This window comes from Nonomuraea sp. NPDC052129 (assembly GCF_040680095.1).
Taxonomy (GTDB): Bacteria; Actinomycetota; Actinomycetes; order Streptosporangiales; family Streptosporangiaceae; genus Nonomuraea.
In genome coordinates, this window is sequence record NZ_JBFAVX010000001.1 from 908,299 (window position 1) to 1,017,288 (window position 108,990).

The window sequence follows — 108,990 nt, forward strand, 5'->3', positions numbered from 1 at the left end:
GTGCTCCAGGACGTCGCGGTGCGTGGGCACCCATTGCAGGACTGCGTTGGAGACGAGCACGTCCACCGGCCGGTCGGGCCGCCACGTCGTGACATCGGAGACCCAGAACCGCTGCTGCTGGTGCTGGCGCGCCTTGGTGATCATGGCCGGGGAGGCGTCGAAGCCCTCCACGGTAGCCTGGGGCCAGCGGCGGGCGAGTTCGAGGGTGAGTTCGCCGGTGCCGCAGCCGGCGTCCACGACATAATCAGGACTGTCGGCGCCGATTCTGGCGGTCAGCTCGAAGAACGGGCGTGATCGCTCGTCGGTGTACCTGGCGTATATGGTGGGATCCCAGATATCTCTCGACATAGAGATAATTGATATCGAGATATGTATCTCGATGTCAAGACAGTACACTCTGACCATGACGCAGGATGCGCTCCCCCCGACCTGGCGATCTCGTGGCAAGGCGGTCTCATGAACGAGGAGCCGCAGGACGAGGTCGACCGGCTGGTGGCGGCCTGGCGGTCAGAGCGTCCGGACCTCGACGTCGAGCCCCTTCAGGTGCTGTCGCGGGTGTCGCGGCTGGCCAAGCATCTCGACCGGGCCAGGCGAGCGGCATTCGCCGAGCACGCTCTGGAGCCTTGGGAGTTCGACGTGCTGACAGCACTTCGGCGCGCGGGCAAGCCGTACGAGCTGAGCCCCGGAGCCCTGATCCGGGCCACCCTGGTCACGTCGGGCACGATGACGAACCGCATCGACCGGCTCGCCCAGGCGGGCCTGGTGCGGCGCCGGCCGGATCCGGAGGACCGGCGAGGGGTGCTGGTGTCGCTGACGGACAGCGGGCTGGCGCGGGTGGACGCGGCGTTCGCCGGGCTGTTGCGGCGCGAGCACGACCTCCTCGCCGGCCTGCCCCTGACCGACCAACGCACCCTCTCCGCCCTGCTCCGCACCCTCCTCGCACCGTTCGATTCCTGACCGCTCAGGCGGTCAGTCGCTCAGGCGGTCGGCGAGTTCGAGCCACTCGGCCTCGACCGTGTCCTTCTGGTCGAGGATGTCCCTGAGCTGGGTGTCCAGGGAGCCCAGTTTGGCGTAGTCGCTGGCCGCGTCCGCCATGGCCGCGTGGAGCTTGGCCTCCTGGTCGCCCAGCCGGTCGAGCTGGCGTTCGAGGCGGTTGAGCTCCTTGCGCAGCTCGCGTTCTTCCTTGGCCGACATGCCCTCCTGAGGGGCCGCGGGCTGGATCGGTGCGGGAGCCGACGACTGGGGTGAGGTCATTCGGGCGGTCTGGGCGGTGCCTTGGGCCCGGCGGGACAGATATTCGTCCACGCCTCCCGGAAGGAAGGAGAGCTTGCCGTTGCCCAAGAGCGCCACACATTTGTCCGTGACGCGTTCGAGGAAGTAGCGGTCGTGGCTCACCAGGATAAGAGTGCCGGGCCAGCCGTCGAGAAGGTCTTCGAGCTCGTTCAGCGTCTCGATGTCGAGATCATTGGTCGGCTCGTCGAGCAGCAGCACGTTGGGGTCGTCCATGAGGAGCCTGAGCAGCTGCAGCCGCCGCCGCTCGCCACCCGACAGGTCGCCGACGACCTTCCACTGCGCCTCACCCTTGAAGCCCAGGCGTTCGAGCAGCTGGGACGCGGACCACTCCTTCTTGCCGACCTGGATGTACTTGCGGATCTCCTCGACCGTCTCCAGCACCCGGCGGGTGGGGTCGAGCTCGGCCAGCTCCTGCGACAGGTGCGCCAGGCGTACCGTCTTGCCCCTGATCATCCGCCCCGAGTCCTGCTGGACCGAGTCGGCGAGCAGCCGGAGCACGGACGACTTGCCGGAGCCGTTGACGCCGATCAGCCCGACCCGGTCGCCCGGCCCGAACTGCCAGGTGCAGTCGTCGAGCACCAGCGGCCCGCTGCCGGGGCCACCGGCGTGCAGGGTGACGTCTTCGAGGTCGTAGACGGTCTTGCCGAGCCGGACCGCCGCGAACCTCAGCAGCTCCACGCTCTCCCGCGCCGGCGGCTCGTCGGCGATCAGCGCCTGCGCGGCCTCAATCCGGAACTTCGGCTTCGACGTGCGGGCGGGCGGGCCGCGCCGCAACCAGGCGATCTCCTTGCGCATCAGGTTCTGGCGGCGTTCCTCGGCGGCCTGGGCGATGCGCGCCCGCTCCGCCTTCGCGAGCACGTAGGCGGCGTAACCGCCCTCATATCGCTCGACTCGACCGTCCACGACCTCCCAGGTCCTGGTGGAGACCGCGTCGAGGAACCACCGGTCGTGCGTCACGACCACCAGCGCGCTCTTGCGTCCGGCCAGATGACCGGCCAGCCAGGCTATGGCCTCGATGTCGAGATGGTTCGTGGGCTCGTCGAGCATGATCAGGTCATGCTCATCGATGAGCAGCTGGGCCAGCGCGGTGCGCCGCCGCTCACCACCGGACAGATCCCCCGCCTTGGCGTCGAGATCGAGATCACCGATGAGATTGCCGAGAATCTCGCGGACGCCCTGATCCCCCGCCCACTCGTGCTCAGCCTTCTCACCCAGCACGATCTCCCGGATGGGCATCGCCGGATCGAGCGCGTCATGCTGCGACAGCACGCCCACCCGCAGCCCCCGGGTATGGGTGACCCGGCCGCTGTCCGGGCGTACGTCTGCCGCGATCACCGACAGCAGCGTGGTCTTGCCGCCGCCGTTACGTCCGACGACACCTATGCGCTCGCCGACCTCGACCCCGAGGGAGACGTCGTTGAGCAGCGGTTTGGGCCCGTAGGCATGGGAAACAGACTCGAGATTTACCAGATTCATGGCCCTACCAGGGTATCGGCCTCAAAGGCGCTGTGGTGACGACACCGATAGCGCCATATCCGCAACCGCCCCGAGACCGGCGCTCAGATTCGGAGAGGGCCGTGGGAGATCCTCCTGGGCCGTTCTTGAGGAGGTGGTCCGTCTACAGCGGACGAAAAGGCAAAGGAACGGAGTGCCTGCTCCGTTCCGCTCCTAACGTATGGCGCACCCGGGGGCTTGCGGCAAGACCCCGGTCGTACCGCAGAATCGGCGGCCGAGGCCAGAACCTGCGGAAATAGGAGTAGCTAAGTGCGTGTGTCGATGTCGATGACCGGGTCGCGCGGGGACGCGACGAAAGACCGCGCGGGGCGGGGCCGATGATGGACGTCGACGTGATCATCGACCGACACCGCCGTGCTCGGGCGGCGAGAAGCGCTCTCCGGCTGGTTCGGCACACCTGAACACAACAGTGCCGCTCATCGATCGGCTCTCCTGATCAGCTGACTCTCCTGATCGGCTGACCGAACGTCGCCAGGAGCGCTCATCGCGTTGGCTGCCGAACACCGCAACCGGCCACAAAGCCCCTCAACGCGCCCTCACATCAAGCCGTCGCCGCGCCCGCGCAGGACGCGGGGTCCGGGGATCCGGATAGCGGGGTCCGGGGATCCGGATAATCGAGCGCTACACCCTGCTCGCCAACGACCTGCTGGTCGTCGGCGAGCCCGTCTTCGTACCGCTGGCGGGTTCGGCCCGGCGCACTTGGGCCGAGCAAGCTGTCAGGAGGTATAAGTGGCTGCTACGAGGGATGGTCAGGGCCGAGCGGCCGAGAAACTACACCGCTCTGCGAGACGTCATCTGGCGCCGCGCGGTGCAGGCAGCCACTCTCGCCTTTGGCTCCCGACCTGAGAAGGTCAATCCCACCAGCCCCGTGACCAGCCCCGTGACCAGCAGCGGGCCTCCACCTGCCGCACCTAAGGGCTGGAGGAGGAAGCTCTGAGCGTCCTGGTCATCGAGATCGAGCTGATCAACAAACCGCCCGGCGTCAGACAACAACGGCGCCTGGGACTGGGCCGTGAGCGGGAATCGCGGTGCGGGTGATGCCGGACGTGGTGAGGGCGGCGGCCATGCGGTCGGCGTGGGCGGCGTCGGTCGCGAGGAAGGCGCAGGTCGGACCGGAGCCGGAGACGATCGCGCCGAGCGCGCCGTACTGACGACCGGCTTCGAGGGTGTCGGCCAGCTGAGGGCGGAGCGTCAGGGCGGCGGGCTGGAGGTCGTTGGTGAGGTACGCGCCCAGCTTGCGGGCGTCCCCGGCGCCGAGCGCCTCCAGCAGAGGGTCGCTCAGCTGCGGCCAGGGGATCTCCGCACCGGTCGCGGCACGGAGCCGGTCGCACTCGGCATAGACGGCGGCCGTCGACAGCCCGCCCTCCGCCACCGCGAACACCCAGTGAAACCGGCCGCCGGTCGGCAGCTCGCTGAGCTGCTCACCCCGCCCGATCCCCACCGCCGTGCCTCCGAGCAGCGAAAAGGGTACGTCACTTCCCAGGTCGCCGGCGATCTCCATGAGGTCGTCGAACGGCAGGCCAAGCCCCCACAACTCGTTGCACGCCACCAGAGCCCCCGCCGCGTCCGCGCTCCCCCCGGCCATGCCACCGGCCACGGGGATGGCCTTGTGGATCACCAACGCCGCGCCATAGGTGCGGCCCGCGTGCTTGGCCAGGGCTCTCGCGGCCTGAATCGCCAGATTCTCGTTATCGATCGGGACCCGGTCCGCCCAGTTGCCCCCCACCGTGACGGTGATCGACTCGGACTCATGGGCGACCACTTCGTCGAAGATCGATACGGCGTGGAAGACGTTGACCAGGTCGTGATAGCCGTCTTCCCGAAGCGGTCCGACGGATAGCTGCACGTTGACCTTCGCGGGCACCCGTACGGTCACCGAACTCATCGATCTTCTGTCACTTTCGTCGTTTGCCGAGGTTGAGGACTCTTCTCGAGCTTGTCGAGGGCTCTCGAGCCTATAGGGGCTCGCTTCCCGCTCACATGATTCTCGGCAGAAGTGGTGACCCCTGTACGGGACCGATGCAACACCCGTACCCGAGGGGGCGATTCTTCGGCGCTGCGGTCGGCGGTCCTGGTAAACCCTCGCCATGGCGCATGGAGACGTCACCGATGAGGGATGGGCTTTGATCGACGAGGTACGCGGCGATGGACCCCGCCACGACGCCGGCTGCCGTCGGGCCGGTCAGGTCATCGAAGAGCACGGCGAGCTGGATCTGGGCTACGCGGTCGGCGTAGCCGGTGCAGGCGGCCCTCCGCTCGGATCGACGTGACATAGGCAGCTCCCCTCTGGCATGGAACAGGACGACGATGCCGCTACCTGCCAGTATCGGTGCGGCTCCAGCAGACGAGAGCGTCCACTCGCAGGGGCGGACGCCTGCGACTGCGGTGCCAGATGCCAGCGTTGCCGGTGCGCTGAGGACTCCTCCGGCCCGCTTGGCGGAATGTCGCACGAGTGCCGCATACGAGAGGAGCTACGCGATCATGCGGGCTGCAGCCACCATGCAAGCGACATCTGATCAACTATCGACATCGGAACGGACAAGGCCGGCTGCCATGCTCTGTCTCTCAGCGTGAGGAAGAACGATGCCATCGATCGTCTTCGGGACATTCGCCGTGATCGCAGTGAGCGTGGCCGTGGTGTTGTTCCTCGTGTTGCGGCGAAAGCCGCACACCCGGGTCGGGGCGTACGTCAGCGCGATGTTCCTCCTCCTGGGCGCGGGGCTGCTCGCCATGGGCTCCATCTCGTTCGCGAGCATGGAATCCGCCGCGCTGCGAACCTTCACGCCGGAGGAGCGCGCGGTCGCGGTGCCGTGCAACGCGGCGGTCTTGGGGATTGAGGAGACGTCCAACAAGTTCAACGGACGTTACATCTGGCTGCTGCGGCTTCGCGTGACCCCTCAGGGCGGCAGCCCGTACGAGATCGAGCGCACGGCCCGGCTCACCTCGTCCATGGGGGAACATCTGGAGCGGGGGAACGTCGCGCTGTCGTGCCTAGTGGACCCCACCGACCACACCCGGATCGAGATCTCGGCCCTGGCCTGAGCTGTCCATGCGGGCTAACAGCCGCAGCCGACTCAGTACCCAGGCGGCCAGCCCCCAGGCCGGATTTCGGTGCGACAGCGGACAACCGGACACGCGCGACTCGAACGGGGGGTCGCGGAAAACATCGGCCTGTGTGGGGTCAGGGGCGGGGGCAACCCAGGTGGCATCCTCAACATGCTCACAGATCAGTACCGCCCACCCGGCGGGTCACCCACGGCCGGGGTGAGTCTCCAGCCGTTCCAGGGATCGCGTCGCTCGACCTTGGCGCAGACCTGTGGTCTCCAGGCCTGATGAGGTCTGCGAGTTGCGGTCCGGCCCCGCCGGCACGCACGGGGCCCAGGCCCAAGAGCTCAAAGGCACGTCCCAGGGCATGTGGCTGCGCTTGGGCGACAACACCCTGGATCTGGACGGCACCCTGGAACTGATCGAGTTGCCCTATTGCTCAGCCTGGCTCAGCCTGGCGATCCAGGGCTGACCCCGCCGCTGGGCTGGACGATGAGACCTGTGGGCTGTTTGCCGACCCACGTCGGCGCGCACGACGTGGCGAATGGATCGAGCACCTGGAGCGGAAGTATCTGGCGCGATGTCCTGCCACTCTGACGAGAGCACGTCCAGAAGCGCGCGTGGCAAGATCGGGATAACGTGGCGCCCTCTGGTGGAAGGTCGACAATGTTCGATGCGCCCAGATATCACCTTCAACCATCGCGCTGGCAGAACGTTCTTTGAGAAGGAGGACGCGTGACAGTGGCACGAGTACTGGTGGTCGGCCTCGATCCCGCCAAGATCCAGGGCTGGGACCCAGAGCCAGTTCAGGCGGCGATGGCACGCGGCCAGGCCCGTTTCGACGATCATGGTATCGAGGCCGACTGGTGCCTGTTGGCACTTGACGAGAACCCCGAAGGAGCGATCGTGGAGGCGCTGACCCGCAAAGACTACGTCTGCGTGGTGATCGGGGGCGGCATCCGCAAGCACGAGCCATTGCTCGAACTCTTCGAGAAGGCGGTCAACCTGGTCCGGCAGCACGCGCCCAATGCGGCCATCGCCTTCAACAGCAGCCCCGAGGACTGCGCCGACGCAGCTCTGCGGTGGCTACGCTAGCGGCAAGCCAACCTCGCCGACGCCCTGCTCCGTGTCCTGCCCGACTCGGGCGCCCACCGCCACACCGTCGACGTGGCCCAATGATCAGCGCGGGCGGCTGAGGGCAGCCTCGGCCAGATCTGTCCATTTCTCGACCGAAGAGTGGGGCACGACCACCCAGTCCTTCATCGCCCTGCCCTGCTCCGAGGGGTCGAACAGGGACGCCCCGGCCAGCTGGAGCGCGGCTGTGTGTTCGGGGGTGTCCCTGACCAGCCGGAACACCATCGCACCGTCGCGCTGCAGGCTCGCGAACACCTTCCCCGCCTGATCTTTGAGCGCGGGACTCCCCATCATCCTGGAGATCCGTACACCCAGGTCGGCAAGCTCGGCACCGACCTGCTTGAAATCCTCTTCCGCGCTCATCGTCAGTTGGTCCCGAACTCCATGGCATCGTGGTCGAGCAGCTCATCGTGGTCGAGCAGCTCATCGTGGTCGGGCTCTTCCCGCCTGACGCGATCGCCTCGGCCCCGCCTTCCGGCAACACGGCGATCAGGCTAGTCGCCCCGGCGGCACCGATCAAGGCCGGATGCGGGGTGCCCACCATGCCGAATCCCGCCACCGGTCCTCAACTATGCGATAGGCCACCATCAGCGCCGACTAACAAGATGTGAAGATCAGAAGGTCCGGTGGCTCATGGCATCGCAGCCCTGGGCTCCCACGGAACCGTGCGTAACACTCGCCCGTTACACAGCTCTTCTCACCCTTTCCAGAGGAACTGACTTAAGGAGCTCGCAGCGGAGTTTCGCCTGGTCATATGGGATCCACAATCACAGGATGCCTATCTGCCGACGCTAGATTAGGGCAAAAGCCTTTTGAGAGAAAGAGGGCGTTTTGTCGGAAGTGACGGTTGTTGAGGTGCCGCAGTGGCGGGGGTCGGGGTCTGCTACGGCGGAGCGGCTTCGGGAGGGGGCCCAGTTGGTGGCCGGGATGGTGCCTGCGACGCGGCGACTGCGTGTGCAAGTCGATGATGATCTGGTCATCACGGCTTCTCGAGTGCGGGCGGCGATGTCGCAAGTGGGCGAGGGGCTCGTGGTCACTGCTGGAGGTGATTGCGGGGTCGAGTTGGAGCCGGTGGCGGCGGCTCGGCGAGCGTACGGGGATCGGCTGGTGGTCGTCTGGTTCGATGCTCATGGGGATCTCAATACGCCGTCCGGCTCACCCTCTGGGGCCTTTCACGGGATGGTGCTGCGGGCCCTCACTGGTGAAGGGCCGGACGGGCTGGTGCCCGAGGAACTGGTCCGTCCGTGGCAGATCGTGCTCGCCGGGGTGCGGGATCTCGATCCGGCCGAGGGTGCGTTCGTTGAGGCGAGTGGGGTGTGCCACCTGCGCATGCCGGACTCCGCGACGCTGGTCGATGCGATCGCTTCAGCTGGTTTCGATCGGGAGCGGGGCGGCTTTCCGAAGGAGCGTGGATTCGAGGAGAAGGTCGTCTACCTACATATCGATCTTGATGTGCTGGATCCGGAAGTGTTCGCCAGCGTGGGGACGCCGGCCCCGGGCGGGATGCGACCTGATGGGTTGCTTGGACTGGTCAGCGCGGTGGCGGAGCGGTTCGAGGTGGCAGGGCTGGGGATCGTGGAGTATGAGCCGGGCAGGGCCGAGGATCAGGAGTTGCTCGCGCCTCTGGTCGAGAAGTTGGTCAAAGTCTGCGCTCGTGCTTGAGGAGCCGGGCCGCACCCCGGCGAATCGGGGGGATGGGTGCGGCCCGGAAACAGGAACTGGTCCTCGTGCGGTGGTGAGGGCCGGGGGTGGCTCGGTGGCTGCGGCCCGGGCATGAAAGCCGACCCTCGTGCCGTGGTGAGGGCCAGGAGTGGCTCGGGGGTGCTGTCGGCTGCCGGGGTCAGCCTGGGCGTACGGCGCCTCGGTATAGGGGGCGATAGTAGGTGGAGGTTAGGAACGGGGTTCTTCTGACCACATCGCCGGTTTTGGGGGCGTGGATCATTACGCCGCCGCCGAGGTTGAGGCCGACGTGTGTGGGGTCGCCGGTGCCGCCACCGAAGAAGACCAGGTCGCCCTTGCGTAGCTCACCGAGTGTGACTCTGCGGCCTTGGCGGAACTGGGTGCCTGTGTAGTGGCCGAGCCTTATGCCGGCTTTGGACCAGGCGTAGAGGGTCAGGCCGCTGCAGTCGAAGCCTTTGGTGTGGGCTCCCCTGCCTACGCCTGTGGTGGGGCCTGACGGCGTGCCGCCGCCCCACGAGAACGGGGTGCCCAACTGGTCGATGGCGGCTGCCACCGCGATGTCGCCCTTGGTCCGGGGCTTGGTCCCGGGCTTGATTCCAGGCTGGGTGGGTCTTGGCTTGGGCGGCGTGTCTCGGGGGTCACGGGGGTCTGCGGGGGTTGCAGGGATTGCGGGGATTGTGGCCGGGGGGTTGGGGGCGAGGCAGGCTTCTGGGGGTAGGGGGATGAGGACATAGATGGGCTGCTGGTTCGCGCTACCGGAATGGTCGGCGCCATCAGAATGGTCCACGCCCTCAGGAGGCAGGGCCGAAAGTGACTCTGGCGGGACGTCCTGGGAGAGCCTCGTATCGGGTCCGCTGTTCGCGGGGCTCGTATTGCGTCCGCCGTTTGCGTTGCGTCCGCCGTTTGCGAGGCTCGTATTGCGTCCATCGCTCACGGGGCTCGTATCGCGCGCGCCGTTCACGGGTTTGGTGGGTACGGCGATCAGGTGGAAGCACTGGGTGGTCGGTGGCTTGAGTGAGGTCGCGCTGGTGCTCGTGGCTGCGGCCGTGTTGGGGAATGCGAGGAGCGCCGCGAGGGTGCCTCCTCCGACCGCGAGCCCGGTAAGAGCAGGGCGGAGGGTCAGGGCGGAGCGAGGGTCCAAGGCGGGGCGGGTGTTCAGAGCGGGGCCGGTGCTTACAGCGGGGCCCACAGAGGGGCTGGTGTTCAGGGCGGGGCTGGTGGCTGGGCTGGAGCGGATGTTCAGGCCGGAGTGGGTGGCTGGGCTGGAGCGGATGTTCAGGCCGGAGTGGGTGGCTGGGCTGGAGCGGACTCCCAGGTTGGGGTGAGGGGTCGGGCCGGGGCTGGTGGCCGGGCTGAAGCGAGTGCCCAGATCAGAGTGAAGGGTCAGGCCGAAGCGGCGGGGCAGGGCGGAGCGGGGGGTCATGTGGGCCTCCTGCGACGTGCGGAACGGAGGCCCCAGGATCTTGCGATCGGGCTTGGGGGCGGGGAGCCGAGCGGGGTTCTGTGGATAACCGGAGTTGTGGAGGCGACCCTCTGTGGATAACCGGGGGCCGGGGATAGCTTTTGTGGCTTCCAGGCTCCGAAGTCCGATCGCCTAAGCACGCGGGCCCCTCGGGCACGAGCCCCCTCGGGCGCGGATCTCCACAGGCTCGAATCTGCTCAGACGCGGATCCCCTCAGGCTCGAATCTGCTCAGACGCAGATCCCCTCAGACGCGGATCCCCCTCAAGCGCGCCGATCGCCCGAGGCTTGCGAGCCGTACCCGCTCGACCTACGAGGGCTTGGCCTCGGCGATTCGGGCGAAGGCTGTTACGTCGAGCTGCTCCCCCCGCGCGGACGGGTCCACCCCGGCCGCCCGCAAAGCGATTTCGGCCTCCGCAGGGCTGCCGGCCCAGGATGCCAGCGCGGCCCGCAGCGTCTTGCGGCGCTGTGCGAACGCGGCGTCGATCACCGCGAACACCTCCTCGCGCGAAGCGGAGGTCTCGGGTGGGTCCCGGCGGGCCATGGAGACGAGGCCGGAATCCACGTTCGGTGCGGGCCAGAAAACCGTCCGCCCCACCGGGCCTGCTCGCCGTACGTCCGCGTACCAGGCGGCCTTAACCGACGGCACTCCGTACACCTTCGACCCGGGGCCGGCCGCGAGGCGGTCGGCCACTTCCGACTGGACCATCACGAGGCCCTTGCGCAGTGACGGCAGCACTTGCAGCAGGTGGAGGACCACCGGGACCGCGACGTTGTACGGGAGGTTCGCGACCAGGGCGGTGGGCGTGTGGCCCAGCAGGTCGGCGGAGGTGATGCGCATGGCGTCGGCCTCCACGACCGTGAGCTTGTCGCCGAGGCCACGGCCCGCCACGGTCAGCGGGAGCTGGCCCGCGAGTACGGGGTCGATCTCGACGGCCACCACATGCTGGGCCTCGGGGAGCAGTGCGAGGGTGAGTGAGCCGAGGCCGGGGCCCACCTCTATGATCACGTCGTCTGGGGCCAGTGAGGCCACTCTGACGATGCGCCGCACGGTTCCCGCGTCGATCACGAAGTTTTGGCCTAGCTTTTTCGTCGGACGAAGATTTAGCTTATCCGCCAAAATACGTATTTCTGCAGGGCCCAACAGGCTCATCATCCAACCAGTCTCCCGCATCGAAGAACCTGCGATGGCGGATGGGGGCACCACAGGGGAGGATGGGCGTGGAACAGGAAGGGACGTCCTTGATGGAGCCAACGGGCGCCGCGCCGCTCCGCCCGACGGATCTGCGGGAAATCGGCCCGTACCGGCTGCTCGGCCGACTCGGCGAGGGCGGCATGGGTACGGTGTTCCTGGCCAGGGCACCGACGGGGCGGTTTGTCGCGGTCAAGGTGGTGAAGGCCGAGTTCGCCAACCAGCAAGGGTTCGCGGACCGCTTTCACGCCGAGGTGGAGAACGCGCGACGGGTGGCGTCGTTCTGTACGGCCCAGGTGCTGGACAACGGCAACACTGGCGACAGCCGCCCGTACATGGTGACCGAATACATCGGCGGCACCCCGTTGTCGGACCAGATCGCCAAGTACGGCGCGCTGGACCCGGGGCCGCTGCACGGCGTCGCGCTGGGAGTCGCGGCGGCGCTGGCGGCGATCCACGTCGCCGGGCTGGTGCACAGGGATCTCAAGCCGGCCAATGTCATATTGTCGCTGTCCGGGCCGCGAGTGATCGACTTCGGCATCGCCAGGGCGCTCGACAGGGAGACCGGGTTCACCATGTCCGGTGAGCTGCTGGGCAGTCCGGGCTGGTGGGCGCCCGAGCAGGTGCGAGGGGAAACGGTCACTCCCGCCGTCGACATCTTCGCCTGGGGCTGCCTGATCGCGTACGCCGGCAATGGGCGCCACCCGTTCGGGCGCGGCGACCCCATCACGCTCGCGACGCGCGTACTGAACGCGCCGCCGGACCTGGGCGCTCTGCCCGCGCCGCTCGATGAGCTGATCCGGCGGGCTACTGACATGGATCCGGCTCAGCGGCCCACCGCCCAGGACCTGCTGATCGCCCTGGTCGGAGGCACTGCGCCCGCCCCCGCGGCGACATCGGCGGCACCGGCGGTCGATCCGCCGACCCTGGTGGCTCCCGGGCTGCTCGACGACTGGGAGCCGCCGCAGAACGTGGTGAACGAGCCCGACATTACGGCCACGTTCGCCACGCCGCCGCCCAGCGACACCACGGCCAAAGGACCGGCCGTGGCGAACGACCCGTCCCAGCCGCCATCTCGGCCGGAGACGACGCCGGGCTCACAGCCGGGGTCACAGGCGGGCTCACAGCCTGGGTCACAGGCGGGGGCGCAGAGGCAGCAAGTGCCTCAGCCACAGCAGGCGTTCCAGGCACAGTCGTCGCCAGGGCAGGAGCAGCCCGATCTGCAGGAGTTGGCTCGCCGGGAGGAGCAGGCGGCTCGCGAGGAGCTGGCGCGCTGGGAGGTGCCCACCCCCCAGCAGCCGACCGCCAAGAAGGCGCTGCTCAAGAAGCCGACGCTCAAGAAGCCGAGTGCAAAGAAGGAGCAGGCCCGCTTACCCGAGCAGACGCAGCAGCCGGACCAGGCTCAGGTCCAGGTCCAGGTCCAAGCCCAGGCTCAGGTCCGTCAGGAGGAGCTGAACGTACAGGGTCGCCAGACGAATCCTGGGCTCCAGGCAGAGGCTCTGTCCACGGACGACACCCAGGCCCCAGCCCCCGGACGGTCCCTGAGCACCCGGTGGCTCATCGCGGCCGCCGCGGCCGTGGCGGCCATCGCCGTCACCTTCGCCGTCCTCATCGTGACCTCCAGCCGCAACACCACGCTGCCCGTCCAGTCGCAGACCCAGACGGCGTCCGCCTCGGCGCGGCCCAACGACCTCGGTCACCGGTTCGCTCTCGGCAAGTCCTTCGACGACCCGCAGCTCATCGTCGCGGCGGCCCCGCAGTGCGGCCTGAAGGAGTACGAGGGCAAGACGCAGACTCTGGGCCAGCTGTGCGTGGTCCGCTGGACGATGCTGAACCCCGGAGGCGAGCGCCAGGAGATCGGCGACCCGATCGTCTCGCTGCTCGACGACAAGGGCGGACGTCACGACCCGGTGGAGCCCGCGTTCCCGGCCGCGATCACCGCGGGTGACCGCATCGACAACGCGTTCGTGTTCGACCTGCCGCTGTACCGCAAACCGGTACAACTCCTCGCGACCAGGCTCAAGAACGGTAATCAGATCGAGGTCCGGTTGTGAAGATGATCGGTGCGGCGCTTCTGGCGCTGGCCGTCCTCATAGGCGGCATGAGCACCACGGCGACAGCCGCTGCCAAGAAGGCCGCGTGCTCGGGTACGAGCGACTTCGACGGCGACGGCGTGGAGGACGTGGCGGTCGGCGATCCGTTCGCCGACGGCGGCAGGGGCGCGGTGTACATCCTCTCCGGGGACAAGGTGATCCCCGTGCCGGTGCCCGCCATCGAGGGCGACGCGCTCGGCTGGTCGGTGACGCTGGCCAAGATCGACCCCGGCAACGCCTGCGCCGACCTGGTGGTGGGCGCGCCCTACGCCGATGTGGACGGTGTCAGGGACGCGGGTGCGGTCTATGTCGTGTACGGCGGGAACAGCAAGGGACCGGAACGCCTGACGGCTCCCGAGCCGCAGCGCAACGCCCACTTCGGCTGGTCTTTGGCCGCGAGGGGCGACGTGGTGGCGATCGGCGCGCCGTACGAGGACCAGGCCCAGATCGCCGACGCGGGCTCCGTCTACGTACGCCAGGGCCTGGGTCGTCTTATCCGGATAAATCAGGACTCGGTGGAGGTGCCGGGCAACGGCGAGGTGGGCGATCAGTTCGGCTGGTCGGTGGCGGTCGGGCCGGGCAACAGCCTGCTCGTCGGCGTCCCGTACGAGAACGACGACGGCGCCGGCCGCCAGGTCGACCAGGGCAAGTCCGACTCGGGGGCCGCGGTCCGCATCGACAACGCGCTGGCGCCGAGGCTCTCGGGGGCCAAGCTCGACTCGCCCACCAAGGAGGCCGGAGACAGGTACGGCTACGCGGTGGCCTACGCCGAGGGGTCCGGGTTCGCGGTGACCGCGCCGGGCCGTGGCTACGTCCAGCTCTACGACCAGGCCATGCGCCCGACAAGGCGGGTGGGGCAGGCCGCCGGGTTCGGCTTCTCGCTGGCCGCCTCGGTCGACGGCAGGGTGGCCGTCGGCTCGCCCTACGAGGGAGCTGTACGGGTGCTGTCGCTCAAGAACGAGGCCGAGGACAAGAGGCTCCCGACATCGGACGGCCTGTTCGGCTGGTCGCTGGCCTACAGCGGCAACAAGCTCTACATCGGCCAGCCCGACGCCGTCCCGACCGGCAAGGTCATGGTGCTGGCCCGCAACTCCGATGAGCTGCGTCCGCTCCAACCGCCCAAGGGAGCCGACTTCGGCACATCGATCGCCGGTTGATCCAGCCGACTTCCCCAGCGTCCCGAACAGCCGACCGGCCGAACCAGCCGGGGCCTGGGGAAACCGGCCGGGGCCTGGGGAAGTGGTCAGCCGAACAGCCGGGCCCCGCACTCCCGCCACTGCCCCTGCCACCGCCCGCCGACCAGCTGGTAAAGGAGCTGTGCCCGATAGGTCTGCTCCTCCGGTGGCCAGGTGTGCGGTAGCCCGGTGCCGCCGACGGCCGTCCACATGGCCTGGCTGAACCCGTACATCCCGTAATAGGGCCCAGCGGGGTTGACCGCCAGCGGGTCGCCGTTCGACATGCACTGGGCCAGCGCCGCCCAGTCGAGCGCCGCCACGGCCGCCGGCACGACCACGGTGTGCGGCGGCGCGGGCGGGCTGACCCTGATGACGGTCCCCTGCGCCGGGAAGCTGTCGAGCGGCGGGCGCACCCGGTAGCCGGGCCGCACCGGGATGCGGCGTTGCCTGAGCACCTCGCGGATGGTCCGGCCGGTGGTCGTGGTCGCCATCCGGAGGCCGCCCGCCTCGACGTACACCTCACGCCGCGTGTACACCGAGAGCGACATCCCGGACAGCGGCACATGCTTGGTCGGCGGGGCCGACAGCCGGCCGCCCGCCGGACTGATGTCGAGCTCGGCCAGCGCGTCGCCCACGTTCGTGGCGGTCACCAGGCGGCGGGTGGTGCGCCCGTCGAGGGTCAGCGTGATCGGGCGGGCGTGGCGTACGACGATCCGCGTTCCGTCGGCGATCTCCTCCTGCCCGGCCGGGCGTACGGAGTCACCGAACCCCACCGACACCCCGGCCTCGCCGAGGAGTTCCTGCACCGAGCCGGCGAAGCTGCGCAGCGCCATCGGCTTGCCGTCGACGACCAGCACCACGCTCTTGACCAGCGCCGCGACGGTCCCGATGCCGCCCACGGCCACGACCGCGAGCAGGCAGATCACCGGTGTCCACGGTGATCGCCAGGCAATACGAGGGCGCGGGGCGCGCCTCTTTCCGCGCACGGACTACCTCCGGTAGTGGCTTCGGGCGGCACGACGCTAGTGGCGCCCGCGCCGCCGCCTCTACCGGTTCACGGAAAGATGGTCACCACTCTCCGAAGACCGTGACTCCATTGACGCTGATGGCCTCACACAGCTCATCCGGATGGACCCCCTTGACCTCCGCTAGACAGCGCAGAGTGAGGGGTATGAGGTAGGGCGCGTTGGGCTTGCCCCGATAGGGCACCGGCGGCAGGTAGGGGGCGTCGGTCTCGACCAGCATGAGCTCCATCGGCGCCACCCGTGCCGCCTCGCGCAGGTAAGAAGCGTTCTTGTAGGTAACCGGCCCGGAAAAAGACATGAAATATCCGGCTTCGGCGCACTTTTTAGCCATTTCGGGGTCGCCCGAGAAGCTGTGGAACACCACCACCGGCGGCGCACCCACCTCGGCCAGCACCTTCAGCACGTCGTCGTGCGCGTCACGGTCGTGGATGACCAGCGCCTTACCGGTGCGCTTGGCGATCTCGATGTGCGCACGGAAGCTCGCGTGCTGGTCCTCTTTGGCCGCCCAGTCGCGGTAGTAGTCGAGCCCGGTCTCCCCCACCGCCCGCACCTCGTCACGCCCGGCCAGCGCCTCGATCTCGGCCAGCGTCTCGGGCGTGGCCGCGTGCGCCTCGTTGGGGTGGATGGCGACGCCGGCGTAGATCCCCTCGTGCTCCGCCGCCGCCTCGGCGTTCCACCGGGAGGAGGGCAGGTCGTAACCGATCGTGACGAGCCGGGTCACGCCGACGGCACGCGAGTCGTCGAGGATGCTCCGTACGCTCGCCGCAGCCGCCTGCGCCGCCTGTGCCACGGGATCGCCCGAGGACGCCTGCCGGTTGCCGACCATGATGTCGAGGTGGCAGTGACTGTCGAACACCGGTGCGGACAGCGGCTCGGGCGGGCTGGGAATCTTGCTCACGCCCTCTAAAGTAACGTCCATGCGCTTCGGCATTCTCGGCAGCACCCGTGCCTGGCGCGCGGACGGCGCCGAGGTGCCACTCGGCGGCCGGTCCCGGCGAGCCCTGCTGGCCCTGCTGCTCATCCGGCCCGGCGAGGTCGTCCCCTATGACCGGCTCATCGACATCCTGTACGGCGAGCAGCCGCCCAAGAACGCCCAGCACGCCCTGCACTCCCAGGTGTCGAGGCTGCGCGGCGACGGCATCATGGTCGAGCGGGCGGCCACGGGCTACCGGCTGGCCGTCGATCCCGGCGACGTCGACGCACACCGGTTCCTGCGGCTGGCGGAGGAAGGGCGGCAGGCGCTCGACACCGACCCCGACCGGGCCGCCGCGTTGCTGGGCGAGGGGCTGTCCCTGTGGCGCGGCCCCGCGCTCGCCGACCTCGACGCGACGCACGCCGTACCCCTCGAAGAGCGGCACCTGGCCGCCCAGGAGGACCGGATCGAGGCCGACCTGCGGCGCGGCGCGCAGCGGGCGGCGATTCCGGAGCTCGGCGAGCTGATCGACCGCCACCCGCTGCGCGAGCGGCTACGCGGCCAGCTCATGCGGGCGCTCAGCGCGGACGGCCGGCCGGCCGAGGCACTGGTCGCCTACGAGCAGGCCAGGCAGCTGCTGGCCGACGAGCTGGGCACCGACCCCTCGCCCGAGCTGTCCGGCCTGCACCAGCGCCTGCTACGCGGCGAACTCGCCCACCTGGCCCCACCCAGCGCACAGACCGCACCCGCACCGACCACCGCCCGACCAGCCGAGCAGCGGCCGGCCGTACAGAGGCCAGCCGAACAGCGGCTGACCGGACAGGGGCCGGCCGAACAGGGGCCGGCCGAACAAAACGGCAGGTCGGGGATACCGGCCCGGCTCACCACGTTGGTCGGCCGGGCCTACGACCTGGCCGCGGTCGATGCGCTGCTCGACTCGGCCCGCCTGGTGACCCTGCTGGGGCCGGGCGGCGCGGGCAAGACGCGGCTGGCGGTCGAGGTCGCCGGGCAGCGCCCCGACGCCTGCCTCGCCGAGCTGGCCGCCCTCACCGAGGGCGCCGACCTCCCGCGCGCACTGCTCGCGGCGCTGGGCATCCGCGAAGGCGGGCTGCTCGGCCCCCGGTCCACCGCCTCCGACGGCTTCTTCACCCGGCTGGTCACCGTACTGGCCGACCGGCCATTGCTGTTGGTCCTGGACAACTGCGAGCACCTGATCGCGGACACCGCCGCGCTGGCCGAACGGCTGCTCGAAGCCTGTCCCCACCTGCGCGTCCTGGCGACCAGCCGCGAGCCGCTGGGCATCACGGCCGAGCACCTCTGGCCGGTCCGCCCGCTGGCCGAGGCGGACGCTGTCCGGCTGTTCACCGACCGGGCGAAGGCGGTTCGACCGGATTTCGTGGCTGACGAGGCGGTCGGCGAGATCTGCGCGGCGGTCGACGGCCTGCCGCTGGCCATCGAGCTGGCCGCCGCCCGCGTACGCACGCATGAGACCCGCGAGCTGGCCCAACGCCTCGGCACCGACCGTTTCAAGCTGCTGTCGCGCGGCAGCCGCACCGCCGACGCCCGGCACCAGACGCTGCGCGCGGTCGTAGCGTGGAGCTGGGAACTGCTCACCGAGGGCGAACGCGCGATGGCCGCGCGGCTCACGGTGTTCGCGGGCGGTGCGACGGCCGGGGCCGCCGCCGAGGTGTGCGGTCTGCCCGACGCCGAGGACCTGCTCGACTCGCTCGCCGACAAGTCGCTGGTGACCGTCACGGACGGCCGCTACGGCATGCTGGAGACCATCCGCGCCTTCTGCGCGCAAGAACTGACCGGCGAACCTTCCGTACGGCGTGCGCACGCGAGCTACTTCCTCGCCCTCGCCGAGCGGGCCGACCCGCACCTGCGCGCGGCCGAGCAGCTCGACTGGCTGGAGTCGCTGTCCGCCGAGCACGACAACCTCCGGACGGCCCTGAGCTGGGCGGCCGAGGCGGGCGATGTGCGGCTCGGCATGCGGCTGCTGGCGGCGCAGTCCACGTACCTGTGGATGCGTGGGATGCGCGGCACGGCCACGGCTCCGGCCATTGAATTGCTCAACCAGGCGGAGCCGGATCCGGACCTCGGCGACGCGTACGTGCTCTGCCTGCTGACCACGGCCAGCGACGAGGCGGCCGGCGAGCTGTGGACCCGCCACTCCGCCGTGGCCGACGCGATCGTGTCGACGGGCGAGGGGGCACGCGAGTATCCCATTCTCACGTTCCTGTGGCCGATGATCACGTCGGCCATGCACGCGCCCGAGGCGACGGTCGCGGTGATCTCCAGGGCCGCGCACAGCCCCGACCCGTGGGAACGCGCGATGTCCCGGTTCATGTGGGCCTATTCGCTGATGGCCCGGGGCGAGCACGCCCAGGCGCAGGCCGATCTGGTCTCGGCGCTCGATGACCTGCGCGCGCTCGGCGACCGGTGGGGCTCGATGCTCTCGCTCGACGCGCTGGCCATGATGGCGGGCATGCACGGCAGCCGGGAGGTCGCGCTGGCCCACACCGACGAGGCGATCGCGCTGGCCGAGGAGCTGGGCGCGACCGAGGACCTGGCCGATCTGCTGTGCAACCGGGGCGACCTCAACCTGCGCGCCGGGCCGGCCACCGCCAGGGCCGACTACGAGCGGGCCGCCGAGCTGGCCCGGCGCGTGGGCGTGCCGACGAACGTTGCCTCCGCGCTGCGCGGGCTCGGCGACCTGGCGCTGGAAGAGGGCGACCTGGTCAGGGCCCGGGAGCTCTACGAGGGGGCGCTGCGGCGCTCGGATCCCGGGTGGCTCAGGAGCACCGGCAACAGGGTCCGGATCCTGCTCGGGCTGGGCCGCCTCGCGGAGGCCAACGGCGACCGCGACGCGGCCAGGGCCTCATACCGGCAGGCCGTGGAGGTCGCGGTCGCGACGGGCCCGGCGCCGGAGAGCGCCGGCGCGTTCGAGTCGCTCGCCCGGCTCGCGCTCACCGACCTCAGCTCGGGAGCGGCCACTGGCGGCGCGTGGACGGCCGCCAAGCTGCTGGGGGCCGCCACCGTGATGCTCGGCGGGACACATCCCGAGACCCCCGCCGCCGCGGACGTCTCCGCCCGCGCGCGGGCCATCCTGGGCGAGGAGGCGTACAAGCGGGCCTGGAGCGAGGGCGCGACGCTCAGCCACGCGCAAGCGGCCCTCCTGGCGGGTGTGTCCGAGGCGGCGATCGCCGCCTCACCGTTGCGACTGATCACCGCTCTGCCCGGTGAGCTCGGGGTGAGCCCGCGGTGAGCACGCCCGGCGAAGCTCGTCGGCATGGACATCCTGATCTCCGGCGCCAGCGTCGCCGGCCCCGCCCTGGCCTACTGGCTGAACCGCTCCGGGCACTCCACCACGATCGTCGAACGGGCGCCCGCCCTGCGTGAGGGCGGCTACTCCGTCGACTTCCGCGGCGACGCCCACCTGACCGTGCTCCGCAAGATGGGCATACTCGGCGAAATCCAGCGGCAGCAGACCAACATGGGCGCCATGTGGAACGTCAACGAGGCGGGCAAGAAGCTGAGCGCCCTGCCGGCCGACCTGTTCGCCGGCGACGTCGAGATCCTGCGCGGTGACCTCGCCAAGATCCTCTATGAGCTCACCAGGGACCACACCGAGTACATCTTCCACGACTCCATCGCCGCGCTCGACGAGGACGCCGACGGGGTCACGGTCACGTTCGAGCGGGGTCCGAGCCGGCGCTTCGACCTGGTGGTCGGCGCCGACGGCCTGCACTCGAAGGTGCGTGAGCTGGCCTTCGGCCCCGAACGGGAGTTCATCTCGTACCTGGGCTTGTACTGCGCGGTCTTCACGACGGAGAACTACCTCGGCCTCGACCACAGCGGCCACGCCTACAACACACCGGGCAAGATGGTCGCCCTCTACAGCTCCAGGCAGAACACCGAGGCCAAGGCCATGTTCTGGTTCGGCTCGCCGGAGCTGACCTATGACCGCCACGACACCCGCCGGCAGCAGGACCTGCTGGAACAGGCGATGGCGGGCGTTGGCTGGGAGGCACCCCGGCTGCTGCGCGACATGCGGCGAGCCGACGACTTCTACTTCGACGCCATCGCCCAGGTGCGCATGGACCGCTGGTCACACGGCCGAATCGTGCTGCTCGGCGACGCCGCCTGGTGCCCCTCGCCGCTGTCGGGCATGGGCACCGGGCTCGCCATGGTGGGCGCGTACGTGCTCGCGGGCGAGCTGGCGGCGGCCCGCGACCACCGGACCGCCTTCGCCGGGTACGAGGCGGCCATGCGCGACTACGTGCTCACCTGCCAGAAGTCCGGCGAGGGGGTCAGCAAGTTCGTGGTGCCGGAGACCAGGTTCATGCGGTGGTTCATGAACCAGAACTACAAGCTGATGCCCTATCTGCCCTTTACCGGGCTGATGGCGCGGACCGCACGGAAGACGGCCAGCGCCATCACGCTCAAGGACTATGACCTCAGTCGGCCAGCCGGGCCAGCTCCTCGTCCACGACCTTCGGGTCGAGCTTCTTGAACAGCGGCACGGGCGGCGCGAGCGGCGTGCCCGGCTTGATCTGCCGGTGCTCCCACTGGGCCGCCCCGTTGTAGTCGCCGGTGATCACCGGGTAGGGGGTGCCGCCGTCCTCGTCGACGTCGTGCATCTCCGGCATGCCGGACCAGACGCCCTCGCCACCGAGCATCGCGTGGACCTTGTTGGACGAGCCGGGCAGGAACGGCGTGAGCATCGTCTTGGCGTCGTCGACCACCTGGAGGGCGACGTGCAGGATCGACTTCTGCCGCTCCGCGTCGTCCTTGAGCTTCCACGGCTCCTGCTCGGCCAGGTAGCGGTTGGCGTCGCGGACCACGTCGAACGCCTCGGTGATGGCGTTCTTGAACCGCGAGCGGTTGAGCTCCGACCCGACGGGCCCGAAGGCGTTGCGCGAGCGCTCCAGCAGCGCACGGTCGGCGTCGGTCAGCTCACCGGCCTCGGGGATCGAGCCGAAGTTCTTGGCCGCCATGGAGATCGACCGGTTGACCAGGTTGCCCCACGCGGCGACGAGCTCGCCGTTGTTGCGGTTGACGAACTCCTGCCAGGTGAAGTCGGTGTCCTGGTTTTCCGGACCGGCCACGGCGATGTAGTAGCGCAGCGCGTCGGCGTCGTAGCGGGCCAGGAAGTCGCGGACGTAGATGACGACCTGCCGCGAGGAGGAGAACTTCTTGCCCTCCATGGTCAGGAACTCGCTGGAGACCACCTCGGACGGCACGTTGAGCGCGCCCAGCGCCCCCGGCGAGCCGCCCCTGGCGCCCTGGCCGCTGTAGCCGAAGAGCATCGCGGGCCAGATCTCGGCGTGGAAGACGATGTTGTCCTTGCCCATGAAGTAATAGCCACGGGCGTCGGGATTCTGCCACCACTGGCGCCACGCGTCGGGGTCGCCGGAGCGCTTGGCCCACTCGATGGAGGCGGACAGGTAGCCGATGACGGCGTCGAACCAGACGTAGAGCCGCTTGTTGGGCTGGTCGCGCCAGCCGTCGAGCGGGATCGGCACGCCCCAGTCGAGGTCGCGGCTGATCGCCCGCGGCTGCAGGTCACCGAGCAGGTTGAGGGCGAACTTGAGCACGTTGGGCCGCCACTCGCCCTGCTTGGACTGCAGGTAGGTGCCGAGCACCTCGGCGAAGGCGGGCAGGTCGAGCATGAAGTGCTCGGTCTCGGTGAAGATCGGCGTCTCGCCGTTGATCCGGCTCTTGGGGTTGATGAGCTGGATCGGGTCGAGCTGGTTGCCGCAGTTGTCGCACTGGTCGCCGCGGGCACCGTCGTAGCCGCAGATGGGGCAGGTGCCCTCGATGTAACGGTCGGGCAGGGTGCGTCCGGTGGACGGGGAGATCGCGCCCATCGTGGTCTTGGGGAAGATGTAGCCGTTGTCGTAGAGGCCCTTGAAGATCGCCTGCGTGACGGCGTAGTGATTCTTCGTCGTCGTGCGGGTGAACAGGTCGTAGGACAGCCCCAGGCCGGTCAGGTCTTCGGCGATCACCCGGTTGTAGCGGTCGGCGAGCTCGCGGGCGGTCACGCCCTCCTTGTCGGCCTGCACCTGGATGGGTGTGCCGTGCTCGTCGGTGCCGGACACCATCAGCACCTTGTTGCCCGCCATCCGCTGGTAGCGGCTGAAGACGTCGGACGGCACGCCGAATCCGGATACGTGCCCGATGTGGCGAGGGCCGTTAGCGTACGGCCACGCTACGGCGGTCAAGATGTGCTGGGACATAGGCCCAAGCCTACGGTGCGACCACGGTCGCCTCGTACCGAACACCGGCACGAGGCGGATGATCAGCGCGTCGTGGACTCCTCGCGGGACACGGCCTCGGCCGCCTCCTCGGCCACCTTGGCCGCGACGTCGATCGAGCTCTCGCGGGTGCGGCGGATGCCCAGGATGCTGATGAACAGCGCCGCGAAGATGGTCTGGAAACTCATGATGAGCGCCGTCGCGGAGGGCACGACGATGCGCAGCGACTCGCGCGGGTCGAGCGAGCCGAAGCTGCGGACCTGCCAGTGCACCAGCGACATCACCAGACCGACGAGACCGGCCACTGCCAGCAACCCGCCGACCACCAGGCCCTTCTCCAGGGTGACGATGTCGATGAGCCGGCGGACGCGTGGCGACTCGGGCAGGAAGCCCTCCTCGGCCGCGTAGACCTTGGTGAACAGCGCGAACAACGCCGCCTGGAAGCCGATCACCACCGCCGCCGACGCGCCGACCAGGGTGTCGACGTCGAAGGCCAGCTCGCCGATCTCGACCGGACCGAACGTCAGCGCCGTGCCCGCGACCAGCCCGATGATCATCAGCAGGATGCCGGGATAGAAGAACAGCCACTTGGGGCTGTACAGCATCAGGAAGCGCAGGTGGCGCCAGCCGTCACGCCAGGAGCGCAGGTGCGGCGGCCGGGAGCGGCCGTCGGGCGACAGCGTGGTGGGCACCTCGCGCACGTCGAGGCCGGACAGGGTGGAGCGGACGACCATCTCGGAGGCGAACTCCATGCCGCCGGTCTGCAGCTGGAGCCGCAGGATCGAGTCGCGCCTGAACCCGCGCAGGCCGCAGTGGAAGTCGCCGATGGCCGACGGGAAGAACAGCCGGCCGATGAACGACAGCACCGGGTTGCCCAGGTAGCGGTGGAGCGGAGGCATGGCGCCAGGGGCGATGCCTCCCTTGAACCGGTTGCCCATCACGAGATCGGCACCGTCGCGCAGTTGTTCGACGAATGGGAGCAACGAGGTGAAGTCGTAGGAGTCGTCGGCATCGCCCATGATGACGTATTTGCCGCGCGCGGCCCGGATGCCGCCCATGAGGGCGTTGCCGTAACCCTTCTCGTCGACGTGGACGACACGCGCACCGGCGTCACGGGCGAGCTGCTGCGAGCCGTCCGTGCTGCCGTTGTCGGCGATCAGGACCTCGCCCTCGATGCCGTGCTCTTCCATGCACGCCAGTGCCTTGCGCACACAGACTTCCACGGTCTCCGCCTCGTTGAGGCAGGGCATGACCACCGTCAGTTCCACGTCTCAACCCTTCAGTTAAGGCTCTTCCAGCCCACCATCATGCCCTGTGCCCGAGGATGGTCGGGTCAAGTCCTAAAAACGACTGGCATTCTTTACAGCATGGTGAGCGCTGCGGAGATGACCCCTGTGGACCCCTCCGCCCCTGGCCGGATAGCGCGCGTATGGGCGTTCGTCGGCCGTCATCGGGTGTTCGCCGCCGCATTCGCCATGGGCGGGGTGCTGCGGCTGATCACCATGCTCGGCTACGGCCCGGCGATGTGGTTCAACGACTCCTACGAGTACGTATCCGTGGCGCTGCACCCCAGGCCGCACCCGATCCGGCCCGACGGTTACGGATTCTGGCTGCTGCTGCTCAAGCCGTTCCACAGTTTCACCCTGGTGACCATGTCCCAGCACCTGATGGGCCTGGCCACGGGCGCGCTCATCTACGCGCTGGTGCGCGCGAAGTTCGGGCTGCCGAAGTGGGGGGCGACGCTGGCGGCCGTCCCGGTGCTGTTCGACGCCTACCAGATCCAGCTCGAACAGCTCATCATGTCCGACACGCTGTTCACGCTGCTGGTCGTGGGCGTGATCACGATCGTCCTGTGGAACCGGCGGATGTCGTGGAAGCTGGGCGTGGTCGTCGGACTGCTGCTCGCGCTCACCGCGCTCACCCGCTCGATCGGCCTGCCGATCCTCGCCCTGGTCGTCGCCTATCTGCTCATCAAGCGGACCGGGTGGAAGGCGATCGTGGCCGTGATCATGGCCTGCGCGGTCCCGGTCCTCGCCTACATGGGGTGGTTCTCCACAAACTTCGGTAAATTCGCGATGACCAATAGCGACGGGCTCATCCTTTACATGCGCACGGCGATCTTCGCCGATTGCAACAAGATGCACATCGACAAATATCGGGAGCTCCAGATGCTGCTCCTGTGCATCAACGATCCGGTCAATCAGCGCAAGGACTACGCGCAGTGGTACCTCTGGGGCCAGGGCAACGGCGACGGCCAGGGCACGGGTGAGGTGCTGCACCGCTGGGGCGCGGGCAAGAAGTTCACCGACATCACCAACGAGGCCGCCAGCGCGTTCGCCACGCGGGCGATCACCTCACAGCCCGGCGACTACCTGAAAGTCGTGGCGCGCGACTTCTTCCGCGCCTTCAACTGGGGCCGGCCGCGCTTCCCGGACGAGAAGACGTACAACATGTATCGCTTCATCCCGTTCTACGAGCTGGATGACAGCGGCAATCCCAAGCGGCTGCCCCAGTGGCCCTCCTATCAGGGCCGGACGGACACCGACGCCTACACCTACGAGCAGGGCCCGCCCGAGACGAAGATCGTCGCGCCCTTCGCGCAGATCATGAGCGGCTACCAGCAGGTGGTCTACCTGCCCGGCATCGTGCTGGGCGGCGTGATGCTGATCGGCCTGTACGGCACGGTGGTCCGCTGGCGCCGGTTCGGCGGGCCGGTGATCCTGCCCTGGCTCGGGGCGTTCGGCCTGCTGCTCGCGCCCGCCGCGACGGCGGAGTTCGACTACCGCTACGTCCTGCCGGCGGTCCCCCTGGCCTGCATCGCGGCGGCGATCACGCTGCGCCGCGGCGTCACTTTGGCGCGGGTACGACCCAAGCCCGCGTCAGCATCCGAGCCCACCACTGTGCCTGCGTGAGCGTCTCGGCGACCAGCACCGGGTAGAGCCACCAGAAGTTGATCAGGACGATCAGCGTGAACGCCCCCACGACCGCGGCCCCCACCGCCCGCCGCGCGGGTGCGGCGCTCTCCTTCCCGATCACCAGCCCCGCGACCAGGACCAGCGCCAGCACCATGAACGGCACCACAGGGATCATGTAGAAGAGGTACATCGTCCGCTGGTCGGCGATGGCGTAGTAGAACCACGGCAGCCAGCCGGCGGCGAAGGTCAGCAGCACCGCCCCGGCGCGCCAGTCGCGCGTGGCGACGTACCAGGCGATGAGTCCCAGCAGGGCGAGCATGGCGGCGAACCAGAGGGCGGGCGTGCCCACCCCCAGCACGGCCTGCGAGCACTTGTCCGCCCCGCACGCCGAAGGCGGCAGGTCCGTCGGGTAGAAGAAGGAGACAGGCCGGAACAGGGCCGGCCACGTCCACGGATCCGACATGTACGGGTGATAGTCGTGCAGCCCGGTGTGGTAGCCGAGGACCTGCACCTGGTACTTCAGCCACGAGCGCACCGAGTCGACGACGAAGAACAGCGGCCCCGACGACGTCGCCTGGTCCCAGTTGCGCCCGTAGCCGCCCGCGGTGACGAACCAGCCCGCCCACGAGGCCACGAAGGTCAGCGCGGGCACCAGCCCGAGCGCGGCCAGCCCTGACGGCACGTCCTTGGCGAAGGCGCCGGAGTAGGGATTGCGCAGCCCGACGGCCCGCCTGGCCCCCATGTCCCACAGCAGGCTCATGACCGCGAACGCGACCAGGAAGAACACCCCTGACCACTTCACCGCGCAGGCCGCCCCCAGGCAGAGGCCCGCGGCGATCCGCCACGGCCGCAGACCGAGCGGCGGGCCGGTCGGGGTGAGCGGCGAGCTGTCGTACCAGTCGGCCAGCCGTTGCCGTGACCAATCGCGATCGACCACCAGGCAGGCGAACCCGGCCAGCACCCAGAACATCAGGAAGATGTCCAGCAGCGCCGTACGCGACAGCACCAGGTGCAGCCCGTCCAGCGAGAGCAGCAGCCCGCCCAGGCAGCCCAGCATCGTCGAGCGGGTCATCCGCCGCGCCAGCCGGGCCAGGATGAGGATCGACAGCGTCCCGACCACGGCCGCGGCGAACCGCCAGCCGTAGGGGTTCACGCCGAACAGCCACTCCCCCAGCCCGATCATCCACTTGCCCAGCGGCGGGTGGGCGACGAACGAGGCGCAGTCGGTCGTGTTCGGGCAGTGCTTGAAGATGTCGAGGTTGCCGCTCATCAGCCGGTGGTCGGCGATCGGGTTCTTGGAGTCGCCTAGCGTGACCCGCTCGACACCGAACCTGAGCAGCGAGTAGGCGTCCTTGAGGTAGTACGTCTCGTCGAAGACGATGGCCCTCGGCTCGCTTAATCTGACGAATCTCAGTATTCCGCCGAAGAGGGCGACCGCGATCGGCCCCAGCCACCCCCAGAGGGCGCCCCCTTGCATTGGCGGGACCAACCGCTGTGCGGAAATCCCCCATTTCTTCACGATGCGCACCCTATGGGGTGGACGATCTCCTGTGAACCGCGTCGTAGAGCTCCCGCTTGGGCAGACCCGCCTCTTTGGCCACGTCGGCGACGGCCGCCTTGCGCTGCTCCCCGTCGGCCACGCGGCGGTCCACCTCGGCGACCAGTGACTCGATATCGGGCTCGGTGTCGGCCGCGACATGACCGGCGACCACGACGGTGATCTCACCCTTGACGCCCGTCGCCGCCCATGCGGCCAGCTCGCCCAGGCCACCGCGCCGTACCTCTTCGTAGGTCTTCGTGAGCTCGCGGCAGACGGCGGCCTTCCGTTCCTGACCGAAGGCCGCCGCCATCGCCTCCAGCGCGCTCTGGAGCCGGTGGGGCGCCTCGAAGAACACCATCGTGCGCTCCTCCTTCGACAGCGCCGAAAGGCGGCGAGCGCGCTCTCCAGGCTTGCGCGGCGGGAAGCCCTCGAAGCAGAACCGGTCACTGGCCAGGCCCGAGACGGCCAGCGCGGTGGTGACGGCGCTCGGGCCCGGCAGGGCGGTAACCGTGATGCCCTCCTCGACCGCGAGGTGCGTCAGGCGGTAGCCGGGGTCGGACACGCCCGGCATGCCCGCGTCGGTGATGACCACCACCGTCTGCCCCTGCTTGAGCGTCTCGACCAGTTCCGCCGCACGTCCGGCCTCGTTGGCGTCGTAGTAGGAGACCACCCGCCCGCGGATCTCCACGCCGAGGTCGTTGGCCAGCCTGCGCAGGCGCCTGGTGTCCTCGGCCGCCACCACGTCGGCGTTCTCGAGCACCTCGCGCAGCCGCGGCGAAACGTCGCCCGCCTGCCCGATGGGGGCCCCTGCCAGCACCAACCTGCCCTTTACTGTCACCCGGCCATTGTGGCAGGGCATCCCGATAAGACCCTGTTTCCTGGGTAAGCACTGGCTTGAGGCCCGTACGATGTCCGAATGGCGGTGACCGATTTCCCGTACGAAACCTTTGGCCAGTCAAGTGGCCAACCGGCGGCGGACGAGAGCAGTCCCGGGACGCGATCCATCCGAGATCGGGTGGTCCCGCCGATGCGTGGCAGCGTGTTGTGGGGCTGGTTGGGGCCGCTGTTCATCACCGTCTTCGGTGGCGTGCTGCGCTTCATGGGGCTCGGCCACCCCAAGGCCGTCGTCTTCGACGAGACCTATTACGCCAAGGACGGCTATTCGCTGATCACGTGGCTCGTGGAGCGGGTCACGATCAAGGATGCCGACAAGGCGCTCATCGCCGGCAACACCGACATCTGGCAGAAGTGCACGGAGGCGACGCTCGACAAGTGCGCCTCCTACGTGGTCCACCCGCCACTGGGCAAGTGGATGATCGGCGTGGGCGAGTGGCTGTTCGGCATGAACCCCTACGGCTGGCGGTTCGCCGCGGCGGTGATCGGGACGCTGTCGATCCTGGTCCTGGCCCGCGTGGCCCGCCGGATGACCCGCTCGACCCTGCTCGGCTGCTTCGCCGGGCTCCTGCTGGCCCTCGACGGGCTGCACTTCGTGCTGTCGCGTACGGCGCTGCTGGACATCTTCCTGATGTTCTGGGTGCTGGCCGGGTTCGCCTGCCTGGTGGTCGACCGCGACCGGGCGCGGGAGCGGCTGGTCGACTGGTACGAGACGTCGCCGCTGTCGCCGCAGGGGCCCTGGCTGGGGCTGCGGCCGTGGCGGATCGCCGCGGGCCTGTGCCTCGGTGCCGCCATGGGGGTCAAGTGGTCAGGGGTGTTCTTCCTGGCCGCTTTCGCGGTCATGAGCCTGCTGTGGGACTTCGGCGCGCGGCGGGCCGTCGGCCTGCGCAACCCCTACTCCGGCGCCTTCGCCAAGGATGTGCCGACCGGCCTGGTCGCCTTCGCGCTGGTCCCGTTCGTGACGTACATGGCCACCTGGACCGGCTGGTTCGTCAGCGCGGCCGGCTACGGCCGCAACTGGGACCAGGCCACCTCGTCGGGCCCGATCTACTTCGTCATCGACTCGATGCGGTCGTGGGTGCAGTACCAGTGGCAGGTCTTCTCCTTCCACAGCGGGCTGGCGACCTCACATCCCTACATGTCGGATCCGTGGCAGTGGCCGCTGCTGCTGCGCCCGGTCGCCTTCTACTACGAGGGCAACAAGGGCGGCGCCTGCGGCGCGAAGGACTGCGCCGAGGCCGTGCTCGGCGTGGGCACCCCGGTGATCTGGTTCGGCGCCCTGGCCGCGCTGATCGCCCTGATCGCCTGGTACGTCGCCACGCGGGACTGGCGGGCGGGCGCGGTGCTGCTGGCCTACGCGATGGGCTGGCTGCCCTGGTTCTACTTCGCGATCACCGAGAACCGCACGATGTTCCTGTTCTACGCGGTGCCGATGGTGCCGTTCATGGTGCTGGCCATCACCCTGTGCGCGGGTTTGCTGATAGGCCCCTCAGCGAAGACACCGGGTGGGGCTGTACCGTTGAGGCGTACGCTCGGGGCTGCGGCCGTCGGCGCGTTCGCACTACTGGCACTGATCAACTTCTGGTGGCTGCATCCGGTTTTGTCCGCCGAGCTGATCCCCTACACCGAGTGGAAGGCACGGATGCTCTTCGACAAGCGGTGGATTTGACCCGGTCACAGTTCCATATTTACTAATTTCATAGGGTAGTCGCAGTGCAAGACCCAATACGCACCGGTTTCGGTCATCGTCAGGCCCGGGGTCGATACGGCAAACTTCGAGGCATGAGTGCACCAGACGTCACCGCCCTGCTCGCCGAGTTGGAGCGCTCCGAGCCGGACCTGGCCGAAGAGGCCAGGACCGCTGTGGAGTGGTTGACGGGCGGGGAGCCGCTGGAGACGGTTACGCAGCTCGACGTCTGCGAGTTCCTCTGGTACACACTGCCGCTCAAGGTCGGTGGCGACCATGAGCGGCTGGCCCGCGCGCTCGGGCGGCTGCTGCAGGTCGGCGGGCTGGAGCGCTATGCCGGGTTGTGCGAGTCGGCCCTCACGACCAAGATCCTGCGCACCTACGCCCGTGAGGGCGAGGACGCGGGCACCAACGCCTACCAGGTGGCGCTCGAGGCCACCGGCGTGCTCCCGCCCGACGTGCCCGACCTCCAATGGAGCATGATCATGGGCCCGGAGGAGCTGGGCGCGCACGTCGCCTGCTCCGCGGCGCTGGAGTTGGCGATCGTCTCGGGCGACGACGTCGATCCCGGCGCGCTGACCAAGCGCTGGCTCACCGCGCCCCGGACCGAGCTGGGCGGCGACAGCTGGCTGCACCGCGTACACGGCGAACGGCTCAACCGCTGGGTGCTCGGCCGCGGCCCGGCCCGGCGCGAGCTGGCCCAGCCGTTCGAGGTGCGACTGCACGCTCCCGTCTCGGTCCAGCAGCTGCCCGCGCTGCACGGCCTGCTGTCGCTGGCCGCCTCTGAAGGCAGCCTCCCCATGCGCCTGGCCCCCTCACCGGAGGCACTCCGGCTGCGCGAGCTGGCCGAACGCGAGCTGGGCGCGATCAGCCGCTCCGGCGTCCGGCTGTCGATCACCGACTACGGCCGTCAACTGCTCGACTCCCCCGAGGCCATGTGGGACGCGGTCACCAAGCTGCTCCTGGCCAGGGGCGAGCACGAGTTCGAGCTCTCGGCGCGCGAGGCCGCGCTCATGCTGCTCGCCGACGGCGCCCTGATGTCGCCTGCCGAGCTGCGCGAGCGGGTGGCCGAGGTGGTCGGCGGCGAGGGCTGGCATCCCGCGACGAGCCTTGAGGACGTCGCCACGCCGGTCACCGACCTGGTCGCCCAGCTCAAGGCGCTCGGCCTGGCCTTCGCCGACGACCTCGCCGTACGGGTGACCCGCTCCGGCCAACTCGCCGCCCTGGCCGCCCTCCGCGCCCACGCCCTGAGACCGAGGCAGTACGTGAGCGCAGGCTGACCCCCACGGACCCTCTGCGTCCGCTCCCCGAAGGGGATTCCTCCTAAGGACCCCAGCCACGACGGACCGGCTTCCACCGTTCCCCCGAACGGGGGCACCTTCCCCAAGGACCCCGACCCTCCTCTCCCCCGAAGGTGGCTTCCCTCTCAGGGACCTCAGCCACCACGGACCATCACAGGGGCCGAGACGGTCGTGTGACGGACCTCCCTGGCTCCTACGGGACGCTGACGCGGCGGATGGCCCGCTTGAAGTCCGGACACTCCACGAACGGGTCGTGGTCGCACACCGCCGCGTGGCGCAGGCTGTCGCGCAGCCGGGTGAGTTGCGCGATCCGCTCGTCCACCTCGCGCTCCTTGGCGGCCATCCGCTCGCGCAACACGGCGTCGGACGGCCCGGCCCGCAGGAACGCGGCAATCTCGGTGAGCGTGAACCCGGCGTCACGCGCGCAGGTGACCAGTGCCAGGCGTTCGAGCGTCTCCGGCACGTACGTGCGGCGCAGGCCGTTGCGCCCGTCGGCCGTGATGAGCCCCTTGCGCTCGTAGAACCGCAGTGCCGACGGCGCCAGGCCGGACCGCCGCGCCACCTCACCGATGTCGAGCAACGTCTCGTCCACGGCCTGCTCCTTGCCTTGACTTGACTTGAACCGCGCTTCAAGTCGCAGTCTAGGGCACATGACAATCCATCACCTGAATCTCGGCTCGATGCGCGAGATCGATTCGACCGAGTCCCTGCCCTCCGCGCCCGCCGTCTGCCACGCCCTGCTGGTCGAGACCCCCGACTCGGGGCTGGTCCTGGTGGAGGCGGGACTGGGGCTGGACGACGTGACGCGGCCAGGCGAGCTGCTCGAAGCCGAGTGGGTCGAGCTGGTCGGGCCCGAGCTCCGGCCGGCGGAGACCGCCGTCCAGCAGGTCGCCGCCCTTGGCTACGACCCGGCGGACGTACGGCACATCCTGCTGACCCACCTGGACGTCGACCACAGCGGCGGGCTGCCCGACTTCCCGCAGGCCGAGGTGCACGTCATGGCGGCCGAGCTACAGGCGGCGCTGACGGAGGCGCCGAACCGCCGCTACCGCCCCGGCCATTGGGCGCACGGCCCGCGCTGGGTCACCTACCCCGGTACCGGGGACAGCTGGTACGGGGTCGAGGGGGTGCGGCCTTCGACGTTCTCGCCGGACTTCCTGATGGTGCCGCTCGCCGGGCACACAGTGGGCCATGCGGGTGTGGCGGTCAGGGACGGCGACCGGTGGCTGTTGCACGCCGGTGACGCCTACTTCTACCACCGCGAGCTGTCGGCCGACGACCCGCGATCGCATCCGCTGATGGACATCGTGCAGCTCGACTCGCAGGTGGACGAGGGGTCACGGCTGACGAGCCAGGACCGGCTGCGCGAACTGGCGAACGTGCACGGGGTGGAGGTGTTCTCCGCGCACGACCCGTGGGAGCTGCACCGCATGAGTTGAGGTCTGGTCAGTTGTCGTAGGGCGCGCTCTACTGGGCATGAACCGGTTGTCGCCCGCGCGCGTACCTCTGGCTGCCCGGCCACCGCGGCGCGCAGAACGCGGTGGCCGGGCTCCGAGCCCGGCGCGCAGAACGCGGTGGCCGGGCTCCGAGCCCGGCGCGCGCCGCCATCTCGTTCTCACCGAAGCAGAGCGCGCCCCCTCTGAATCACCGTGAATCACACCGCCGCCCCGCCGATGTGAGCGCGCCCGCGCGTGGACCAGCCATCCTTCCTCCAACCAGGGCAAGACCGAGCACCGCCCACCGGTTTGACGTGTGCGACATTAGCTGATTTAGTGCATCATCAATTGGCATCAAACTGGTTCGTAGAGAATGGTGCGCCGGATGCTGTCGAGGGTGCGGAGCGGATGAACGGTGACGGCGCGGAACAGCGCACCAAGCGTGAGCGTCTGGCCACAGAGCTGCGGCGCCTGCGTGACCTGGCCGGGATCTCCGGGCGCGACCTGGCCCACCGGGTCGGCATCAGCCAGTCCAAGGTCTCCCGCATCGAGTCAGGGACCGTGATCCCCTCGCTGCCGGAGGTGACGGCATGGGGCGAGGCGGTGGAGGCGTCGAGCCAGACCCGGGAATGGCTGACCGACCTGACCGAGGCGGCCTTCACCGAGATGCACAGCTGGCGGGCCGCCCTCCAGCGGCAAGCGCACCTGCAGGACGAGATCCGGGAGCAGGAGGACCAGGCGCAGCTGGTACGGGGATTCCAGCCCACCGTCATTCCGGGGTTGTTGCAGACCGCCGAGTATGCCCGGCGCATCTTCGCGTTGTTCGACCCGCCGTACACCGAGGGCAATCTGTCCATGGCCGTCGCGGCTCGTTTGCAGCGGCAGCTCGCCCTGTATGAGGAAAGCCGGCGTTTCGAATTCCTCATTACCGAGGCGGCGCTGCGGTGCCGTCCTGGATCACCCAAACTCCTGCTCGCCCAATTGGACCGGATAGCCTCGCTGAGCACCCTGGAGAACGTCTCCATCGGCTTGATACCGCACAACACAGAAGCGCTTGTCTGCCCCCCGCACGGTTTCACCCTCTACGAGAGCGACGGCAGCGCGGCGGACACTTTTGTGGAGATAGAAGTCGCGCATGTGAGGCTGAGCGCCGGCCACGCCGACGACATCGCGGTCTATCAGCGGCAATGGTCCCTGCTGAGCCAGATGGCGGTCTTCGGCGACGAGGCGCGGGACTTCCTCGCCACGATCAGTGCCGACGTCCGCGCCGCGGATCGGTGACCCCGCCTTGCGCACGGCCGTCCGCCCATCCCCGGGGAGCGGGCACCTCGCGCACTCCCCAGGGCCGCCCGGGAGGTCGCGACCCGCGCTCCCCGGCCATGGACCCGGATCACCTCAGGTCGAACTCGCCCGCGTACACCCCGGCGAGGAACGCGCCCCACTCCTCACCGCTGAAATAGAGAACGGGGCCCTCGGGGTCCTTGGAGTCGCGCACCGCGACCACGTTCTCGCCCAGCGCGACCTCTACGCAGCCGCCGCCGTTGTCACTGAACGTCGCCTTGAACCATTCGGCGCGCCGCGACCGGCCTTCCTTGGCAGTACCCATTATTTCTCTCCTGTCCGTCCGGGGAGACATGTGCCGCCCGCTGTCTGGTCGGCCTGGGTATCGGCTCGGTGCCGCGCCGTCGGTCAGCCATAGGAATTCTATGAACGCCGTTAGTCATATCCAATACACGTAGTACGAAGGAGTGGACCGATGCAGTTTCGATTGTTGAACGGCGTGGAGGCTTACCGGGACGGTGTGCGGGTTTATGTCGGTGACCGAAAACAACGTTTGATGCTGGCTTTGCTCCTCCTCGCCGGAACCCGGCCGGTCACCATGGAGGAGCTGATCGACAAGATCTGGGGCGCGGAGCCGATAAACAGCGCGCGCAAGGTCATCCAGCATTATGCGAGCGACCTGCGTGCTCATTTGGGACATTCCAGCGGGCCGAAATTGGGCGACATGCTGCCCAAGTACCAGGGCGGCTACCGGCTGCTGGCCGACCGGAACCAGGTCGACGTCTACCGCTTCCGCGATCTGGTGAACGAGGCGCGGCCGCTGATCGGGCGTGACGACGCGCAGGCCGTACCGATCCTGCGTGACGCCCTTCGGCAGTGGGGCACCCGCGGCCTGCGGCCCGGCGAGCCGCTCAGCGGCCTGACCGGCCAGTCCGCGGCGAACGCCCGCGCCAAGCTGCAGGCGGAGCACCGAGCCGCGGTGATCGACTGCCTGGAGGCCGAGCTGCGGCTCGGGCACCATGCACTACTCGTCCCCGAGATCCTGGACCTGGCCACCGCCGGACCGCCGGACGAGCAGCTGACCGGCCTGCTCATGCTGGCCTGCCACCGCGCCGGCCGACCGGCCGAAGCGCTGGGCGCGTTCGCCGCCCTGCGGAAGCGGCTGGCCGACGAGCTCGGGGCCGATCCGGGCGCGGACATCGAGCGCCTCCATCAGCGCATCCTCAGCCAGGACCCGGGCCTCGGCGATTCGCCCGGATTCGCGCCGTCCGGAGCACCCGGCGAAGCCGACAAGAGCGCCGTCCGCCGCGTGGCCGAAGCCGCCAGGAAGGGCGACGCGAAGCATCGGGATAATCCATAACGGAACTAATTGCTAAACTGGACGACATGACTGCCATGGCCCCTTCCCGCACCGCGCCGGACCTGTCGTACCTGCTGGACCACACCGGCCACATCCTGAGGACCCGGATGGCGGCGGCGCTGGCGGAGATCGGGCTGACGGCGCGGATGCACTGCGTGCTCGTGCACGCCCTGGAAGAGGAGCGCACGCAGATCCAGCTCGCCGAGCTCGGCGACATGGACAAGACCACGATGGTGGTCACCGTCGACGCCCTGGAGAAGGCGGGCCTCGCCGAGCGCCGCCCGTCCAGCACGGACCGGCGGGCCCGGATCATCGCCGTCACCGACAAGGGCGCGGAGGTCGCCAAGCAGAGCCAGACCATCGTCGATGGCGTACACCGGGCGGCCCTCGCCTCGCTGCCCGAGGACGAGGCCGAGGTGCTGTTGCGGGCCATGAATCGCCTGGCGGCGGGGCATCTGGCCACCCCCGCCGAGGCGCCGCAAGGGGTTCGAAGGGCTCGACAGAAGGGCTAAAAAGGTCCGAGGCATATCGTCTGCAACGGGACTATCTGTTATGGTTCCTCTTGTTCGCCTTTTGAGCAGGAGATGGCCATGTCATATACCGCACCTTCCTCCCAACCATCGCGCTGGCTGGCGCTCATAGTGCTGTCCGCCGCGATGCTGATGACGGTCCTGGACGGCAGCATCGTGACCGTCGCGATGCCGGCCATGCAGCGGGATCTGGGCTTCTCGCCCGCCGGGCTCAGCTGGATCGTCAACGCGTACGGGATCGCTTTCGGCGGGTTGCTGCTCCTGGCCGGTCGACTGGGTGACCTCATCGGCCGTAAAAGCATGTTCCTGGCCGGAAACGCGGTCTTCACCGCCGCTTCGCTGCTGGCCGGCGCGGCGACCGGGCCCGGCCTGCTGATCGCCGCCCGGTTCCTCCAGGGCGTGGGCAGCGCGATGGCCTCCGCGGTCGTTCTCGGCATCCTGGTGACGCTGTTCACCGAGCCCGCCGAACGCGCCAAGGCGATCGGCATCTTCAGCTTCACCGGCGCCGCCGGCGCCTCGATCGGCCAGGTTCTGGGCGGGGTCATCACCGATGCGCTCAGCTGGCACTGGATCTTCTTCATCAACCTCCCGATCGGCCTGGCCACCATCACGCTGGCGATCCGGGCGCTGCCGGGCGACCGCGGGGCCGGACTCGCCGCCGGGGCCGACGTCATCGGCGCCGTCCTGGTCACCAGCGGTCTGATGCTGGGCATCTACACGGTGGTCAAGATCGAGGAGTACGGCTGGCTCGCCGCGCACACCCTCGGCCTCGGCGCGGTATCCCTCGCTCTGCTGGCCGCCTTCGTCATCCGTCAGGCGACCGCCAGAACCCCGCTGATGCCCCTGCGGATCTTCCGTTCGCGTACCGTCTCGGGCGCCAACCTGGTCCAGATGCTGGCGCTGTCGGCCATGTTCGCCTTCCAGATCATCGTCGCGCTCTTCATGCAGAAGGTCCTCGGCTACAGCGCGCTCGGCACCGGCCTGGCGATGCTGCCCGCGGCGGTGGCCATCGGCGCCGTGTCGCTGTTCGTCTCCGCCCGGCTCAACACCCGCTTCGGCGCCCGCCGCGTCCTGCTGGTCGGCCTGGCGCTCCTGCTCGCGGCGATGGGCTGGCTCACCCGCGTCCCGGTGACCGCCAACTACGTCACCGACCTGCTCCCGGTCATGCTGCTCATCGCCGGCGGCGGCCTGGTCCTGCCGGCGCTGACCACGCTCGGCATGTCCGGCGCCAAGGCCGACGACGCGGGCCTGGCCTCCGGGCTGTTCAACACCACCCAGCAGGTCGGCATGGCGATCGGTGTCGCGGTGCTGTCCACGCTCGCCGCCTCCCGTACCGAGGATCTGCTGTCCGCCGGGCAGAGTCAGGCGGTCGCGCTGACCGGCGGCTATCACGTGGCCTTCACCATCTCCGCCGCGCTGCTCGTGGCCGCCTTCATCGTGGCGCTGACCGTGCTGCGCCGGCCCGAACAGGACACCACCGCCACCACCGCTGAGGACCCCGCTGTACTCACCTCAGCCTGACTTTCGCCGACAACGGCCGGGCCGGTCCCGGCCGTTGTCGGCGAAACTCCGTTGCGACGGTCAAGGCGGTTCACCAAGAATGACGGCGATGAGAGCGACCAAGATGCACACCGACGAGATCGAGACCGACGTCGCCCTCGTGCGCCGCCTGCTCGCCGGGCAGTTCCCGCGCTGGGCCGAGCTGCCGATCGCGCCGGTCGACTCGTACGGAACCGATCACGACATCTACCGGCTCGGTGACCACTTGGTCGCTCGGCTTCCGCGCATCGGGTGGGCCACCAAGCAGGCGGCGAAGGAGGCGGAGTGGCTGCCGAGGCTCGCGCCGCACCTACCCCTCGCGCTTCCGGTGCAACTGGCCATGGGGCGGCCGGCCGAGGGCTATCCCTACGACTGGTCGGTGTACGAGTGGCTGCCCGGCGCGAACGCCAACGGCACGATCGACGACCTGGACCAGGCAGCCGTCGATCTCGCGGCGTTCGTGACCGCGCTCCATCAGGTCACTACCGCCGGTGCGCCCCCGCGCTCCCCGCACAGCCGAGGCGGACCGCTCGCGGAGAGCGACGCGTCTGTTCGTCAGGCGATCGCCCAGCTCGGCGACCGAATCGACGGCGACGCCACGCTCCGCTCATGGCAGGAGTCGCTCGACGCCCCGGCCTGGGACAGCCCGGAGGTCTGGCTGCACGGCGATCTGCTGCCGGGCAACCTGCTCGTCGTCGACGGCCGTCTGTCGGCGGTCATCGACTTCGGCGGCCTCAACGTGGGCGACCCCGCCTGCGACCTCCAGCCCGCGTGGAACGTGTTCGCGGGTGACAGCCGCCGGCGATTCCGGCGCGAACTCGGCGTCGACGACGCGTCCTGGGTGCGCGGCCGCGGCTGGGCGCTCGCTCAGGCGGTGATAGCGCTGCCGTACTACTGGGAGACCAACCCCGGCATGATCCGCCAGGCATCCCATGCGCTGGCGCAGGTCCTCGCCGACAGCTAGTCCCGGGGAAGCAGCGTTCCGAGCGGTCCGAGGTCGATATTGAGGTCGGAGGGCGACAGGCCGAATTTGTCGCACATTTCGGTCATCGCCTCTTCCAGCCGCATCAAGGTCACGCCGAGTGCCTCGATCTGTTCGTCCGACAGGTCCCCTTGCTCCATCCGGCGCACACACTGACGCTCCACGAGTTGACGTACGAGCTCGACCAGGGTGAGCACCAGACGCGACAGATCGCGCTCCACCGCCTCGGCGTCGGTCTCAATGCGCAGCCGCCTCGACGGCACCTTCCGCACCGATGACGCCTTTTCCAGGTCATTCCTCATCGGTGCTCCGGACCGACATGATCAGCGCGCGTACAGAGATGCGCACCAGGTCGATGTCCGCGATGGACAGGACGAGGTCCCCGCTCACCACGACCCCACCCGCCAGCAGCCGGTCGAGGAGGTCCACCAGCGCCACGCGTTCGGGCGGCAGCCGGTCCTCCCGGGCGAGCACGGCGCCGCGAGGCTCATCAGGCGTCATCGCCGGTCCCCCCTCCCGGCCTCTCCGGTGTCTCGGCGAAGGCGGCGAAGGAGTACGGCGCCCACGGACCGGTGAGCTCCACGTCGATTCCCTCGCCCCGCAGCCCGTCGACGACCCGCGCGAACTCCGCGCCGCGCTCGAGATCGACCAGATAGGCGCCGTTGAGGATCATCCACTCCGCGCGACCTGACAGCTGCGGGTCCTGGGGGCGATGCCGCTGGCTGGCGACCGCCACGGACTTGAGGACGTCATGGATGTGCTCCCCACGCGCGGCGGCCTGGCGCCAGGTCTCCTCCCGGCTGCGCAGACTCGCCTGCCGCTTCTTGAGGTACGCCAGTCCCGGGCTGGTCGCGCTCTCCTCCCCCGCTTCGGCGGGCGGCGGCGCGGCCGGATCGACGTACGCTTTCACCCCCCACTCCTGCCGGTCGGCGATCCGTCCGAGCGTCTCGGCGAAATCGTCATGCCGCCGGTCCAGGAGCTCCCTGATCTGGTCCTCGCCGCTGTAGACCGTGACCAGACGGACCGGGGCGGTCGGCGCCGTCCGCGCCACCGCCTCCACCACGCGATGGTGCGCCCGAGCGGTCTCGCCCAGCCAGTCCAGGTCTTCCATGGACCGCCGCAGCGGCTCTTCGCCGAACCGGTCCAGCGGGACCGTACTCACGTACGCGACGAGACCGGCATGCGTGATCGCGCGCACCCCCTCGCCCGCCACGCCCTTCAAGTCTTCGGGAAGGGTGGCACCCTCGTCACGGGTGACCGCGTACAGGTAAGTGCCCGCGTTATTCATCACGCTCGTCCACTTCGGCTGCTCGCTCATCGACGTACTCGACCTCCGCGGTCGGTCCGCGCGGCAGTGCGGCGCCCTCCTCCGCGGCGGCGAGCCGTCGCCGGAGCCTGCGGTTCTCCTCGCGCAGCTCCCGGTCCTGCCCTCTGAGCCATGGATCGTGCTCCCACCAGTCGATCCCCATCTCCCTGGCGGTGTCTACCGAGGCGATGATCAACCGGAGCTTGATGGTCAGCAGCTCGATGTCCAGGAGGTTCACGCGGATGTCTCCCGCGATCACGATGCCTCGGTCGAGTACCCGTTCCAGGATGTCGCCGAGGTTCGCCGGCTCGTGGTTGGACAGCCGCCCGGCGGGGGCGTTGGACTGGCGCATCACAGAGCCGGGCTCGGTCATCGCGAACCGCCCTCCGCGTTGGTGCCGCTGCCCCGCCGGTACCGCTGGATCCGCCGGTAGGACAGCAGGTTTCCCTCCGGGTCCAATTCGGCCTCGTAGAGCGCGAGAATGTCACCGGAAGAGGGAATGCGGTGATCTTCGAGGACCTCCACGTTCACCACCCAGCCGCGCTCGACCGGCTTCACCATCGTGATGCCTTCCGGCTCGCCCGCGACCAGATCGGCGATGTGGCTCAAACCGGCTTCGCCGACGTCCGCCACTGACAGGCCGCGTGGGCGGCGTTTCTGACGTGGTTCCGTCCGTCTCTCGTCGGGTTCCTCCCCTGAGCGCCTTGGTGCCTGGCTGCCGGCCGGCCGCTCTTCGCGGACACTGCGCCTGACAGGCATGCGATCACCCCTCCTCTTCCTCTTCCTCACCTGTCGGCACGACAGCCTGGCCGGGCTCGCCGATCATCGATTCGAGCGTCTGCTTCATCGCCAGCGCCTCTTCCTCCTCGGAGATCAGGCCGGCGGCCCTGGACTGCTCGATCTCCTCCAGCCGGCGCCTGACCACCGCAGGGTCACGCGTCTGCCGCTCCACCTGCTCCTGTATCAGCTCGCCGAGCCGGATCACCCCTTTGACCGGCGCGAGCGGCCAGCCGAAGATCAGGCTGATCAGTCCCACCCGTCATCACTCCTGAGTCCGCGCGGTGATGAAGTCGTACGGTGCCAGCGGGCCCAATATGCGCATCTCAACCCGTCCGGACCAGCGATCGGCGAACTCGTTCACCACCCGCTCCAGCTCCTCCTGCCGGTCCGTCTCCATGAGTACGGCCACATGAACGGCGTCCTGTTCGTGAGAGGGCTCCCGGATGACGGTGAGGGCGGCGAGCGGGCTCACCTCCTCGGTCAGCGTCTGCGTGTCGGCTTCGCGTTTGGCCACGACCGACTGGTTGATCAGCTCCCCGAGCCGGATCCGCGCGTTCCGCGTCAGATCCTCCGATTTCCCCTGGATCTCCGCACGCAACTGCTCGGCCTCCGGGACCTCGCTCAGCACCTCACGGAACAGGGTTTGGCCGACGTAGCGTCCTTTGATGACGTACTCGGCCCGTCCCTCCAGCTCGTCCAGCGCGCTGCGGAACTCATCGTGGTGCGGCGTCAGCAGCTCCTCGACGACGGCTTCCTCGTTCGTCATCACCGAGCCGAAGCGGAGCGGGATGATGGGCACCTCGGCGGCGGTGGCATCGAGCAGAGCCCCATGCCGGAACAGGTCGTCGGGGGTGCCGAGCGGGCGGTCGAGCGTGACGTCGCTCACCAGAGCGGCGATCTCGCCATGCCGGATCAGCCTGATCTCCGAGGCTTCATCCCCTACGCCCTGCGCGTCGCCGGACACCTCGACGTCCTCGGGTACGAGACCGTAGATGTAGACGCCGGTGGTCTTGGTGACCTGCTCGGGAACATCCTGACCGGCGGCCTTCGCGGCTTCCGCGGATTGCGCCATTTCACCGCTCCTCTCGCTCTTGCCGCCGACTGCGCGTCTCTTGTTTCTCGCCGAGCTCGCCGACGAAGTCGCTCAGCTTCTCCCCTGCCGCTTCCAGGACTCCTTGGGTGACGTTCTTGCCCTTGCCCTGCGTCATGTTCTGCATGATCTCGGGCAGCCCTTCTCCCCCGGACTCCTCGAGGTCCAGCCGGTTCACGGCCTCGGCGTAGCGCAAGTAGGTGTCCACGCTTGCCACGACGATGCGCGCGTCGATCGTCAGCAGCTCGATGCCGACGAGTGAGACCCGGACATAGGCGTCGATGACCAGACCTTTGTCGAGGATCGTGTCGATGACGTCGGCCAGGCCCGACGGAGACGGACGGTCGGCTATTCCGCCTGTCGCGGGTTGCACGGTCATTACTTCTCCCTCGGTCTTCGCGGACGCCGCCCGCCGCTCTTCGGGGACGCTGCCCCGCCGGTCTCTGGCGACGCTGCCCCGCCGGTCTTCGCGGACGCCGTCCCGGGTTACGTCGTCCGGGTACCGGCTCTGCGACGAACCGGCCGCGCCGGTGGCTCCTTGGCGCGCCCCCGTCTCCGAGAGGCCGCGCGAGGCGGCTCTTCTTCCTCCTCCTCTTCCTCTTCTTCCTCCGGCTCCTCCTCTTCCTCCTCGGGCTCTTCCTCCTCCTCGTACTCGTCCTCCGGCAGTTCCTCTTCCTCTTCTCCCGCTTCCTCTTCTCCCGCTTCCTCTTCTCCCGCTTCCTCTTCTTCCTCCGGCTCCTCTTCCGGCCGTTCCTCTTCCTCCTCCTGCGCGGCTTCCTCCTCCTGGACCGCGGTCTCGTGGTCCTTGACGACTTCACCGTCATGGATCACGCCGCGCCACCCGCCGGAGGCGATCTCCTCGGGGTGCAGCATGGTCTGCGTCATGACATGCCGTCTGAAGTGCTTGAACTCCAGCCGTACACGCCTGCCCGGCGCACGCCAGACGTTGCCGACGTGCTCCACCACTCCGCGCGGGTGATATTCGAGTACGAGCAGGACCCGAGTCAGGTTGGGGGTTATCGCGTGGAAGCTCACAGCACCGTCGACGTAGCCCTTGGGTCCCTTGGATCGCCAGATGATCCGTTCGTCGGGCACCTGCTCGACAATGTGCGACTCCCAGTTGCGGTGGGACAAGAAGACCTGCGTCTTCCAGGACAGCTTCTCGTCGCTCTCGTTCTCGACGTGCTCCACCTTCTTCATGAAGGTCGGGAAGTCCTGGAACTGCGTCCACTGGTTGTAGACGACCCGTACGGGAGCGCCGATGTCGAGCGTTTCGGCGATGTTGACGAACCGTAGCTTCTTGGTCCCCTTGCCCATACCTCCTAGCAGACCCTTGACGGCCCCCTTGGCCGCGCCACCCAGCATCGAACCTTTGACGGACTTGCCGCCAGATTCATCCGATCCGGTGAGCGCGCTGAACAGGCCGGAAACTCCGCCGCCTGCCGCGGGATCGGCGAGCCGGCCCGCCATGTCCTCGACCTTGTCGCTCACGGACTGCAGCGCTCGCTCGATGAAGGCCTGTGCGAGGTTCTTGAGCTCCTGGGTGAGCGCCTCGGTCGGCAGGGCCTCCGCGACCTTCTTGACGTCTGCCGGCAGGGCCTCAGTGACCTTCTTGATGGGCCGAGCCTTCGATACCTGAGCCATCAAGCTCGCCTCCGTGTCCTGGTGACCGGTCGCGCGGCGCGGGCGGGCTCGGCCTTGGGCTTCCTTCTCCGTGGTGCCGGCTTGGGCGGTTCCTCCTCGGGCGCCTCTTCCTCTTCCTCCTCGTAGCCCTCTTCGTAGTCCTCTTCGTCTTCGGCCGTTTCCTCAGGCGTGCCCGGATGGCGTAGACCCTCGGCCCGCTCGTGCAGCCTCGACGTCAGCGATTCGAGCTGCCTGCTCGTCATGGCCACGGCTGCTGCCTTGCCGACGTCCATCAGCTCGCCACGCAGGCGGCCGGTGAGCTTGTCCATCTCAGGTGACGAACCGAGCATCTTGATCCCCTGCGACAGCAGGCCTCCCTGGCCGCGCAGCCGGCTGAGCACCCCGGCCACGGCCAACGTGGTCGCCCAACGCAGCTTGTGGCGTCGGCCGAGGTAGTAGCCCGCGGCGATGGCCAGCCCTATCTGAACTTTGTCTTTCATGACCAGCGCTCCTTGCCCTCCCGACTCGCCTGGAACAACCGGTCTCCACCTGCCCCACAAAAAAGACAAACAAACACATGATCGGAGAAAACGGACATGCGAGGCGAATCAGGTGCCAGAGGCCCGCAGAGGCCGCGCAAGGAGCGCCATGTGCACTTCGTACAGATATAGTCAATAATTCGCTTTTTACAGCGATTTGCACGCTTCCCGTGCGGCTAGAGAACCTGCTCCACGCGCCGCCGGACCCGCTTGCCCGCGACCAGCATGACGACCGCGCTGCTGTACCCGAGCATCGGCAGCAGCTGCCACACCAACCACGGCGAGCCGCCGGCCCCTATTTCCGTGATCCACGCCGTTCGCCACGCAGCCCGCGCAGGAAACGCCACAGCGCGGAGCGGGGCGGCTCCTCTTCCAGGGTGACCGCATCCGCCGACGCTGCCGGTTCGGTGTTCGCCGGGGCGTGGGCGAGTTCGTACTCGACCGGCAGGGACCGCAGCGCCCGCATGAAGGGGGAGGAACGCCATGGGAGCTGGTCGGCGGGCATCGCGAGCCGCAGCCTGTCGAGGCGATCGAACAGCCGCTCCACGGCGATCGTGGTGATGCGGGTGGCCAGCAGCCGGGCGAGGCAGGCATGCGGCCCCGCGCCCCATGCCAGGTGGGCGCGGGTGCTGCGGATGGCCTCCCGGTCGATCGCGCTGCCGAACAACGGATCGCTGTGCGCTCCGGCGACGGACAACATGACGGGATCACCCGCGGCGATGACGAAGCGCCCCAGCCGCACATCCGCCGTCGGGAACCGGAATGTGAGGTTGGCCATCGGCGGGTTGGCCAGCGCGACCCGGTTCACGGTCTCCTCGATCGTCCCCGCGGACAGGCCCGACCGCACCTCCGGATTGGTCATCACCTCGAGGATCGTGTTGCAGATCAGGCCCCCGGTCATGTCGCCGACGACCCCCGGCAGCATGAGGAGCTCCCGGGACAGCCCTTCGACGGTGAAGTCGGGATTGGCCGCGAGCATGTAGGAAGGCAGGTCGTTCCCGGGGCGGCTCATCTTGGCGGTAGACAACTCCATCATCGCGGCGAACAACCGCTGCGAGGCCGCGGCCGCCTCGGGACCGGCGTCCAGCACCCGCCAGGTGTCCATGACCACGTCATCGCCACGCGCGGTCTCGAAGCCGAAGAGCCGGTTGGCGACCATCAACGGGAGCGGTCGTGCGTACTGTGCGGACAGATCCGCCCATCCGGTACGGGATTCGCCTTCGGCCAGCAAACTGATGAGGTCGTCGGCATATCGCCTGATCGCGTCTTCCAGCAGCTGCGCCTGAGGGTGACCGCGGTCCTGGAAGGGCGCGAGCGCCGAGGTCCACGTGTCGCGGAGCCGGTGCAGCGTCATCCCGTCCTGGAAGGCCACGCTGTTGAGCTCGAACGCGGGAAGCACCGGCCAGTCCGGTGGCAGCCCGCCCTCCACCCTCGCCCGCCAGTTGTCCAGGCGCTTGCTCCAGACGTCACCCTCATTCTTCATGACCCGCAGCACTTCGGCGTACCCGAGGACCAGCCACACGGGCACCCCGAGCAGGTCCACCGGCGCGACCGGCCCGTACTTGGCGCGCAGGCGGTCATGGACGAGCGCGGGATCCGCGTCGTAGTCCCTGGTGAGCAGCGGCTCTACGGATACCGACGCCAGTGGTTCAGGGGTCGATGGGGTCCACGCGCCAGGCATCAAGGTGATGCACGACCTCTCTCTCGGTCCGCTGCTTCTGTGAGAGCGGTCGCATCCCGGCGCCCACGTGGAAGACCAAATTGGGGGTTTTGCATCACCACGCGGGCGCGAAAGGGACACTTTCCGGAAAAATCACAGCACAGCACGTGACGAGGGAGATCTGACTTCTGCTATGCGACGGAGCCGTCGACAGCTCAGCCCGCTCAGCGAAAGTCGTCGGCGTGGTCGAAGGCCCAGTCTCGGAATGTACGCGCCGGAGTTCCGGTGACCTCTTCCACGGTGGAGGTGATCAATGCTGAGTGAGGTCGCGTTTCGGCGCTGGCCAGCAGGGCCGCTACCAGGGCCGGCGGCCTGCCGTCCGCGAGCATCTGCTGCCGGGCGATCTCTACGGGCACCTTCTCGAAACGCAACGGGCGTCCGATCGCCTCCCCGATGGCGTGTACCTGCTCGGTCCTGCTCACCACCTGCGGACCGGTCAGCACGTATGTCGCACCCGCGTGCCCGTCCTCGATCAGCACGCGTACCGCTACGGCGGCGATGTCGCGCGGATCGATCACCGCGGTGGCGGCGATGTCAGGACCACGCACGACATCCGCGCCACGGATCTGCTCGGCCCACCCACGAGTGTTGGAAGCGATGGTGTTCGCCCGCAGGATCGTCCACTGCGGGCCGGACCTCTCGATCAGGCGCTCCATGTCGGCGTGGAGCTGGTTGATCGGGTCGCTCTGCCACTCGGCCTCGTCCTTCACCCCCGACGAGGAGAGGTAGACGACGCGTCGGGCCCGGCCTTGGAGCACGTCGAGTGCGGCGGAGGCGCCGTCCGTAGTGAGGAAGGGCCAGATCAGGAACACCGTCTCGACCTCGGCCAGCGCCCCCTTCAAAGTGCTCGGCCTGGACAGATCACCTTCGACCGCCTCAACCCCCTCCGGGAGCCGAGACTGCTGACCGTCTCTCACCAGCGCCCGCACGGGGGCGCCGGAGGATACAAGCTGGGCGATAACCTGCCGTCCGACGTTGCCGGTGGCACCGGTCACAAGAATCATGCCCCGGTCAGCCTGGCCATTTGCGGAAATATTCCGACTCGGTGCGTCGCTTGCGCCAGGCCGCGCCGCCCCTATGTACCGGTTCCGCAGGCTGTTTGTCGGATCGGGCTGCGAGACTCCGCGCATGCGTGATCACGAGCTCCCAGAACCAAGCCGCGGCCGGCGCCCGACATGAGCGCGTCCGAGCGGTTCAGCCTCCAGCCGAGCCCAGACAAGTGGCAGCCCGCGTGGCTCGCCCGGGGAACACTTCGCGAGCGGCGTTTCGACCTTCCTGCTGGAGTGTCCAGTGTGACCTTCGACAAGGCGCTGCTGGTGGGCGTGGACTTCTCCGGGATTCACTTCGTCTCCTTCAGCGCCCACGGCAGCCGGTTCGAAAGCTGCGACTTCTCCGGCACCACCTTCGAACAACTGTCGATGGGGGTCACTGGCGTGCGCGGGTTGTGGAAGCGCGTCAGTTGGCCGCAGTCGGTCTTCCGCGACTGTGTGTTCCGCCGCACCCGATTCGCGCCGCTCACCTTCTTCGGCAACGTCCGGTTCGAGAGGTGCGTGTTCGACGGGTCCCGGCTGAGGGACCAGACGTCCACGTCCGAAGCCGAATTCGTCGACTGCGTCTTTCTCGGCCGCGTGCGGGATGTCAACTTCTGGGGCCGTCCAACCCACGACCAGGCGGCACTGGGCAGGGACCGCAATGACTTCACCGGCAACGACTTCACCGGCGCGGAGCTCGACGGTGTCGCCTTCCAGCACATCGACCTGCGGGCCCAGCGCTTTCCCGGCCTGCCCGGCTACGCGCTCCTCGACCGGGTCAGCGCACGGGTGGAGGCGGCGCTGCCTTTGGTGGAGCGCTGGCCGGACCCACGTCACCGGGAGAAGGCCCGCTTCAGCTTGGAGTTCCTCGTGGAGAGGGCCCTCAAGTCCAACGACGACCACGCGCTGGTGAGCCCTTCGGAGCTGGGCCGGAAACTGCCGCCCGCGCTCCGCGAGGAGCTGTTCGAGGCGCTCAGAGGCACGACCAGCGATACATCCCCTGGTTGAGCCGTACCGCCTCGCGAGCCAGGTCCCGCAGGCCGGTAATGCGTTCGACCTCGAACTCGTCGAGCAGTTCCTCCTCGGCGTACTCGCGCAGCCGCGCGTCGTCCACGGCGGCGAGCGCGGCGGTGGTCTCGGACGCCGCCAGTTCAACGCCCGCCGACTCACCGTCGTCGATGACGACCTTGCTGTCACCGAACTCGCTGAGGTCACGTCCGCTCAGCTCGGCGGCCAGCGTGTCGAGATCGTCGAGCCAGCCTTTGCAGTCGACGTACGGCAGATTCAACGCCGCCGGCCCACCGGACAGGGCCAGCCGGGCGGACTGCTCGGAGTCCACCGTGAAGTAATCGACGAGAACACCCATGGGGCGCGACTCTACCGATCATGCCCGCACCGGGCGCATTGCTCGCCTCAGGCACTCAGAGGACGTCCCAGTCGAGTTCACCGTCGACCACCTTAGGCTTCCAGTAGCCGATAGAGCCGCCCTTCTCCATGGCGTCTGCGGTGGTCTTCAGCAGGGCGTAGAACGACCGGATCCGGACGCCTCCCGGCGTGAAACTCATGGAGCCCTCGTGATCGGTTTCGCCGAGGTCCTTCCGCACCGAGTCGATCACCAGGTGATCGCCCCCTCCGTCGGCGCCGACGGGGATCATTCGCCCGTCCCACCATTCCGATCGTGGATCGGAGAATTCCCCGTAACTTTCCTCCTCACCGTCGATGTCGCACAACTCTCGCCACGTGGCACGCGTTTCCTGGACGCTCGAGTACGAGTTGCCCAGGAAGCCGAAGGGCCAGGTGTCCTTGAGGTAGACGGCCCCGTCATGCCGCAGGAGTGAGGCCCGCAGATCGTCAGGGAATCGCATTCCCATATGCGCCTCCGCGGCCGCGATGGTTTTCGCGTCTCCGTTCTTGCCGAGTGTGCGATAACTCTGGGGAGCGTTGGCCTTCAACCAGTCCTCGATGCGCTGCCACTGACGGTCCACCGCCCGCTTGACCTTCGCGTCGAGTTTCCGTACGCGCGGTTCGGCGCCCACGGGCCGGCAGTCCGCGTCGGCACGGACCTGCGTTTCCTCACTCTCCGCCGACTGCTGGAACACGTAATCGGAGTCCGGACCGTGCTCCTCCTCGTTTCCGGCGAACGTGCAGGCCGTACCGCTGTCCGAGGTGTCCCCAAGGCATGCCCCCCAACTCAACTCAGATGAGGGCTTGGAGAAGACCGCGGATTCAAGGACTTGAGTACCGAGAGCCAGCATGAGAATCGCGAATCCGGCGACGGCCCAACGAGTCAGGCGGCGGCGGGTGGCATCGTCCAGCGGCTCCCTTGGCTCGCCGCGTTCGAAGAATCTGGTGAACTCGGGGCGGTCGAAGAGAGAGGGCTTTTCGGCGCCATAGCGCTGGAGATCCTCAGCGGTGGGAGTGCCGAGGATCGGGGCCGGCGGCCACTGCGCTTTCTCGCTCCGGGTCGGAATCGAACTCCGGGTCGGAATCGAACTCCGGGTCGGAATCGAAAAGGAATCGGAAGCCACCTCCTCCCGCTGGACCGGGCGCCGTCGAGAGCGCGCGATCACCACGATCGTCGCTGCCGCAATGGCCGCCAAAAGCGCGAGCCATAGCCCGCGGGATGTGATCAATCGCCGCATGTCCGGCAGATTACCCGGAATTGATCTAGACGGATGACGACTCCGCACCGAGGTGCTCGCGGTCACCCGGCCCGCGATCACGCTCCGAGGGCGAGCGCACACACCCGGGCACCTGTCATTAGGATCATTGCCGTTGCGATGATCCGGCGAGCGGAGCCTCGATGAGTGACCCCGGCGGCTTCGGCCCCCTGGTGAAGGACGAGCGCGAGGCGATCGGTCCGTACCGGATCGTGGGCCGGATGGGCGCCGGCGGCATGGGCGTGGTCTATGCGGGGGTCGCGGACGACGGCGCCCGGGCCGCGGTCAAGGTCATCCATCCGGGGTTAGCCGCCGATCCGCAGTTTCTCGCCCGCTTCGTCCGCGAGGTCGATCTCCTGTCCCGGGTGCGCGGGCGCTGCACGGTCTCGGTGATGGCCTCCGACACCACCGCGATGCCTCCCTGGCTGGCCACCGAGTTCGTCCCCGGCCCGACGATCAGCGCGTACGTACAGGACAACGCGCCACTGCCGGCGGACGAGCTGCTCTCGTTCGGCGTGGACATCGCAGAGGCGCTCACCGACATCCACCGGGCCGGCATCGTGCACCGCGACCTCAAACCCGGGAACGTGATCCTCTCCGACTCCGGCGCGAAGGTCCTCGACTTCGGCATCGCCCGAGCCCTCGACGAGAGCGGCCTCACGGGCACCGGCGCGCTGATCGGTACACCCGGCTGGATCAGCCCTGAGCAGTATCGGGGCGACGAGGCGGACGCCGCCGCCGACGTCTTCGCCTGGGGTGCGCTGATGGCGTACGCCTCGACGGGGCGCCCACCCTTCGGCACCGGAGCCCCCGACGTCCTCGCCTACCGCGTCATGAGCGTCGATCCCGACCTGTCCGAGGTGCCCACGCAGGTCCGCGACCTGGTACGAAGCTCGCTCGCCAAGTACAGGACGGCCCGGCCCACCGCGGACGAGCTGCTCGCCCAGCTCACCGCACTCAAATCGGGCACGACCCCACTCACGGCGGGCACGATCGTCATGCCGCCCCCACCCAGGTCGGACACGACCCCCACGCCGCCCCCACCCAGGTCGGGCACGGTCGTCATGCCGCCGCCGATATCACCGCCGGCCAATCGCGTGCCGTTGGGGCCGGCCGCCGCTGTCCTGGCGACGGTCGTGGCCATCGGCGCGCTGGTCTGGGTGGGCTCGGAGGGGATACCGGCGGCACTCCGGAGCCTGAGCGACCCTCCCACGTCCACACCCGCGGAGAACCTGACGCCGGACACGAGCGCGACCCCGACCCCCGAGGAGACGACGGAGACCCCGACCCCGACTCCCGAGGAGACGACCAGCACGAGGGAGACCCCTGAGGAGACGGAGACCCCTGAGGAAACGCCCGCCACAAAGGAGAAGGCGAGCGCGTCCCCCACCACACATCGCTCGGCCACCGACGTCCCGTGCGCGTCCGCGAGCTCGATCCTGCGGCAGGCCGCCACGCTGAACGGCGGCCTGCCGCAGGACGCCAGGGTCGCCCGCAAGCGGTGCGTGGGCTACTGGGTGGCGGCCGAACTAGACTCCCCGAGCGTCGGCGGCATCGACCTGATCGCGAAACGGAACGCGACCCGATTCGTCAACGCCGAGATCGGCAGTGACTTCTGCTCGCTGGAGAACGAGTCGGCACTCCTCAAGAGCGCGCCGAGCGCCATCAGAGCCTTCCTCTGCCCCAACGGCTTCGGCTGACCGGCTCCGCCAGAGACCCGTCACCTCCCAAAGGAGATCAGGTTGCACCCCGCGCTCACACGGAGGATGGGGAGGGGCCCTTTGATCGCGCGTCCCAGCGCCCGAGTGGTGCTCATCGACACGGCCGATCGGCTCCTACTGTTCTCCAGCCGCAACCGACTCGACGGCACCCTTCGCTGGTACACCCCCGGCGGCGGACTCCAACCCGGCGAGACGCATCAGGACGCGGCACTGCGCGAGCTGTACGAGGAGACCGGGCTGACGGGCGCGACCCTGGGCCCGGAGGTGTGGAGAGGACGCCCCTGGACCGTCGATCGAGACGGCGTCACCTACGAGGTACGGCAGCGCTACTACCTGGCCCGCGTCCCCGTCTTCGAGATCGACACCACCCGGATGGAGGACTTCGAAAGGACGAGCATCACCGGCCACCGCTGGTGGACAGCGCAAGAGCTGACCGATACCGCCGACCTCCTGCGACCCGCCGGGCTACCGCACCTGCTGACCGCCCTTCTCGCCGACGGCCCGCCCCGCGACCCGGTCCTTGTCGACGGCTGACGCGGTCATGTCTCCCGGCTACCGCCTGAGCACGTGATCGAATACCCGCCTCAGCAGCTCCAGCAGCTGCGTGCGCTCGGCTTCTGACAGCGGCCGGAGCAGCTCTTCCTGAACCCCGGCCAGGATCGAGTCGAGCTCCTCGAGGCGCCGCCGCCCGGCTGGGGTCAGGGTGATGATGTTGCGGCGCCGGTCGGCCGGGTCGGGCGCGCGCTCGACCAGCCCCTGGTCCGCGAGCTCGTTCACAGTGGCGTGGGTGTCGCTGCGGTCAATGCCGCAGCGCTGGCCGAGGGCGATCTGGCTGGCGGGCCCGAACTCCTCCAGCGCGGCCAGGATCGCGAAGTGGTGGCCACGGGCGTCGACGGGTGTCAGCACCTCGCCGATGAGGCGCTGCGCGTGCAGCGAGGTCTTACTGATCAACCAGCTGGGCTTGCCGCGCAGGCGGGCGGGTGCCGACTCCATGGACCGAGTCTACCGTTGGCGCGCCCCACGATTATGGTGCTACCGTTGGCCGGGCCAACGTTGGGTTGGCCAACCAATTTCGAGGTATGCCATGACCACGACAGTCGGCTCCGCCCGGCACCCCTCTGATCCCCCGCTTCCCGATCCGCGCCGCTGGTGGGCGCTGGCCACGGTCGCCACAGCCCAGCTCATGGTCGGGATCGACCTGATGATCGTGAACATCGCGCTGCCCTCCGCGCAGCGATCGCTGTCCATGTCCGACCCCACCCGCCAGTGGGTGATCACCATCTACGCCCTGTGCTACGGCGGCCTGCTGCTCCTGGGCGGCCGGCTGTCGGACCTGTTCGGCCGCCGCCGCAGCCTGCTGATCGGGCTGGCCGGCTTCGCCCTGGCCTCTGCCCTGGGTGGCGCGGCCACCGGGCCGGCGACGCTGCTGGCCGCCCGGGGCCTGCAAGGTGCCTTCGGTGCCCTGCTGACGCCTGCCGTCCTCGGCACCATGGCCGCCTCCTTCCCGCTGCCCGCCGAGCGGGGCAGGGCCTTCGGCGTGTACGGGACGGTGATGGGCAGTTCCTCCGGCCTGGGCGTACTCCTGGGCGGAGTCCTGACCGAGTACCTGGACTGGCGCTGGTGCATGTACGTGAACATCCCCATCGCTTTGGCCGCCGGCGCGGGCGTGCTCTACGCCGTCCGCTCCGCGCCGGTCGGGTCCAGACCCCGGGTGGATGTGGGGGGCGCATTGCTGGCAACCGCCGGCCTGATGGCGCTGGTGTACGGCTTCTCGCGAGCCGAGATCGACGGCTGGGGCGCGGCCATCACCTTCGGCCCGCTGACCACGGGAGTCCTGCTGCTGGCCGTCTTCGCGTGGGCCCAGCACCGGGTCGACCATCCGCTGCTGCCGCCGCGCGTGATCCTCGACCGCCACCGCGGCGGCTCCTACCTGGCCGTGCTCAGCCTGGCGGTGGGGATGTTCGCCGCGCTGTTCTTCCTCACCTTCTACCTGCAGAACGTGCTCGGCTACCCGCCCGTACGCGCCGGACTGGCCTTCCTCCCCCTCACCGCGGGCCTCATGCTCGGGGCGCGGACGGTCGGCCGGCTGGTGTCCCGTGCCCCGCTGCGCGCACTGCTGACCCCGGGGCTGCTGACCCTGGCGGTCGCGCTGGGCCTGCTCGGCCTGCTGCGGGTGGACAGCGGCTACTGGCTTCATGTACTGCCGGTGCTCTTCCTGGTCGGCCTGGGCACCGGCTGGGTGCTGATCACCGCCAACAGCACCGCCACCCTCAACGCGGGCGCCGACACCTCCGTCGCCGGCGCCGCCGTCATGACCGCCCAGCAGATGGGTGCCTCCCTTGGCACCGCGCTGCTCAGCACCATCGCCGGTACGGCCGCGGCCGGCTACCTGGCGGCCCATCCCACCGATGTCGACGAGGCGACCGTGCACGGGTTCACCGTGGCGAGCCTGTCGGCCGCCGCCTTCCTCTGCCTGGCCGCGCTGGCGGTCTTCCTCATCACCGGCAGAAGGGATCGTCGTGGGCTCACCCCTGGGGCTTGAGGTCGAAGACCGCCTTCCCCGTCGGCCGCCGCCGCGCCGGACCGGCGCTTACATTGGGCCGCTCGCGCGGATGGTGGCCGGTCCGTGGCCGTACCAGCGGTGGATGGCTCGCCGCAGGGCCCGGGGGTCGGTGAAGCCGACCCGCGCGGCGATGGACTCCACGCTGAGCGTGGTTTCCCGCAGCAGGCGGTCCACCCGTCGTTGGCTCAGCTTCTCCAGCACCTCTCGCCAACTGCTGCCCTCGTCGCGCAGGCGGCGCTGGAGCGTACGGGGGCTCATGGCCAGTCGCCGGGCCACTTGGTCAAGGCCCGGCGGGCCGTCGGCGACCGCGGACTCGAGCGCGGCGTGGAAGCGGTCGAGCCAGCCCCGCACCGGACGGGCGGCCGCGGTGGACAGCTGCGCGTGGTTGTCCAGGATCGCGGCGAGCGCGGGGTCGGCGCGTGGCAGGGGCGCGTCGATGTCGGCCTCGGCGAACGTGATCGACGGGTGGGCTGCCTCGTACTCGACATGCCTGGTGTCGTACAGCGCGACCAGGCGTTCGGGGGCGGTCGCCGGGCGGCGCGGCAGCCCCACCCACACCGGTGTGAGCCGCCGACCGGCCCCCGAGCCGGCCAGCATGAGCAGCATGTACGGCACGAACTCCGCGATCATCGCGTATTCGGGGTAGTCGCGGTAAGGACCCTCCCAAGCGACTGTCATCCCGCCCTCGTGGTGGGTGACCGTGAGCCGGTCGGCCGGATCGTCGACCGCGAACCGATCCGCTGGCCGGGCGGCGCCCGCGTCGCCTTCTACGTGGGCCTGAACGTCGAGCACTTCATGATCGACCGCCCCTCCACCAGCATCAACGAGGCGACCGCGACTCTCGTACCGGATCCGCTCAACTACGGCTGGCGCGACTACGGACCACGGGTGGCGATCTGGCGCGTCATGGAGGTACTCGACCGGCACGGCATCCGAGCGAGCGTGCTGCTCAACGCCGACGTGTGCGAGCGGTACCCCCAGATCGTCGAGGCGGGCAACGCCCGCGGCTGGGCGTGGCTCGCCCACGGCAAGAACAACTCCACCCTCCAGGCCGACGTCGACGACGAGCGCGCCTACCTGACCGAGGTCGTCGACACCATCGAGAAGGCCACGGGGCGGCGGCCGCGCGGCTGGCTGGGTCCCGCGCTCACCGAGACGTTCCAGACGCCGTCCCTGCTCGCCGAGCTCGGCCTGAGCTACGTGCTGGACTGGACCAACGACGACCAGCCGTACCGGCTGAACGTCCCGGGCATGCTGAGCGTGCCGTACTCACTCGAACTCAACGACCTGGGCATCTTCACCATGCACGGCAGGAGCGGCGCCGACTTCGTACAGATGGTCAAGGACCAGGTCGACCAGCTCTGTGCCGAATCCGCGGAGAGCGGGCGCGTCATGGCGCTGGCGCTGCACCCGTTCGTCATCGGCCAGGCGTTCCGGGCGAAGTACCTCGACCAGGCGCTCGAGTACATCGCCAACCGCCCCGACGTATGGCTGACGACCAGCGACGAGCTCGCCGAGCACTACGTCAGGTTCCCAGGACGCTGAGTCCATGAGGTTGAGCGAGGGAGTAGGAAGTGTGGGTCAGCGGAAGTCGGTGGTCACCTTGGCGGGATCCGGCGCCTTGACCGACACCTTCGCACCCCACCCGCTGTAGCGGCTGTCCACGGCGATCATGGCCTGTCGCCCGGTCTCCGTAGCCGTGAACTTGCTCTGCACCCTGCTCACCAGACCCCCCGAGGTGAGCGTGAGGGTGTAGTAGACCTTCGTACTGTCGAACGAGTTGTCCGCCTTCGCGCCCGCCCACCAGGCCGAGGCCCGCTTGAGGTCCTTGAAGGTGATCGTGCCGGTGATGGAGTTCTTCGTCGACTTGCCGTGCTTGATCAGCGCGGCCAAGGTCTTGGGCTCGGCCGGGTTGAGAATCTGGCCGTAGGAGTCGGGCACGCCGTACCTCTTGACCTTGTACCAGGTCTTGCCCTCCGGAAGCACCATGGGCATGACACCGCCGGTGTGGTACGTGATATTGCCGATGCCGACGGCCCTTTGCCGCCCGTAGGTGTCGTCGTCCCAGTGGATGTTGATGTCGAACGCGGCGACGCCCTTCTTGTCGAACTGGAAGACGCCCTTGCGGTCCTGGACCTCGCTCTCCTCCGTACCGTTCGACCAGGCGACCGTTTCGGTGAAGCGCACGCCGTGCCCGGGTACGAGCTGGGCCTTCAGCGCGCTGACGGGATCCTTGGTCGCCGCCTGAGCGGGGACGGCAACCGCCGATAAGGCGGCTGATAGGGCGGCGCCGGCCGCCAAAGCAGTGATCATCTTCTTCATGATCAGCGATGATGCCGGAGGCGGATCACAAACGGGGCACGGTCGGCGCGGGCTTGCACCCTGCGTCTGCTGCCCGGCCGGGAGCAGGAGGCGATCAACGAACTCCGGGCCATCGGCTGCCACCCAGGTGGTCCATCGCCGGATCCGCGAGCCGTGGGCTGACATCGGGAAACGAACCGTCTCCGAACAGAACGCGCGCCGCCAAAGCCCGACCGGCGCGACCACGCAGCAGCGTCACCACAACCTCTGCCGCGGTAGGAGATCGGATACCGGCGAACACACGGCGCAGCAACAGGCGACCTCGGAACCGGGCCCGCAACACGCCTCCGTCGTACCGGCTCAAGACGCTTTGATCGCCGGTACGCAGGTACCCGGCGGCGACCGCCGCGGCCCATTCGGACATGCGTAAGCAAGGGTCCAAACCGCCGGCCGTCAGCGGCGACACCGCGCCCGCCGCGTCGCCGACGAGCAGCCCGGCGGGGCACGCCAGCCGTCGCAGCACACCACCGACCGGGATCGGACCGCCTCGACGCTCGACCGGACCGGTCGGCGCCGCACGGCCGGGCGCGTTCGCGGCGAAAGCGTCCAGCAGGTGACGGATGCCGGTGCGCATCGCGGCCGGATATCCCGCGACGCCGACATGCGCGTACCGGCCGTCGTCGATGACCCATCCCAGGTACCCCGGAGCGACCCGGGGGTCCAGCACACAGTGGAACGCCGGGGTGGCCGTGCCAGGCGCGATCGGGTGCACGATCTCGGCGCCGAGCAGGGAGTTCCGGTTGACATCGAGGCCGAGATCACGGGCCACCCGGGAGCGGGCGCCGTCCGCGCCGACGATGAACCGGGCCGTCACCGGTTCCGCATCCGCGAACCGCACCAAACCCCTCGATGCGCCGACATACCGTACGCCCAGCAGGACCCGCGCCCCCGCCGACTCCGCGGCGCGCCGCGCGTGCTCGTAGACGGCCGCCATGTCGGCCACGCGGTACTCGTCGCGGTCACTGGTGAGCCGGATCGGTGCCCGCCGCGAGGGCGGATACAGCAGCACATCCCGGATACCGGGCCCGAGCAGATGGTCCGGCAGGTCGAAGTCGTCGAGGGTGCGCCGTACGAAGATCCCCGTCGTACGGATGCCCGCTGACAGCGACCTGCGGCGGTCGACCACCAGCACCTTCAGTTCCCGTCGCGCGAGCGAGCGGGCTGTGCGCAGCCCGGCCAGACCCGCACCCACGACCAGTACATCGACGGCCTGCATACCCGCGACGGTAGGCGTGGCACCTCACCCATACGCCCGTTTGCACGCTATCTGCCCCGTATCTTCACGCGGCCGCCACACTCAGCGGGCTTTGGCCAGTGACCACACGCATACCGCCATGACCAGAGCGGCCAGCCCGCCGCAGATCATCACGGTGGAGACCGAGAAGGCGTCGACGACGCGCCCACCGACGAACGCGCCGAGGGCGAACGTCGCCTGGAAGGAGGAGGTGAAGACGACCGTGGCGGCTTCGGGCGTGTGCGGGGCGGCGGTGATGAACGAGGCCTGCGAGCAGACGGGCACGCCTCCGTAGGCCAGGCCCCAGACCACGAGCAGCACCACGGCGCCGACGGTCGTGCCGCCGATCGAGGGCAGCAGCAGGGTGGTGGCCGCGATCAGGCAGCCGCAGGTCACGAAGGCGGCTCGCAGATGTGTGGCGGTGGCCTTGCCGGCCAGGAAATTACCGGCGATTCCGGCGATGCCGTACGCCAGCAGGACGGCGCTGACCGCCACGGGAGACAGGCCGGTGACGTTCTGGAGGAACGGCGTGACGTAGGTATAGGTGCCGAAGTGGGCCAAGACGATTAGGAAGGTGGCCAGCAGGGCGATACCGGCGCCCCGGGCGCGTAGCAGGTCGAGCAGGACACGTGGGCTCGTGACCTGGCGGGCGGGCAGCGGCGGCAGCAGCATCACCAGGGCGGCCAGGACCACGATCGCCAGCGCGGCCAGGACCAGGAACGCGGTTCGCCAGCCGGCGAGGTCGCCGATGAAGGTGCCGGCCGGTACGCCGAGCACGGAGCCCAGCGGCACGGCGGAGAAGATCACCGCGGTGGCGGTACCGACGGCGTGCGGCGGCACCAGACGGCCGGCCAGCCCCGCCCCGATCGACCAGAAGCCGCCGATGGTGAGGCCGACCAGCACTCTGGAGATCAGCATCACCCAGTAGGAGGTCGCCACGGCGGCCAGCACGTCGGCCACGGCGAGCACCGCCATGAAGACGCACAGCATCACCCGGCGGTCCAGGCGCGCGGTGGTCAGCGTGACGGCGGGTGCGGCGACCGCGGCGACGATGCCGGGCAGGGCCATGGTCAGCCCCGTGGTGCCGTCGGAGATGCCGAAGTCGGCGCCAATGGCGGTCAGCAGGCCGATGGGCAGGATTTCGCTGGTGACGATGGCGAAGATGCCCAGCATGAGCGCGGTGACCGCGAGCCAGCTGATGAGGGGCGGGCGTGGCGGGGCCAGGGTGGTGGTTGACATGGTTCCCGTTCAGGCAGGTGCACAGGACTGAGACACCCAGCCAAGCAGTCATGAAGCCGCTGACACTGGCACGTTTCAGACTCAACCATCACCTTTGCGGCTTTGGCCTCAGGCGTGCGCGCTGCTCATCTCCCATGGCGCCTGCGGGAGGACCTCGCCGGTCTCCAGCAGCGACTTGAGGTTCGCCAGCACGGCCGGCCATCCGTCCGAGATGCCGGTGAGCATCTCCTGGTTGGGAAGATTCTCGTGGGTCACGGTGAGGCGGACGATGTCCTGGTGGGGTTCGACGAGGAAGGTGACGACCGACGGCTCTCTCGGCGCTTCGGTGTCGGGGGCGTCGTCGAAGGTGATGACCAGGCGCGTCGGGGGTTCGGCCTTGATCACTCGGCCGACGACGTCGATGACGCCTGATCCGTCGGCGCGCCGGTGCTCCCAGGTCGAGCCCGGCTGCCAGTCCGAAACGTTGGCGTGTCCCCAGTACCGCGCCGTCAGGTCCGCGTCCGTCAGGGCTTGCCACACCTGCTCCGCGTTTGCGCGGATGTAGGTGACATAGACGTAGGTGGGTACTTCGGTCATGGCGTACTCCTCTGCCTGGTTCTTGATGGCACTGATCGCTTGCAGGCGGGGCTTGTCGAACCCCGAGATCCAGCGCTCCTCGATCTCATGGATCGGTGTCGGGTTGAGATAGTGCAGCCGCTCCCGTCCGCGTCGTACGACGGTGACGAGGTTGGCCCGCTCAAGGATGTCGAGATGCTGTGTCGCCGACTGGCGCGCCATGTTCAGGCGGTCGCACAGCTCGCTCAGTGTCTGGCCGTTGTGCTCGCGCAGACGGTCGAGCAGGAGTCGTCGGGTGGGGTCGGCCAGCGCTTTGAAGACCGAGTCCATCGCTCTCGCTTCGAGGCTCATGCCTCCATTATGCAGGTATTTGCCTGCATAATGTCAATGGCGACTCTCACCTCACCGCCGGAGCCCGCCCGCGCGCGTCCATTCGGCCGTACCACCAGGTGAGGCCGGCCGCGGCCACGACGAACACGGCCGCCAGCGGCGCGAGAAGCGCGGCGCCGGCGGCGTCGAGCGCGATCCCGCCGGCCGCGCCGGACAACGAGACCGCCAGGTACAGCGCGGACTGATTCAGCGAGGCGACCAGAAGTACCCGACCACCAGGTTCCCTACTGTGCCGCCCACCCCGAACACCAGCAGCAACACGGCCAATCGGCCGCCCTGACCGCCGGTGGCCGACTCGTACACGGCGCCGCAGCGGGTGGCCACCTGATCACGAGAGCTGTCCGGCACGGGTCAGTCGGCAACTCCTGATCTACGCGGGAAGCCACGATGGCCACCACGGCAGAACGCAGTCACCTGGCGTACCCTCGGTGGCCACGTCGTACAGAACCATCGCTACCGGCCCAGCGGCCGAGACGACGATGGTAAGAGCCAGCAAGATGAGTTCCAGCCAGATGCGGCCGGTCAGCCGGGGAAGCCGGGCCAGCAGCTGGAATGGCAGCGAGACAAGTGCCGACAGCGCCGAAATGACCGGGAAGAGGATAGTCCGGCCCAAGTCCCAGAAGAGTCCGGCGAACTTTTCCCCCGAACTCAGGTCGCCAAGGCAGTAGAGCTGCGACCTGGCCACCAAGCGAATATCGAAGAAGGTCCCAATTGTCGCGCATGCTATAGCGATGATCAGCGGGAACGCGCACCCCGCCATCCAGCGCAGGTCGCCGGCAGGCGGCGTTCTTCGATCGATCACGTCGCAATACAAGCAGCCGCCTATGCGGACAATGCGCAGCAAATGCAAGGATCCGGTGCAGCAGGTTTCACCGATGGTTCCCGGGCCGCAATCGATGCCGCTGTCGAGACGCCTCAGCGCATGCGGGTGGACTGTTCGAAGCCACTCAGTATCGCGGTGAGCCCCGGCTCGAAGTGGTCGTCGAGGGTGGTGGCGTCGGCGGCTTCGGCGAGCAGGTTGTAGTCGGGGCTGCCGGGCTGGGGTTTGCGGCTGCGCTGGTCGGCGCCGAGCTTGGTCACGGCGATGGCGAGGGTGTGGCCGATGGTGAACTCTCGCAGGCAGCGGATGATGCGCAAGCCCTGCGCCGGCGGGATGCCGGCGTCGCTGAGCTTGGTGAGCATCTTCACGCCGGTGTCGATGGAGGCTGGTGAGCGTACCGGGCGGGTGGCGAACAGTGGCACGGCGTGGGGGTGGCGCAGGAGTGTGTCGCGCAGGCGCAGGCAGTAGTTCTGGGCTAGTTGGCGCCAGGGGCCGTCCCAGGGCAGAGTGTCGACATTGACCTCGGTGAACAGCGTCTCGGCGACGCCGTCGAAGAGGTCCTCCTGGTCGTCGTAGTGACGGTAGACGGCCATCGGGTCGAAGCCGACGGCGGTGCCGAGCTTGCGCATGGAGAATTTACGCAGGCCATGGGCGTCGATGAGGGCGAGCGCGGCGGCGGCGAGGTATTCGCGAGTGAGGGTGGGCCGGGTGGGCGGCTCTGGCAACCTGACCGGTGGGCTGGGGTCGGCCGTCATGGCTGGAAGCCCTCCAGGATCTTCGTAAGCGTCGTGGTGAACTCGTGCGGGTGCTGCATGAATGGGACATGGCCGCCGGGGAACTCCTGGCAGGGTACGCCAAGGCGCTCAGACAACAGGTGTGCGGGCGCATGGTACGGCTTGCCAACACTGTCGCGGCCGGTGGCCAGGCACCAGGGCGCCGTGGTGGCGGCCGGCGCGGTCAGGTCTGGCTGGTAGTCGAAGCAGAACGCGGGCAGTTCGCGGCGCAGGGTCAGCTCGGCGTTGCGGAGCTGGCGGGTCATCACGTCCGGCGTACGTCGGGTGATCTTTCGTACCAGGCCGTCGGCGGCGAGCATGAGGTGAGTGGCGGCGGCGATCGTGGCTTGGCCTGATGGCGACAGGAACACGCGCGGCGGGTCCGGTAGCGTCATCGCGCCGAAGGCCGCGTAAGCGCGCATCAGGTGACCGTCTCGGGCGAGGCGGCCGATGTGTTCGATCTCGCGCCGTTCGGGGCTGTCGGGAGCGAGGAGTTGTACCAGCGGCGGCTCGTGCACCACCGCGCCCAGAAGGCGGTCCGGGTGCCCGATCACCATCTCCAGGGCGATGATCGCGCCCGCGCTGTTGCCGAAGACATAGGCGCGTTCCATGCCGTAGTGGTCGAGGACGGCGACCGCGTCGTCAGCCTGCCGGGCAACCGTGATCGAGGCACCGGGATCGGTGAACGGGCTGCGCGAGTTGCCGCGCCGGTCGTAGGCGATCACGGTGAAGCTCCGGGCCAGGAGCGGGATCACGTCCGCGTACATGCCGGCGTCGCCGCCGCCTCCGGAGATCAGTAGGAGCGGGGGTCCGTCGCCGGTCCGCTCGACATGCAACCGCGCTCCGGGCGCTTCCACCGCATCTACACTGTAGTTCATGTCTACAGTGTAGATGGAGTCCAGCCGTCTCAAGAACGGCCCCGAGTGGGGTGTTCAGGAGAGGGGATGACCTGGCGAAATAGGCGAACCCAAAGATCGCTGTGACGGGTTTGGTGTTCAATGATCCCGGAAATGAAAGCCGTGCTTTCCCGAGCCGTCAGCATGCTGGGCCTCAAGAACGAGCGACTTCGCGCCAATCACCCGACATCGGGAAGCTCTAAGCCCTCCCACTCGCCCCAGGGGGAATGCCACGATGACGCACTGGTTCCGCAGCCACTGGGCCGACGAGGACACCTGGTTCTACATCGAGGCCGATGACGAAGGCTGGGTGACCCGGCAGATCGAATTCCGCGGCCCCGACGAGCAGCCTTTCGCCGCCGTCTCCCTGGCCGAATGGCAGACGGCTTTCGAGAGCGGAGAAGTGGCACGATACGGAGCTTTCTACGACCGCATAGCCGAGCAACCCGTCCATGAATGGGAAGGTCATAACCCCCAGCCGCTGACTCTTGACGCTTTCGACGAAGCGTGGGCAAGGGCCCACGACAGTCTCAGCGGTCCGGACTACGGAACCAGCCCTCTTCGAGTTCGTGATTTCGGGACCTGAGAAGAACCTCGCCCGGCCGCGATGTGCGGGTTTTGTGGAGATTCCCCGCAATTGCGGTTACGGCACCGCGGCGCTGTCATGATCTCGGTGGCCCCCCACCGATGGGATTTGCGATGTCTCGCTCACTCGTGCTGCTGGCCGCCTCGCTCTGCGTGGGCGGTCTCGCGGCTCTGGTGTACTTCCACGACTCTGACTTCGTGCTCTTAAGGGAACATTTGCACCATCCGTTCGCGCTCGGTGTGCTGGCCTGCGTCCTGATGGCGTTGGCCGCCGTCGGGCTGCGGTGGAGGTGGTTACGCGTCGTGATCGTCCTCCTTGCCGGGCTGGGCGCGAGTGTCGCGCTGTTCGGGGGATTGCTCGCCATTGGGTTCTCCTCTGCCGAGGAGGTCGGCTTCGTCGACGGACCGCCCCCGTACAGGATCCGGCTCCAGCGATCGATGGCGGGTCTCGGGCCGGACATGGTGATGTCGCTCAGCGTCCGCAATGACGGCGGGTTGCTCAGCAGGGAGTGGCATCTCGGCTGCTTCAACGACGACGTCCCCGACGACACCTTCGACTCGGTCAAGTGGACGGGACCGAGTTCGGTTGAGATCCGGGTGGCCGACGGGCGGACGTTCCCTGTGGCCTTGGATCCCGGCTCGGGCCGGCCCCAGGCCACCGCCACTCTCAATTGTTAACGGCGGCTCCACAAGCCACTGGCAGCACAGCTCTCCGATTCCGGCATGCCCATCGAGAACATCTCACGATCGCGGCTGGGTTTGACAGTTGATCTCGTATGCACGACATTGATCGTCCCTCCGACCAATTTCCAGGGGATCGTGATGAAGCGGACCGTCGTGGGTGCAATCCTGATCGCGGGACTGGCACAGCTCGTCGCCACCCCCGCGCAGGCAGCACCAAGGATCGACCCGGTAAAAGCGCTCCAAGCCGCATTGACCCGCGGTAAGGGCGTCAACATCGTGTCCACCGCAAAGGTTGATCAAGGTCGCGGCTTCTACTACACCGTGGACGTGGACGGCACGGTCGGGTTCGGACCGCAAGGCGAGACCGCCGCTGATACGTCCCAGCGCCTGCGGTTCAGCAAGACGATGATGAGCGGCCTGAAGAAACTCGGCATGGCGGAGGACGCCGCCCTGGAAGAGATGCCCCTGAGGGTGATCTCGTCAGGCTACGACGACTACGTCTCAGGCCCCCAGTTCGCCGACGCGCTGCCACAGGGCACGAACTGGGTGCGCTACTCCGCCACCGATCAGCCTGTCAGCAACCCGCCGCTGGAGGTCTTGGAGCCCGCCACGCTCAAGGCGCTGCTGGCCCACCGCACGTCCTGGCGGGACGGGTTGGTGAAGGGCACGATCAAGGCCGACAAGCTGGTTAAGGTATCCCGCTCCTTCGCCTCTCGTTTCCGTGGCTACTCCATCAGCAAGCCCGTCAGCACCATCTCCTACACCCTCCGGCTGAGTGCGGCCGGACTGGTGGAGCGGGTTACGGCCAGGGGCGTCCTGCGCCACTGGAAGGGTTCCCTGCTCCGTGTCGAGTCGGACACCCGCTACTCCGCTTGGGGGCGGGAGGTCACCGTTCTGCTGCCGCTGAGAGGCGAGGTGCTCGACCAGGAGCAACTCGAGGGCAAGGTGCCCTACCAGGTGCCTGGCGCCTGGAATTAGCCCCGCATCCTGCCGCCGGTGTTCAGGTGCCGGGATGGGCGGTGGTCCAGCCGCGTTCGAGCAGGTTGAAAATTGCGTTGGCGGCCTGTTCGGGGGCCGGGTGGCGACGCGGCCCACCTCATGCCGCCCTTCGGTATCGGCGTCAACCTCGCCCTGATCGACGGCAGCGACCTGGCCACCGCCATCGCCACCCACCCCGACCTCGACCAGGCCGCTGCCGCGTACGAGAAGATCATGCTGCCCCGGTCGGAGGCCGCCGCCCAAGCCTGCGCGGAACTGATGGACACCCTGTCCGAGAACTCCACCACCGACGTCGACAGCGTGCGACGCACCCTCAACGACCGCATCCGCCAAGCCCAGGCCACCACCCAGCGATAGAGACGCTGGTACGGCTGTCAGGGGCGCAGCCGGTGGAACAGCTCTACCCGGGCGCGGTGGTATTCGATGTCCGCCTCGTCATAGGTCACCCCCTTGTGGAAGTAGGCGTACTCCCTGCGGAGCTTCAGGGTGTTGCCGGTGTAGTAGTCGCCGTGCAGGGGGTGACGCACGGGGTGTTCGGCGTGGAAGGCGGCCAGCCAGCGGTCCAGATCGGGGTCGTCCAGTTCGGCGGTCGGCAGCGGGGCGACCGCCTCGGGGAGGCCGGCGGCGGCGTGCCGGGCGATCGCGTGGCACCACTCCGACTCGGCGGCGGCGCGCCACGCCGGGCCGACACGGATGACGTGCCCGTCGAGGCGGTAGGCGGCGGATTCCTCTCCACCGTGCAACCGCTCGCCCGCCCCCGTGACGCCCCAGGTCAGGGCCGCGGCTTCGCGGATCTCACGGGTAAGGGGCGTCTTGACGTAGATCATCCGTACTTCCGTTCGGCTTGCGGGCAGGCGCGTGGCGCGACATCACCGGTGTAGCAGAGTCATGCCAAGGGCGACCTGGGCCGGTTCCAGCGTGGTCTTGCCGTCCTCGATGTCCCACAAGGCGTTCTGCAGGATGCGGCCAAGTGTCCACCCGGTCGCCCGCTGCCGGTCCAGGCCGAGCGCCTCGGTAAGGAGGTCGAACCGGCGCAGGACCGTACGGGTCACGTCGCCGGTCGCCACCACCGCCTCCTCCCATCGACTGTCCAGCGCCGGCCACAAGTCGAACCCGGGGTCGCCGGCCAGCGGTTCGGGGTCGATGGCCAGCCATCGTTCCCGTTGCCCGGCGAGGACGTTGTCGTAGTGCAGGTCCCAGTGCAGCAGGCGGTCACCGGATTCGCCGACCAATTCGGCCACGGCGGACGCGCAGGAGCGCACCAGCTGCTGCTCGGCCGGGTCGCGCAACGCCGGTACAGCCCGTGGAGCCTGGTCCAGCATGGCGGCGGCGATGTCGGACAGATGCCGCAGACCGGGCGGGGCGGGCGCCGCGACCAGGCGCGCCATCAGTTCGGCGAGGATCCGCATGGCGGCATCGTCGTCAACCACCGACGACAGCGGCCGGGCCGCGTCCAGCCGCTCCAGCAACATGGTGCCGGTGTCCGGGTCGTGGTCGAGCAGGTGCACGATGCCGTTGCCGTTCAATACCCGCAGACCGAGCGTGGCGCCGGCGTTGTCTTCGCTTGCTTGCTGGAATTTCAGCACCGCGGGAGCGCCATCTGCCTGGATCACCGGCAGCACGAGCGAGGCCATGCCGTGTGCCGCGGGGCCGTCCGGTCGCAGCGTCCAGCGGTCGAGGAAGTCCGCGGCCAGCCGGGGCAATTCGGCGATCCAGGCACGGCCGGTCGGGTTGTTGTTGCCGTACGACGCGGCGAACGCGTCGGGGATGTCGACGGGGATCGATGTGCTCATGTCAGGTATCTCCTTCGTGGGTTGTTCGGGATACGAAGGAGGTCATGGGGGTGCCCGACTTCCGGGCAAGCGTCAAAACATGCGTCCACCCTAGCCAAGCACGATCATGTTCGGCCCTGGAGCGTGGCTTGGAGTCGGTGGATCTCGGCGGCGGTGCTGCGCTCGGCCGTTTTCATGAAGCGGACGATGGTGCCGAGTTCCGCGTCGTCGAAGTCGCCGAGGTCGTCTCGCGTACGGGCGATCAGTCCTGCGTAGGCGGCGCTGACCCGGTCGAGGCCTTCCCGGGTGGGTTCGATGAGCACCCGCCTGCGGTCGTGGGGGTCGGCCACCCGTCGGACGCAGCCTGCGGCGACGAGTCGGTCGATCATGCGCGAGGCCGATCCGGTGGTGAGGTTCACGTGTTTGGCCAGGACGCCGGGGGTTGTCGGACCGTGACGGCCCAGCACGAACAGGCATTGCACGTCGGGCTGCACAGCGCTCCCGCGCCGGTTTCGCTGCCACACTGGCAACCACGGATCACACCGGACTTCTCCGACCAACTGCCTCATGCCGCCACAGGATTGTGGAATGCGGGCCCGTTCGGGGAGGACGCTCGTCGTCTGATCGTCGAGTCCGCCGAATCGATCGCCGGCTGGGCGTCACGGTATACCGAGCTCGCCGAGAAGGCGCTGGCCGCCTTTGACCGCTGGGTGCCGACGCACGGCGAGCCGCACCACGCCAACCAGCTGCTCACCGATTCCGGACTCGTGCTGGTGGACTGGGAGTCGTTCGCGCTCGCCCCGCCCGAGCGGGACCTTCTCAACCTGCCCGAACACGACCGGCGAGCCCTCGGCGGCGAGCCCGAGATGATCGAGCTGTTCGAACTGGAGTGGCGGCTGACCGAGATCAGGGAGTACGCACGCTGGTTCCAGGCACCGCACACCGGCAGCGAGAACGACCGAACGCGCTCGCCGATCTACGCAACGAGCTCACACGCTGACGCCGCACGTCACGAGAGCCTCGTGGAGGGTGCACTGGCTTGCCCGACGAACACGCATGTGGACCTCCGAGTCCTGATTCCGTAGCTGACAACGGACAGCGATTGTCGATCCGCGGCCGCGCTCTGATCGGTAGGGACTACGTGGGTCACGGGCGGCGGATGCGGTAGCGCAGGTGCATGACGTGCTGTGTGGGTTCCTCGATCTGCGGCGTGGTCAACCGCCGGACCGGGTCGAGTTCGATGTGCTCGGCCGGCAGGTCGTCGAACAGCCGGCGTCCCTGCCCGAGCAGGACCGGTACGACGTGTAGTTCCAGCTCGTCGAGCTGCCCTGCCCGCAGCAGCGCCTGCGCCGCCCCGGCACCGTGCACCATCACGTCGCCGTCCCCGGCCGCCGCGCGGGCCTGTGCGGCGCACTCGTTTACGTCGGTGACGTAGCGGACGCTGCCCGGCGGCGGCTCGTCCGGGACCTTGTGGGTCAGGACGAAGATGGGGACGCCGTCGTGATGGTCGCCCTGCCAGCGGTCGGCGTGTTCGTAGGTGCGGCGACCGGCGATGAGGGCGCGGCTGGCCAGCGCCTCGGCGTACACCTGCCGGCTGGGTCCGGGGGCGTTGCGCCGGTCGAGCCAGTTGAAAAGCCGGAACCCGCCGATTCCCATCGGGGTGTCCGGGCTGTCCTGCGGCCCGGTGACGTAACCGTCCAGGGACATGGTCATGTACAGCCGGATGAGCGCCATCGCCTCAGCCCTCCGTCCTCACGCGGTAGCGCAGGTGCGCCACACCCGGCCCGTCCACGGCACGGAGCAGTTCGAGCTCGATGTGGTCGGGCGGCATGTCCTCGAAGAGCGGTTCACCCTGTCCGAGCAGGACCGGGATCAGGTGAATCTGCAGCTCGTCGAGGACGCCGGCGGCAAGTGCCAGCCGAGCGGTGCGGGCTCCGTGGACCAGTACGTCCTTGTCGCCGGCCGCGTCCTTGGCCATGTTCATCGCGGCCGTGACGTCGCTCACATAGGTGACTCCGGGCCATTGCAGTTCGGGATCGGGCTGACGGCGGCTCAGGACGAAGATCGGCACGCCATCGTGGTGGTCGCCGCCCCAGCCGTCGGCGAGCTCGAACGTCCGCCGGCCGACGACGACCGCCCCGGTGGCCATGGCCTCGTCCGTGACCTCACGGTTCGCGCCCGCCAGGTGGTCGACGTCTTTCCTGTGATCGGCGTCGGCATCCGGCAGAAACCACTCATGCAGCCGATGCCCTTTGTCACCGAGCCCGTTGCCCGGCGCCACGTTCGGCCCGGCGATGAACCCGTCCACCGACATCGACATGTACAGCACGGTCTTACTCACGTTTCCGGTCCTTTCAGTACGTCCAACGGGGTGCCACGAGTGTCATCGCGGGTCCGATTCGGTGGTCGTGAACTCGATCTCGATGGCGATCTCGATGGTGTCGGCGACCACGACGTTGCCGGCGCCGAAGCCGAGCTGGATGTCGACGCCGAACGCGGCGCGGCTGATGGTGGTGGTCGCCGAGAACCCGGTCCGCTCCGCGCCGGACGGGTCGTCGACGACGCCGAGGAACTCGGCGTCCATCTCGACGGTCCTGGTGACACCGTGCAGGGTCAACTCGCCCACCAGGATGAAGGTCTCGCCGTCGAAGCCGCGGACCTCGGTCGAGGTGAACTCGATCTGCGGGTACTTCTCCACGTCCAGGAAATCGGCCGACCGGATGTGCTGGTCGCGCTGTTCGTTGCCGGTGCGCACCGAGGCGGGGTCGATGAGGACGGTCACCCGGCCGCCGCCCTCGCCGACGCTCAGCGCCGCCGAGGCGAGCGCGAACGTTCCCCTGACCTTGCCGACGCCCATGTGGCGGACCTTGAACGAGATGTCGGAGTGGACGGGATCGCCGACCCAGGTGCCGGCGGCGAGGGTGGCATCGACGGTGATCATGGCGTACGGGACTCCCCCTGTGCGGCCCGGCCTGCCCGGGCGGATACTGATCTGTGCGACCAGCATGCGAGATCGTGGCGCCGGGTTGTATCCCAGATTTCTGGGATTATGCCGTCGATCACCATAAGCTCCCGATCGTGGTCAACGCATCGGCGGCGCATGCGCGCGTCCGCGACGAAATCGTCAGGCTGGTTCACCGAGGGTTACCCGTGCCGGACTTCGCGCGGGCCGTCGGCGACGCCTTGGGCCGGGCCGTGCCCGCTGAAGGCACCTGCCTGATGACGACCGACCCGGCGACCATGCTCCCGACCGCCGAGTTCGTGGAGAACGGCCTGCCCGCGGCAGAGCTGCTCCGGCTCGTGGAGATCGAGGTGCGTGAGCCGGACTTCAACAAGTGGTCACAGCTCGCCCATGCCGGCCGCCCGGCCGGCAGCCTGAGCGAAGCCACCGCCGGTGACCTCGACCGTAGCCTGCGCCAGCGGGAGATCCGCCGCCCCGGGGGATTCTCCGATGAGTTGCGGGTGGTGCTCGCCGGCGGCACGGGGACATGGGGGCAGCTGACTGTGTTCCGGGAGGCGAAGCGCCCGTACTTCTCCTTGGCCGAGGTGGAGTTCGTATCGTCGGTCGCCCCCCTGATCACTGATGGACTACGGCGCGGCCTGTTGCTCGGTGACGCACAGGCCGGTGACGACGACGTCGGTCTGCTGATCCTCGACGCCGATGACGGCGTACGCATGTCCAACAAGTCAGCGGATCGTTGGCTGGACGAGTTGGGCACCGGTGACAGAGCGGGCGCTCGGCTGCCGCTGGTGATCTCCGCTGTCGCTCGCCAGGCCCGTTCCCTCTGCGGCCCGGCGACGAGTGCGACACCTGCGCCGACCGATCTCCGGCCGGCCAGGGCCCGAGCGCGCACCCGGGCCGGTCAGTGGCTGATCATCCGCGGCTCGCTGCTGAATGACGGTCCGGAACCGCAGGTCGCGGTGATGCTGGAAGTCGCTCGCCCCGCCGAGATGGCGCCCCTGATGGTCGATGCCTACGGCTTCACCGACAGCGAGCGCCGGGTCACCGAGCTGGTGGCCATGGGCTTGTCCACCAAGCAGATCGCCGGCCGGCTGCGTGTGTCGTCGTACACCGTGCAGGACCACCTAAAGTCGATCTTCGCCAAGTCGGGTACCGGTTCACGCGGCGACCTGATCGCCCGGCTGTTCCTCGATCACTATGCCGCCTCCTTGACGTCGGGAGTCGCGTCGCCGACCGCATCCGATCGAAGAACCCTGGCGTAGGTTTGATCGTTCCGCGGACAGCGTGATTTGTGCGGTAGGAAAGCATCATGGCTAACGATCAACGACATAGTCGGCGGCGGGTCCGCTTACGCGTTATCCGAATGGCAAGTGCCCTGGCGATTGGCGCGGGGTTCGGCGCGGCGACCTCCCTTGTGAACGCCATCTCCCATAGTTACGCCGACCTTAGTAGCCGTGCCTACACCGTCAGCGGGTGGTCAGTGCCGGAAATCATCGGCGTACTGCTGGACTCGGGCTGGTCCTGGGCCGGGTTAGCGGTCGCCGTAGGGTGGCTGGTCACACGCACCGAGCAGAGCCGTTCCGCGGCGCTGGCGGAGAGCGCTGCGGCTGGTGCACTGGCCCTGCTTGCGGCCACGGCTGCGTACAGCATTGTGGACACCGTTCGTAGCGCGGGGCTCTCCCCCTGGTACGGATCCGAACCACTCGTGTGGTGGGTCACCAGCGTCATCTTCGGAGCGCCCTTGGGTGCCATCGGCGCATGCGTCAAGCGGCCGGGAGTGATGGGTGTGCTCGCGAGATTGACCGTGCCGGTCGGCGCCGCTGTACAGATGGTCGTGCTCACGCCCGGCAGGAATGAGGTGATCGAGGCCATCGGAAAGACGATCGTATGGACGGGGGCTGCCGCGATTATCGGCTTCATCCTTGTCCATTTCTTCCTCGTTGAGCGACGTCGGCGCACCGTGGCGACCGCAGAGTCTCCGTAAAGAGGCTGAGCACCCGCACTGACCCTATGGATGGGCAGTGATCGCAGCGGACGCTCGGCCCAGCAGCCTGAACAGGTGCTTGAAGTCGCGGCCGCGCTGGAGAAGGGGGCGGCAGGGCTGGGCCGCCCGACGGCCCGGGCCAGTGGACGGAGTCACCGTACGCACCCCGCACGGTCAGTTGACTACACGGCGGTACCGAATTTCAGTGAGCACGAAGCCGCGTGTCTCGTCCTGTTTGACGGAACCGTCACTGTGCCAGCCGTTGCTCTCGTAGAAGCGCCGAGCGCGTACGTTGGCCTCCATCACCCACAAGGTGGCCTTCTCATAGCCGGCCTGCGCCAGGGCCACGACGTTTCGGCCAGCAGATGCTCCCAGACGGGTTGCCGTTGGGAGGAAGTCATCCCGTCAAGATATTGCTGGGGGACCAAGCCCTGGTAGGCCGTTTGCCAGGATCGCACGTGGATAACAGCGATCGCCTCGCTGTCAGCGAGTTCAGCTGGTCGAATGCGCATCAAAAGGTCATAGCACTCCCCGTCCATCGCCGTCGACAGGCTGAAATGCCGCAAACTGGTAGATCGTCTGCTGTCGCTGTTACGACTTGAAGGGAGCGGCATTCATCCTGGGTGCCGTCAGGGGACAGGACTCCTACGCATGCAGGGCACGCGGCTCACCTGACGGATGTCCCCCTACGGCCAGCACATCGGCCAATAACTCCGAAAGTCCCACAGGCCGCAGAGTCTCTGTGCTGGCGACAAGCTCGGCCAAGGACCACCATCGGTGGTCGATAATGCCCTGCTGTTCCTCCGGCTCCAGGTAGGCGCGGGTAATGGTCTGCGTGCCGCGCGCCCGCGCCAGAAAGTACCGCTCGTGCATGTGTACGGGCTCGCCGCCCCACCGGACGTCCGCATCCAGAGTCCACAGGCACGGCCCCCACCCGACCTCCGTCAGTCCAGTCTCCTCAAGCAGTTCCCTACGAGCCGCCTGAAGGAAGTCTTCGTCCTCCTTCAATCCTCCGCCTGGGGGCACCCAGAAAAACTCCTGGACCGGAGACCCGGGGACGACGATGACGCCGTCGTACCTGTGCCGGATCATCAGAATCCGATCGTCCTGGTCCAGCAGCACAATCCGGGCACCTCGTCGGGTCCGCATCACTTGCTCCCATCCGGCGTAGCTACCCGCAACGCTCCCATAACTAGGAAGCGGCTGGGCGGTGTGCCTGTTGCTCCGCGGCGTCGAGTGCGGGCGTGAGTGGTGCGAGCGTGGTGCGCAGCAGGTCCGCCAGCGAGCCGGACGGCACGACGAGCCCGCCGGCCGTGACGGACGCGGCAGTGGTGTGCAGCCACTGTTCGATCGCGACGCGAACCGCGGCGGCCACGCTGGCCGCGAGCACACGGGCGGTTTGCGGGTCGATATCGCCGAGGCGTCTGGTGATCGCGCCGGTGAGGGGATGTTCGAGCGCGCTGGTGGTATCGAAGAATGCCTCGCGCAGCGCGGGACGGGTGGTGATCATCAGCAGCGCCTCGCGACTGGGTACGCCCGGATCCGTGTACTGATCCACGATCGCCTCGATGATCGCGGCGGCGAGGCCGACGCCGTCGGGTCGGTCAGCCACTGTCGACGCGACCCGCGCTTCCCGTTCGCTGTTGATGGCGGCGACGATCGCCTGTTCGCGGCTGGAGAAGTAGTTGTTGTAGGTCCGGACTGAGACGCCGACGGCCTCGGCGATGTCGTCAACGCGCACGTTGTCCGGTCCACGTTCAAGGGCCAGCCGCAGTGCCGCCGCACTCAACGCCTCCCGGGTGGCCTGCTTCTTCTGCTCACGCAACCCGGTTCGTCTTGTCGTCACCATCTCAGCATTCCAGCTAGAGTGCGTACACGCAAATTTGCGTGCACGCACTTTTCTGCCTAGCCTCGCGCCTCATCCCCATGCGAGTCCCATGCGGGCCCCATGCGAGCGAAGGAGCAACATGATCACAGATGTCGTCATCGCCGGCGGCGGCCCGAACGGGCTGATGCTGGCCTGCGAACTGAGCCTCGCAGGAGTCCGGCCGCTCGTGCTGGAGCGGCTACCTGAGCCCAGCCAGGAGCCCAAAGCGAACGGACTGCTCGGCCAGGTCGTGAAGATGCTCGACCATCGCGGGTTGCACGAACGTCTCAGCGGCAGCCCGGAACCACCGCGGCCGAACTCCGCGTACTTCATGTTCGGCGCGATGGGCCTTGACCTGAGCCTGCTGGCGGACAGCCCCGTCTACGCCCTGCCAGTGCCGCAGCGACGCATAGTGCAGGTCCTGGAGGATCGAGCGATCGAGCTGGGGGTGGAAATCCGGCGGGGACACGAGGTTGTGGGCCTGTCACAGGACGACGACGCCGTCACCGTCGACATCACGAGCCCGGACGGGGAGTACCACCTGCAGGCCCGATACCTGATCGGTGCCGACGGAGCCCACAGCGCCACGCGCAAGCTGTCCGGCATCGGATTCCCTGGCGTCACCTACGACCGGATGACTGTTCGCTCGGCGCACGCGACCGTCCCCGCGGGCTGGGTCGACCCCGCCAACGGCGCGCTGAACGTGCCCGGCTACGGCCCCGTCATGCCGTTCCTGCCCCACCGCACCGAGCAGGGAGGGTTCTCGTACGCGCCGATGCCCGGCCATCCACCGCTGGTCACCACTACCGAGTGGGACCAGGCCGCGACTGACGCCGCGATGAGCCTGGAGGAGTTGCGGGCGAGTATCCGCCGCGTGCTCGGCGTCGACGTACCACTCGGACCGCCCAACGGCGAAGGGCCGCACGCCTTGCGCCGGCTGACCGGCGGCAACACCCGGGTCGCCGAACGGTTCGCCCACGGCCGGGTGTTCCTGATCGGTGACGCCGCCCACGTGTACGCCGCCACCGGGGGCGGCCCCGGGCTCAACCTCGGCCTGCAGGACGCGATCAACCTCGGCTGGAAGCTCGCCGCCGAGATCCGAGGAAGCGCTCCGCCCGGACTGCTGAGCACGTACGAGACGGAGCGGCGATCGGCCGCACACCGCATGGTGTTGAACGCCCAGGCGCAGTCGGCGCTGATCGCCCCCGGCAGCGACGTCACCGGACTGCGCGAAGTGTTCAGCGAACTGCTCCGCGACCCGAACACCGTGCGGCGCCTGGCCGAACTCACCGCGGGCGCCGACGTCCGCTACGACATGAGCGAAGACGTGGCCGAAGACATAGGCGAAGACGTGGGCGAAAACATGGGCAGACCCAAGCCGCACCCGCTGATCGGCCGCTTCGCCCCGGACCTGGAGGCGCACACCCCCACCGGGCCGGTCAGACTGGCCGAGTTGACCAGAACCGCACGCCCCCTGCTACTCGACCTGACCGAAGGAGCATCGCTGGCGCGGACACCCGCCCTACGGCACGACCAGGTCGACATCGTCACCGCGCGCCCCCAGCCCCACGCGCCCACCGCCCTGCTCCTTCGCCCGGACTGCTACGTGGCCTGGGCTTCCGCGTCGCCCCAACCAGATTCCGCGGAGATGGAAACGCTCCGGGCGGCCTTGCAGCGGTGGTTCGGCCCCATGTGACCCACACGGGCGCCGGGCGACACGCGGCATCGTGGGCATGGACGGCCACCGCCGAGATCGAAAACTCGACTCCGTGACTTCACGTTGCGCATTCGCTTAACTACTCTTTGTAGTTGACCTGTTCGGTTCAACGACGGAGAGCGACCACATGAAGAAAGCTTTCGCGACGACGCTGCTCATCCTGGGCGCGGCAGGGATCGCCAGTCCCGCCTACGCCGACAACGACTCGAACTTCGGAGGCGGGGTGAACGCGGCGAACAACTGGAACTTCACCTCCGCGGCCGTCTGCCTGCAGGAGGTGGCGGTGGTGCCAGCCCTAGGAGTCTGGGTGGGCGGCCACGCGAACAACTGCGCCAACGGCAACGTCATCGATCACAGCGGCAAGTAGGCACATTCCCTGCGGGCCAGAAGAAGCGCGCGGCCATGGAGCCGCGCGCCGGGCCGGCCCGGCGCCGCAAACGGGGTTCACATCAGCCGCCGGCCCGCTGCTCAGTGACCTGCGAACGAGCCCGCAGTCCAGAGTTCCAGTCACAGAACCTATCCGCAGGCGACCAAGACCGGTTGCGACCCGACCGACCGGTAGGTAGTCTCATCCTCCACAACCGACCGACCAGTCGGTAGAGCGATGTGATGGAGCTGCCATGGATGTCACCGGTACCGTCGCCACCGGCTTCGAAGCGGTGAGGGACGCCTTCACCGGTAACTTCACCTCGGGCGCCGAGGTGGGCGCGGGCCTTGCCGTCTACCAGTACGGACAACCGGTCGTGGACGTGTGGGGCGGCGACGCCGATCCCGACACCCATCGGCCATGGGAGCACGACACGCTCGCCGCCCTGGCCTCGACCACCAAGACCTTCGCGGCGGGAGCGTTACTGCTGCTGATCGAGCGCGGCCAGGTGGACCTGGACGCGCCGGTGGCACGCTACTGGCCCGAGTTCGCCCAGAACGGCAAGGGTGAGATCACCGTACGGACGCTGCTCAGCCATCGCGCGGGACTGCCGTCGATGGAGGCCAGACCGGTGACGTGGGAGGACCTCAGGGATTGGACACCGATCACCGACACCCTGGCCGCCGCGAAGCCCGAATGGCCGCCCGGCACCGCACACGGCTATCACGGTGTGACGTTTGGCCACCTGACCGGCGAGATCGTCCGGCGGGTGTCCGGGGCGAGCCTGAGCGAGTTCTTCGCCCGCCACATCGCCGCGCCATTGGGCGGCCTCGACTGCTACGTCCGCGTGCCCGACGCCGAGTCGCCGCGGATGGCCACCATGGTGGTCCCCGACACCGAGCAGATCATGCTGGGAATGGAGGTGCCCGAGCTGGCCGACATGGTCCGAGCACTGAACGACCCGACCACGCTGACGTACCGTTCCATGTTCGGCAGCGTCACCATCGACTGGGACGCCGCCAACGACCCGAAGACCTACCAGGTGGAGAGCCCGTCCATGGACGGCGTCGCCTCCGCCCCATCTCTGGCGCGCTACTACGCCGCATTGATCGGCGAGGTGGACGGCGTACGGCTCCTCAGCCCTCAGCTCGTGGACCAGGTGCGCCGGCCCTACGGCGACGGCATCGACGAGATCCTGCGGGTACGAACGTCGTGGGGGCTGGGGTTCGCGCTGCCCGGCGGTCCGATGTGGCCCGCGCCGGAACAGGTCACGGGGTTGTTCGGGCACAGCGGCGCCAGCGGCTCGTTCGCCTTCGCCGACCCCGAACGTGGCCTGGCCTTCGCCTACGTCCCCAATCGCGGTTCCGAGCTGCTCGAAGGCGGCGACTTCCGGGTCCGCGGCCTGATCGAGGCGCTGTACGAAGGCAGGCTCTGACCATGCTGGAACCCCGTTTCTCCACCGTCGCCGAGGCGTTCTCGCACATCATCGGCAAGGGCGACGACCGTGGCGCGGCGTCGCCGCCGAAGGCAAGCAGGACATCACCGTACGGTGGCTGCCGTCGCACCGGGCGGGAGTGCCCGCACTCGACACGCCGATCTCGTCGCGCGCTCTGATCGCGGGAGACAGCCCCGTCGAGGCGCTGGCCGCGCAGGCCCCGGCCTGGCGGCACTCGTGTACGGCGCTCTCCCGTGACCACCGGTCCCGCGTGCTGAGCTGTGGATAGGCTGTGATCAGCTGAGAACCGAGCACAGAGGATGGCAGTTGCCGCGTACCGAGCCGGGCGACACCCGAAGCCGCATCATCGAGACAGCACGGGAGCTGTTCACCACGCAGACCTACCGGGCTGCCTCGATGCGCGACATCGCGGAACGGGTAGGCATCACCAAGCCCTCCCTTTACCACCATTTCCGCAGCAAGAGCGAGATCCTGGCCAGCCTTGTGTGCCCGCCCATCGACCAGCTCGAGTCGGCGCTCGACGCCGCGGCGACTCGCTCCACCCAGGCGGATATCACGCGGCAGGTGCTCGGCGGTTGCCTCGACGTCATGCTGACCCACCGCGAGACCATGGCCCTGCTCCTGCGCGACGCCTCGGTGTACAGCGACGACACGACCGACGTCATGTCCCGGATGGTGACCATCGTCAACCGGGCCATCGACCTGCTCGCCGGGCCCGATCCCGACTGGCGCCGGCGCGTACGCGCGGCCCAGGCGTTCGCCGCCGCCACCGATCCCATCAGCCAGCTCGTGGACGTGCCGGCGGACGACCTACGTACGGAACTCCTTCGCGGCGCGAGCGCGATCCTCGATCCCGCACCGACCGCCGAGCCTTAGACGGCGAGACGGCCGTCGGCTATGCGGCCGCGCGGCGATTGCCGGCGGAGGCCATGCCGAGCCAGGTGTGCGGATCGCGTTCCCAGCACCAAGGGCGCCGGGCTCGAAGGTGAGGTTCCCGATCGTCGCGACGAGGTCGCGCAGGGGTGCGACCAGAGGCTGGAAGTGCTCCGGCGTCAGGCCCGCCATCACCGGGTATCCCCGTTCGATCAGGTTGTGGATCTGGCGGTCGAATTCCGTGGCTGTGTCGATCGTTGTCACAGGATCCTTTCGGCGATGCGGGCGATGTCGGCCGTTGTACTCACCCACCGTGATCGTCGGCGAGCTGACCAGCGGTTTGAGGAAGACCACTCGCTCGTGGGCGGGCAGTGGGTGCCCGGTCATCGGGCCGGGCGTCAAGGGAAGTTCCTTCCTGAGGTGTCGGGCAGCAGGTGGGGGCGGGTCAGAGGTGTTCGGGGGCGGTCCATTCGACGAACTGGACGATCACGCCGTTGGGGTCGGTGACCTGGAACAGGGCTTCGCCCCAGGGCTCCTGGCGCAGCGGCATGGTGATCTGCGCCCCGGCGTCGCGCAGCCGCTTTTCCTGCTCGGCCAGGCCGCCGGCGAGGGTGAAGGCGATGATCAGACCGCTGGCCCGCTGGTCGCGCTGCTCGGGCGGCAGCACCTCGATGCCGCGGGCGAGCAGGACGATGTCGACCGCGTCGTCGCGCGACAGGGAGGCGAAGCCGTCGGCGGCCTGCTGGACGGTGTAGCCCAGGTAGGTGGTGAAGAACGACTGGGAGGCGGCGACGTCGTCGACGGTCAGCGAGACGGTGGAAGCGATGAACTGCACGGGATCTCCTCTGGTGGGGTGGGGTCAGTAGCTACGGCGCCGGGGGACGATGCGCGTGCCCCGGACTTGCTGCGACGCACGGATGCTGTGATCGGACGGCAGACGACGCAGTTCGGCGCCGTGCAGCGGGGACCGCTCGGACTGCTGCGAGCGGGGTATACGAGCGAACTTCTTGGGCATGGGCGTTCCCTTCGAACTAGGCGTTCCATCGTCATAAACTTACGACGGAGGTAAATTTAACCCAAGGCGCTCAAGGGTGTCAACATAAAGATGCTACGAGGCTAAGATTGCGTCATGGCTACCCAGACTCCCACCCCGGCCGCCGGGCTGCGCGAGACCAAGAAGCACGAGACGCGGCAGCTCATCTCCGACCACGCGACCCGGCTGTTCATCGCCCAGGGCTTCGAGCAGACGACCATCGCCGAGATCGCCGCCGTCGCCCGCGTCGCCAAGAAGACCGTCACCAACTACTTCCCGCGCAAGGAAGACCTGGCCCTGGACCATCAGGAGGAGTTCGCCGCCGCCCTGGCCCACGCCGTCACCGCACGACGCCCAGGGGAATCAGCGCTGGCCGCGCTGCGCCGCGCGTTCGCCGACGCCGTGGCCGTCCAGGACCCGGTCGCCGGATTCTCCGGCCAGGAGTTCGCCCGCATGATCGCCGACAGCCCCACCCTGACCGTCTGCCTGCGCGGCCTGCACGACCAGCGCGAACACCACCTCGCCCAGGTGCTCGCCGACGTCACCGCCGCTCAGCCCGGCGACATCACCGTGCAGACCGCCGCCGCCCTGCTGGGCACCGTCCACCGCGTGCTGTTTCACCGCATCCAGGCCCTCACCCTCGCCGGACACCCCAACGACCAGATCGCCCACACCATCGCCGCCGAAGCCGGCCAAGCCTTCGACTTGCTGGAGCCCGCCCTGGCCACCTACGCCTCCGCCTGATGTGAGTGCTGTTGGCCCGGCCTGCGATGAGTTCCGGCGCTCCATCGGGTCTCCACTCCAGACGACCTCTACGATCAAGGAGAAATTTCATGGGCAAGGTCATCTACTGGATGAACACCTCGATCGACGGCTACATCGAGGATCCCGAGGGCGGCATGGACTTCATGGACCCGGACGAGGACTTTCGCCAGGCGGCGAACGACCACGTCCGCCGGATCGCGGCGTTCCTGTTCGGGAGGCGGCTGTATGAGGCGATGGAAAAGCCCTGGACGCAGGACCTCGGCAAGGAAGGCGCCCCGGCCCTCGAGCGGGAGTTCGCCCAGTTCTACAAGGAGACGCCGCGGTACGTCTTCTCCGACACCCTCCAGACCGTCCCCGAAGGGGTTACGATCGTCCGTCGCAAGGACGCCGTGTCCGCGGTGACGCGCCTCAAGCAGGAGATCGACGGCACCCTCCAACTCGGCGGCCCCGAGCTGGCCGTCTCCCTGCTGAACTTGATCGACGAGTTCTGGGTGTACGCGCTCCCCGTGATCGTCGGGGGCGGCAAGCCGTACCTGCCCGTGGGGGAAAAACTGCGGCTGCGCCTGGTCGAGCACCGTTCCTTCGCCTCAGGAACCATGTTCCGGCGCTACGTACGGTCCTGACCGGCCCAGAAGCGGACCCACGAGGCGGCCCTATCCCTGGCGTCCGCCGGGGTGGGGGACGCCGTCGATCGACGTCGTCGGTAAGGCTCACTTCGCGGCCGAGGTCTACGGTGACGTGGCGGTGCGCTCGCGGTGGGGCCTGCGTACCGAAGGGCTGGTCGAAGACCGGCGACGACGCGGTAATCGGCTGACTCGTCCCGAAAGCCCATGGGCCCCGCGGCTCGTCACCTGGGTAAGTATCCGCGCCAAACTGAGATGAGTAGGCTGACCCTGCCGCGGAGCTATGCGCCGGTGACGAGACTGCGTTCCAGGGCAATGATCGGCTCGATGCTCTGCAGGTCGTAGTTGCTCAGGACGATGGCTGTCCAGGCAGGTCCTTTGGAATCCGACCGGGGCTTGCCGAGGCACCGGTGTTCGCCTCGGCGGTTCCCGACGCGGCCAGGAGACCACCGGCAGCCAGCGGGACCGCGCCCAAGAGCCCGAGGGCCGAACGGCGTGAAGGGTCGTGGCCGGCCAGGGGACGCGACAACACCATGGAGACTCCTCTCACAGGAAACGATCTGCGAGAGATGCCAGCAAGAAGGTCGTTTCCTCGACGTTTCCGTCCCTTCGCCATGCTCACCGGCTCGGGTCTCGGTCTTCGAGACCGGGTCAGGTCAGCGGGGGCCGGTGAGACGGACGTCGCCCTGCGCGGACAGGACGAAGACCTGCCAGTTGTAGTACGCGTAGAAGCTGCGCGAGTCGCGCTTGATCTGGCGTGCGTGCGCGAGGACGGCATCCACGTACCGGGCGTCGTGGTTGTAGGCGAACACCGCACGCCGGTAATCTCGCGGCGCCCCCGACGCCTTGAGGTAGTTGGCCGCGGCAAGCACCGCGTCATGCGCGTCCTGGACGTTGCCGCCCAGCCCGTACTGCCGCCACGTGCCCGGCATGAACTGCATGGGCCCCTGCGCCCCGGCGGAGCTCGCCGACCTGACCCGTCCGAACTTCGTCTCGACGAGCATGATCGCCGCGAGAACCTCCCACTCGACGCCGAACCGCTTCTCGGCCCGCACCATGTAGCCACGCAAGCGCTCGGCGGGCTGCGGCTCCACCAGGCGCATCCGCTTGCGCTGCGCCGCACTGATCGGACGGGCCAGGGACAGCAGCTTCCCGATGGCCGTGGTGTTGTCGCGCGCCTCAGCGGCCAGCCCCTTGGGCAGACGCCTGACGACCCCCTGGGTCAGCGTCGTACTGCGGGCCATCGCCCGGTAGATGCGCTGCTGATGAAGAGAGAGCAACACGACGTCCTGCGGCGGCCGCTCCTGCGACCCCTTGGTCCAACTGTCGATCGCCTCGTTCAGCGCGGCGGTCGTCTTCTTCAGGGCATCGGCCAGCTTGACGGGGTCGCTGGGAATGCGGACATCGGGCGCAGGCACCCCCATGGCCCCCGCCTCCGGAGAGGGCGTCTGGGTGGCACTCGGAGCGGTGGCCTGGGCGGACCGCTCCGGCGACGCCGACCCGTCCGCCTCACCGCCACATCCCGCGAGGACGGCTATGAGGGACGCCGCGATCATGACGTGGACCGATCTCATGACGCCCTACCGTATCGCCCGGATCATCTGCAGGACGGGTGGACGCCGCCGCGCACCACCCGCGCCAGAGCCAATCGCGGAGGAGGACCTCGGAAGATCGCTTCCCGGGATCGGGTTTCCCCGCATCTGATGGTCCTCGCCAGGTGCTCGATGTTTAGTACCTAGCGATTCAGCGCTTCACCTGTCGATTGTCTGAGCGGCGGGCGGGGGTTTGATGGTGAGCTTCATTCCCCAGTCCGAGTAGCGGACATCTTCGACGAAGCCGAACCATCCCTGCCCGCCGGTTGCGCCCTTCAGCTTGTCTCCTTCGGGCTGACGCCACTTGGACCAGGCCCGGCGTACGAGACCGTCTTCGCCGATCCACAGCCGCCAGTCGATCTTCCACTCACCATGATCGTCTTTTACGCCCTCACGCAGATCGGGCGCGACGTCCCACAACTGACGGAAGGTGATCGACCCTTGACGAAGGGTCGTAGGTGAGCCGTCGTAGACACCCGAGGCTTTGGTGGTCGTCGTGGCCCCGAGCACGGCTGTCAGCACAGCTGGCCTGTCCAAACGCAGAAGTCCCGTCTCCAGCCGCAAGGCGCAGGGCCACTTGAAGCTGCCCCATTTCTTGCCGTTCGGCCGCTTCTTCTCCGGGTCGTACTCCCAAGCGCGCTTGCCGATGCAGATATCGCGGACGCCTGCCTTCCGCACTTGGAAGTCCCACAGGTCGGTCGCGACCACCTTGCCGTCGCCGAATCCGACGACGCCCTTCGTAGGCTTGAAGCGCTCCCAGCCCGAGCCCGAGTTGAATGTGCTGTATCGAGTGATCCGCACCCCGTGCCCTTTGACCAGTTGACGCTGGATCGCCGCGGCCGGGTCATCGGTCGTGGCCGCATAAGAAGACCGCGGACCTGGCAGACGTCAACGCCGATAATCCGGAACTGGCTGAAGTGGCGCTCGCCGAACAGCCCGCGCTTCTGCCCCGAGCGGGGGCGCTCCTCAAGAAGCGCCAAGTCATGGCCCTAGGTCAGGTCCTGCGGGTCGGAGAGAGCCGCCGCGGCTGCGGCGAGGACAGTGTGGGCGTCGGGTGCGTCAGGTCCAAGTCGCCGAATCCGGGTCGATGCCTCGATCGCGGGCGTTGGCGTCGATGATGTCACGGAGCCAGATGGTCAAGCCTGGCTCGATTGCGTCGTGGTAGGCCGTGAAGTCGGGATCGGCGGCGTACTTCCTTCCTAGGCAAACATGCATCGAAAGGGTGCAGTCGAAGTACGCGTCAATGGAGGCCCTGTGTCGTTCCGCCAGGGCGTTGGCTTCGGCACTGCCTGGCCTGACGCCGGCGCGCTTGGCTGCTGCCAGGTCGTGCTCGAGCGTTGCGATGTTGTCGGCGATCTGCTGCCAGTCCTCGGGGGTCATGCCCGCGGCGCGCTCGGCGTACTGTGCCCATTGAACTGTGTCGCCCCATCGGTCACGTGCGTCCGCGACCTGTGACGGCTTCCAGCGCGGCCCGAAGATCGCGACTTGTTCCTCCGCGGAGAGCAGGATGCCGGCGCGTGCGGCTTCGATCATGCGATCGACCGCGTCGACCATTGCCCGCAAGCGGGAGATGCGATCGAGGAGCTGGGTGCGCTGTTGTCTCAGCGGCACGGTCATATCGACCGTCGGAGCATCGAGAAGTTCACCGATGTCGTCGAGCGACAGACCGAGCTCGCGGTAGATGAGCACCCGGTGGATGCGTGCGATGTCGGCCGCGGAGTAGAGCCGGTAACCGCCGGTGGTTCGCCCGGACGGGCGGACGAGCCCGATCGCGTCCCAATGATGGAGGGTGCGGACGGTGACTTTCACGTGCGATGCCGCGGCCCCGACGGTCAGCCCGCCGGGGCCCGCGGCATCGTCCATCGCGGCGTTGGTCACGCCGTCGAGTCTGACATGCGCGGCGGTTTCACCCTTTGGGGAGGGTGAAACCGTTTGCTTCGAGGTAGCGTGCCTCGGCGCTGTCGGGGTCGAGGGGACGGGCCGCGGTCATGATCACGCGAGCGTTCTCCGGCGTGATGACTTCCAGTTCTACGGTGTTCCACGGAGTCTGTCGCGGTCCCGTCGTGCATCCGGGCACCAGCGCGGTGCACGCCTGCGCGATCTCGTCGACCTGGCTCAGCACGCAACTGAAGCCGATGCTCACCGTTGAAAGGGCCGGCAGGCCGTCGGTCGGGACGAGCAGAGTGTCTTGGAACGCCCACCGTCGAAGGTGCGTGACCTGGCCCGGGACCGTGAACAGGTCGATGAAACCGAGCCCGCGGGTCCAGAAATTCACGGACGCGGCCAGGTCCGGCGTCGGCACGGTGACGAACATCGGCATGCCGTAGATGCCCCGGTAAATCTCAGGTGGCGTCGCGTCGGGCCCGGGCGGAGGGACAGGGCTGATATCGAATGCCTCGTAGTACTCGGTCATGCGCTCATCGTGGAGCCTGACGCAAGGTTAGGGTCAAATCCGGATCAACACGTCGCACGAGTCGTACCATGCAGGTGATCGAGCGACAAGCGTTAGAGCATGCCCAGAAGTACGGGGCCGGCGTTCATGGCACCGTGGACAACGAGGATGGGCCACATCAGTCGGTATCGGCTCCACAGATAGCCGAGGAACAACCCCTGCACTCCTTGATTGACGAAGACCGAGGAGAGGTCCGTGAGAAGGTGTCCCGTGCCTTGGATGCCGACATGCCAGGCCGCCCAGAGCAGGGAAGTCAGCACGATGGCGGGCCAGCGGCCGATGAGGTGCTCCCATCGGGTCTGCAGCCAGCGCCGGTAGAAGACCTCTTCGAGCAGGCTGTTGACGCTGAACACCACGACGATGGTGAGCACCAGCGTGACGGGATCGACTCTCGCCGCGTAGTCACTGGACGGCACGGCCAGCGGACCTGTGTAGGTGAGAACGAGCCAGGCGGTCACCGGTGCGATGGGGCCGTAGTGACGCCAGGCCGCGGGCCGCTCATGGATCTGGCCGCGATCCGCGCAATCGCGCCGTGACAGCCAGAACAGCAGTGCGGGTACGGCGAGCAGCAGGATGAGCTTCAGCAGCGTGTGGGCAGGTTCACCGCCGCCCCACAACCATAACCCCGCGGCGAAGAGTGTGGCTGAGACCAAGAGGAGGAGGGCCTGGCGGTGAAGGCCGCCGCGTGCCGGTGCGGCGCCAGTCGGAGTCGTCTTGGGGGGCAGCAGTCGTATGAGGACCAGCCCGGCGAGGGCCGGGATCCAGCGGTGCCACATGGGCACGGTTTCGGCGTGGTCGGCCGAGTAGCGGATGCCGGTGTTGCCGTTCAGTGCCAGCCATAGTGCCGCTCCGGCGATCAGGGCCAGGCCGGCCACCAGGATGCTCAGGCCCAGCGTCGGTTGCCATGCTTTATTTCGCACGCCCGTACTTTATAGGAGACCGTACAGGTGTGCTGTAATAGGGGAATGCCGAAGATCGTGGACCACGAGCAGCGGCGCGAGGAACTCACCCGGATCGTGTGGGGCATCATCAGCCGGGATGGGATCGAAGGGGCCACCGTCCGCAAGGTCGCCGAGGCGGCAGGCGTCTCGGTCGGCGGGTTGCGCCACTATTTCGACAATCAGCGCGGCCTGCTCAGCTTCGCGGCGCAGGCGGTCGCCAGAAGCGTCACCAAGCGCATCACTGGCCACCTCGATGCGGACCTGCCAGGCATGCAGCGCGCCCAGCTCATCCTCGAAGAGCTCCTTCCCCTCGATGACAACCGCCGCGTCGAGGTGGACGTATGGCTGGCATGTCTGGTGCGCTCGCATGTGGATGAGTCCCTGGCGGAGCTGCGTGACGCGAGTTGGCCGGGGGAACGCCACATCTGCCGTCTGGCGATCGCCTCTTGCCACGGCCTGCCGCTCCCCGATCGCGTGGGACAGGAACTCGCCGAAACCCAGCTGGAAGGCCAGGCCACGCGCCTTCACGTGTTCGTGGACGGCCTGACACTCCAGACAACGACCTTCCCCCACCACTTCACGCCTCAAGCCATTCGTCGGATCGTGCACGACGAACTGCGCCTCCTCACCGAGGCGCCGCCCAGGTCGCCGCGGCCCGGCACCGACCGCTGACGGATCGAGCACTGCCTCAGTCCGCCGGACCTCGGCACGTGAATCGTGAAGCCCAAGCGGCCCGATGACCGCATCACGAGCCGTGCGCGGCCCGTTCCGCATAGCCGTACAGGAAGGTCAAAACCCCTGCGGTGACCATCTCTCGGAGCGCGTCCTCGTTGTGGAGGTCCGCCCGGTCGGTGGGGTTGTCGGCGGAGATGAGCAGCATCGGGTGCCCGGCCGCGCGAGCGGGGTCGTCGATCATGAGGTCGCCGCGCTCGGCGATCCTGCGCAGGCGTTCGGCCAGTTCGCGTCGGGCACGGCCGGGGCCGGTCTCCTGCCAGAGCTTGAGCGCGGCCGGCGGGATGTGCTCGACCTCGGCGTTGACCCGCTGCGTGCTCTCCTGCATCACCGCCTGGAACAACTCAGCCTTGTCGGTGAAGTGGTTGTAGATGGTGCGGTTGGACACCCCCGCCTCGACGGCGATCGCGTCCCGCCTGGCGCGCGTGTAGCCGTCGCGGGCGAAGAGGGTAAGTGCCCCGGCCATGATCGCCTGGCGGAACGACAAGGCGGCCGGCTTCGTCGGCTACGGCCTGCATGGCGCGACCCCGCGCGGTCGAGCACCTCCGGTTGATCCTGACCGAGCTGAAGGTCGCCACCGTACGCAGCCAGGTGGCGCTGTCCCTGCACCACGACTTCACCTTCTCCGCCCCCCACCGAGCCGGGCGACTTCACTCCCGGCCCGGCCTACTGGGACGGCATCGCGCACACCTCGGCGGCCCCGGCGGCCCTGGGCCTGGCGCCTCAACGCGGCCCCCAGCCCACGGTCGGCAGTGTGCTGCGCGACCACTACGGCACGCGCTACGTCTCTACGGCGATCGGCTTCCACCACGGCGACCTCGCTGCCGTCACCGTCCCGGAACCGGCCTCCGACTGGCTCGACGCCCGCCTCGGCACCACGGACCAGCCCGCCCACTGGCTCGACCTGCGTGACGGCGGATGGGAAGGGCCGATGAAAGCCCGCGTCATCAGCGGCGTTTACCACCCCTCCAGGGACGCGGCCGAACACCTCGCCGTCGCCTCCCTGCCCGATGCGTTCGACGTGCTCGTCCACCTGCGCCAAGCGTCCCCGTGCACTGGTTGACGGCGTAGAGATGCGCTGAGAGAAGATCGCTTCCCAGCGCCCATGGTCGCTGGGACCGCCTTATGATCTCGTTCATGAGCGAAACGATCTTCCGGTCAACCGCTCGCGTGCTGCTGGTAGATGCCGTCGATCGGCTCCTGGTCTACCGCGGGCTGCTGCTTCAGGTTGAGGAGCCTTTCTACGCCTGGTTCACGCCGGGGGGCGCCGTTGATCCTGGTGAGAACCTGCATCAAACCGCCGCTCGCGAGCTTCGAGAGGAACTGGGCTATGTCATCGCCCCCTCGACGCTTGGACCGGTCGTCGCGACCAGTTCGGGAACATGGTCGCTAGGCGGTGAGACGTTCAGCTCAGTGGATTCCTACTTCTTGCTTCGCGTCGGCGAGCTGGAGGTGGATACCTCCGGCATGGACGATGAGGAACGGCGGGTGACTGACCGTTTCGAGTGGTGGACGGTTTCGCAGCTCAGGTCGGCAGCCGAGCTGGTCGTTCCGGCGGGCCTGGCCGCGCTGATGGATCTCCTGCTGTCAGGGGATCTTCCAGCTCAGCCGGTCGCGCTGCCGTGGCATTTGCCAACTGCGGGTGCGGCGGCAACGTCTGAATGAGCGTGACTTCCCATCCCTCGGGGGTGTTCACGTCCGCTTCCAGTGTCCGGCAGCAGGCACCTCCCCGTCGGTCACCTGCCCCCGCTTCGACCGCCTCCACCAGCGCGCTCCACCGTCAGGGCCATGGCAGAGGGGCTGAACGGCCGTCTCAAGGGCCACGACCTCGACCTGAGTGACCCGAAGAACCGGCTCGCCCACGGCCGCGTCGCGCCCAGACCATCCTGGTCGCGCTGCTTGTCACCGTCGCCAACGATCACTTCCTCGACCAGTGGCGCCATGCCCGCCGGCCCCCAGACGAGCCCGACGCACCCGTCGACATCCTCGAGATGCCCGCAGAGCACATGGACCGCACGCCGCTCACCGGCCGGAGCAGGCCACCACCCGTCTCATGACCTGCAATTCAGATCACCTTGTCGCAGCACCAGCTCGGAGCCGGTGTCGGCATGCCCACCGACGCGAACGTGGATCTTCACCAGCGGCCTGACATCATCCGGGCCTCCCGGACACCCGCTCCTCAACTCCCAAACCAGGACGAACCCGATTCGGAAACCCCTGCAAAAACAAGATCCCGCCTGATCTCAACGATCAGACGGGATCCCGTCAACTTCAGTCCAGCCGTCTCAAGAACGGCCCCTGGTGGGGTGTTCACGAATAGCCCCGACCTGGGCCGGAAGAACGGTCGAGAAGATCGCTTCCCGGCGTGGCGCTGATCGTTTCCCAGAGTGCGGGAGGGAGGGCCAAGGTTCGCGCCTGTGCTCTGGGCTCCGTGCAGAGCCACCTGGCCCGCACGGTAACGCCGAGGAAACACCGCCCTCGTTAGAACTTGTGGCTCGACAGCCGAGTATTCGGACCTGGAAGAGGGAGACTTCATGATTCTGCGTCGAGCGACGTTCACTGGCGCAGCCTCGCTGGCGTGCGCGGCGCTGGTCTTGAGCGCGGCCCCGCCCGCCACCGCCTCGACAGCTGCCGCCCCCGTCAAGCTCGGGAATGTGCAAAAGGCGATGGAAGACTTGGTGAAGACGGGCCACGTGGTGGGAGCCATCGGCGAGGTGTACGTAGACGGCAAGCGTGTCGGAAAGGGATCAGCCGGGGCCCGCCTGCTCGACGGCAAGGGCGGCGCGATCCCGTCGACCGCCCGCTACCGGATCGGCTCGCAGACCAAGACCATGACCGCCACCGCGGTGCTGCAACTGGTCAAGGAAGGCAAGCTGAGCCTGGACGACGAACTCAGCGAGGTCCTGCCCAAGGTGGCGGAAAAGGACCTAGTGGAGCGGGCCGACGAGATCAGGGTCCGCAATCTGATCCAGCTCACCTCGGGCATCCCCGACTACATCGGCCCGGACACCTCCGACCCCACCCGCGACTACCGCCCGACCGACCTGCTGGCGGCCTCACGCAAGAACGCCCGGCCCGTGGAAATCGGGACCTTCAACTACTCCAACACCAACTACATCCTGCTCGGCATGATCATCGAGAAACTGTCCGGAAGGTCACTGGCGGCCGAACTCAACCGGAGGCTCTTCGCCCCGCTCGGCATGCGCGATACCTACCTGCCCACCAAGGCGACCGAGGGCATCAAGGGCCCGCACGGGCACGGCTACGCCCCGGACGAGACGGGCACGATGCGCGATGCCGACAAGATCAACGCCACCACCATGCTCGGCGCCGGCGGCGTGATCTCCACCGCGCGCGAGCTGAGTGTCTTCCAGCGTGCCTTCCGCCAGGGCAAGCTGCTGCCCGCGTCCCTGACTAAAGTGATCACCGATCCGCCGCCCGGCCAGCCGTCGCCACCTGCGGGCGGCGCGTGCTCCGGCAATCCCGAGTTCGCCGCCGGGGGTGGAGGCAGCGCCCCCGGCTTCACCGCCGCGACCCTCACCTCATCCGACGGCCGCCTGCAGTTCGCCGTGTCCCTCACCCTGGCCATGGACGATGCCGAGCGCGGCACCGTGCCGTCGCGCATCACCAATGCCCTCAAATCGCTGTTCTGCCCCGCGAAGTGATCACTCCAGCCGCACTTGCTGGACGACTCCGGCGTCCTGCCGCAGATCGACGCCGAACTCGGCCCGAGGCCCGGCCCGCCCGGGTTGCCCATCACCGCGGTGCTGACCTGCCTGTTGCTGTCCATCAACCACACCGGCAAGGCCACTCTCGTCGAGACCTGGCGGATCGCCGCGTTCTGTCTGACCGCCGCCGCACGCGGCTCGGCCTGCCCAAAGTCGACCCCGAAGATATCCATCAGGTGCTCGCCTCCTCCCGCCGCTTCTACCGGGCTTTTGACCGGCTGACCACCGTGCTGGATCCGGCCCGCCACGATCGGCGCGGCCGCCTGCCCCATCATCAGGCCGACACGCTGGCCACCGCCTGGGAGGATGACGACCCCAGCATGCTCGCGTAAGCGGGAACTGCTGCAGGACATCGTCACCGCGCTGGTGCTCACCCCGGTGCGCTGGGCCAAAGGCCGGGGATACCTCCGCCACTTCCGCGGCGATGTCGGCGCGGCTCCCAAACCAGGACGAACCTGATTCGGAGACCCCTGAAACGACAAGAGCCCGCCTGATCTCGATGATCAGACGGGATCCCGTCAACTTCAGCCCAGCCGTTCCAAGAACGGCCCCTGGTGGGGTGTTCACGAGATGGTCTGACCTGCGTCCGAGAGAGAAGTTTAAAGATCGTTTCCCAGCCGGCGGATGATCGTTCCCGCATGGGAGGTTGGGACGGTATCGCGCTGAGGGTCTGTAGTTCAGAACGGCGGGCCTTTCGTCCTGGGCTACGGCGCGGCAGACTCAGTTGGCTTCAAGGGAGTCGAGCCAGACGAGCAGGCGATCGCCCTCGCGTTGCGCGATGCCCGACTCCCGCAGGGCGTTGGCCAGCAGGGACATGCCCTGGTAGGCGCCCACGAGGGTGAGCGCCAGGTTTTCGGGGTTCGGCTGGCCCAGCTCTCGAAATTGGCACTCGACCCAGGTGAGCAAAAGCCGGATGACCTTGCCTGCTTCGACGTCCAAGCCGCCCTCGTTGCGTTTGTCCAGCTCGACGGCGAGTGTTCCGGTCGGGCACCCGTAGCGGGCGGCGAGGTCGCGCTGGCTCACCCAGGCGTTGATCAGTCCGGGGACCTCGGCCATCTGCGCGATGTCAGCAATGGTGGGTGCGCTCGGCGCCCTGCTAGTGCACGACTTCGGCCGCAGCCCTCATAAGCCGTTCCCGCTTGGCGCTGGCCGCCCGTACCCGCTCAGACTCTTTCAAGTCAGTTACCTGACTAACTATAGGACTTCCATCTGTGCTAGGTTCACCTCAGCAAACAAGTCAGTCAGCTAACTAACTTCTGAATTGAGGAATTTATTGTGATTGTTGTCACGGGAGCCACAGGCAATGTCGGCCGCACGTTGGTCCGCACCCTCTCCGAGCAGGGCCATGAGGTGACCGCCACCTCCCGCCGCATCACCGATGGCGACGTGCCGCCCGGCGTCCGCGCGGTCGCCGGCGACCTCTCCCAGCGCTCCGCCGACATGCCCGCTGCGGCGGATGCGGTCTTCGTGCTCGTCGGCGGGGACCTGATGATGGCCGGCGACCCCGCTCGAGTCGTCGCCCCGTTCGCGGGTTCCGGAAAGATCGTCCTGCTCTCTTCCCAGGGAGTGGCCACCCGCCCGGACTCCTTGTCCCATGGGCAGGCCTTCGCTGCTTTCGAACAGGCCGTCATGGAATCCGGCACCGACTGGACCATCCTGCGCCCCGGCGGCTTCGCCTCCAACGCCTACGCCTGGGCCTCCTCCATCAAGGCAACCCGCACGATCGCCGCGCCCTTCGGCCAGGTCGGCCTCCCGGTCATCGACCCCGACGACATCGCCGCCGTGGCCGCCGCCACCCTGACTCGGCCGGGCCACTCGAAGGCGATCTACGAACTGACCGGCCCCATGCCGACCACCCCGTACCAGCGCGCGGCCGCCATCGGGGACGCCATCGGCGAGCCTGTCACTTTCCTCGATCAGACCCGGGAAGCGGCCCGCGCCCAGATGCTCACGTTCATGCCCGCCCCGGTGGCCGACACCACCCTTGACATTCTCGGCACCCCTACCGTCCGCGAACGGACCGTCAGCCCTGATGTCGAAAAGATCCTCGGCCGTGCTCCCGTCACCTTCGCCGACTGGGCCAAGCGAAACGCCGCGGCCTTCCGCTGAAGCCTGAGGGAGTCGGGGTCTCGCCAGGGGATTTCCGAAGACACGGCGGACACACCCACTTCAGTCCAGCCGTCTCAAGAACGGTCCCTGGTGGGGCGTTCACGAATGGGCGTGACCTGGCCGGGTCGGGAACGTCGGAAGATCGCTTCCCGCGTGGCGAGTGATCGTTTCCCGAACCGGACAGGGCGGTGACGCTGGGACCGGCGAGTGAACTCGGATTTGGCCTTGCCGACTCACGACAGCCGACCGCTCGGTACCGACAACAACTCGTGCACAGCCGGTCCACCGCCCAGGGGATGTTGCGCGCGATTCTCCTTTCAGGGCATTGCCCCTGTGCTTGGCTCTGCGGATGTCGAAGATCTTGTGGACGGTGGGCCGGGGCGCGATGGTGGGCGCGGTCTTCGGTGCTGTGATGGCCGGCATCTACCTCGCGGACGGCCCGGAAAGTCCAGCCGGTCCCGGCCCCGGCGCGATGTTCCTGGCCCCCACCCTCCTGGGCGCGGCCCTGCTCTTGCTGGGCCGGCTGCCGCGCTGGTCGCTTGTGGCGCTGACCGGTCCCAACGCCGCCTTAGCCCTGAGCATGGACCTGATCTTGGCTTCGGTTCCGATCTCCGCTCTGGCCTCGGTCCCGATCTCCGCCGAGGGCCAGATGGGCGGGATCTTTGTGCTCGCCGGCACGATCGGCTACGGCGCCGCAACCTGGGCGGTGAGTACGACCGCAGGCTGGATGACAAGGATCGCCGTGGCGGCGGCATTCATGGTCGTCGTCGCCTTGGCATTCGGGCCAGGATCGCCGTGGTGGGACTGATCGTCACCGTCTCGATGGCCTCGCCCCCTCGAGCGCGAAGACACACCGGCGACGGCCTTGCGGAACTCGATCACCCCGGCCGCTGCTTGCACCCTGGCCGTTCTGGGGGCGGTATCACCGAGCTGTCCGCTGTCGCCATGCACGCGAGTGTGGCCGAGCGGATGGCCGACTGTGGCGCGGCCGTGTTTGCTCTGGTGGCTCAAATTGGTCCGACCGTGTGTGATTAGGATTGTGTCTGGCCGCGACTGGCGAAGGTGGACAACCACCGGGGAGCGGCGCATTCTCGCGTGAGCGTCGACCGCCTGGGCGCCTGCGTCAGTGATGTTCAACTGACACAGGAGGTCGTGACGTGGACCTGCGCTACGGAATGAATCCGCAGCAGCGATCGGCTATTGCCGCACCGGTGGGTCCTGGCCGTTGGCCGGTCAGGGTGCTGCATGGCAGCCCGTCCTACATCAACATGCTCGACGCGCTGAACAGCTGGCAATTGGTGAGCGAGGCGAGTAACGCGCTGGACAGACCGGCAGCGGCGTCCTTCAAGCACGTATCGCCCGCCGGAGCGGCAGTTGCCGGGCCCGTGGACGAGGTCACCGCCGAGCTCAACGGCGTCGACCGCGCCGCTGTCGGAGCGCTCACGAGCGCCTACCTGCGAGCCCGCGACGCTGATCCCAAATCCTCCTACGGCGACTTCGTCGCGGTCTCGCAGCCTGTCGATGCCGAACTCGCCGAGTTGCTGACCCGGCTGGTCTGCGACGGCGTCATCGCTCCCGGGTACGCTCCGGGCACCGTGGCGGCGCTCAGCCAGAAGAGGGGTGGCCGGTTCCTGGTCATGGAAGCGGACCCGGCCTACGTCCCGCCGCGGCAGGAGGCGCGGGAGGTGTTCGGATTGCGGCTGACCCAGGAGCGCGATGAGGTTGTGCTCTCGACCGCGCTTCTGGACGACGTCGTGTGCGGGACGCTACCGGCCACCGCGGCCGAGGACCTGCTGTTGGGCTTGATTGTTCTGCGCTACACCCAGTCCAACTCCGTGTGTTATCTGCGTGGTGGCGCCACGTTGGGTATCGGTGCCGGTCAGCAATCGCGTGTGGATTGCACCCGTTTGGCCGGCGCGAAGGTCGATACCTGGTGGCTGCGGCGCCATCCGATGGTGCGCGCGCTCGCGTTCCGGCCGGACGTCCGGCTTCAGGATCGGATCAACTGGCAGATCCGCTTCATCGAGGGTGACCTGACCGCGGAGGAGAAGGTGCGCCTGTCGGAGGCGCTGTCCTCGCCGATGCCTGAGCTGACGAACGAGCAGCGCACATCGTGGCTCGCGGCCCTGGACGAGGTGGCGTTCGTCTCCGACGGCGCCCTGCCCTTCCGCGACAACGTCGACCACGCCTCCCGCCACGGCGTCCGCTATATCGCCGAGCCGGGTGGTTCGATCCGGTCCGCGGAGGTGCAGGACGCCTGCCGGGAGCACCAGATCGCGCTCGCCCGTACCGGCCTTCGACTGTTCCACCATTGACGATGCATGGCCTGAAGCTCCTGGACGGCCCGCCACACCCCGACCGGCAGCCTGCCCGCCTTGTGGGTGCTCCGGCTGCGCTCCTCGTGGAGCGTCGAGCTGCTGAGCGCGAGAATCGACTTGGGCGTGGTGGCCGCCGCGGCCGGGATGAGCGTCTCCGCGCTGGCCCGCTACCAACATTTCGTCCCAGCCTTGGACGAGCCCACCGCGGTCGCGCTGCTGCGCGGCCGCGCCATGTGAGTACGGCGAAGCCACGCGCCTGGCCGCCGCGCACCACCCGAGCCCGAGCCACCCGTCCCCGGCCTCCCGCCAAGCAGACGGCACAGATCCCCGACGCCGTCACCAGCCACTACGCCCGGCTGCTGGACGACTCCGGCATCATGCCGTGGATCGACGCCGAACTCGGCCCACGCCCCGGACCGGCGGGAGTGCCGATCCGGGCGGTACTCGTCGCTCTGATGGTTTCGATCCACCACAGCGGCAAAGCCGCCCTGGCCGAAGCCTGGCGGCTGGCCGCCTTCTGCCTGTCCCCGACTACCCGTGAGCATCTGGGACTGGACGCCGACCGGCCACCTGCCGACGATCCGCACGCCTGCCTGGCCGACAACTGGCGTTTCTACCGCGCCTTCGACCGGCTCACCAGCCTTCTCGATCCGGCCCGGCACGACCACCGCACCCGCCTGCCCCAGCACGAGGCCGACCTGCTCGCCACCGCCTGGCAAGACCACGATCCCGACCACACCCGCAAGCGGAACTTGCTGCAAGACATCGTCACCGCGCTTGTGCTCACCCCGGCCCGCTGGGGCAAGACCGGCACTGCCTCGGTGATGGCGGCGCCACCCGTTGGATTGTCCAACCAGCGCCAATCCCGAGATACTCTATCCATCGAAAGATTTAAATATTCCTAAGGATGGAGACCGGATGAAGGTGCTGGTGGTGGGGGCGGGAGCACTTGGGCAGGTCTTCGGGATGTGGCTGGCGGCCGGCGGCGCCCAGGTCAGCTACCTGGTCAAGCCCGGCAGGGAGCACTGGGCGGACGGTGACGGCGCGCTGCTGTACCGGCTGCGCCGGCCAGGACGGCCCGTCGAGCAGCGACTGACGCCGTACCAGGTGGTCACTGAGCCGGTGGCCGGAGAGTGGGACATGGTGTGGTTGTGCGTGGACTCCACCGCTCTGCCCGGCTCCTGGACGGGAGACCTGCACGCCGCGACCGGCGGCGCGACCGTGGTCACCATCAGCCAAGCACCACAGGACCACGCGGTCCTCACCCGGACCTGGCCGGCGGAGCAGATCATCCAGGTGGTACCGGCCCTGCTCGCCTACCAGGCGCCGATGCCCGGCGAGGTGTGCGAGCCCGGCATCGCCTACTGGGCGCCGCCCGGGGCAGCGCTCGGCGTCTTCGGGACGGAACCGCGCGCCCGGCAGGTGATCGCCGCGCTCCGGGCGGGCGGCGCGCGCGCCAGACGCACACGGCAAGCGGGGGCGGCCGACATCACCGCCGCCCGGATGATGCCCTACATCGCCGCGCTGGAGAACGTGGGCTGGTCGATCGCGGCCACCCGGTACGCGCACGCGGCACGAGCCAGCCGGGAGGCTGTCGCGATCGCCGCGGCAGTGCATGGAAGGCGGGCCCCACTCGCGATCCCGGCCTGGGCCGTGTCCGTGGCCCTACGCGCGTTGCCACTGCTCGTACCCTTCGACCTGCCGCGCTATCTTGAAACGCACTTCACCAAGGTGAGCGCGCAGACGCGCCTGATGCTGGACGGCTGGATCGCCGAAGGCGCGGCCCGTGGCCTTCCCGTCACACACCTCACGCAGCTGCGTGCCGAGGCGTCCGCATGACCGGCCATGCCGAGGCGCAGGACGTCCTGGCGCTGTTCGCCACGACCCGGCCGCTGTTCACCGCGCTGGGCGACGAACGCAGGCAGGAGATCATCGTGTTCCTGCTCGAATCCGGCGCTTCGCGCAGCGTGAGCGACATCGCCGACCACCTGGGCCTGTCCCAGCCCGCCGTGTCGCACCATCTGAAGATCCTGCGTGACGCGGGGCTGCTCACCGTGCGCCGCAACGGCGCACAACGCCTGTACGCGCTCAACGCGGCCGACTATCCGCGTCTGCTGACCCCGCTGCGCGATCTGACCTCTTCGATCATCGCCTGCGCCACGATCCCCGGCCCTCCGGCTTGAACCTGCGCCAGGGGCCGCCCTGATCGCCATGCTGGACCGGCCGTCTCACCCGGGCACCCGCCGCCCCACGGCGTCGGCGGCGCGTACGGCCGACAGGTCCCGTTCCAGCGGCTCGGTCGCCGGCCAAGGCATCCCGCGAGGACCTGGTACGGAAACCCTCAAGGCTGCAGCCCCGCACATTCGGGCAGACGAACGCCGCCAGTTCGAGGACCTGCTCGGCGCGGTCTGGCTGTACATCGGCCGGCGGTACGTCACGAAGCAGTTGACCACCGAGCAGAAGAACCTGTTCGCCGACGCCGTCGACGCCTACTGGCGGCGCAGCGACGCATCCGAGGGCGGGGAGTTCACCCCCGTGGATCGCTGGTGGGTCACCGACGTTCTGCCCGCTCGCCAGATAGGAGAGAGCCAATGACTCCCGCCGAGGTAATCGCTCACGCTCTGGAAACCCGTTAGTGGAGCGCATTCCCCAAATCGGCTCACGACCGCCACACCTACGAGAGCGAGTGCGCGGTGTGCCAGGAGGACACATCAGCACTCGCCACGGCCGCCGTGGACGCTCTCGCCAATTTGGGCCTGGTCGGCTCCCAAACCAGGACGAACCTGATTAAAAAACCCCTGGAACGACAAGATCCCGCCCGATCGCGATGATCAGACGGGATCCCGTCAACTTCAGCCCAGCCGTTCCAAGAACGGCCCTGGGTGGGGTGTTCACGAGTGGGTGTGACCTGCAGTTGAGACGGGGCTGGGAAGATCGCTTCCCACGAGGACGTTGATCGTTTCCCAGGTTTACATGGAATCGGTCGGGCCCCGGAGAATGAGGTCGAGTACGGCCTTGCCTGGAACACGGCGGCCGAGAAGGGCATCGATCGCCTCATCCACGCGTTCCCAGGAGCCGCGCCAGCCGATCTGCGGATCGAGTTCCCCTTTCTCCAGCAGGTGGATCAGGTAGGCGAGATCCGGTCCGAAGGGAGCGGCTACGGTGAAGGGTTCGAGACGCTTGAGAACGCCTTTCATCCGTTCTTCCTCGAAGTCGATGATGGTCGGCTCGCGGGATGCCCATCCGATGGACAGGGCAATGCCGCCGTCTTCCAGGGCCCCGAACGCCTCGGTCAGCAGGTTGCCGCCTACGTTGTCGAGTACGCCGAAGACGGGTTCGGCGGGCTTGGCCGTACCGGCGAGGATTTCGCCGGCGCCCAGGGCCTGCAACCCCTCGGCACGTTCAGGACTGCCCACGGAGGCGATCACGTGCGCGCCTGCCCACGCGGCCAGTTGCACGGCGAATCGTCCGACGCCGCCCGATGCGCCGGTGACCAGCACCCGGCGGCCGAGCACCGGTCCCAGCCGACGCACCGCCTGCAGGGCAGTGACGCCGGCCGCCGGAAGGGCGCTTGCGGCGGCGAGGTCCACAGCAGGGGGCACGACGGTCAGGTTCGTCGTATCGACGGCTCGTCGTTCGGCCCATCCGCCGGTTCCTGCGAACGAGGTGACGCGCGCACCCTGCGGTGGGCCCGAGCCGTCGGCGGCGGCCTGGACTACGGTGCCCGCCGCGTCCTTGCCGAAGACGTCGCCGGGACGGAGCTGCCGGGCGGCGAAGGCGAGCTCGCCGAAGTTCAATGAGGCCACTTCTACCTTGATCAGCGCCTGGAACGGGTGCGGTTGGGGTTCGTCGACCTCACCGAAACGCACGCCGCGGGCGGTGTCGGGATCGTAGATCAGGGCTCGCATCCAGGGTTCTCTCAATCTTAACTAACCGACTAGTTTGGTTGGGAGAATAGCAGACTGAACTAACCGGTTAGGATGGGCGCATGTCGCCTACGTCACCCGCTCGTGACCGACTGCTGAAAGCGGCTCGTGAGCTGTTCTACGCCGATGGCTATGGTGTTTCGGTCGACGCCATCACCGATCGTGCGCACGTCGCCAAGCCGACGGTGTATGCGCACTTCAAGTCCAAAGATGAGCTCATCGGCACCATGCTTACCTCGGCGTGCGAGGAATGGTTCACCGAGTTGAACGCCGAACTGGAACAGCGCGATGGCGACCCGCTGGCACAGCTGCTGGCGCCATTCGACCTGTTGACAGCGAGCCTGCCCGACCCCGCCTACCACGGTTGCATCCTGGTGAACAGCGCCGCAGCCTTCCTGTCCGCCGACCACCCGGCCCATCACGCTCTGGCCACCCATGATGAGCGCATGTTGACGCTCTTCGAACACCTGGCCGCCAAGGCGGGCGCCGCAAAGCCGGCCGATCTGGCCCGGCAACTCCTGGTGCTCTACGACGGGGTCAAGGCCCGCGGCCTGGTCGACAACACCGGCGGCGCAGCTCGCGATGCTCGCACAGCTGCGACTGCTCTCCTTCAATCACACAGCGGCACCCGCCCACGAAAAGGGCCGGTGACAATGTGATCGTTTTCTGCGTGGCGGCAGGAATGTCGCGCGCAGGCGTTCAGTAAGGGATCTTGCGGTCTTGTGGGTCAGCGATGCCATTGCCGCCTACAGCGTGGAGTTGCAGCCATGCGCTGGGTGATGGCGATGGTCTGGGACTGCCGCGAGGGAGGCGATGGTGAAGTCGCTGCTGACAAAGCTGGAGCGGGTCGAGGAGTCCGCGCGGCATGAATGCGCTGAGCTGTCCGGGCAGATGGAGGAGTTGCAGGAGCGGTTGGCCATGGCGCGGCATCGCCTGGAACGTCCGTCCAGGGGTGTTCACGAGTTGGTCTGACCTGGAACGGAGTGGAGGCTCGGAAGATCGCTTCCCAGGACCTTTGTGATCGTTGCCCTGGAGGAGGGGGATGTTCGTCGTTCTAGGAGGGCAGCCAGGAGGGCCACCAGGGCAGGACACAGTTGCCTGGTGTGCCTTGGGTGGCCAGGTCGTACAGGGTCAGGGCTACCGGCCCGGCGGCCGAGACGACGATGGTGAGTGCCAGTAGAAGGAGTTCCAGCCACATGCGGCCGGCCAGGCGTGGCAGCCGGGCGAGTAGTTGGAAAGGCAGTGAGATGAGCGCCGACACCATCGAGACAACCGGGAAGAGAACGAGGCGGCTCGCTGCCCAGATGGATCCGGCAAAGTTCTCTCCCGCGCTCAGGTGGCCGGCGCAGTAGACGTGCGCGCGAGCTACCAAGTGAAGCTCGAGGAAGGTTCCGACGGTCGCAAACGCCAGGGGGATGATCGCGGGGAATGCGCAGCCGAAGGCCCAGCGAATGTCGCTGGCTTCCGTCGAGCGCCTTCTTCGATTGATCACGGCGCCATCAAAGCAGGCCGGTATGTGTCTGGTGCGTAGTCAATGTGGAGATCCAGTGCAAGGCAGCTCGGACATGAACCCAGAAGTGGCTTGCCGGGATTGAGTTGATCGTTTCCCAGGCCGGAAGCCATGGTGGTTTCTCCTCGGATCCTCAACCTTGACCGCCCATTTCGATCTTGACACGATGCCTGCCATGAGTGTCGGCCTCATCATCGCGATGCCCCTCCGCCAGTGGGGGCTCATCGACGGATGCATGGACAACGACGCGAGTGTCGAGACGGTGGACGGCAGTCGCCAGCGGGCCGACCTTGCGCGCAGCATCCGAAGGGCCGGTTGGGATCAGATCGCCCACTGGACACCCGGCGTTCCAGGCTCCGGCGAGTGGCCACCGCCGGACGAGATCGTGAAACCCAAACTCACGCTCGCCCAATGGCTTCTCACGATTGACGTCCTCAAACGCTGGGCCGCAACCAGTGAGCGGGTGGGACATCACGACACAGCCGCGCAGGAACGTGAGCTTCGAGGCATGATCGTTTCTCGACTCCAAGCCCATGGCATCCACGTTCCACCCGATCGGCGATGATCAGACGGGATCCCGTCAACTTCAGTCCGGCCGTTTCAAGAACGGCCCCTTGTGGGGTTTTCACGACTGTGGTTGAGCAGTGACGATGACGCCCTGGCGAAGATCGCTTCCCAGCCGAGCGTTCAGGGGTTCAGCGTGTTGCGTCGGGCATGCGGACCGTTGTGTACGGGCGCCTTCCCCCACGCCCACGACGATGGGGATCACTGCATAGTGGTTTCGGTCGTTTGCCTGATATGCGCGTTACGCAGCAGGATTAGCTTGGTCATGTAACGGCGCAGGACGAGAGCCTCAGCAAGGGCGCCCAATGGGCCAGCGGGCGCCGCGAAGTCGACGATGTCTTTCATGAGGGTCGCCTCGACGCCGCTGTCGCCCTCGTGTATCGATTCGAAGGTGTGCGCGTGGCGCCAATACCGAAATGGGCCGCTTACCTGTTCGTCGACGAAGTACGAGGGCCGGATGTAGGCACTGATTGTCGAGGTCAGGTGCCATGTGAAGCCGAAGTGCCGCGCTCGCCATGTGACCTGATCGCCCAGGGAGAGCTGTCCGGAAGTAACCCCTGCGACTGCTTGCTCGCGCGAGTCGCGCATGGAAGAGGCGTGCAGCTCGACTGATAAGGACGCATCGAAGACGACCGGCGGCGGCGCGAGAATCCGCAGACTCCAGCCGGGCCCTTTGACGGCACCCCACCCGCAGGCCGGAGCAGGCCACCACCCGCCCCATAAGCCGCAAAACCCGCCACCCTGTCGCAGCACCCCGCCCACCGTCGGCTTCGCCATGCCCAACGGCCGTATCTCGGTCCTCCACCAGCCGCCTGACACCACCCGGGCCCTCCCAGACGCCCGCTCCGCGGCTCCCAAACCAGGACGAACCCGATTCGGAAACCCCCGAAACGACAAGATCCCGCCCGATCGCGATGATCAGACGGGATCCCGTCAACTTCAGTCCAGCCGTCTCAAGAACGGCCCTGGGTGGAGATGAGGGGATTCGAACCCCTGACCCCTTCGATGCGAAGGAACTCCGGGAAGTCTGAGGATGTCGATCCGAGTCGATCGGATGCCTCTCACCTTACAGAACGCTCCGGGGGGACGCGGGAAGTCCGAGGGAGCCGTAAGGCGGTGGCTCCCGAAATTGGCTCCCGTGGCTCCTCCCCGGGGTGGGAGAGGAATCCCATGATCGAGTACCTCTCTGACGACAATGGCGGGCGTTTCCCCGAAGACGCTCCCGTCCTCGTCAGGTATCCCCTACGCGATGACCAGAACGACGATCGCGACTCGTGGCCGTGGCTGCCGGGCACCGTCCTGGCTCAATGCGGTCCCGACGAGTGGCGGGTCGTCGTCGAGGTGCCTGCTCTGGCCATAGCTGACCCTAGCGTGCCTAACAGCGACGCTCCCGAGAACCTGCTCTACCCCGCATGCTTTCGCGACGCGACCGAGATTCGCGCCGTCAGCATGCACGCCTGGCAGTGTGTACGGAACGAAGTAGAGAAGAGCTGACGCGGTTAACAGGCCATCACCACCAGGCCGAGCCGCGCAGCGGTCTACGGGCTATTGCGGGGGCGGCGCGGCCAGCCCCAACGGCATCGCTGCCTCCGCGCACAGGTGATCGTGGACGCGATCGATGAGCTGTTGCAGACAAGTAGAGGCCACAGGTTAGCTCCAAGCGAGGCTGGTCTAGTCCGGTGACGCACACGGAAACGCGGCCCGGTTCGGTAGCCCGGGCGACCACGCGCACTGCAAGGGCTCACCCGATCATGCGCTTCGCGCCCAGGGGCCTCGGCGTGCTCCCCGGGGCCTTCGACCCCTCCCATGCGAGATCGTCTCGCTGGCAGTAGGAGCGGAGCGGTATGTGATGGAACGGGCGTTCAGCGACCTGACAGCCTAATCACACCGTTCAATCCGAAGGCGCAGGAAATCGGGGCTTATGTCGGCGGAACCTTGTGGCTATGATCGCTGATCATGGTGCGTAACTCGTCGCGCACCGCCCTTCGTTCTATCGGGGAGGCAACGTGGAGAAGTCAAGCCAGGTAACCGAGGACAAGAAGCCCACGAAGAAGATCGACCTCAAGATCAAGCGGCTGGAGAAGGTGGAGACCACCCAGCTCCGTCTGGTCGGCTGACACCTACGGATACCCGGCCGGTCAGGCAGGACCTGGCCGGCCCTCCTGTGTTCTCGGCGTGATCTGGAAGGTTCTCGTGCACTTCCCCCGCATCAAGAGTGTCCATCAGCCCATGGCCTTGCCAGATGGTCGCATCGTCATAGGTCTCATGCAGCAGGGCATCTCCTCCGAGATCCAGGACGATGAGGACGGCGCGATCGCCCAGCTGATCGTCCTTATGGACGGCACCAAGACGATCGATCAGATTTGTGCCACTTTCGCCGAGACGCACCCAGATTTCGATGACCAGAGTGTCCGCGAGGTCATCGCGGGGCTGATCGACAACGGATTCGTCGAAGACGCCGGCGCGCCGCTTCCCGGCAACCTCACCCCGCGTGAGGCGGCACGCTACGGACCGGCCAGAAACTTCTTCGCGTGGATCGACTCCACTCCGCGGAGCTCTCCGTACGACATTCAGTCCAAGATCAAAGCTGCCAAGGTGTGCCTGCTCGGCATCGGCGGCACGGGCTCCGCAGTGGCGGCCGGACTGGTCTCCAGCGGTATCGGAGCTCTGCACATCGCCGACTTCGACACAGTCGAGGAACCGAACCTCACGCGCCAACTCCTGTACACCGAGCAGGACATCGACCGGCCCAAGGTCGACAGCGCCGTGGATCGGCTGCGTGCCATGAACAGTCTGGTCACAGTGACCGGCAGCACCGTCAAGGCAGGCGCGTCCAATGACATCGCCGCCCTGATGGAAGACTGCGACGTGTTCGTCCTCTGCGCGGACAAGCCGCACCCGGACATCATGTTCTGGACCAACGAGGCGGCGCTGCGCACCGGCACGCCATGGTTCGTCAGCTTCTACACGGGGCCGATGGCCGTCGTCGGATCCCTGATCCCAGGCGAGACCGGGTGTTGGGCGTGCCTGCACCGTCAGGAGGACCGTCGCGAGGTCAACGCCCACGGCCGCCCACTTACCGAGGAGCGTCCGAACGCCGTGGTGGCGGCGAGCGCCAACATCAGCGGGCATCTCTGCGCGCTGGAAGTTCTGTATCACCTCGGCGGCCTGCCCACCCAGGTGCGCGGCCGGGTCTTCCACTGGAACTACGCCATGTGGGATCACTCCTACTACATCGACGTTCCGCACGACGACGACTGCCCCGCATGCGGGCCCACAACGTCGTGAGTGCCGCACCGCTCACCGCCGACAGCAACGTCGGCTTCCATCCGCTGATCGTCCGCCCGGACGACGACGACCCGGAAGTCGTGGTCGTCGGCCGGTCAGAGATCGGGGAGTTCATAGAGCTGCCGGCGGTCTACGGCGACGCGATCAGCCTCCTGAGCGCGGGGCTCTCCATAAGCGCCGCCGAGGAGCGGATGGCAGCCGAGCAGGAGGTGGAGCTCGACGTCGCGGAGCTCGTGGAAGCCCTGGCGGATCTGGGATTCGTCCGTTCCGTCGATGGACAGCCGCTGCCGGATCCGGAGGCGAACACTCCGCGCAGCCATTTCAGCCGACTGACCGAGCTGCATGTGGCGTGGCTCTTCAGCCGGTCGATGAAACTCGTCTGGCTGCTGGTCATGGGCGCGGCACTGGTCACCCTCGCCATGCGGCCCGATCTGCTGCCGAACTACACGGACTTCTTCTGGGGCGACTACGTCGGCCTGACGGTGCTGGTCAACACCGTGATGATGTCGATCAGCATCAGCATGCACGAGCTTATGCACCTGACGGCGGCCCGGTCACTCGGCGTTCCCGGGCGGATCGGCTTCGGCACCCGCCTCCACAACCTGGTGGTGCAGACCGACGTCACGGCGGTGTGGGGCGTGCCGAGGCGATCCCGCTATCGGGTGTATCTGGCGGGGATGGCCTGGGACCTGTTTCTCATCGCGTCCCTGACCCTGCTGGTCGCCCACGTAGCCATGCCTCAGCCGGTGAAGGCCGTACTTCAGGCACTCGTCGTCTGCGTCCTCCTGAGCATTCCGTTCCAGCTCCAGGTCTACATGCGCACCGACCTGTACTACGTTCTTCGCGATCTGCTGCGGACCCGGAACCTTTTCGACGACGGGCTCGCCTACGCCAGGTATCTGCTCGCGAGAACCGTCGCAGGCCTGCGCCGCCGTCCCGCTCCTGTCGCGGACCCGACGACCGGGCTGGCCCCCCATGAGCGGCGGGCGACCCGCGTCTACTCCGTCTTCCTCGTACTCGGTGCCACCATCAGCCTCAGCTTCCTCGCCCTGTTCGGCGTTCCGATCGCGATCGCGGCGCTGGTGCGAGCCCTCCTCGCCATCGCCGACGGCTTCAACGGCGGACCGGTGCTCCTAGCGCTGGACTCCGGGCTCCTGGTGCTCATCGAAGGCGGCATCCAGGTCCTCTTCGTAGTGACCTTCATCCGGGGCCACCGGCGTTGGTTCCGTCGGCGCAGCACAGCCCCCGCCACCCGCTCCTCGTAGGGCGGCGTCACATGTCGATGCTCGATATGTCCCCGTACCGCCCACAGCTGATCAGCGGCTTCACCGCCGCCCCCGGCAAGTTCCTGATCAGCTCCCCGGAACACGACATCCCCCGCCGTGCCCGCGCCTATCTCCTCGACGACGAGGGCGTACAGGCCACTGCAGAACGGCATGCCGAACACCGCCCGCCCCTCGACGAGGTATCGGCTCAAGCCCTGCTACGCGCGGCTGAACTGCCCGTCATGCCGTCACAGTCCACCGTCCAACGTCGCCCCGGCATGCGCGTGACAGCGCCGTGCGGGAGGTCGAGGAAACCCTGACAGCCACGCTGAGGCAGGCCCCCAGCGACGGGGTAAGCATCGGCGATCTCATGCGCGCAACCGGCATGCGCCGCACCTGGGTCTACCAACGCCTCCAGGAGCTGGGCCGGGCGCGCCAGGTCGAACAGGTCACGCGGGGACGCTGGCGCGCCCTCCCAGAGATACACGATCCGTAATCGTCCGCGTCCGTTGTCCGCGTCCGTCCGCGCGCGTCTGCGCGTGTAAAGGGAGCGACAGACGCGGACGGACGAGCGGACGGACGATCACAATTCGTAACGAGCGACAGTGCGCGGGAAGCCCGCAAAGGAAGGGAGCCGCACACCCCGACGAACGAGAGGGGGGATGCACATGCAGTCATACACCGTTGAACAAGTCGCGGAGATGCTGAGCATCGGACGTGACAAGGTCTACTTCCTTCTCCGTACCGGCCAGCTCAAGAGCGTCAAGATCGGCAAGCTTCGCCGGATCACCGACCGGCACCTCGCCGACTTCATTTCCTCGCTGGAAGCGATAGACGAGGCGTAGAACAGCGTGCTACATGGCCGGTTGTGCGGCACCGCCGCACAACCGGCAAGCGCCTCTTGATAACTGCATGACACGAAAGGAAGCCGTCAATGACGAGCGACCGAACAACCCTGCCTCCCGTACGGGTGGAAACGGAACTGAAAGACCGTCTCCGCAGGTACGCCGAGTCGCAGGAGCGAGATGTGTCGTGGGTGATCAGGAAGGCGATCGAGGAGTACCTCAACCGTCACGAGAAGGGGTGATCCCTTGGCCAAGATCCTGATCGGCAAGTACGAAGCGACCATCTACCCCGAGGGGGAGGGCTACACCGGAGCTATCTCCCTCGGGTTCGGCCCTGACGGCAGACGCCAACGCCTCAAGCGCAAGGCCAAGACCAAAACTGCGGTCAAGGACAAGCTGATCAAGGCCGTCAAAGACCTTGAGGCAGGCGTCATCGCGTCGGAGACCTACACCGTGCGCGATGCCGTCAACGACTGGCTCAGCAAGGGTCTTAAGGGCCGGTCCGAGAACACCGTCACCAAGCTGCGCATCCTCGCCGAGACGCACGTCATTCCAGGACTGGGGAAGATCAAACTTCAGCAGCTACGTGCCGATCACGTGGATGAATGGCTTGACCGGCTCGCCGGCAAGCTGGCCACCACCACCCTGCGGGAGATTCACGGCGTGCTGAAACAGGCCATCCGGCAAGCTCAGGCCCGTGACATGGTGCTCAGAAACGTTGCCGAGCTGGTCACCACGCCGAAGGGCACAGATGGCCGACCCAGCAGAGCACTCACGCGGCAACAGGCAGAAGAAGTGCTCAAGACCGCCGAGTCGTCCGAACTCCACGCCTACGTGGTGATCAGCCTCACCACCGGGATTCGTACCGAGGAAGGCCGCGCGCTCCGCTGGGATCACGTCGTCGCCTGGATACCCAGCCTCAAGGCGTGGCATCCGGTGACCGAGGCAGGGTTCAAGCACAAGCGGTTCGCCATCTACGTATGGCGCGCCGACCGAGAAGGAGGTGACACCAAGACTCGCAAATCGCGCCGCACGCTGGAACTTCCTAAGCTGGCGGCCGAGTCTCTCCGGCAGCACCACATCAGCCAGGCCGCCCAGAAGCTCAAGGCAGGCCAGGCTCTCGCGAGCTGCGTCACTCGTTCGTCTCCATCATGAGTGACCAGGGCGTACCCATCGAGACCATCGCCGATCTCGTCGGGCACGCGGGCACCAGCGTCACGGAAGCCGTGTACCGGCACCAGCTCAGACCGGTGATCACCAAAGGTGCCCAAACGATGAACACCATCTTCGGCGACAGCCGACACGGGTAGAGAGTCCGAGTGAGATGGCTCCCCGATCGGCTCCCATCGACTCCCAGACAAGGGAAAAGGGGCTCCGGATCAAGTCCGAAACCCCTTGTCACCTGCAACTATCCTGGTGGAGATGAGGGGATTCGAACCCCTGACCCCTTCGATGCGAACGAAGTGCGCTACCGGACTGCGCTACATCCCCATGGACGTGACCAGATTAGCAAACCCCCGGCACTCCTCGCGCCACACATTCAGTCCCCCACCGCCCGCCGAGGCGGCTCCGCGTACTGATCGAACAGTACGTCCCCCTGCCGAGCCGCCAGGTCGATGATCTCGGCCTGTGCCTGTTCGGCCGCCAGCTCCGCCGCCCGCTGCTGCTCGCGGAGGCGTCGGGCGCGGGCCGTACGGGCCTGAGCCGCGCGATCGCGCCGTTCGCGGTCCACCTGCACCGCGATCCGGAGGAAGGCCATGTACGCCAGCATGATGACCCCGGCGGGCGCGACGCTCCACCAGGGGATCACCTTGACCGCGGCGGTGACGACAGAGGCGATCACGAGCAGGGCGGTGAAGAAGAGCAGGCGCCGGCGCCGGGCCACGATGATCGCGCGGCGCCTGGCCCGGAACTGCCGTGGGTCGACCCGTTCGAACTCGCCCGTGTAGTCCTCGGGCTGCTCCACCAGATCGTCGGGCTGCTGGGACAGGTCCGGTAGCTGGTGTTCGCCGGTGTAGTACTCCTCGAGCTCCACCAGCTCGGCGAGGTTGGTCTTGTCCCTGCGCAACCACATCGGAACCAGGACACACAGCCACATAACGACGATGGCCAGGTAGAGGAGGATGCTCACAGCCACCTCCGGGCAGCACGAAGACGCCTGGCTGCTGGCGGCGTCTTCGATGTGCTCACGTCACGCACCGTAAGACCGCGTGTCACTAATTGACGAGCATTCGGTGCGGTGTGTCGCGAGATCGTCAAACCTCTTCTACTGGAGACCCACCGTGAGCGGCTGACTCACGCGCGCGACGCCACTGTACGAGCAAGCCCCCGGGTACGTCCTCGACGGTCAACGCGTAACAAATGTGATCGCGCCAGGCTCCATCGATGTGAAGTTGGCGACGCCGTATGCCTTCTTCCCTGAATCCCAGCTTCTCAACCACCCTGCGGCTGGCTTGGTTCTCGGGGCGGATGTTCGCCTCCAGCCGGTGCAGGCCGGTGGTGAAGAAGCAGTGGTCGACGGCCATCGCGAGCGCGGTCGGGGTGATGCCCTGACCGGCCAGCGCGCCGTCGATCCAGTAGCCCACCTGTGCGGAGCGGGCCGAGCCCCAGACGATGGCGCCGATGGTCAGCTGTCCCGCGAACCGGCCACCGTGCGTGACGACCCACGGCAGCGCGAGGCCCTGCCTGGCCTCGCGGCGCAGGGTGCCGACCATGGAGATGTACGGGCCGAGACCCGTTCGGAACAGCGGAGTCTCCGGATTGCTGGGCTCCCAGGGACGCAGCCACTCGGCGTTGCGCAGCCGCGTCTCTCGCCACACACGTACGTCGGCCAACCGCAGCGGTCGCAGGCCCACCGGGCCTTCGTTGAGAACCGCCGGCCAGCCACGAAGTCGATCCACATCTCTCATCATCCCCCTATCGGGCACGATGTCGCCACGGATCAGCAGCGGTGACTCTCCGCACACTAAGGGCGGGGGTGATCGCCGCCCCGAATCTGATCGACCGCATGCTGAAGGACGGGAGCGAGTACGGCCACACCATCCCGTACGCCGCCGGAGGATCCGGGCAGATTGACGATCAACGTGTCGCCCGCCTGGCCCGCCAGACCACGAGAAAGGATCGAGGTCGGGACTTTGTCGCGGTTCGCCTGCCGGATGGCCTCCGCAATCCCGGGAATCTCGCGGGTGATCACCCGAGCCGTCATCTCCGGCGTCAGATCGGTCGGTGTCAGCCCGGTCCCGCCGGTCGTCACAATCACCGCGTACCCCGCCGAAACGCCGTCGCGGAGTGCGGCCTCGACCGGCTCACCATCGGGCACCACGACGGGCCCCTCCACGGCGCACCCAGCATCCGAAAGCAACGAAACCAGGAGCGGTCCCGATTTATCGGCGTAAATCCCGGCTGATGCGCGATTCGACACGGTCACCACCAACGCCCGGATCACCGCGTCCACAACCCGATCTCGCCGCCCACCCGCATGATCACCGCGTCCACAACCCGGTCTTACCGCCCACCTTCTCCTCCACCCGCACATCGGTGATCACCGCGGCCGGATCGACCGCCTTGACCATGTCGATCAACGCGAGCGCCGCCACGGACACCGCCGTCAGCGCCTCCATCTCGACCCCGGTACGGTCGGCCGTCTTCACCCGGCAGGTGATGGCGACCCCCCAATCCTCGACGTCGAGCGACACCTTGACCCCGTGCAACGCGATCGGATGGCAGAGCGGGATCAGGTCGGGCGTCCGCTTGGCGCCCATGATGCCGGCGATCCTCGCCACACCGAGCGCGTCGCCCTTGGGCACCTCACCCGACCGCAGCAGCTCCACCACCGCGGCCGACAGCAGCACCCGCCCGATGGCCGTGGCCGAACGCGCCCCGACCTCCTTGCCGGACACGTCGACCATGCGCGCGGCGCCCGTCTCATCGAGATGGGTGAACTCCGTCAAAACCGGGTCACCTCCACCACAGCCCCGGCGGGCACCTCGGTCACGTCCTCGGGTACGACGATCAGCGCGTTGGCCGAGGCCAGCGCGGCCAACTGGTGCGAGCCCTGCCCGCGTACGGGCGAGACTGTGCCGTCAGACGACAGCACAGCGCGCAGGTATGACCGCCGCCCCGACGGTGACCGCAACGGCCCGGTGACCCGGGCGGAGACCGTCTCCGGCGGGTCCACGGGCAGGCCGCGCATCTTCTGCAGAGCCGGCCGTACGAAGAGCAGGAAAGAGACGAACGACGAGACCGGATTGCCGGGCAGCGCGAAGATCGGCACCTGGTCCTCGCCCACGACGCCGAAGCCCTGCGGCATGCCGGGCTGCATCGCGACCTTCTCGAAATTGACCGTGCCGAGCGGGGTGAGCGCCTCTTTGACCGGTTCGTAGGCGCCCATCGAGACGCCGCCGCTGGTCACGATCGCGTCGGCGCGGATGAGCTGCGCGTCGAGCTGGTCGAGGAAGGCGGCCGGATCGTCGCCGACGGTGG

The 108,990-nt window shown here is 68.0% G+C and carries 127 protein-coding genes, 1 tRNA gene, 1 pseudogene and 1 riboswitch (2 of these 130 cut by a window edge); of the genes and pseudogenes, 63 read left to right on the plus strand and 66 right to left on the minus strand.

What is annotated here, in order from left to right:
• Positions 1-348 carry the start of a trans-aconitate 2-methyltransferase gene (locus AB0L53_RS04230; RefSeq protein WP_363989959.1) on the minus strand. The gene continues 423 nt to the left of window position 1, outside the view, so 348 of the gene's 771 nt are visible here — the first part of the coding sequence; its start codon is at positions 346-348; the stop codon falls past the left edge of the window.
• A 108-nt stretch (positions 349-456) separates the two neighbouring features.
• Here AB0L53_RS04230 and AB0L53_RS04235 point away from each other — a divergent pair, with 108 nt between their 5' ends.
• Positions 457-957, plus strand: coding sequence for a MarR family transcriptional regulator (locus tag AB0L53_RS04235; protein WP_358541748.1), 501 nt, complete (start codon positions 457-459; stop codon positions 955-957).
• A gap of 12 nt (positions 958-969) precedes the next feature.
• On the opposite strand, the gene AB0L53_RS04240 is transcribed toward AB0L53_RS04235, so the two are convergent.
• Positions 970-2,769, minus strand: coding sequence for an ABC-F family ATP-binding cassette domain-containing protein (locus tag AB0L53_RS04240; RefSeq protein WP_363989963.1), 1,800 nt, complete (start codon positions 2,767-2,769; stop codon positions 970-972).
• A 1,021-nt stretch (positions 2,770-3,790) separates the two neighbouring features.
• Entirely contained in the window at positions 3,791-4,693 is a 903-nt protein-coding gene (locus AB0L53_RS04245) for a 4-(cytidine 5'-diphospho)-2-C-methyl-D-erythritol kinase (RefSeq protein ID WP_363989966.1), read from the minus strand.
• 202 nt (positions 4,694-4,895) lie between these two features.
• On the opposite strand from AB0L53_RS04245, the gene AB0L53_RS04250 reads away from it, so the two are divergent.
• The 4 genes from AB0L53_RS04250 to AB0L53_RS04265 all read left to right on the plus strand — a co-directional run bounded on the left by AB0L53_RS04250 (position 4,896) and on the right by AB0L53_RS04265 (position 6,948).
• Positions 4,896-5,078: a hypothetical protein gene (locus AB0L53_RS04250; RefSeq protein WP_363989969.1), complete on the plus strand. Its 183-nt coding sequence runs from the start codon at positions 4,896-4,898 to the stop codon at positions 5,076-5,078.
• Positions 5,079-5,391: 313 nt separating this feature from the next.
• On the plus strand, positions 5,392-5,850 hold the full coding sequence (locus AB0L53_RS04255; RefSeq protein WP_363989972.1) for a hypothetical protein: 459 nt from the start codon (positions 5,392-5,394) through the stop codon (positions 5,848-5,850).
• Between the two features lie 274 nt (positions 5,851-6,124).
• Entirely contained in the window at positions 6,125-6,325 is a 201-nt protein-coding gene (locus AB0L53_RS04260) for a hypothetical protein (protein ID WP_363989974.1), read from the plus strand.
• 263 nt (positions 6,326-6,588) lie between these two features.
• Positions 6,589-6,948, plus strand: a complete 360-nt coding sequence (locus AB0L53_RS04265) for a hypothetical protein (RefSeq protein WP_363989977.1) — start codon at positions 6,589-6,591, stop codon at positions 6,946-6,948.
• Positions 6,949-7,032: 84 nt separating this feature from the next.
• Here AB0L53_RS04265 and AB0L53_RS04270 read toward each other — a convergent pair whose 3' ends face one another.
• Both AB0L53_RS04270 and AB0L53_RS04275 read right to left on the minus strand, forming a co-directional pair.
• Complete coding sequence (locus AB0L53_RS04270; RefSeq protein WP_363989980.1) at positions 7,033-7,350, minus strand: hypothetical protein; 318 nt, start codon at positions 7,348-7,350, stop codon at positions 7,033-7,035.
• A gap of 2 nt (positions 7,351-7,352) precedes the next feature.
• Positions 7,353-7,534 (minus strand): annotated as a pseudogene (locus AB0L53_RS04275) (argininosuccinate synthase); the annotation flags it as partial.
• A gap of 293 nt (positions 7,535-7,827) precedes the next feature.
• Here AB0L53_RS04275 and AB0L53_RS04280 point away from each other — a divergent pair.
• Positions 7,828-8,649 (plus strand): arginase family protein, encoded by an 822-nt coding sequence (locus AB0L53_RS04280; RefSeq protein ID WP_363990368.1) that lies wholly within the window; start codon positions 7,828-7,830, stop codon positions 8,647-8,649.
• Positions 8,650-8,827: 178 nt separating this feature from the next.
• On the opposite strand, the gene AB0L53_RS04285 is transcribed toward AB0L53_RS04280, so the two are convergent.
• Positions 8,828-9,220, minus strand: coding sequence for an NlpC/P60 family protein (locus tag AB0L53_RS04285; RefSeq protein WP_363989983.1), 393 nt, complete (start codon positions 9,218-9,220; stop codon positions 8,828-8,830).
• Between the two features lie 1,217 nt (positions 9,221-10,437).
• Entirely contained in the window at positions 10,438-11,301 is an 864-nt protein-coding gene (gene rsmA, locus AB0L53_RS04290; RefSeq protein ID WP_363989986.1) for a 16S rRNA (adenine(1518)-N(6)/adenine(1519)-N(6))-dimethyltransferase RsmA, read from the minus strand.
• Between the two features lie 71 nt (positions 11,302-11,372).
• Between rsmA and AB0L53_RS04295 the strand changes: the two genes are divergently transcribed.
• Positions 11,373-13,373 carry a serine/threonine-protein kinase gene (locus AB0L53_RS04295; RefSeq protein ID WP_363989988.1) on the plus strand — a complete coding sequence of 667 codons (2,001 nt, stop codon included), beginning with the start codon at positions 11,373-11,375 and terminating at the stop codon, positions 13,371-13,373.
• Between the two features lie 2 nt (positions 13,374-13,375).
• Positions 13,376-14,569: a hypothetical protein gene (locus AB0L53_RS04300; protein WP_363990371.1), complete on the plus strand. Its 1,194-nt coding sequence runs from the start codon at positions 13,376-13,378 to the stop codon at positions 14,567-14,569.
• Positions 14,570-14,655: 86 nt separating this feature from the next.
• Here AB0L53_RS04300 and AB0L53_RS04305 read toward each other — a convergent pair whose 3' ends face one another.
• Both AB0L53_RS04305 and AB0L53_RS04310 read right to left on the minus strand, forming a co-directional pair.
• Complete coding sequence (locus tag AB0L53_RS04305) at positions 14,656-15,513, minus strand: ubiquitin-like domain-containing protein (protein WP_358541784.1); 858 nt, start codon at positions 15,511-15,513, stop codon at positions 14,656-14,658.
• A gap of 142 nt (positions 15,514-15,655) precedes the next feature.
• Positions 15,656-16,510, minus strand: coding sequence for a TatD family hydrolase (locus AB0L53_RS04310; protein WP_363989991.1), 855 nt, complete (start codon positions 16,508-16,510; stop codon positions 15,656-15,658).
• A 19-nt stretch (positions 16,511-16,529) separates the two neighbouring features.
• On the opposite strand from AB0L53_RS04310, the gene AB0L53_RS04315 reads away from it, so the two are divergent.
• Positions 16,530-19,793 (plus strand): BTAD domain-containing putative transcriptional regulator, encoded by a 3,264-nt coding sequence (locus AB0L53_RS04315; protein WP_363989994.1) that lies wholly within the window; start codon positions 16,530-16,532, stop codon positions 19,791-19,793.
• Positions 19,794-19,817: 24 nt separating this feature from the next.
• On the plus strand, positions 19,818-21,041 hold the full coding sequence (locus tag AB0L53_RS04320; RefSeq protein WP_363989997.1) for an FAD-dependent monooxygenase: 1,224 nt from the start codon (positions 19,818-19,820) through the stop codon (positions 21,039-21,041).
• On the opposite strand, the gene metG is transcribed toward AB0L53_RS04320, so the two are convergent.
• Together metG and AB0L53_RS04330 are read right to left on the minus strand one after the other, a co-directional pair.
• Complete coding sequence (metG, locus tag AB0L53_RS04325; protein ID WP_363990000.1) at positions 20,986-22,767, minus strand: methionine--tRNA ligase; 1,782 nt, start codon at positions 22,765-22,767, stop codon at positions 20,986-20,988. The genes AB0L53_RS04320 and metG overlap by 56 nt on opposite strands.
• A 62-nt stretch (positions 22,768-22,829) precedes the next feature.
• Complete coding sequence (locus tag AB0L53_RS04330) at positions 22,830-24,053, minus strand: glycosyltransferase family 2 protein (protein WP_363990003.1); 1,224 nt, start codon at positions 24,051-24,053, stop codon at positions 22,830-22,832.
• A gap of 99 nt (positions 24,054-24,152) precedes the next feature.
• On the opposite strand from AB0L53_RS04330, the gene AB0L53_RS04335 reads away from it, so the two are divergent.
• Positions 24,153-25,697, plus strand: a complete 1,545-nt coding sequence (locus AB0L53_RS04335) for a hypothetical protein (protein ID WP_363990006.1) — start codon at positions 24,153-24,155, stop codon at positions 25,695-25,697.
• Here AB0L53_RS04335 and AB0L53_RS04340 read toward each other — a convergent pair.
• The gene (locus AB0L53_RS04340; RefSeq protein WP_363990009.1) at positions 25,633-27,177 is read right to left on the minus strand and encodes a phospholipid carrier-dependent glycosyltransferase; all 1,545 of its coding nucleotides are present in this window, start codon (positions 27,175-27,177) and stop codon (positions 25,633-25,635) included. The two genes, AB0L53_RS04335 and AB0L53_RS04340, sit on opposite strands and share 65 nt — an antisense overlap.
• Before the next feature lie 52 nt (positions 27,178-27,229).
• On the minus strand, positions 27,230-28,078 hold the full coding sequence (gene rsmI, locus AB0L53_RS04345) for a 16S rRNA (cytidine(1402)-2'-O)-methyltransferase (RefSeq protein WP_363990011.1): 849 nt from the start codon (positions 28,076-28,078) through the stop codon (positions 27,230-27,232).
• A 189-nt stretch (positions 28,079-28,267) separates the two neighbouring features.
• Between rsmI and AB0L53_RS04350 the strand changes: the two genes are divergently transcribed.
• A complete protein-coding gene (locus AB0L53_RS04350; RefSeq protein WP_363990014.1) occupies positions 28,268-29,803 on the plus strand; it encodes a phospholipid carrier-dependent glycosyltransferase in 1,536 nt (511 codons plus the stop codon).
• A gap of 113 nt (positions 29,804-29,916) precedes the next feature.
• On the plus strand, positions 29,917-31,101 hold the full coding sequence (locus AB0L53_RS04355) for a hypothetical protein (protein ID WP_363990017.1): 1,185 nt from the start codon (positions 29,917-29,919) through the stop codon (positions 31,099-31,101).
• Between the two features lie 214 nt (positions 31,102-31,315).
• On the opposite strand, the gene AB0L53_RS04360 is transcribed toward AB0L53_RS04355, so the two are convergent.
• Entirely contained in the window at positions 31,316-31,714 is a 399-nt protein-coding gene (locus AB0L53_RS04360; RefSeq protein ID WP_358541807.1) for a MerR family transcriptional regulator, read from the minus strand.
• Between the two features lie 58 nt (positions 31,715-31,772).
• Here AB0L53_RS04360 and AB0L53_RS04365 point away from each other — a divergent pair, with 58 nt between their 5' ends.
• Positions 31,773-32,561: an MBL fold metallo-hydrolase gene (locus tag AB0L53_RS04365; RefSeq protein WP_363990022.1), complete on the plus strand. Its 789-nt coding sequence runs from the start codon at positions 31,773-31,775 to the stop codon at positions 32,559-32,561.
• A gap of 405 nt (positions 32,562-32,966) precedes the next feature.
• Positions 32,967-33,839, plus strand: coding sequence for a Scr1 family TA system antitoxin-like transcriptional regulator (locus tag AB0L53_RS04370; protein WP_363990025.1), 873 nt, complete (start codon positions 32,967-32,969; stop codon positions 33,837-33,839).
• 109 nt (positions 33,840-33,948) lie between these two features.
• Here AB0L53_RS04370 and AB0L53_RS04375 read toward each other — a convergent pair whose 3' ends face one another.
• Positions 33,949-34,164: a DUF397 domain-containing protein gene (locus AB0L53_RS04375; protein ID WP_357943849.1), complete on the minus strand. Its 216-nt coding sequence runs from the start codon at positions 34,162-34,164 to the stop codon at positions 33,949-33,951.
• 231 nt (positions 34,165-34,395) lie between these two features.
• Here AB0L53_RS04375 and AB0L53_RS04380 point away from each other — a divergent pair, with 231 nt between their 5' ends.
• The 4 genes from AB0L53_RS04380 to AB0L53_RS04395 all read left to right on the plus strand — a co-directional run bounded on the left by AB0L53_RS04380 (position 34,396) and on the right by AB0L53_RS04395 (position 38,232).
• Entirely contained in the window at positions 34,396-35,199 is an 804-nt protein-coding gene (locus AB0L53_RS04380; RefSeq protein ID WP_363990029.1) for an AfsR/SARP family transcriptional regulator, read from the plus strand.
• A 26-nt stretch (positions 35,200-35,225) separates the two neighbouring features.
• The gene (locus AB0L53_RS04385) at positions 35,226-35,711 is read left to right on the plus strand and encodes a MarR family winged helix-turn-helix transcriptional regulator (protein ID WP_363990032.1); all 486 of its coding nucleotides are present in this window, start codon (positions 35,226-35,228) and stop codon (positions 35,709-35,711) included.
• Between the two features lie 78 nt (positions 35,712-35,789).
• A complete protein-coding gene (locus AB0L53_RS04390; RefSeq protein WP_363990035.1) occupies positions 35,790-37,250 on the plus strand; it encodes a DHA2 family efflux MFS transporter permease subunit in 1,461 nt (486 codons plus the stop codon).
• An 88-nt stretch (positions 37,251-37,338) separates the two neighbouring features.
• Positions 37,339-38,232: an aminoglycoside phosphotransferase family protein gene (locus AB0L53_RS04395; RefSeq protein ID WP_363990038.1), complete on the plus strand. Its 894-nt coding sequence runs from the start codon at positions 37,339-37,341 to the stop codon at positions 38,230-38,232.
• On the opposite strand, the gene AB0L53_RS04400 is transcribed toward AB0L53_RS04395, so the two are convergent.
• The 12 genes from AB0L53_RS04400 to AB0L53_RS04455 form a co-directional block, all read right to left on the minus strand.
• Positions 38,229-38,552: a gas vesicle protein K gene (locus AB0L53_RS04400; RefSeq protein ID WP_363990040.1), complete on the minus strand. Its 324-nt coding sequence runs from the start codon at positions 38,550-38,552 to the stop codon at positions 38,229-38,231. The genes AB0L53_RS04395 and AB0L53_RS04400 overlap by 4 nt on opposite strands.
• Positions 38,542-38,751 carry a gas vesicle protein gene (locus tag AB0L53_RS04405; RefSeq protein ID WP_363990043.1) on the minus strand — a complete coding sequence of 70 codons (210 nt, stop codon included), beginning with the start codon at positions 38,749-38,751 and terminating at the stop codon, positions 38,542-38,544. Before AB0L53_RS04405 ends, AB0L53_RS04400 begins: the two co-directional genes overlap by 11 nt.
• Entirely contained in the window at positions 38,741-39,568 is an 828-nt protein-coding gene (locus AB0L53_RS04410) for a GvpL/GvpF family gas vesicle protein (protein WP_363990046.1), read from the minus strand. The genes AB0L53_RS04405 and AB0L53_RS04410 overlap by 11 nt, the downstream gene beginning before the upstream one ends.
• The gene (gene gvpJ, locus AB0L53_RS04415) at positions 39,531-39,908 is read right to left on the minus strand and encodes a gas vesicle protein GvpJ (RefSeq protein WP_363990374.1); all 378 of its coding nucleotides are present in this window, start codon (positions 39,906-39,908) and stop codon (positions 39,531-39,533) included. The genes AB0L53_RS04410 and gvpJ (AB0L53_RS04415) overlap by 38 nt, the downstream gene beginning before the upstream one ends.
• 17 nt (positions 39,909-39,925) lie before the next feature.
• Positions 39,926-40,315 carry a gas vesicle protein GvpO gene (gene gvpO / locus AB0L53_RS04420; RefSeq protein ID WP_363990049.1) on the minus strand — a complete coding sequence of 130 codons (390 nt, stop codon included), beginning with the start codon at positions 40,313-40,315 and terminating at the stop codon, positions 39,926-39,928.
• Positions 40,316-40,319: 4 nt separating this feature from the next.
• Positions 40,320-40,592, minus strand: a complete 273-nt coding sequence (locus AB0L53_RS04425; protein ID WP_363990051.1) for a gas vesicle protein GvpG — start codon at positions 40,590-40,592, stop codon at positions 40,320-40,322.
• 6 nt (positions 40,593-40,598) lie between these two features.
• Complete coding sequence (locus AB0L53_RS04430) at positions 40,599-41,408, minus strand: GvpL/GvpF family gas vesicle protein (RefSeq protein ID WP_363990054.1); 810 nt, start codon at positions 41,406-41,408, stop codon at positions 40,599-40,601.
• A gap of 1 nt (position 41,409) precedes the next feature.
• Positions 41,410-41,805, minus strand: a complete 396-nt coding sequence (gene gvpJ, locus AB0L53_RS04435; RefSeq protein WP_357943825.1) for a gas vesicle protein GvpJ — start codon at positions 41,803-41,805, stop codon at positions 41,410-41,412.
• A 107-nt stretch (positions 41,806-41,912) separates the two neighbouring features.
• Positions 41,913-43,070 carry an SRPBCC family protein gene (locus tag AB0L53_RS04440; RefSeq protein WP_363990056.1) on the minus strand — a complete coding sequence of 386 codons (1,158 nt, stop codon included), beginning with the start codon at positions 43,068-43,070 and terminating at the stop codon, positions 41,913-41,915.
• Entirely contained in the window at positions 43,070-43,549 is a 480-nt protein-coding gene (locus tag AB0L53_RS04445; RefSeq protein WP_363990059.1) for a hypothetical protein, read from the minus strand. The genes AB0L53_RS04440 and AB0L53_RS04445 overlap by 1 nt, the downstream gene beginning before the upstream one ends.
• A 334-nt stretch (positions 43,550-43,883) precedes the next feature.
• A complete protein-coding gene (locus AB0L53_RS04450) occupies positions 43,884-45,269 on the minus strand; it encodes a cytochrome (RefSeq protein WP_363990062.1) in 1,386 nt (461 codons plus the stop codon).
• 203 nt (positions 45,270-45,472) lie between these two features.
• Complete coding sequence (locus AB0L53_RS04455; RefSeq protein ID WP_363990065.1) at positions 45,473-46,312, minus strand: NAD(P)H-binding protein; 840 nt, start codon at positions 46,310-46,312, stop codon at positions 45,473-45,475.
• 288 nt (positions 46,313-46,600) lie between these two features.
• Here AB0L53_RS04455 and AB0L53_RS04460 point away from each other — a divergent pair, with 288 nt between their 5' ends.
• Entirely contained in the window at positions 46,601-47,347 is a 747-nt protein-coding gene (locus AB0L53_RS04460) for a hypothetical protein (RefSeq protein ID WP_363990068.1), read from the plus strand.
• Here AB0L53_RS04460 and AB0L53_RS04465 read toward each other — a convergent pair.
• Together AB0L53_RS04465 and AB0L53_RS04470 are read right to left on the minus strand one after the other, a co-directional pair.
• Positions 47,313-47,705, minus strand: coding sequence for a hypothetical protein (locus tag AB0L53_RS04465; RefSeq protein ID WP_363990071.1), 393 nt, complete (start codon positions 47,703-47,705; stop codon positions 47,313-47,315). The two genes, AB0L53_RS04460 and AB0L53_RS04465, sit on opposite strands and share 35 nt — an antisense overlap.
• A 55-nt stretch (positions 47,706-47,760) precedes the next feature.
• Positions 47,761-48,981 carry an SMI1/KNR4 family protein gene (locus AB0L53_RS04470; protein WP_363990074.1) on the minus strand — a complete coding sequence of 407 codons (1,221 nt, stop codon included), beginning with the start codon at positions 48,979-48,981 and terminating at the stop codon, positions 47,761-47,763.
• Between the two features lie 161 nt (positions 48,982-49,142).
• Between AB0L53_RS04470 and AB0L53_RS04475 the strand changes: the two genes are divergently transcribed.
• Both AB0L53_RS04475 and AB0L53_RS04480 read left to right on the plus strand, forming a co-directional pair.
• Entirely contained in the window at positions 49,143-50,699 is a 1,557-nt protein-coding gene (locus AB0L53_RS04475) for a serine/threonine-protein kinase (RefSeq protein WP_363990076.1), read from the plus strand.
• An 81-nt stretch (positions 50,700-50,780) separates the two neighbouring features.
• Positions 50,781-51,254, plus strand: a complete 474-nt coding sequence (locus tag AB0L53_RS04480) for an NUDIX domain-containing protein (protein WP_363990078.1) — start codon at positions 50,781-50,783, stop codon at positions 51,252-51,254.
• An 18-nt stretch (positions 51,255-51,272) separates the two neighbouring features.
• Here AB0L53_RS04480 and AB0L53_RS04485 read toward each other — a convergent pair whose 3' ends face one another.
• On the minus strand, positions 51,273-51,713 hold the full coding sequence (locus AB0L53_RS04485) for a MarR family winged helix-turn-helix transcriptional regulator (RefSeq protein ID WP_363990081.1): 441 nt from the start codon (positions 51,711-51,713) through the stop codon (positions 51,273-51,275).
• Positions 51,714-51,804: 91 nt separating this feature from the next.
• Between AB0L53_RS04485 and AB0L53_RS04490 the strand changes: the two genes are divergently transcribed.
• Complete coding sequence (locus AB0L53_RS04490) at positions 51,805-53,262, plus strand: MFS transporter (RefSeq protein ID WP_363990083.1); 1,458 nt, start codon at positions 51,805-51,807, stop codon at positions 53,260-53,262.
• A 48-nt stretch (positions 53,263-53,310) separates the two neighbouring features.
• Here AB0L53_RS04490 and AB0L53_RS04495 read toward each other — a convergent pair whose 3' ends face one another.
• On the minus strand, positions 53,311-53,961 hold the full coding sequence (locus AB0L53_RS04495) for a helix-turn-helix transcriptional regulator (RefSeq protein ID WP_363990085.1): 651 nt from the start codon (positions 53,959-53,961) through the stop codon (positions 53,311-53,313).
• A gap of 9 nt (positions 53,962-53,970) precedes the next feature.
• Here AB0L53_RS04495 and AB0L53_RS04500 point away from each other — a divergent pair, with 9 nt between their 5' ends.
• Positions 53,971-54,828 carry a polysaccharide deacetylase family protein gene (locus AB0L53_RS04500; protein ID WP_363990088.1) on the plus strand — a complete coding sequence of 286 codons (858 nt, stop codon included), beginning with the start codon at positions 53,971-53,973 and terminating at the stop codon, positions 54,826-54,828.
• A gap of 36 nt (positions 54,829-54,864) precedes the next feature.
• On the opposite strand, the gene AB0L53_RS04505 is transcribed toward AB0L53_RS04500, so the two are convergent.
• The 8 genes from AB0L53_RS04505 to AB0L53_RS04540 form a co-directional block, all read right to left on the minus strand.
• Positions 54,865-55,605, minus strand: a complete 741-nt coding sequence (locus AB0L53_RS04505) for a hypothetical protein (protein ID WP_363990091.1) — start codon at positions 55,603-55,605, stop codon at positions 54,865-54,867.
• A 94-nt stretch (positions 55,606-55,699) separates the two neighbouring features.
• Positions 55,700-56,860, minus strand: a complete 1,161-nt coding sequence (locus AB0L53_RS04510) for an NAD(P)/FAD-dependent oxidoreductase (protein ID WP_363990093.1) — start codon at positions 56,858-56,860, stop codon at positions 55,700-55,702.
• 81 nt (positions 56,861-56,941) lie between these two features.
• Entirely contained in the window at positions 56,942-58,117 is a 1,176-nt protein-coding gene (locus AB0L53_RS04515; RefSeq protein WP_363990095.1) for an MFS transporter, read from the minus strand.
• 108 nt (positions 58,118-58,225) lie between these two features.
• Positions 58,226-59,023, minus strand: coding sequence for a metalloregulator ArsR/SmtB family transcription factor (locus AB0L53_RS04520; protein WP_363990098.1), 798 nt, complete (start codon positions 59,021-59,023; stop codon positions 58,226-58,228).
• Between the two features lie 225 nt (positions 59,024-59,248).
• A complete protein-coding gene (locus AB0L53_RS04525) occupies positions 59,249-59,410 on the minus strand; it encodes a hypothetical protein (protein WP_363990101.1) in 162 nt (53 codons plus the stop codon).
• Between the two features lie 22 nt (positions 59,411-59,432).
• Entirely contained in the window at positions 59,433-59,864 is a 432-nt protein-coding gene (locus AB0L53_RS04530; protein WP_363990103.1) for a hypothetical protein, read from the minus strand.
• A gap of 113 nt (positions 59,865-59,977) precedes the next feature.
• A complete protein-coding gene (locus tag AB0L53_RS04535) occupies positions 59,978-60,637 on the minus strand; it encodes a TetR/AcrR family transcriptional regulator (RefSeq protein ID WP_363990106.1) in 660 nt (219 codons plus the stop codon).
• Positions 60,634-61,533, minus strand: coding sequence for an alpha/beta hydrolase (locus AB0L53_RS04540; RefSeq protein ID WP_363990109.1), 900 nt, complete (start codon positions 61,531-61,533; stop codon positions 60,634-60,636). Before AB0L53_RS04540 ends, AB0L53_RS04535 begins: the two co-directional genes overlap by 4 nt.
• A 253-nt stretch (positions 61,534-61,786) precedes the next feature.
• On the opposite strand from AB0L53_RS04540, the gene AB0L53_RS04545 reads away from it, so the two are divergent.
• The 4 genes from AB0L53_RS04545 (at position 61,787) to AB0L53_RS04560 (ending at position 64,176) form a co-directional block, all read left to right on the plus strand.
• A complete protein-coding gene (locus AB0L53_RS04545) occupies positions 61,787-62,137 on the plus strand; it encodes a hypothetical protein (protein WP_363990112.1) in 351 nt (116 codons plus the stop codon).
• Between the two features lie 113 nt (positions 62,138-62,250).
• Entirely contained in the window at positions 62,251-62,814 is a 564-nt protein-coding gene (locus AB0L53_RS04550) for a hypothetical protein (protein WP_363990115.1), read from the plus strand.
• Between the two features lie 144 nt (positions 62,815-62,958).
• Positions 62,959-63,798 carry a hypothetical protein gene (locus AB0L53_RS04555; protein WP_363990117.1) on the plus strand — a complete coding sequence of 280 codons (840 nt, stop codon included), beginning with the start codon at positions 62,959-62,961 and terminating at the stop codon, positions 63,796-63,798.
• Positions 63,799-63,918: 120 nt separating this feature from the next.
• Positions 63,919-64,176 carry a hypothetical protein gene (locus AB0L53_RS04560; RefSeq protein WP_363990120.1) on the plus strand — a complete coding sequence of 86 codons (258 nt, stop codon included), beginning with the start codon at positions 63,919-63,921 and terminating at the stop codon, positions 64,174-64,176.
• Positions 64,177-64,193: 17 nt separating this feature from the next.
• Here AB0L53_RS04560 and AB0L53_RS04565 read toward each other — a convergent pair whose 3' ends face one another.
• The 3 genes from AB0L53_RS04565 to AB0L53_RS04575 all read right to left on the minus strand — a co-directional run bounded on the left by AB0L53_RS04565 (position 64,194) and on the right by AB0L53_RS04575 (position 66,160).
• A complete protein-coding gene (locus AB0L53_RS04565) occupies positions 64,194-64,646 on the minus strand; it encodes a hypothetical protein (protein ID WP_363990123.1) in 453 nt (150 codons plus the stop codon).
• 42 nt (positions 64,647-64,688) lie between these two features.
• Positions 64,689-65,612 (minus strand): aminoglycoside phosphotransferase family protein, encoded by a 924-nt coding sequence (locus AB0L53_RS04570; RefSeq protein WP_363990126.1) that lies wholly within the window; start codon positions 65,610-65,612, stop codon positions 64,689-64,691.
• Between the two features lie 104 nt (positions 65,613-65,716).
• Positions 65,717-66,160 carry a MarR family transcriptional regulator gene (locus AB0L53_RS04575; protein ID WP_363990129.1) on the minus strand — a complete coding sequence of 148 codons (444 nt, stop codon included), beginning with the start codon at positions 66,158-66,160 and terminating at the stop codon, positions 65,717-65,719.
• Positions 66,161-66,172: 12 nt separating this feature from the next.
• Here AB0L53_RS04575 and AB0L53_RS04580 point away from each other — a divergent pair, with 12 nt between their 5' ends.
• On the plus strand, positions 66,173-66,676 hold the full coding sequence (locus AB0L53_RS04580) for a hypothetical protein (RefSeq protein ID WP_363990132.1): 504 nt from the start codon (positions 66,173-66,175) through the stop codon (positions 66,674-66,676).
• 61 nt (positions 66,677-66,737) lie between these two features.
• Here the strand turns inward: AB0L53_RS04580 and AB0L53_RS04585 are convergent, their stop codons facing one another.
• From AB0L53_RS04585 to AB0L53_RS04595, 3 genes are read right to left on the minus strand one after another with little or no spacing between them, the layout of a single operon-like run.
• The gene (locus tag AB0L53_RS04585; protein WP_363990135.1) at positions 66,738-67,325 is read right to left on the minus strand and encodes a dihydrofolate reductase family protein; all 588 of its coding nucleotides are present in this window, start codon (positions 67,323-67,325) and stop codon (positions 66,738-66,740) included.
• Positions 67,326-67,329: 4 nt separating this feature from the next.
• Complete coding sequence (locus AB0L53_RS04590) at positions 67,330-67,932, minus strand: dihydrofolate reductase family protein (RefSeq protein WP_363990138.1); 603 nt, start codon at positions 67,930-67,932, stop codon at positions 67,330-67,332.
• Between the two features lie 42 nt (positions 67,933-67,974).
• Positions 67,975-68,532 carry a YceI family protein gene (locus tag AB0L53_RS04595; RefSeq protein WP_363990141.1) on the minus strand — a complete coding sequence of 186 codons (558 nt, stop codon included), beginning with the start codon at positions 68,530-68,532 and terminating at the stop codon, positions 67,975-67,977.
• Positions 68,533-68,669: 137 nt separating this feature from the next.
• Between AB0L53_RS04595 and AB0L53_RS04600 the strand changes: the two genes are divergently transcribed.
• Both AB0L53_RS04600 and AB0L53_RS04605 read left to right on the plus strand, forming a co-directional pair.
• Positions 68,670-69,815 (plus strand): helix-turn-helix transcriptional regulator, encoded by a 1,146-nt coding sequence (locus AB0L53_RS04600; RefSeq protein WP_363990144.1) that lies wholly within the window; start codon positions 68,670-68,672, stop codon positions 69,813-69,815.
• Positions 69,816-69,916: 101 nt separating this feature from the next.
• Complete coding sequence (locus AB0L53_RS04605; protein WP_363990147.1) at positions 69,917-70,537, plus strand: hypothetical protein; 621 nt, start codon at positions 69,917-69,919, stop codon at positions 70,535-70,537.
• Between the two features lie 174 nt (positions 70,538-70,711).
• On the opposite strand, the gene AB0L53_RS04610 is transcribed toward AB0L53_RS04605, so the two are convergent.
• From AB0L53_RS04610 to AB0L53_RS04620, 3 genes are all read right to left on the minus strand, one after another.
• On the minus strand, positions 70,712-70,885 hold the full coding sequence (locus AB0L53_RS04610; RefSeq protein ID WP_363990149.1) for a hypothetical protein: 174 nt from the start codon (positions 70,883-70,885) through the stop codon (positions 70,712-70,714).
• 297 nt (positions 70,886-71,182) lie between these two features.
• Entirely contained in the window at positions 71,183-71,686 is a 504-nt protein-coding gene (locus AB0L53_RS04615) for an NUDIX domain-containing protein (RefSeq protein WP_363990152.1), read from the minus strand.
• A gap of 43 nt (positions 71,687-71,729) precedes the next feature.
• Complete coding sequence (locus AB0L53_RS04620; protein WP_363990155.1) at positions 71,730-72,386, minus strand: helix-turn-helix domain-containing protein; 657 nt, start codon at positions 72,384-72,386, stop codon at positions 71,730-71,732.
• Between the two features lie 118 nt (positions 72,387-72,504).
• Here AB0L53_RS04620 and AB0L53_RS04625 point away from each other — a divergent pair, with 118 nt between their 5' ends.
• The 5 genes from AB0L53_RS04625 (at position 72,505) to AB0L53_RS04645 (ending at position 76,820) form a co-directional block, all read left to right on the plus strand.
• Complete coding sequence (locus tag AB0L53_RS04625) at positions 72,505-74,100, plus strand: FAD-dependent oxidoreductase (RefSeq protein WP_363990158.1); 1,596 nt, start codon at positions 72,505-72,507, stop codon at positions 74,098-74,100.
• Between the two features lie 148 nt (positions 74,101-74,248).
• Positions 74,249-74,488, plus strand: coding sequence for a hypothetical protein (locus AB0L53_RS04630; RefSeq protein WP_363990161.1), 240 nt, complete (start codon positions 74,249-74,251; stop codon positions 74,486-74,488).
• Between the two features lie 253 nt (positions 74,489-74,741).
• Positions 74,742-75,923 (plus strand): serine hydrolase domain-containing protein, encoded by a 1,182-nt coding sequence (locus AB0L53_RS04635; RefSeq protein ID WP_363990164.1) that lies wholly within the window; start codon positions 74,742-74,744, stop codon positions 75,921-75,923.
• A 2-nt stretch (positions 75,924-75,925) separates the two neighbouring features.
• Positions 75,926-76,102 carry a hypothetical protein gene (locus AB0L53_RS04640; protein ID WP_363990167.1) on the plus strand — a complete coding sequence of 59 codons (177 nt, stop codon included), beginning with the start codon at positions 75,926-75,928 and terminating at the stop codon, positions 76,100-76,102.
• A gap of 148 nt (positions 76,103-76,250) precedes the next feature.
• Positions 76,251-76,820, plus strand: a complete 570-nt coding sequence (locus AB0L53_RS04645) for a helix-turn-helix domain-containing protein (protein WP_363990170.1) — start codon at positions 76,251-76,253, stop codon at positions 76,818-76,820.
• A gap of 19 nt (positions 76,821-76,839) precedes the next feature.
• On the opposite strand, the gene AB0L53_RS04650 is transcribed toward AB0L53_RS04645, so the two are convergent.
• The gene (locus AB0L53_RS04650) at positions 76,840-77,055 is read right to left on the minus strand and encodes a DUF5701 family protein (RefSeq protein ID WP_363990377.1); all 216 of its coding nucleotides are present in this window, start codon (positions 77,053-77,055) and stop codon (positions 76,840-76,842) included.
• 207 nt (positions 77,056-77,262) lie between these two features.
• Positions 77,263-77,652, minus strand: coding sequence for a VOC family protein (locus tag AB0L53_RS04655; protein ID WP_363990173.1), 390 nt, complete (start codon positions 77,650-77,652; stop codon positions 77,263-77,265).
• Between the two features lie 294 nt (positions 77,653-77,946).
• On the opposite strand from AB0L53_RS04655, the gene AB0L53_RS04660 reads away from it, so the two are divergent.
• A complete protein-coding gene (locus AB0L53_RS04660; RefSeq protein ID WP_363990176.1) occupies positions 77,947-78,594 on the plus strand; it encodes a TetR/AcrR family transcriptional regulator in 648 nt (215 codons plus the stop codon).
• An 89-nt stretch (positions 78,595-78,683) separates the two neighbouring features.
• Positions 78,684-79,238, plus strand: a complete 555-nt coding sequence (locus AB0L53_RS04665; protein WP_363990179.1) for a dihydrofolate reductase family protein — start codon at positions 78,684-78,686, stop codon at positions 79,236-79,238.
• 656 nt (positions 79,239-79,894) lie between these two features.
• On the opposite strand, the gene AB0L53_RS04670 is transcribed toward AB0L53_RS04665, so the two are convergent.
• The 5 genes from AB0L53_RS04670 to AB0L53_RS04690 form a co-directional block, all read right to left on the minus strand.
• Complete coding sequence (locus AB0L53_RS04670) at positions 79,895-80,812, minus strand: lytic transglycosylase domain-containing protein (RefSeq protein WP_363990182.1); 918 nt, start codon at positions 80,810-80,812, stop codon at positions 79,895-79,897.
• A gap of 177 nt (positions 80,813-80,989) precedes the next feature.
• Entirely contained in the window at positions 80,990-81,631 is a 642-nt protein-coding gene (locus tag AB0L53_RS04675; protein ID WP_363990185.1) for a hypothetical protein, read from the minus strand.
• 258 nt (positions 81,632-81,889) lie between these two features.
• The gene (locus AB0L53_RS04680) at positions 81,890-82,708 is read right to left on the minus strand and encodes a MerR family transcriptional regulator (RefSeq protein WP_363990187.1); all 819 of its coding nucleotides are present in this window, start codon (positions 82,706-82,708) and stop codon (positions 81,890-81,892) included.
• Positions 82,709-82,736: 28 nt separating this feature from the next.
• Complete coding sequence (locus tag AB0L53_RS04685; RefSeq protein WP_363990190.1) at positions 82,737-83,243, minus strand: VOC family protein; 507 nt, start codon at positions 83,241-83,243, stop codon at positions 82,737-82,739.
• A 92-nt stretch (positions 83,244-83,335) separates the two neighbouring features.
• Positions 83,336-84,202, minus strand: a complete 867-nt coding sequence (locus AB0L53_RS04690) for a type II CAAX endopeptidase family protein (RefSeq protein WP_363990193.1) — start codon at positions 84,200-84,202, stop codon at positions 83,336-83,338.
• Between the two features lie 45 nt (positions 84,203-84,247).
• Between AB0L53_RS04690 and AB0L53_RS04695 the strand changes: the two genes are divergently transcribed.
• Positions 84,248-84,895, plus strand: a complete 648-nt coding sequence (locus tag AB0L53_RS04695) for a TetR family transcriptional regulator C-terminal domain-containing protein (RefSeq protein ID WP_363990196.1) — start codon at positions 84,248-84,250, stop codon at positions 84,893-84,895.
• A 73-nt stretch (positions 84,896-84,968) separates the two neighbouring features.
• Here AB0L53_RS04695 and AB0L53_RS04700 read toward each other — a convergent pair whose 3' ends face one another.
• Positions 84,969-85,442 carry a helix-turn-helix domain-containing protein gene (locus AB0L53_RS04700; RefSeq protein WP_363990198.1) on the minus strand — a complete coding sequence of 158 codons (474 nt, stop codon included), beginning with the start codon at positions 85,440-85,442 and terminating at the stop codon, positions 84,969-84,971.
• Positions 85,443-85,670: 228 nt separating this feature from the next.
• Between AB0L53_RS04700 and AB0L53_RS04705 the strand changes: the two genes are divergently transcribed.
• The 5 genes from AB0L53_RS04705 (at position 85,671) to AB0L53_RS04725 (ending at position 89,142) form a co-directional block, all read left to right on the plus strand.
• The gene (locus tag AB0L53_RS04705) at positions 85,671-86,018 is read left to right on the plus strand and encodes an erythromycin esterase family protein (RefSeq protein WP_363990380.1); all 348 of its coding nucleotides are present in this window, start codon (positions 85,671-85,673) and stop codon (positions 86,016-86,018) included.
• 74 nt (positions 86,019-86,092) lie between these two features.
• A complete protein-coding gene (locus AB0L53_RS04710; protein WP_363990201.1) occupies positions 86,093-86,620 on the plus strand; it encodes an NUDIX domain-containing protein in 528 nt (175 codons plus the stop codon).
• Between the two features lie 869 nt (positions 86,621-87,489).
• Complete coding sequence (locus AB0L53_RS04715) at positions 87,490-88,620, plus strand: serine hydrolase domain-containing protein (RefSeq protein ID WP_363990204.1); 1,131 nt, start codon at positions 87,490-87,492, stop codon at positions 88,618-88,620.
• A 15-nt stretch (positions 88,621-88,635) separates the two neighbouring features.
• Positions 88,636-88,905 (plus strand): hypothetical protein, encoded by a 270-nt coding sequence (locus AB0L53_RS04720; protein WP_363990207.1) that lies wholly within the window; start codon positions 88,636-88,638, stop codon positions 88,903-88,905.
• An 84-nt stretch (positions 88,906-88,989) separates the two neighbouring features.
• Positions 88,990-89,142, plus strand: coding sequence for a hypothetical protein (locus tag AB0L53_RS04725; RefSeq protein WP_363990210.1), 153 nt, complete (start codon positions 88,990-88,992; stop codon positions 89,140-89,142).
• Positions 89,143-89,403: 261 nt separating this feature from the next.
• Here the strand turns inward: AB0L53_RS04725 and AB0L53_RS04730 are convergent, their stop codons facing one another.
• Positions 89,404-89,739, minus strand: coding sequence for a hypothetical protein (locus tag AB0L53_RS04730; RefSeq protein ID WP_363990213.1), 336 nt, complete (start codon positions 89,737-89,739; stop codon positions 89,404-89,406).
• Between the two features lie 219 nt (positions 89,740-89,958).
• Here AB0L53_RS04730 and AB0L53_RS04735 point away from each other — a divergent pair, with 219 nt between their 5' ends.
• From AB0L53_RS04735 to AB0L53_RS04770, 8 genes are all read left to right on the plus strand, one after another.
• Complete coding sequence (locus AB0L53_RS04735; protein WP_363990216.1) at positions 89,959-90,792, plus strand: NAD(P)H-binding protein; 834 nt, start codon at positions 89,959-89,961, stop codon at positions 90,790-90,792.
• A gap of 349 nt (positions 90,793-91,141) precedes the next feature.
• A complete protein-coding gene (locus AB0L53_RS04740) occupies positions 91,142-91,600 on the plus strand; it encodes a hypothetical protein (protein WP_363990219.1) in 459 nt (152 codons plus the stop codon).
• 231 nt (positions 91,601-91,831) lie between these two features.
• A riboswitch (ZMP/ZTP riboswitch) is annotated at positions 91,832-91,915 on the plus strand.
• Between the two features lie 34 nt (positions 91,916-91,949).
• A complete protein-coding gene (locus AB0L53_RS04745) occupies positions 91,950-93,107 on the plus strand; it encodes a phosphoribosylaminoimidazolecarboxamide formyltransferase (protein ID WP_363990223.1) in 1,158 nt (385 codons plus the stop codon).
• A gap of 60 nt (positions 93,108-93,167) precedes the next feature.
• Positions 93,168-93,347, plus strand: a complete 180-nt coding sequence (locus tag AB0L53_RS04750; protein ID WP_363990226.1) for a hypothetical protein — start codon at positions 93,168-93,170, stop codon at positions 93,345-93,347.
• A complete protein-coding gene (locus AB0L53_RS04755; RefSeq protein ID WP_363990229.1) occupies positions 93,344-94,015 on the plus strand; it encodes a hypothetical protein in 672 nt (223 codons plus the stop codon). Before AB0L53_RS04750 ends, AB0L53_RS04755 begins: the two co-directional genes overlap by 4 nt.
• 13 nt (positions 94,016-94,028) lie before the next feature.
• Positions 94,029-94,949, plus strand: a complete 921-nt coding sequence (locus tag AB0L53_RS04760) for a 2-dehydropantoate 2-reductase N-terminal domain-containing protein (RefSeq protein ID WP_363990232.1) — start codon at positions 94,029-94,031, stop codon at positions 94,947-94,949.
• Positions 94,946-95,293: a metalloregulator ArsR/SmtB family transcription factor gene (locus tag AB0L53_RS04765; RefSeq protein ID WP_225296158.1), complete on the plus strand. Its 348-nt coding sequence runs from the start codon at positions 94,946-94,948 to the stop codon at positions 95,291-95,293. Before AB0L53_RS04760 ends, AB0L53_RS04765 begins: the two co-directional genes overlap by 4 nt.
• A 28-nt stretch (positions 95,294-95,321) precedes the next feature.
• Entirely contained in the window at positions 95,322-95,705 is a 384-nt protein-coding gene (locus tag AB0L53_RS04770) for a hypothetical protein (protein WP_363990235.1), read from the plus strand.
• 374 nt (positions 95,706-96,079) lie between these two features.
• Here the strand turns inward: AB0L53_RS04770 and AB0L53_RS04775 are convergent, their stop codons facing one another.
• Entirely contained in the window at positions 96,080-97,018 is a 939-nt protein-coding gene (locus tag AB0L53_RS04775; RefSeq protein ID WP_363990238.1) for a zinc-binding dehydrogenase, read from the minus strand.
• Between the two features lie 80 nt (positions 97,019-97,098).
• Between AB0L53_RS04775 and AB0L53_RS04780 the strand changes: the two genes are divergently transcribed.
• Both AB0L53_RS04780 and AB0L53_RS04785 read left to right on the plus strand, forming a co-directional pair.
• Positions 97,099-97,695: a TetR/AcrR family transcriptional regulator gene (locus AB0L53_RS04780; protein WP_363990241.1), complete on the plus strand. Its 597-nt coding sequence runs from the start codon at positions 97,099-97,101 to the stop codon at positions 97,693-97,695.
• A gap of 154 nt (positions 97,696-97,849) precedes the next feature.
• The gene (locus tag AB0L53_RS04785; protein WP_363990244.1) at positions 97,850-98,008 is read left to right on the plus strand and encodes a hypothetical protein; all 159 of its coding nucleotides are present in this window, start codon (positions 97,850-97,852) and stop codon (positions 98,006-98,008) included.
• A gap of 82 nt (positions 98,009-98,090) precedes the next feature.
• Here the strand turns inward: AB0L53_RS04785 and AB0L53_RS04790 are convergent, their stop codons facing one another.
• Positions 98,091-98,528, minus strand: a complete 438-nt coding sequence (locus AB0L53_RS04790) for a hypothetical protein (protein ID WP_363990246.1) — start codon at positions 98,526-98,528, stop codon at positions 98,091-98,093.
• A gap of 193 nt (positions 98,529-98,721) precedes the next feature.
• On the opposite strand from AB0L53_RS04790, the gene AB0L53_RS04795 reads away from it, so the two are divergent.
• A complete protein-coding gene (locus AB0L53_RS04795; protein WP_363990249.1) occupies positions 98,722-99,111 on the plus strand; it encodes a hypothetical protein in 390 nt (129 codons plus the stop codon).
• A gap of 200 nt (positions 99,112-99,311) precedes the next feature.
• Here AB0L53_RS04795 and AB0L53_RS04800 read toward each other — a convergent pair whose 3' ends face one another.
• Positions 99,312-99,887 carry an SRPBCC family protein gene (locus AB0L53_RS04800; RefSeq protein ID WP_363990252.1) on the minus strand — a complete coding sequence of 192 codons (576 nt, stop codon included), beginning with the start codon at positions 99,885-99,887 and terminating at the stop codon, positions 99,312-99,314.
• Between the two features lie 393 nt (positions 99,888-100,280).
• Between AB0L53_RS04800 and AB0L53_RS04805 the strand changes: the two genes are divergently transcribed.
• The 8 genes from AB0L53_RS04805 (at position 100,281) to AB0L53_RS04840 (ending at position 105,818) form a co-directional block, all read left to right on the plus strand.
• Entirely contained in the window at positions 100,281-100,604 is a 324-nt protein-coding gene (locus AB0L53_RS04805) for a hypothetical protein (protein WP_363990255.1), read from the plus strand.
• A gap of 771 nt (positions 100,605-101,375) precedes the next feature.
• Complete coding sequence (locus AB0L53_RS04810) at positions 101,376-102,398, plus strand: TOMM precursor leader peptide-binding protein (RefSeq protein ID WP_363990258.1); 1,023 nt, start codon at positions 101,376-101,378, stop codon at positions 102,396-102,398.
• On the plus strand, positions 102,377-103,663 hold the full coding sequence (locus AB0L53_RS04815; RefSeq protein ID WP_363990261.1) for a hypothetical protein: 1,287 nt from the start codon (positions 102,377-102,379) through the stop codon (positions 103,661-103,663). Before AB0L53_RS04810 ends, AB0L53_RS04815 begins: the two co-directional genes overlap by 22 nt.
• A gap of 11 nt (positions 103,664-103,674) precedes the next feature.
• Entirely contained in the window at positions 103,675-103,983 is a 309-nt protein-coding gene (locus tag AB0L53_RS04820) for a hypothetical protein (protein WP_363990264.1), read from the plus strand.
• 348 nt (positions 103,984-104,331) lie between these two features.
• Entirely contained in the window at positions 104,332-104,508 is a 177-nt protein-coding gene (locus AB0L53_RS04825; protein WP_363990267.1) for a helix-turn-helix domain-containing protein, read from the plus strand.
• An 89-nt stretch (positions 104,509-104,597) separates the two neighbouring features.
• Positions 104,598-104,750 (plus strand): ribbon-helix-helix domain-containing protein, encoded by a 153-nt coding sequence (locus AB0L53_RS04830; protein ID WP_363990269.1) that lies wholly within the window; start codon positions 104,598-104,600, stop codon positions 104,748-104,750.
• 4 nt (positions 104,751-104,754) lie between these two features.
• Entirely contained in the window at positions 104,755-105,663 is a 909-nt protein-coding gene (locus tag AB0L53_RS04835; protein ID WP_363990272.1) for a site-specific integrase, read from the plus strand.
• Positions 105,660-105,818 carry a hypothetical protein gene (locus AB0L53_RS04840; RefSeq protein ID WP_363990274.1) on the plus strand — a complete coding sequence of 53 codons (159 nt, stop codon included), beginning with the start codon at positions 105,660-105,662 and terminating at the stop codon, positions 105,816-105,818. Before AB0L53_RS04835 ends, AB0L53_RS04840 begins: the two co-directional genes overlap by 4 nt.
• 104 nt (positions 105,819-105,922) lie before the next feature.
• Here the strand turns inward: AB0L53_RS04840 and AB0L53_RS04845 are convergent.
• The 6 genes from AB0L53_RS04845 to glp form a co-directional block, all read right to left on the minus strand.
• A tRNA-Ala gene (locus AB0L53_RS04845) sits at positions 105,923-105,999 on the minus strand.
• 49 nt (positions 106,000-106,048) lie between these two features.
• Complete coding sequence (locus AB0L53_RS04850) at positions 106,049-106,639, minus strand: hypothetical protein (protein WP_363990277.1); 591 nt, start codon at positions 106,637-106,639, stop codon at positions 106,049-106,051.
• Positions 106,640-106,763: 124 nt separating this feature from the next.
• Positions 106,764-107,417 carry a GNAT family protein gene (locus tag AB0L53_RS04855; RefSeq protein ID WP_357944580.1) on the minus strand — a complete coding sequence of 218 codons (654 nt, stop codon included), beginning with the start codon at positions 107,415-107,417 and terminating at the stop codon, positions 106,764-106,766.
• Between the two features lie 56 nt (positions 107,418-107,473).
• Entirely contained in the window at positions 107,474-107,953 is a 480-nt protein-coding gene (locus tag AB0L53_RS04860; RefSeq protein ID WP_363990385.1) for a MogA/MoaB family molybdenum cofactor biosynthesis protein, read from the minus strand.
• 37 nt (positions 107,954-107,990) lie between these two features.
• The gene (gene moaC / locus AB0L53_RS04865) at positions 107,991-108,458 is read right to left on the minus strand and encodes a cyclic pyranopterin monophosphate synthase MoaC (RefSeq protein ID WP_363990280.1); all 468 of its coding nucleotides are present in this window, start codon (positions 108,456-108,458) and stop codon (positions 107,991-107,993) included.
• Positions 108,455-108,990, minus strand: the 3' portion of a protein-coding gene (gene glp, locus AB0L53_RS04870; protein WP_363990283.1) for a gephyrin-like molybdotransferase Glp. The gene runs 652 nt beyond the window's last position; 536 of the gene's 1,188 nt are visible here — the last part of the coding sequence; its start codon lies off the right edge, out of view; the stop codon is at positions 108,455-108,457. The genes moaC and glp overlap by 4 nt, the downstream gene beginning before the upstream one ends.

Coding starts and splice junctions, on each gene's coding strand:
- AB0L53_RS04725 (WP_363990210.1), top strand. CDS start 88,990: ATGACGACCCCAGCATGCTCGCGTAAGCGGGAACTGCTGCAGGACATC.
- AB0L53_RS04440 (WP_363990056.1), bottom strand. CDS start 43,070: ATGGCTCAGGTATCGAAGGCTCGGCCCATCAAGAAGGTCACTGAGGCC.
- AB0L53_RS04595 (WP_363990141.1), bottom strand. CDS start 68,532: ATGATCACCGTCGATGCCACCCTCGCCGCCGGCACCTGGGTCGGCGAT.
- AB0L53_RS04815 (WP_363990261.1), top strand. CDS start 102,377: ATGCGGGCCCACAACGTCGTGAGTGCCGCACCGCTCACCGCCGACAGC.
- AB0L53_RS04560 (WP_363990120.1), top strand. CDS start 63,919: ATGCCGCCCTTCGGTATCGGCGTCAACCTCGCCCTGATCGACGGCAGC.
- AB0L53_RS04495 (WP_363990085.1), bottom strand. CDS start 53,961: ATGACAGTCGCTTGGGAGGGTCCTTACCGCGACTACCCCGAATACGCG.
- AB0L53_RS04805 (WP_363990255.1), top strand. CDS start 100,281: ATGATCGAGTACCTCTCTGACGACAATGGCGGGCGTTTCCCCGAAGAC.
- AB0L53_RS04445 (WP_363990059.1), bottom strand. CDS start 43,549: ATGAAAGACAAAGTTCAGATAGGGCTGGCCATCGCCGCGGGCTACTAC.
- AB0L53_RS04785 (WP_363990244.1), top strand. CDS start 97,850: ATGGTGAAGTCGCTGCTGACAAAGCTGGAGCGGGTCGAGGAGTCCGCG.
- AB0L53_RS04465 (WP_363990071.1), bottom strand. CDS start 47,705: ATGGGTGTTCTCGTCGATTACTTCACGGTGGACTCCGAGCAGTCCGCC.
- AB0L53_RS04430 (WP_363990054.1), bottom strand. CDS start 41,408: ATGGCGCAATCCGCGGAAGCCGCGAAGGCCGCCGGTCAGGATGTTCCC.
- AB0L53_RS04620 (WP_363990155.1), bottom strand. CDS start 72,386: ATGGTGACGACAAGACGAACCGGGTTGCGTGAGCAGAAGAAGCAGGCC.
- AB0L53_RS04795 (WP_363990249.1), top strand. CDS start 98,722: ATGAGTGTCGGCCTCATCATCGCGATGCCCCTCCGCCAGTGGGGGCTC.
- AB0L53_RS04490 (WP_363990083.1), top strand. CDS start 51,805: ATGACCACGACAGTCGGCTCCGCCCGGCACCCCTCTGATCCCCCGCTT.
- AB0L53_RS04405 (WP_363990043.1), bottom strand. CDS start 38,751: ATGACGCCTGATGAGCCTCGCGGCGCCGTGCTCGCCCGGGAGGACCGG.
- metG (WP_363990000.1), bottom strand. CDS start 22,767: ATGTCCCAGCACATCTTGACCGCCGTAGCGTGGCCGTACGCTAACGGC.
- AB0L53_RS04365 (WP_363990022.1), top strand. CDS start 31,773: ATGACAATCCATCACCTGAATCTCGGCTCGATGCGCGAGATCGATTCG.
- AB0L53_RS04565 (WP_363990123.1), bottom strand. CDS start 64,646: ATGATCTACGTCAAGACGCCCCTTACCCGTGAGATCCGCGAAGCCGCG.
- AB0L53_RS04855 (WP_357944580.1), bottom strand. CDS start 107,417: ATGAGAGATGTGGATCGACTTCGTGGCTGGCCGGCGGTTCTCAACGAA.
- AB0L53_RS04295 (WP_363989988.1), top strand. CDS start 11,373: ATGGAGCCAACGGGCGCCGCGCCGCTCCGCCCGACGGATCTGCGGGAA.
- AB0L53_RS04395 (WP_363990038.1), top strand. CDS start 37,339: ATGAGAGCGACCAAGATGCACACCGACGAGATCGAGACCGACGTCGCC.
- AB0L53_RS04545 (WP_363990112.1), top strand. CDS start 61,787: ATGACGCACTGGTTCCGCAGCCACTGGGCCGACGAGGACACCTGGTTC.
- AB0L53_RS04540 (WP_363990109.1), bottom strand. CDS start 61,533: ATGAACTACAGTGTAGATGCGGTGGAAGCGCCCGGAGCGCGGTTGCAT.
- AB0L53_RS04665 (WP_363990179.1), top strand. CDS start 78,684: ATGGGCAAGGTCATCTACTGGATGAACACCTCGATCGACGGCTACATC.
- AB0L53_RS04320 (WP_363989997.1), top strand. CDS start 19,818: ATGGACATCCTGATCTCCGGCGCCAGCGTCGCCGGCCCCGCCCTGGCC.
- AB0L53_RS04800 (WP_363990252.1), bottom strand. CDS start 99,887: ATGGCGAAGCCGACGGTGGGCGGGGTGCTGCGACAGGGTGGCGGGTTT.
- AB0L53_RS04385 (WP_363990032.1), top strand. CDS start 35,226: ATGACTGCCATGGCCCCTTCCCGCACCGCGCCGGACCTGTCGTACCTG.
- AB0L53_RS04825 (WP_363990267.1), top strand. CDS start 104,332: ATGCAGTCATACACCGTTGAACAAGTCGCGGAGATGCTGAGCATCGGA.
- gvpJ (WP_363990374.1), bottom strand. CDS start 39,908: ATGCGCCAGTCCAACGCCCCCGCCGGGCGGCTGTCCAACCACGAGCCG.
- AB0L53_RS04485 (WP_363990081.1), bottom strand. CDS start 51,713: ATGGAGTCGGCACCCGCCCGCCTGCGCGGCAAGCCCAGCTGGTTGATC.
- AB0L53_RS04470 (WP_363990074.1), bottom strand. CDS start 48,981: ATGCGGCGATTGATCACATCCCGCGGGCTATGGCTCGCGCTTTTGGCG.
- AB0L53_RS04235 (WP_358541748.1), top strand. CDS start 457: ATGAACGAGGAGCCGCAGGACGAGGTCGACCGGCTGGTGGCGGCCTGG.
- AB0L53_RS04775 (WP_363990238.1), bottom strand. CDS start 97,018: ATGCGAGCCCTGATCTACGATCCCGACACCGCCCGCGGCGTGCGTTTC.
- AB0L53_RS04570 (WP_363990126.1), bottom strand. CDS start 65,612: ATGAGCACATCGATCCCCGTCGACATCCCCGACGCGTTCGCCGCGTCG.
- AB0L53_RS04300 (WP_363990371.1), top strand. CDS start 13,376: ATGATCGGTGCGGCGCTTCTGGCGCTGGCCGTCCTCATAGGCGGCATG.
- AB0L53_RS04550 (WP_363990115.1), top strand. CDS start 62,251: ATGTCTCGCTCACTCGTGCTGCTGGCCGCCTCGCTCTGCGTGGGCGGT.
- AB0L53_RS04685 (WP_363990190.1), bottom strand. CDS start 83,243: ATGACCGAGTACTACGAGGCATTCGATATCAGCCCTGTCCCTCCGCCC.
- AB0L53_RS04340 (WP_363990009.1), bottom strand. CDS start 27,177: ATGCAAGGGGGCGCCCTCTGGGGGTGGCTGGGGCCGATCGCGGTCGCC.
- AB0L53_RS04730 (WP_363990213.1), bottom strand. CDS start 89,739: ATGGCCGAGGTCCCCGGACTGATCAACGCCTGGGTGAGCCAGCGCGAC.
- AB0L53_RS04615 (WP_363990152.1), bottom strand. CDS start 71,686: ATGCGGACCCGACGAGGTGCCCGGATTGTGCTGCTGGACCAGGACGAT.
- AB0L53_RS04535 (WP_363990106.1), bottom strand. CDS start 60,637: ATGACGGCCGACCCCAGCCCACCGGTCAGGTTGCCAGAGCCGCCCACC.
- AB0L53_RS04370 (WP_363990025.1), top strand. CDS start 32,967: ATGAACGGTGACGGCGCGGAACAGCGCACCAAGCGTGAGCGTCTGGCC.
- AB0L53_RS04505 (WP_363990091.1), bottom strand. CDS start 55,605: ATGAAGAAGATGATCACTGCTTTGGCGGCCGGCGCCGCCCTATCAGCC.
- AB0L53_RS04780 (WP_363990241.1), top strand. CDS start 97,099: ATGTCGCCTACGTCACCCGCTCGTGACCGACTGCTGAAAGCGGCTCGT.
- AB0L53_RS04810 (WP_363990258.1), top strand. CDS start 101,376: ATGCAGCAGGGCATCTCCTCCGAGATCCAGGACGATGAGGACGGCGCG.
- AB0L53_RS04255 (WP_363989972.1), top strand. CDS start 5,392: ATGCCATCGATCGTCTTCGGGACATTCGCCGTGATCGCAGTGAGCGTG.
- AB0L53_RS04400 (WP_363990040.1), bottom strand. CDS start 38,552: ATGAGGAATGACCTGGAAAAGGCGTCATCGGTGCGGAAGGTGCCGTCG.
- AB0L53_RS04390 (WP_363990035.1), top strand. CDS start 35,790: ATGTCATATACCGCACCTTCCTCCCAACCATCGCGCTGGCTGGCGCTC.
- AB0L53_RS04640 (WP_363990167.1), top strand. CDS start 75,926: ATGCTGGAACCCCGTTTCTCCACCGTCGCCGAGGCGTTCTCGCACATC.
- AB0L53_RS04450 (WP_363990062.1), bottom strand. CDS start 45,269: ATGCCTGGCGCGTGGACCCCATCGACCCCTGAACCACTGGCGTCGGTA.
- AB0L53_RS04830 (WP_363990269.1), top strand. CDS start 104,598: ATGACGAGCGACCGAACAACCCTGCCTCCCGTACGGGTGGAAACGGAA.
- AB0L53_RS04630 (WP_363990161.1), top strand. CDS start 74,249: ATGAAGAAAGCTTTCGCGACGACGCTGCTCATCCTGGGCGCGGCAGGG.
- AB0L53_RS04840 (WP_363990274.1), top strand. CDS start 105,660: ATGAGTGACCAGGGCGTACCCATCGAGACCATCGCCGATCTCGTCGGG.
- AB0L53_RS04660 (WP_363990176.1), top strand. CDS start 77,947: ATGGCTACCCAGACTCCCACCCCGGCCGCCGGGCTGCGCGAGACCAAG.
- AB0L53_RS04710 (WP_363990201.1), top strand. CDS start 86,093: ATGAGCGAAACGATCTTCCGGTCAACCGCTCGCGTGCTGCTGGTAGAT.
- AB0L53_RS04250 (WP_363989969.1), top strand. CDS start 4,896: ATGGCGCATGGAGACGTCACCGATGAGGGATGGGCTTTGATCGACGAG.
- gvpJ (WP_357943825.1), bottom strand. CDS start 41,805: ATGACCGTGCAACCCGCGACAGGCGGAATAGCCGACCGTCCGTCTCCG.
- rsmA (WP_363989986.1), bottom strand. CDS start 11,301: ATGCGGGAGACTGGTTGGATGATGAGCCTGTTGGGCCCTGCAGAAATA.
- AB0L53_RS04270 (WP_363989980.1), bottom strand. CDS start 7,350: ATGAGCGCGGAAGAGGATTTCAAGCAGGTCGGTGCCGAGCTTGCCGAC.
- AB0L53_RS04760 (WP_363990232.1), top strand. CDS start 94,029: ATGAAGGTGCTGGTGGTGGGGGCGGGAGCACTTGGGCAGGTCTTCGGG.
- AB0L53_RS04335 (WP_363990006.1), top strand. CDS start 24,153: ATGGTGAGCGCTGCGGAGATGACCCCTGTGGACCCCTCCGCCCCTGGC.
- AB0L53_RS04575 (WP_363990129.1), bottom strand. CDS start 66,160: ATGAGGCAGTTGGTCGGAGAAGTCCGGTGTGATCCGTGGTTGCCAGTG.
- AB0L53_RS04740 (WP_363990219.1), top strand. CDS start 91,142: ATGTCGAAGATCTTGTGGACGGTGGGCCGGGGCGCGATGGTGGGCGCG.
- AB0L53_RS04820 (WP_363990264.1), top strand. CDS start 103,675: ATGTCGATGCTCGATATGTCCCCGTACCGCCCACAGCTGATCAGCGGC.
- gvpO (WP_363990049.1), bottom strand. CDS start 40,315: ATGCCTGTCAGGCGCAGTGTCCGCGAAGAGCGGCCGGCCGGCAGCCAG.
- AB0L53_RS04515 (WP_363990095.1), bottom strand. CDS start 58,117: ATGTCAACCACCACCCTGGCCCCGCCACGCCCGCCCCTCATCAGCTGG.
- AB0L53_RS04520 (WP_363990098.1), bottom strand. CDS start 59,023: ATGAGCCTCGAAGCGAGAGCGATGGACTCGGTCTTCAAAGCGCTGGCC.
- AB0L53_RS04765 (WP_225296158.1), top strand. CDS start 94,946: ATGACCGGCCATGCCGAGGCGCAGGACGTCCTGGCGCTGTTCGCCACG.
- AB0L53_RS04355 (WP_363990017.1), top strand. CDS start 29,917: ATGAGTGCACCAGACGTCACCGCCCTGCTCGCCGAGTTGGAGCGCTCC.
- AB0L53_RS04770 (WP_363990235.1), top strand. CDS start 95,322: ATGCTGGACCGGCCGTCTCACCCGGGCACCCGCCGCCCCACGGCGTCG.
- AB0L53_RS04585 (WP_363990135.1), bottom strand. CDS start 67,325: ATGGCGCTCATCCGGCTGTACATGACCATGTCCCTGGACGGTTACGTC.
- AB0L53_RS04510 (WP_363990093.1), bottom strand. CDS start 56,860: ATGCAGGCCGTCGATGTACTGGTCGTGGGTGCGGGTCTGGCCGGGCTG.
- AB0L53_RS04605 (WP_363990147.1), top strand. CDS start 69,917: ATGGCAAGTGCCCTGGCGATTGGCGCGGGGTTCGGCGCGGCGACCTCC.
- AB0L53_RS04555 (WP_363990117.1), top strand. CDS start 62,959: ATGAAGCGGACCGTCGTGGGTGCAATCCTGATCGCGGGACTGGCACAG.
- AB0L53_RS04245 (WP_363989966.1), bottom strand. CDS start 4,693: ATGAGTTCGGTGACCGTACGGGTGCCCGCGAAGGTCAACGTGCAGCTA.
- AB0L53_RS04715 (WP_363990204.1), top strand. CDS start 87,490: ATGATTCTGCGTCGAGCGACGTTCACTGGCGCAGCCTCGCTGGCGTGC.
- AB0L53_RS04350 (WP_363990014.1), top strand. CDS start 28,268: ATGCGTGGCAGCGTGTTGTGGGGCTGGTTGGGGCCGCTGTTCATCACC.
- AB0L53_RS04410 (WP_363990046.1), bottom strand. CDS start 39,568: ATGAGCGAGCAGCCGAAGTGGACGAGCGTGATGAATAACGCGGGCACT.
- AB0L53_RS04240 (WP_363989963.1), bottom strand. CDS start 2,769: ATGAATCTGGTAAATCTCGAGTCTGTTTCCCATGCCTACGGGCCCAAA.
- AB0L53_RS04695 (WP_363990196.1), top strand. CDS start 84,248: ATGCCGAAGATCGTGGACCACGAGCAGCGGCGCGAGGAACTCACCCGG.
- AB0L53_RS04380 (WP_363990029.1), top strand. CDS start 34,396: ATGCTGGCTTTGCTCCTCCTCGCCGGAACCCGGCCGGTCACCATGGAG.
- AB0L53_RS04635 (WP_363990164.1), top strand. CDS start 74,742: ATGGATGTCACCGGTACCGTCGCCACCGGCTTCGAAGCGGTGAGGGAC.
- AB0L53_RS04315 (WP_363989994.1), top strand. CDS start 16,530: ATGCGCTTCGGCATTCTCGGCAGCACCCGTGCCTGGCGCGCGGACGGC.
- AB0L53_RS04670 (WP_363990182.1), bottom strand. CDS start 80,812: ATGAGATCGGTCCACGTCATGATCGCGGCGTCCCTCATAGCCGTCCTC.
- AB0L53_RS04625 (WP_363990158.1), top strand. CDS start 72,505: ATGATCACAGATGTCGTCATCGCCGGCGGCGGCCCGAACGGGCTGATG.
- AB0L53_RS04475 (WP_363990076.1), top strand. CDS start 49,143: ATGAGTGACCCCGGCGGCTTCGGCCCCCTGGTGAAGGACGAGCGCGAG.
- AB0L53_RS04375 (WP_357943849.1), bottom strand. CDS start 34,164: ATGGGTACTGCCAAGGAAGGCCGGTCGCGGCGCGCCGAATGGTTCAAG.
- AB0L53_RS04455 (WP_363990065.1), bottom strand. CDS start 46,312: ATGATTCTTGTGACCGGTGCCACCGGCAACGTCGGACGGCAGGTTATC.